This is a genomic window from Pseudomonas sp. B13(2017), from assembly GCF_002113245.1.
Classification (GTDB): Bacteria; Pseudomonadota; Gammaproteobacteria; order Pseudomonadales; family Pseudomonadaceae; genus Aquipseudomonas; species Aquipseudomonas putida_Z.
On the sequence record NZ_NEJX01000004.1, the window covers coordinates 1 to 115,343 of the forward strand.

The following is a 115,343-nucleotide window of genomic DNA, read 5'->3' on the forward strand; positions in this document are numbered from 1 at the left end:
CCCGAAAGCTGGCCAGAATTGCATTCGCCTTGATGAAGACTCAAGGCGAATACATGAGCAAAGGGGGCAAAAAGCATTGCCCACAACCATAGAATCTCCTACAGACGATCGCGTCCCCCTGTAGGAGCGGCCTTGTGTCGCGATGGGCTGCAAAGCAGCCCCAAAGGCCCCAACGCCCTACACCTTCCCCGGCCGACCCGCTACAATCGCGCCCCTCCCCCGCAGTCTCCAAGGATCGCCGATGTCCGGCCTTGAACTCATCGCCGCCGTCCTCGGCGTCACCGCTGTCTGGCTCACGGTCAAGCAGAACGCCTGGTGCTGGCCGATCGGCCTGGTCATGGTGCTGATCTATGGCTGGCTGTTCTACGAGGTGAAGCTGTACTCGGGCATGCTGCTGCAAGTGGCCTATGCCATCCTGCAGGTCTACGGCTGGTGGCAATGGAAGCGCCCGGGCCATGCTGAAGACGCCCGCCAGGTCACCCGCCTGCAGCGCCCGGCATTGCTCGCCGGCCTGGCCGGCGGGGTGCTGCTGAGCGCCGCCCTGGGCGCGGCGATGGCCACCTGGACCGACGCCGCCCTGCCCTGGCTGGACGCTACCCTGACCGGCTTCAGCCTGGTGGCACAACTGTGGATGGCGCAGAAGCGCCTGCAGTGCTGGCCCCTGTGGGTGGTGGTAGACATCATCTACGTGGGCCAGTACCTGCACCAGCAGCTGTACTTCACCGCAGGCTTCTTCGCCGTGCTCACCCTGATTGCCGTGCGTGGCTGGCTGGAATGGCGCCGTGACCCGGCGTTGGTGCAGCCATGAGCGCGGCACAATCCATGAAAGTACTGGTGCTGTGCGGCCCGGAATCCAGCGGCAAGAGCTGGCTCAGCGGGGTGATCCAGGCGCATTTCGGCGGCGTGGTGGTGGCCGAATACGTGCGCCACTTCATCGACCAGGAATGCCGCGACACCTGCTATGCCGACATCCCTGCCATCGCCCGCGGCCAGCTGGCCTGGGAAGACCACGCACGCGAGCAGGCACCGCCGCTGCTGATTCTCGACACCCATCTGCTCAGCAACATGCTCTGGAGCCGCGCCCTGTTCGGCGACTGCCCGGCCTGGCTGGAGCAGGCGCTGCTGGCACGGCATTACCACCTGCACCTGCTGCTGAGCCCGCAAGGCGTGGATTGGGTTGCCGATGGCCAGCGCAGCCAGCCCGAACTGCGCGACCGCCAGCGCTTTTTCGACGACAGCCTGCACTGGCTGCAACGGCATGACCAAGCGTACAAAATAATTGAGGGCAATTGGCCACAACGCCAGTTGCTGGCACTGCAAACAGTGGCTAAGCTCATTGGTAGCGATGCGCCATCCTGCCCCACCGAGTGTTAATCCCCCGACACACCCCTGTGGGGCGAAGCCCCTGAAAACATGGGGTTTTGCTGGGCGTCGAAGGTAGTGTCAAGGCGCTGAAACACTCCTGCAAAAACCCTTCCAATCAAGGCTAACACTGGCTTTGCCTGCACCGCCAGCGGCTGCCTGTTTCAATCCCGAGACAGAATACGCCGCAGCTTGTCATGGTACTCACCTTAAGCTTTTGATCTGAAAACGCTTCTCAAAAGCGGCACACCTTCTGCTGCCTGGTTCGCATCGCTGAACAGGGCCAGCGCTCATTGAAGGAGTTGCCGTCGTGAGGAAAACTGACAAACGCCTCTATCACCTGTTGCTTATGGGATGTGTGCTGGGCTCGTTGAGCCTGACGGCCCAGGCCGACAACGGCATCATCGTGATAACCCGTGACGTGCAGACACGCAACGCCGTTGTCCCGCCGTTACGACCCGACCCCAACCCCACCACCGTCAATGCCAACCCTTCCGCCCACATCCTCAAGCAAACCAACGAACTGAGTGATGGCGACTTCGCCAACATCAGCAGCGGTGCAGGTATCAGTACCCTGATTACCCAGCAGACCAACAACCTGGGCGGCAACCTCAACAACCAGTCCCAGCTGCCCAACCTGGCCGGTGGCCGCGGCACGGGCTCGGGCAATGGCATCTCGAACATGGTCAATTCGAGCTTGCAGCGCGGCCTGGCGCCGCTGCAGATCCTGACCGGAGGCAAGTGAGATGAAGCACACGCTGCTGATCCTGATCACGCTGTGCAGTACATCGACCTTCGCGCAATCCCCGGTTCCCGTGATCAACAACGCCGATATCGACAATTCGGGCAGCCGTTACCAGGGCAACCTGTCGGTCAATCAAGCGGCCGGTGACCAACAGCAACAGGCCAACGCGCGCGCCTTCGCCGTTGGGCCCGAGGCCAGCGCCACCACGCAGATCCGCCAGCGCCTGAACACCCCAGCAGACCCCGCAATGAACGCACGCTCGACCATACAGGGCGACGCCTTCAGCAACGGTAGCGGCGCCCTCGGGATCAACCAGAGCGCCGGCGCCAACACCCAGCAAGCGAACGCACTGAGCATCAGTATCGGTGCCCAGCCGCAAAGCATCGACGACAGCGTCCTCATGCAGCAGAACGTGGCGCTGCTCAACAACTCCGGTCCGATTGACACTTCAACTGGCCATCGCCAGGTCACCACCAGTGACCAGGCCTTCACCGGTAGCCGTGGAGTGATTCAGTTGAACCAGAGTGCCGGGGTGGGAAACCGCATGGCCAACACCCTGAGCATCCGGGTCGCGGATTGACCCTGCCAGTCAAGAACGACACTTAACCTAATCGTACGGAGAATCACCATGAAACCCTCGATGGCAATAAAGCCTCTGGTTTTCGCAATTGCTGCGGTCATGGCTGTTGCTGTACAAGCTGATCAGAACGACCGGCGTGGCGGGCACCACAATGGTCACCACAACAACGGGCAGCACACGCCTCCTCCCACCAGGATCCCTGTGTTTGCCACCGCCAACGCCATGGACAGCCAGCGCAGCACCGGCAACACCATCACCAACCAAGGCACCATCAACGAAGCCGAGATGAGCAGCTCGGCTTCTGGTGCCAGCGGCAACGTAGGTGTCAACGTGGCGGCCGGTAACGGCAACCAGCAGGACAATGCTGCGGCCATTGCCAACGCATCGTCCGAATCCAGCCTGGACAACAGCTTCGTGTTCGGCTCCGCCGAAGCCACCGCTGACGTTAGCCAGTTCAGCAACAACAACCGTGTCGACAACTGGTCCACCCAGAACTCGGCAGTCATGACCGGCTCGGCCGATGGTGCAGAGGGTAACGTCGGCGTCAACATCGCTGGCGGCGACCTGAACCAGCAGAAGAACACCATGGCCATCGCCAACACCGGAGCCCCGCTGGGCAACGCCACTGCCACCGCCTCTGCCGACCAGAACGGCCCAGGCCTGACGGTGAACAACGGCGCCGACCGCACCTACCGGGTGGATACGCTGACCATCACCACCACCAAGAGCGGTTCCAGCTCGCGTGAGGGCACGTTCAACTCGACCGACGACCGCAGCTCGTCCTCGAGCTTCAGCGTGGCCGGCTCGCAAAGTGCCAGTTCCAGTGGTTCCAATGGCTGGACCTCCAGTGGTTCGAGCAGCATGAATGCCAGTGGCTCGAAGACCTCCAGTGCCAGCGGGTCGAACAGCTCCAGTGCCAGTGGTTCCAATAGCTCCAGTGCCAGCGGCTCCAACAGCTGGAATGCCAGTGGCTCGGTTGGCGCCACTGCCAGTTCGTCCAGCAGCTCCAGCCTGAGTGCCACCCTGGCAGCCGCAGCCGATGCCAGCCGTACCGTGACCACCGATGACGGCCGTCGCGAACGCACCCGCACCGACAGCTTCGATGCATCGCTCAACGCATCGCTCAATGTCGATGTAGACCGCACACGTGACAGCTCGTACGACGCATCGTTCGAGAAAGCGTTCGACTCGTCATTCGACAAGTCGAACGAGTCTTCCTTCGACCGCAACCACGAATCGTCGTACGACAAGACTCGCGCATCGGCATACGAGAAGTCTCGCGACTCCTCGTATGAGAAGGCTCACGAGTCGACCTATGCCAACGCATCGGAATCGGCGTTTGAAAAGTCTGGCGAGAAATCGTCTCAATCGTCGAACGACGTGTCGAAGAGCTACAGCGAAAGCAGTGCCTACGACTTGAGCAATACCGTGTCCTTCCAAGTGCTGACCCCGACCGGCTGGGCCAACCCTGTTACCAACACTGCAACCCTTAGCGGTTCGGTGAACGGTGGCAGCGGCAACCTGGGCGTGAACGTGGCAGCCGGTGTGGGCAACCAGCAGAGCAACTCGCTGGCCATCTCCAACACCTCGTTCTGATCGCTGCGCTTGAGGCCCCCTTCGGGGGGCCTTTCTTCAACAGAACCGGAAGGCATCCGATCATGCGCATCATTGCCTTGGCGTTTTTGCTGTGCCTGGCCAGCGTGAGCGAAGCGGCGCAAATGCCGCTGTCCGTACTGCCGGGTGGTGCCGTGGTGTTCAAGCCCATCCAGAGCGTACGCGAGCGCAAGTTCGCCGACCTGGTGCAACAGAAGACCGACTTCAGCTGCGGCGCCGCCGCGCTGGCCACCATCCTGCGCCAGGCCTACTGGCTGGACGTGGACGAACAACAGATCATCGAAGGCATGCTGGCCCACGCCGACCAGGACCTGGTGCGCACGCAAGGCTTCTCGATGCTCGACATGAAACGCTACGTGGAAAGCCTGGGGATGCGTGCCCGCGGCTACCGGGTGGCGCCCGAGACCCTGCACAGCGTGCGCATCCCGGTCGTGGTGCTGATGGACGTGCGCGGCTACAAGCACTTCGTGGTCATGCAGAAGGTAGACAAGGGCTGGGTGTACATCGGTGACCCGGTACTGGGCCACAAGCGCTACAAGGTCGACGATTTTCTCAAGGGCTGGAACGGCATCATATTCGCCGTGATCGGCCAGGGCTACGACAAGAACAACATCCTGCTCGACCCGCCCCTGCCCCTGACCGCCAAGGGCCGGGTGAACAACTTCACCCCGGTGCAGGATGCAGAGCTGCTGGACTTCGGGTTCATCAAAAGCGACTTCTTCTAACGACTCTTGCAACGACAAGGAGCACGAGGCTCCGGGGAGCACCCCAATGAAGAATGCATTCTGGCTTGCAATCGCATGCCTGACCGTCAGCCTTCCTACCCAGGCCGAAACCTTCAAGCCCATCGAACTGAAGGACCATGAGCTGGCGACCTTGCGTGGCCGCTACGTGATGCCGGGGCGGATCGTGAGTTTCGGTATTGTCATGTCCAGCACCTGGCAGAATGCCAAAGGGGACGTGATCGGCGCGACGAGCACGATGCAGATTCAGCAGTCGACCATCAAACCGCAATTCTACGTGTCGTTGATCGACGAAAGCGGCACTGGCACAGCGTCAGCTGGAGCCACGGCACCGGGCACCGGTACCGTTACAGGCGGTGCCGGCCTCAACACCACAGAGGGTGTTACCCAGGTGGTACGCGCAGCTGGCGACAACAATACCGCCTACAACAATGTCGCCATCAATGTTTCCAAGGCCGATCAGGCGCCCACCGTGCAGCCACAGGGCCAGGCACTGGCCAACGGCCAGACACTGACAGGCGCAAACGGCGCAGGGGCGCTGAGTGTCTCCGCCAGCGGCGTAGGGGTGCAGTTCAACATCAGTGCCAGTAACAACCAGGGCAGCAGCGTGCAGCGCCTGGCGCAGGGTGGCCTGATGCAGAACTCGACGCTGCTGGGCAATGGCAACCGGGTCAATAACGTCACCACGCTCAATGTAGTGATGCGCGAAAGCGTGCCGACAGCTGCTTCGTTGAACGGCAGCCTCGACCAGCTCAAGGGCTTGCGCACATTCGGTTATTGATCTCCAAGTTCAAAGGCAGTCGAAAGGGACGGCAAATCCATGCACCGATCATTCACGCTCAGCGCCATTGTCTGTTTGACCACCCTGGCTCCGGCCACCTCCCTTTTCGCAGCTGCCGACCCGCAGGTCGAGGCACTGAAGCAGGAACTGCTCGAACTCAAGCAGCGCTACGAGGCACAGCAACAGGCGCTGATGGTACTGGAACAGCGCGTGCGCCAGGTAGAAGAAACCCCGGCAGCCCCCCCACCCAAACGCCTGGTCAGGTCCCCGGCCGAAGGGGTCAAAGGTGCACCGACTGTGGCTTCGGGTGCACCGGGCACCACCGGCAGCTCCTATGGCCAAGCGCTGACCGCCGACGCTGAACCGGCTCAGAGCGTGTCCAACCTGTACGATGAGGCCAGCGGCTTCTTCGGCGGCGGCAAGTTCAGCTTCGAGACCGGTGTCACCTATACCCACTACGATACCCGGGCGCTGGTGCTCAACGGCTTCCTGGCGCTGGACTCGATCTTCCTCGGCAGTATCAACCTTGACCGGGTGAAGGCAGATAACTGGACCCTGGACATGACTGCCCGCTACAACCTCGCCCAGCGCTGGCAGTTCGACATCAACGTCCCGGTGGTGTACCGCGAGTCCACCTACTCTTCCGGCGGTGCGGGCGGCGCCGGGGCGAGCACCTCGGACGAAACCGTAACCCGCGACCCGGAAATCGGCGACGTCAACGTCGGTGTCGCCTACAAGTTCCTCGACGAAGACGAGACCTGGCCTGACGCCGTCGCTACCTTGCGCATCAAGGCGCCGACCGGCAAAGACCCCTATGGCATAAAACTGCGCCAGGTAGAGGGCAACGACAACCTGTCAGTACCGGAAAGCCTGCCGACCGGCAACGGCGTCTGGTCGATCACGCCGGGCATCTCGCTGGTCAAGACCTTCGACCCCGCCGTGCTGTTCGGCAGCCTGTCCTACACCTACAACATGGAAGACTCGTTCAGCGACATCAGCCCACAGGTCAACAGCAAGGTGCCGGGCGATGTGAAGCTGGGCGACTCGTGGCAGATCGGCGGCGGTATCGCCTTTGCCCTGAACGAGAAGATGAGCATGTCGTTCTCGGTGTCCGACCAGTTCGCCCGCAAGAGCAAGATAAAACCGGATGGCGGCGACTGGCAGTCGATCTCCAACAGCGACTACAACGCGGCCAACTTCAACATCGGCATGACCTTCGCCGCCACCGACAACCTGACCATCGTACCCAACCTGTCCATTGGTCTGACCGATGACGCGCCGGACTTTTCCTTCAGCCTGAAATTCCCCTACTACTTCTGATACTTGCCATCGGCCGGGCTCGCGCGAACGGGCCCGGCTTTTGGTTACCAGCCTTGTCCCGGACCGCCTTCCCTGCCACGGCCTGTTATCATCAAGCACAGTTGCATGACGATTTAATGGCAAAAGGGATGTTTTTGTGAAGAACCTGTCAGACCACCCACGTACCCGGCTTGTCGCCCTGGCGACCCTGGTACTGGTGATCCCACTGGGTACGCGCGCCATGCTGGGTTGGTCCAACCCACTCGGTTACCTGTCCGACCTCGCCCTCGGCAGCCTGCTGGTCTTGCTGCTGCACCGTCGGCCGTGGTGGCTGGCGTTCCCCGTATTGCTCGCCTGGGCGGCCCTCTGGGTGGCTTCGGCCGAACTGGTGAGCGCGGTGGGCCGGTTGCCCACCAGCGCCGACCTGACGTACCTGCTCGACCCGCAGTTCATGGAAAACTCGACCGGTGGCGGCCTGGCCCATGCCTGGCTGCCCTGGGCCATGGGCGCCGGCCTGCTGGCCTGGCTGGCCAGCGCCTGGCGCAGCCGCACCCAACCCAGCCAGCCGCTGCCACGCACGGCCTGGGCCATTCCACTGCTGCTGTTCGGCGCCCATTGGGGCAGCCAGCAGCTGGTACCTTCCGACGCCGACCAATGGCGGCAATACAACCTTACCCACCAGCTGCTGTCGGCCGGGGCCGGCAACCTGCAGCGCCAGGTCGAAAGCTGGATGGGCCGTACGCAAACCTTCACCCCTCTGGCCAGCACCGGCCTGACCCAGTCCGACCTGCATGGCCAGCGCCTGCTCGCCGGGCCAGGCAACGCCCGCAACCTGCTGGTCATCACCGTGGAAGGCATCCCCGGGGCCTACCTGCGGCCCAACCGCCAGGCCCTGCACAGCCGCTTCGACGAAGAGCTGATGCCCAAACTCAGCCAGTGGGCCGAGCGCGGCATGAACACCCCGGACTACGTGCTGCATACCCATCAGACCATCCGTGGCCTGTACGCAATGCTGTGCGGTGACTACGACAAGCTGGCCAACGGCACGCCCAAGGGCGTGGAACTGCTGACCCAGAACGAACGCAACCAGGCCTGCCTGCCGGCGCAGTTGCGCCAGGCCGGCTTCACCACCCACTACCTGCAGGGCGCCGGCCTGCGCTTCATGGCCAAGGACCGCATCATGCCGCACATCGGCTTTGACGCGGTGCACGGCCAGGAGTGGTTCCGCAACAGGAACTACCTGGACTTCCCCTGGGGCAAGGATGACCGCGCCTTCTTCGAGGGTGCGCTGGATTACGTCGGCCAGCTGCAAAAGCAGGACAAGCCATGGATGCTGACCCTGCTCACCGTGGGCACCCACCAGCCCTACTCGGCACCGGCCGAGTACCTGGAGCGCTACGACACGCCGAAACAGGCGGCAGTCGCCTACCTGGACGACGCACTCGGTGCATTCCTCGACAACCTCGAACGCCAGGGCGTGCTCAAGGACACCCTGGTGGTGGTGACTTCCGACGAGTCCCACGGCATCGACGGTGTGCGCCTGGCCTCGTCCTGGGGCTTCAACCTCACCCTGGCGCCGGAGCAGGCACAGTTGCCACGGATCAAGCGCGGTACCTATGGCCATATCGACCTGACCACCTCCCTGCTCGACTACTTTGCCCTGCCCATCCCCATGGCGCTCGGCGGTCGCTCGCTGTACCGCGACTACGACAGCGGTCGCGAGATGATCTCCTACACCAACGGCATGCTGCGTTATCACGACGGCCAGGGTGTGTTCACCGAATGCGACTTCCAGCAGCGCTGCCGGCGTTACGCCAGCGAGGGCTTCATCGCCGACCAGGCACGTTACCTTGGCCCGGGCGACAGCCTGCTCGGCCAGCAGATCGGTGCCCTCGCCGGGGTGCTCGACCAGTCCCTGCTGCAAACACCGCTCAACCTGCGTTACCAGTTCGGCGGCCCATCGCCGATCCAGCTGCGCAAGCGCATCAAAGATGACTGGGCCGATAACCTGATCGGCGCCCAGTACCTGGAAATGCCTGAGGGTTCGCATACCCGCGTACGGGTCAAGGTACGTTCGCTGGACCCCAAGCGCGCAGCCTATATCCAGCTCAAGGCCAAGCAGCTGGAGCAAGACGTACCGCTGGGCTTGCCTGACGAAGTGAAAGTCACTGCCGACGAGCCGCTGGAGATGGAGTTCAGCTTCGACAACCCGATCGCGCGCAAGGCGTTTTCCTTCCATCTGCTGGGCTATGGCGGTGGCCAGGTAGAAGTCAGCGACTTCAGCGTGATCACCGCGCTGCCTGGGGAAGATGAAGCAGCGGATGAACTGACCGAAGGGCATATCGCCCATTCGGGCTGAGCAATACCACTCATCGCCCGGCCGCCGCGGCCTGTCGATTCGACCCGCCCGTGCTCGACTAGTGTGTGAATCCCCCAATGTGGAGACAGCACCATGAGCACGAGCGAAAGCAGGCACCCGGTGGTTTCCCGCAGCCAGTGGCTGGCGGCCCGCCGGCAACTGTGGCTGCACGAAAAGGCCTTCACCCACCACCGCGACGCGCTGTCCGCAGCCCGTCGCGCCCTGCCCTGGGTCAAGGTGGAGCACGACTATCGCTTCGAGGGGCCGGACGGCGAACTGAGCCTGGCCGACCTGTTCGCGGGCCGCAGCCAGTTGCTGGTTTACCACTTCATGTTCGCCGAAGGCTGGAGCGAAGGCTGCCACGGCTGCTCGTTCCTGGCCGACCACTTTGACGGCGCCAACCTGCACCTGGCGCATCACGATGTGTCGCTGGTGGCGGTGTCGCGGGCACCGTATGCCGAGTTCCAGGCCTTCCGCCGGCGCATGGGCTGGCAGTTCCCCTGGTATTCGTCACATGGCAGCGGGTTCAACGAGGACTTTGGCGTCAGCGTTGGCAGCGAGGGCCAGCGGCAGTACAACTATGAGCCATACGAGGGCGATGAAAGCGAGCTTCCCGGGCTGAGTGCGTTCTATCGCGAGCCGGATGGCAGCGTGTACCACACCTACTCGACCTATGCCCGCGGGCTGGACATCCTGGTCAACACCTACAACTTCCTCGACATTGCGCCACTGGGGCGCAACGAGGCCGGGACCATGGACTGGGTGCGGCACCATGACCGTTATGAAGGGCAGCCGGACAAGCCCAACTGCTGCCACAAATAACGTGAGGCAACACATATCCCTGTGGGAGCAACTGTCTTGCTCAAATTCCCAAAGGCGGCGCGACCTCTGTGGGAGCGGCCTTGTGTCGCGAAAGGGCTGCAAAGCAGCCCCAGCAATTTCAACTGTTGTGAATCAACCCTGGGGCCGCGTTGCGGCCCTTTCGCGACACAAGGCCGCTCCCACAGGTATAGCGACAACCTCGAGAGCAACGCTGTACCTGTGGGAGCGGCTTTAGCCGCGAAGAAGCCAACGCGGTGGGTGGCACCGGCTGCGCCGGTGTTCGCGGGTAAACCCGCTCCCACAGGAATTGCGCCATGGTCCAGACTGCGTTCAACCCGTTACATCACCCGCGCACGCCCAGCATCCCGCGCTCGACGATGAAGTCGATCACCGCCTGCAGCCCCTCGCCCTTCTTCAGGTTGCTGAAGGTCCATGGCCGCTGCGGGCGCATGCGCTGGGTATCGCGCTCCATCACTTCCAGCGAAGCCCCCACATAGGGCGCCAGGTCGGTCTTGTTGATCACCAGGAAATCCGACTTGGTAATCCCCGGCCCACCCTTGCGCGGGATCTTCTCGCCTTCGGCCACGTCGATCACGTAGATGGTCAGGTCGGCCAGCTCCGGGCTGAAAGTGGCACTCAGGTTGTCACCGCCGCTTTCGACGAAGATCACCTCTAGGTTGCCAAACTTGCGCGCCAACGCTTCGACCGCCGCCAGGTTCATCGAGGCGTCCTCACGTATCGCCGTGTGCGGGCAGCCGCCGGTTTCCACACCGACGATGCGCTCCGGCTCAAGGGCCCCGGCTTCGGTGAGGATACGCTGGTCCTCCTTGGTGTAGATGTCGTTGGTGACCACTGCGATCTGGTAGTGATCGCGCATGGCCTTGCACAAGGCTTCGAGCAGCGCCGTCTTGCCGGAGCCGACCGGGCCGCCGACACCGACGCGCAGGGGTTGTTGATAGCTTTGCATGCAGGCAGTCCTCAGGAACGGAACAATCGGGTGTATTGGGTTTCGTGTCGCGATGAGGCAATGGCCAGCAACGGCAGGCCGCCGCCAAGCTGGTCGTCGCCCAGGCCCAGTGCCTGGTCGAGGGCCGCGGGCAGCCCCGCCCCCAGGTCGCGCAGCAAGGTCTGGGCAGCCTGCTGGCCGAACGGCACCAGCTTGACCCCGGCCATTACCGCGCCCTCCAGCCAGGCGAAGCCATGGCCCAGGGCCAACTGGCGCAGTGGGATCGCCCAGTGCGCAGCCAGCCAGGCCATACCGCCCAGCTGGGTGAGTTCGAGGCTGGCCCGCCAGGCCGGTGCCTGGCCCAGTTGCCAGCCATCCAGCAGCCGTGCCAGCGCCGCGCCGCGCTGCTGTTCTTCCAGGCGCAGCTCGGCGGTTTCGCGGTTGGCCAGCAGAAAGCGGCTCCAGTGGCCGAAGGCCTCGGCGTCCTCGGCCTGGCAGGCGTGGTAAAGGCGCGCCAGCACCGGCCAGTCGAGGCAGGCCAGGGTGTCGTCGATCTGCTCGCGCTGCCAGGCAGCGAAACCATCCACGCCCCGTACCCAGCCCGCCTCGACCGCCCACTCCAGGCCTTGCGAGTAGGTGAAGCCACCCACCGGCAAGCCAGGGCTGGCCAGCTGCAGCAGGCGCAACAACGCCAGGTCACTGTCCATCAACCGGCCAGTACCAGCGCGGCGCCGGCCAGCAGGCCACCGCCAAAGGCCTTCTGCAGGCCGCTATGCCTGCGCAACAGGCAACCAACCGCAAAGCCAGCCGCCAGCAACAGGCCGCTGACCGTGACGAAGCCGGCGCTGAACTGCCAGAACGCGCTTGGCGTGGCTTCCACGCCATGGGCCCAGCCATGGAACAGGGCGAACACCGGCATGGCCATGGCCAGCAGCAGTTGGCGGCTGGGCAGTAGCACGGCACCGGCAGCCACCAGCAGCGACACGGCAATCAGGGTTTCCATGCCCAGCACATCGCCGAACAGGTGGCCGCACACCGCGCCGCCGAACATCGCCGCCAGGGTTGCCAGGGGTAGCGTCAGGCTGCGCCGGGTCAACGCGGCGAGTACACCGGTGCCCAGCAGCATCAGCAGGTGGTCAAGACCGGTCAGCGGGTGCAGCAGGCCGTCCTGCAGCGGGTTGGCGTCGTGCCCGGGGTGGGCGAAGGCAGGCAGAGCCAGCATCAGCAGAAACAGGGCGAAAGTCTTTTTCATCGGTTGCTCCAGGCAGTTCAGGAATGGGCTGGCAGGCGCACGAACGGGTGATCGTGGCCGTGGGCATGGCTGTGGCTGTGGCTGTGCGGCGCGCTCTGGTAGGCGCCCGCTTCAGGCTCGAACGGCGCCTGTTCGGCCTCTACCGTCAGGCCCAGGCCGCGCAACATGTCGTCCAGCACGTGGTCGTGCTGGAAGCGCAACAGGCCGGGTTCGATCTGCAGCGGCACATGGCGGTTGCCCAGGTGATAGGCCGCGCGGGCCAGCAGGTGCGGGTCGGCGCAGCGCACCGTGGACACCGCTTCGGGCGCCGCCAGCACGCGGATCAGCTGGGTGCCCTCGGCATCGGCCAGCAGTTCGCCCCCGCGCAGCAGGTGGCCGCGCTCGAGCATCAGCCCGGCCTCGCGACCATCATCCAGGGTCACACGCAGGCGGCTCTTGATGCGGCTGTCCACGTCCAGGGTAACGGTGCCGGTTTCGCCCAGCTGGCCGGGGTCGGTGATACGGCGGGTCAAGACAATCATCGGTGCTCCTTCAGAACAGGAAGTAACGCTGGGCCAGCGGCAGTTCGCGGGCCGGCTCGCAGACCAGCAATTCGCCGTCGGCACGCACCTGGTAGGTCTGCGCATCGACCTCGATCAGCGGCTGCAGGGTGTTATGGACCATGTCGGGCTTGCGCACCCGGCGGCAGCCGTGGGCCACGCCGATCAGGCTGCGCAGGTTCAGCTCCTCGGCCAGGCCACGGTCCATCGCCGCCTGGGGCAGGAAGGTCATGCGCGTGGCATGCCGTGCCGCGCCCAGGGCGCCGAACATCGGGCGGTAATGCACCGGTTGCGGCGTGGGGATGGAACCGTTGATATCCCCCATGGGCGCGGTGACGATCATTCCGCCCTTGATCACCAGGGCCGGCTTGACCGCAAAGAACGCCGGCGCCCACAACACCAGGTCGGCCAGCTTGCCGACTTCCACCGAGCCCACTTCGTGGCCGATGCCGTGGGTCAGTGCCGGGTTGATGGTGTACTTGGCGATGTAGCGCTTGACCCGGAAGTTGTCGCTGTAGCTGGTGTCCGGCGCCAGTGGCCCACGGCGCAGCTTCATCTGGTGGGCCACCTGCCAAGTGCGCAGCACCACCTCGCCAACCCGGCCCATGGCCTGGGAGTCGGACGAGGTCATGGCAAAGGCACCCATGTCGTGGAGTATGTCCTCGGCGGCGATGGTTTCGCGGCGGATGCGCGACTCGGCAAAGGCCACGTCTTCGGCGATGCTCGGGTCCAGGTGGTGGCAGACCATGAGCATGTCCAGGTGCTCGTCCACGGTGTTGACCGTGTACGGCAGGGTCGGGTTGGTCGAGGACGGCAACACGTTGGCCTGCCCCGCCGCGCGAATGATGTCCGGGGCGTGGCCGCCACCAGCGCCCTCGGTGTGGAAGGTGTGGATGGTACGGTCGCCGATGGCCGCCAGGGTGTCTTCGATGCAGCCGGACTCGTTGAGGGTGTCGGTGTGGATCGCCACCTGGATGTCCATTTCCTCGGCCACGCCCAGGCAGCAGTCGATGGCTGCTGGTGTCGAACCCCAGTCTTCGTGCAGCTTGAGGCCCACGGCGCCGGCCGCGATCTGCTCGCGCAGTGCTTCCGGCCGCGAGGCGTTGCCCTTGCCCAGCAAGCCGATGTTGATCGGCAGGCTGTCGGCGGCCTGGAGCATGCGCGCCAGGTACCAGGGGCCGGGCGTGCAGGTGGTGGCGTTGGTGCCGGTGGCCGGCCCGGTGCCGCCGCCGATGAAGGTGGTGACACCGCTGTTCAGCGCCTCGTCCACCTGCTGCGGGCAGATGAAGTGGATGTGCGAGTCGACGCCACCGGCGGTGACGATCTTGCCCTCGGCCGCGATCACCTCGGTGCCGGGGCCCACGGGCACGTTCACGCCCGGCTGCACATCGGGGTTGCCAGCCTTGCCGATCACCGCGATACGCCCGTGCTTGATGCCGATATCGGCCTTGACGATACCCCAGTGGTCGATGATCAGGGCATTGGTCAGTACCAGGTCCATGGCTTCGGCGGCCAGCATCTGGCCCTGCCCCATGCCATCGCGGATGACCTTGCCGCCACCGAACTTCACCTCTTCGCCATAGATGGTGAAGTCGCGCTCCACCTCGACCCACAGCGCGGTGTCGGCCAGGCGTACGCGGTCACCTACCGTGGGGCCGAACATGTCGGCATAGGCCTGGCGGGAAATGCGGCTCATGCCCTGCCCTCCAGCGCGCCCATCACCTTGCCCTGGAAGCCATGGACCTCGCGCTTGCCGGCGTAGGCCACCAGTTGCACGGTACGCGCCTGGCCGGGCTCGAAACGCACGGCGGTACCGGCGGGAATGTCCAGGCGAAAGCCCAGGGTCGGGGCGCGCTCGAACACCAGCGCCTCGTTGACTTCGTAGAAGTGGTAGTGCGAGCCGACCTGCACCGGCCGGTCGCCATGGTTGGCCACGCTGACGCTGACCGTCGCGCGGCCGCTGTTCAGCTCGATGTCGCCGGCGGCGACCTGGATTTCACCTGGGATCATGCGGGGCTCCTGGGCAGTTTCAGACGATGGGGTCATGCACGGTCACCAGCTTGGTGCCATCCGGGAAGGTCGCTTCGACCTGCACGTCGTGGAGCATTTCGGCAATGCCAGGCATCACCTGCTCGCGGCTCAATACTTCGCGCCCCAGGCTCATCAGCTCGGCGACGGTGCGGCCATCACGGGCGCCTTCAAGCACGGCGGCACTGATCAGCGCCACCGCTTCCGGGTAGTTGAGCTTCAGGCCACGGGCCAGGCGCCGCTCCGCCAGCAGCGCGGCGGTGAACAGCAGCAGTTTGTCTTTCTCTCTCGGGGTCAGCTCCATGGCGCTCTCTCAGGTGGCCCAGATACGCGGCGGGCAGGCCGGCAGGCCGAGGACGGCCGGGCGCAGCACATGCCACAGGCGTTGCAGGGTGCGTTGCAGGTGTTGGTTGTCATGGTCAAGCACGCGGATCACCAGCAACGACCCAAGCAGGGTCGCGCCGGCCGGGTTGGCCATCTCGTCGAGTAGCGGGCGCACCAGATCCAGCACGGCCTGGTCGGCGGGTGCGGCGCAAAAGGTGGCCAGCAGCGGATGCCCGCCAAGCTTGTCCAGGCGCCCGCCTTCGACGCGCAGGCGCTCGTGCAGGCCTACTTCGTCGGGCATTTCGATATGCAGGCGGCTGTCGAGGGCACCCTGCTCGAAACGCTCGTTCATCACCGGGCGCCCCAGGCACAGGGTTTCCCAGGCCAGCAGCCGCGCCCCCGGTTCGAGGGTGAAACGGCTGTCGAGGCTGGCGCGGGCGCCGGAGAAGAAGATGCTGTCCTGCGGCAGCCACTCCAGGGTGCTGCCGGCGGCCAGGTGAAAGCGCTGGGCCAGCCGCGCGGTCGGGCCGATGCTGCGGTAGAACTTGCTGGCGCCGGGCATGGTCAGCAGAGCGTGGCTGCCCGGCTCCAGCTGGATATCCAGCTCCAGGCGGTCGCCGGCGACGATCCCACCGGGTGGGTGCAGCACGTAGACATGGCACGGTGCACCTTCCGGATAGAACGGTCGCTGCACCAAAAGAGGTCCGAAATGCCGCCACGCACCAAGGCGGGTCACCTCATCACGCCTGACGAAACGCAACTGCAGGTGAGCGCTCCAGCCGGCATCGTCGTGTTGTTGTTCGATCTGCTCCGCGAGCGACATCCTGCGGCCCCTGAAATCCGTGGCCTGCTGGCCGTTTAGAGGGGCAGGCACGCACGGCTACGGCGCGCGCGGCCTGACCACTCGATCAAATTCGCAGGCTGGATATAGCAGGTTGCGGGCCAACTCCGCAGGTGAACGAAGATGAAACTTTTGCCCAAGCCGCTCTGGCATCGGGCATACAGGGGGATGGCGCACAAAGTGGGGGCGCACTCAGGCCCTGTTTAGGTGCTGGACTGAGAGAATGCTGGGGCCGCTACGCGGCCCATCGCCGGCAAGCCAGCTCCCACAGGGATCGCGCATGGCTTGAGGTCAGCGCGGTCGGCGTGGGAGCTGGCTTGCCGGCGATGGGCTGCACAGCAGCCCCAAGTGTGACGAAACTCAGTAATCGAAGCGGTCCACCGCACGCCGGCGTTCGTTGTCATCACGCCGGTCATAGATGGCGGTGGTCTGGATATTGGCGTGATGCGCCAGCTTCTGCGCAATGGACAGGTCGTGCTCTTCGATCACCCGGGTGATGAACGCCCGGCGGAAGTCGTGCGGCATGATCTTCACGCCCACCTGCGCACCACGCTGGCGGGCGATGTAGTAAATGGCATGCTTGGTGATGCGCGCCCGGGTGATATGGCTGCCACGGCGGATGCGGTTGAACAGGAACGGGTCGTCTTCGGCCCCTGCCGGCAAGTCCTGGCGGCGCAGGTCCAGCCACGCCTGCAACTTCTCGAACGCCCATGGCGGGGCGTACTTGATCAGCTGGCGGTTGCCCTTGCCCAGCACCTGCAGGCTGCGCGCCTCGAAGTCGACCTGGTCCAGGTCGATGTCCACCGATTCCGACTTGCGCATGCCGGTGCCGTACAGCAAGGCGATGATCGCCGCGTCGCGCACACCCTGCGGCCGTGGGTCGGCCGCGCACACATCCATCAGCTCGCGAATCAGGCTGCGGCGCAGGTTGCGCCCCGGCGGCAGGCGGCTGCCGGTGGCTGGTTTGACCTCGCGGATGCGCAACAACTGCTCGTGATCGATCAGGCCCTGGCGCCAGGCTTCGTTCATCACACCGCGGATGGCGTTGACGTACAGCGACGAGCTGTTGGGTGCGTAACCGTCGGCACGTAGCGCCGCCACCAGGGCGATCACATGGCCGGGCTCGAGCCGATGCCAGGGCACATCGACGATATTGCAGTCGACAAACCCCAGCCGGTCGGCAGCGTCCTGAAGGATGTAGCGCATGGTTTGCTGGCTGGATGGGGCCAGGCGGGCCATGTACTGCAGCAGTGGATTTTTCGAGAGGTCGGACAAAACGTGAATCCTGTAGCGAAGCGTTGGCCAGCGGCGAACCGGCCAGACCCTGAAGCAAGTCAATACGACATACAAGCAGGTCCAAATAACAGCAGAAAACGCATGTCATTCGGACCCGGAGAGGTGCCATCACCTTGATATACAAGGGGTTCGGAGCTGGCACGGATCGTGATCTTACCCCAATTGAGCCTACTGAACGAACGAAGGTCCGCCCATGCTTTTGCAGCCGATCGCTTCACGCCCACGCCAGGCCGTCTGGGGCCTGGGTTTCCGCCCATTCTTCCTGGGTGGCAGTTTGTTTGCGCTGCTCGCCTTGCTGTTATGGGCCGGTGTACTGGCCGGAGTGCTGGAGCCAACGCCCCCCGGCGGCATGCTTGCCTGGCACCGCCACGAGATGCTCTATGGCTTTGCTGCCGCCATCATCGCCGGTTTCCTGCTGACTGCCGTGCAGAACTGGAGCGGCACCCCAGGCTTGAGCGGGCGTGCGCTGCAGGGTTTGTTCCTGCTTTGGCTGCTGGGCCGGGCGAGCTGGTTCCTGCCATTACCGGGCAGCTTGCTGGTTGTGATCGAGGGCAGCTTTCTGCCACTGGTGGCACTGGCCCTGGCACGGCCGATCGTGCAACGGCGCTTGCGTAACAACTACCCGATCGTCGGCCTGGTGCTGTTGATCGCCGCCTGCCAGTGGCTGACCCTGGTCGGCTGGCTGCGCCAGGACGAACTGTGGCAGCGCCGCGGGGTGTTTGCTGGGTTGTGGCTGGTGGCCGCGATGATGACCGTGCTTGGCGGGCGGGTGATCCCGTTCTTCACCCGGCGCGGCCTGGGCAACATGGCCCCGGCCCCTGCCCGCCCCTGGCTGGACCGGGCCTGCCTGCTGCTGAGCGTGGCGGTACCGCTGGCCTTTGCCTCGGACTTGGCCGATACGCCACGTACCAGCCTGGCCGTGCTGTTCGGCGCCTTGTTCGCCCTGCATACGGCCCGCCTGGCCTTGTGGCATGACCGCGGCTTGTGGCGGGTGCCCCTGCTGTGGTCGCTGCACCTGGCCTATGCCTGGATTGCCATTGCCTGCCTGGGCATGGCGCTGTGGCATGCCGGGGTGGCGCTGGGCCCGAGCCTGGTGACCCACGCCCTGACCGTGGGCGCCATGAGCGGCTTGATCCTGGCGATGATGGCACGGGTCAGCCTGGGCCACACCGGCAGGCCGCTGCAGGTGCCGACCAGCATTGCCTGGGCCTTTGCCTTGATACAACTGGCGACCCTGGCGCGGGTGGTGCTGCCGCTGTTCACGCCGCTGGGGGTGAGCCTTTCGGTAGTGTGCTGGAGCCTGGCGCTGCTGCTGTTCCTGCGTCACTACCTGCCCATCCTGCTGCGGCCACGGGCTGACGGTATGCCGGGCTAGCCTTGATGCCCAGATTGGGGCCGCTTTGCGGCCCATCGCCGGCAAGCCAGCTCCCACCTCGACTGCATCGACCTCAAGCATTGTGCAGTACCTGTGGGAGCCGGCTTGCCGGCGATGGGCGCCCACACCGACCGCGCCGACCTCAAGGCCTGCGCTGTACCTGTGGGAGCTGGCTTGCCGGCGATGGGCTGCGAAGCAGCCCCAAGGTTTCAGCGCAGACGCACAAATTGCCGGGGCCGCGTTAACCTCCCGGCGCTGGCCACCACCCCGGGAACATCTGCTGCACCCGGGGTTCGGCGAAGCGCTCGTCGATCAAGACCAGAACGCCACGGTCCTGGTCGCCCCGGATGACCCGGCCTGCCGCCTGGATGACCTTGCGCACGCCCGGGTAGAGATAGGCGTAATCGAACCCCGCACCAAACTGCCGCCCCAGACGCTGCTTGAACTGCTCGTTGACCGGGTTGACCTGGGGTAGCCCGAGGGTGGCGACAAACGCGCCGATCAGCCGTGTGCCCGGCAAGTCCACCCCCTCCCCGAATGCACCCCCCAGCACCGCAAAACCCACCCCGCGGCCATCCGCCACAAAACGGTCGAGAAAACCCTGGCGGGCCGCTTCGTCCATGCCCGGCTCCTGGGCCCACATGGGTATCTGTGCATGCCGCTCGGCCAGCAGCCCGGCCACCTGTTGCAGGTACTCGAAACTGCTGAAGAACGCCAGGTAGTTGCCCGGCATGCGCTTATACTGCCGGGCAATCAGCTCGACGATTGGCGCCAGCGAAGCCTGGCGTTGCTGGTAACGAGTGGATACCTGGCTGGCGATGCGCACTTCCAGCTGTTCGGCGCGAAACGGCGCGGCCACTTCCAGCCAGGCGGTATCGGCCGGCATGCCCAGCAGGTCGCTGTAGAAGTGCCGTGGGCTCAGGGTGGCGGAAAACAGCGTCACGCTGCGCGCCGCCTGCATGCGTGGGCCCAACAGGCGCGCCGGGGTGACATTGCGCAGGCACAGGGTGGCCAGCCGCCGCTTGCGCGGGCCCTGGCGCTGGCTGATGTCGAACAGGAAGTGCTCGTCGAACAGCTCGGCAACCCGGCTGAACTGCAACGCCTGGTAGAAGAACTGCAGCACCTGCGGGTCCATTTGCGCAGGCGCCTGGTTCATTTGTTCCTGTATCAGCCCGATGCATTGCTGCAGGGCACGCAGCAAGGCCTCAGGCAGCGACTCGCTGGCCTGGTACGGCGCGCGCTGCTCCTTGTAGAGGGCGTTCCACTGCCGGTTCAGCCGGTCCAGCGCACTGACCAGCCCGGGCGGTTTGCTCTGGCGCAGGGCCTGCAACTGCCCTTGGTCGAGGCTGGCGCTGTACATGCCACGGCCGCGCTCGACCAGGTTGTGCGCCTCGTCCACCAGCACCGCGACCCGCCACTGGTTGGCCTGGGTCAGGCCGAACAACAGGGCATGGGCATCGAAGTAGTAGTTGTAATCCGCCACCAGCACGTCTACCCAGCGCGCCATCTCCTGGCCCAGGTAATACGGGCATACCTGGTGCGCCAAGGCCACTTCGCGCAGCTGGGCGCGGTCAAGCATGGGCAACGCTGCCGCCGCAGCGCGCGCGGCCGGCAGGCGGTCGTAGAAGCCTGCGGCCAAGGGGCAGGATTCGCCATGGCAGGCCTTGTCGGGGTGCTCGCAGGCTTTGTCGCGGGCGATCAGCTCCAGCGTGCGCAAGGCCGGCTGCGGCGTGGCATGGGTGATCTGGCGCATGGCATCCAGGGCCAGGGCCCGGCCCGGGGTCTTGGCCGTGAGAAAGAACAGCTTGTCCAGCTGCTGCGGCACCATGGCCTTGAGCAGAGGGAACAAGGTACCGACGGTCTTGCCAATTCCGGTGCTGGCCTGGGCCATCAGGCAACGGCCGGTACTCACCGCCTTGTACAGGGTTTCCGCCAGTTGTCGCTGGCCCTGGCGGAACGCCGGATAGGGGAAGCCCAGTGTTTGCAGGCCTTGGTTACGCTCGGCCAGGCGCTGCTCCTGCCCTTGTGCCCACGCCAGAAAGCGTTGGCACTGGGTTTCGAAGAAGGCCTGCAGTTCGGCAGCCGTGCAGTGTTCACTGATCAGCGTCTGGCCATCGCTGTCCACGTCCAGGTAAACCAGCGCCACCTCGATGGCCGGCAGTTGCCGTGCCTGGCACATCAACCAGCCGTAGACCTTGGCCTGCGCCCAGTGCAACTGGCGATGGTTGGCTGGCTGGCGCGACAGGTCGCCACGGTGGGTCTTGATCTCTTCCAGGCGGTTGCAGGCGGGGTCGTAACCGTCGGCACGGCCACGCACTCTCAGGGTATCGAACTGGCCTTCGAGGGCAATTTCCGACTCGTAGCCCGCAGCGCGTCGCGCCACCACCCGCCGATGCCCCTCGATCCCCTCCTGGGCGGTGGGTGATGGCGTGAAGCGCAGGTCCAGGTCGCCGACCTTGGCGCTGAATTCACACAAGGCGCGTACCGCCACGCTGTAGCTCACGGTGTTTCGCTCCAGCGCACATGGCACACCGCGACAGGCAGGCCGTGGGCCCGGCAGAACTCCAGCCAGCGCAGCTGGTTGTCCTGCAGGCGGTCGCCAGGGCCCTTGACCTCGACCATGCGGTAGCGACCTTGTTCGGGCCAGAACTGGATCAGGTCGGGCATGCCGGCGCGGTTGTTGCGGATGTCCTGCAGCAGGCGCAGGAAGCACTGTTTCAAATGGGCCGCCGGCAGGCAGGCCAAGGCTTGCTCAAGCAATGCTTCACTGAGCACGGACCAGAACACGAACGGCGACTGCAGCCCTTGCTTGGCGGCGTAACAGTCGAGAATCGCCCGGTGATGGCTGCCATCGTCCAGCCGCCCCAGGCAACGTTCGAACAGGGCACTGCGGCGTTGCTGGAAGTCGCCGTCGTGCAGGTCCTGCGGGGCGGCCTGGAACGGGTTGAAGAACGCGCCAGGCACTGGGGCGAAGATCGCCTCCCAGCACAGCAGGCCGAACAGGCTGTTGAACAGCGTGTTCTCCACGTAATGCACCGGCCCACCGGCTTCGGCCAGGTGCTGGCGTACCGCCTCCTCCACACCCAGCGCTGCCAGTTCCCGGGGCAGTTCCAGCTCGATCAGCTCCAGGGGCGCGACACGCTGGCGCCGCTGTGGCGGGCCACCGAGCTTGCGTGCCAGGCGTGGCAACATGCGTTCCAGCGCCTGCACTTCCAGGGCGTTGGCCGGCGCGGCCGCCAGTTGCAGCGCCAGTGCATGGGCCTGGGGCCACTGCTCGCTGCGCTCCAGCACCCGCACCTGGCGGATGCGCGCCTGGGCATGACTGCACTGCGTGTACACAGCCATGGCCTGCGCCCAGTCGCCCAGGCGCTCGCATTGCTGGCCCAGGGCGAATTGCAGGCGCGCATGGCGCCGGGCCAGCCATGGGTTGTCGCTGTGCAGGCCCTGCATGGCTGCCAGGATCGACAGCGGGTCGTCGCCCTGCTCCAGGCGCTCGGCGCACTGGTGCAAGGCCATGGCCAGGTCGACTTCGGCGCGTTGCTGCAGGGCACGCGAATCGGTGCTGAACGGCACCTGTTCGTAGCGCAACAACCCGAGGTCGGCGAGGACGAAGTCCGACCAGTCCTGGTACAGGTTGCCGAAGAACAGCAGGCGCATGCGGTCGCACAAGGGTTGCAGGCACCACTGGAGGATGCGCACGCCGCTGTCCGGGAACCACTCGGCCAATGAACGGGCTTGCAGGCCCAGGGGTTGCAGTTGTGCAAGCAGGTCATGCTTGGCGGCGCGAGGGCGGCTCAGCTGCGGGGCAAAACAACGGGCAAGTTCGTCCTTGCGCAGCAGGGCGAACAGTTGCTGCAGTTCCAGTTGCGCGGGCTCCCGTACCCAGCCGAGGGCCAGCAACGGCTGCAGGGCCTGCCAGGTATCGCCGATTTCGGCATAGTCGAGCCGATCGCTGCGAAACAGCTCGCCCTTGCGCATGACCATGCGCACCATCAGGGCCTGTGCCGGGGCGTCCAGTTGGCTGAAGGTGCGGATGAAAGCGAGTTCCTGATCGTCGAGCAGGTCTTCGTAGCGCTGTTCGACCCACAGCAGCACCTGGCGGAAGTTGTGCAGGTAGTAGAACGGGTCGTCGACGGAATGGGCGATCACGGGCTGGGGGTCAGGCGGCTGGAATGAGTACTGGTTATACATACAGACCAGTATGCCTGGCAAGTGCCGCGGGTCGCTCAACGATCGGCTATCGGCTTGGGGGCTGCTTTGCAGCCCAATCGCGACGCAAGGCCGCTCCCACAGGTGCTGCAGTGCTGCTGAAACAAGCGCGATACCTGTGGGAGCGGCCTTGCGTCGCGATTGGGGCGCAAAGCGCCCCCCCGGAATTCACACCTGTTCCGTCGCCCCGACCATCTCCGCTGCCTTGACCTTGGCACTGCCAATCGGCGCCTGCAGCAGCAGGAAGTAGGCCACCGCCGAACACAGCGCCACTACCGCACTGATCATGAACGCCGTGGTGAACGAGCCCGAGTACTGGATGCTGAAGCCAGTAACGATCGGCGCCACCGAGCCGGCAATGTAGCCGCCGAAGTTCTGGATCGAGCCAAACGAGGCCACGCGCTGGCTGTCGACGATGGTGTTGACGATCATCCAGGCAGTGGCACTGGCCATGTTGATGCTGAACAGCGCCAGGCACAGCAGGATGATGCAACCGGTCAGGCCGGTGACGAACGACAGCGGCAGGGTAAACAGCGCCGCCAGCACCAGCCCGGTGATGACGCTGAACTTGCGGCTGGCCAGCACGCTCATGCCGCGCTTCACCAGCAAGTCGCAGAAGCGCCCGGCAACGATCGTGCCCGCTGCGCCAAAGCCATAGGCCAGCGACACTACCCAGGCGGTCTTGTACAGGTCCAGGCCGTGCTCACGCTCGAAGTAGCCAGGCAGCCAGGTCAGGTGCAGCCAGAGCATGTAGATCACGCCCATGAAGCCCAGCACCGCACCCCAGGTACTGCGGTGCTTGAACAGGTCGAGCCAGCCGGCGAAGTACGAGGCCTTCGGCGCTTGTGCAGTGGCTGCCGGCGCCTGCTGCCCACTCGGCAACGGCTTGCCCTCGGCAGCAAGCTCCGCCAGGTAGCGGGCCTTGCTTTTGTAGAAGGTCAGCCAGCACAGCGCCAGCACCACGCCGATCACGCCGGTGATGATGAACATGCCGCGCCAGCCGAAGTTGACCATGAACAGCGTCAGCAAGGGTGGCGCCAGGCACGGGCCGAGGCAGGTCGAGGACCAGACCACGCCGGTCGGGGTGCCGCGTTCGTTGGCATCGAACCACTCCGACAGGGCCTTGGCCGCCGACGGGAACATCGGCGCCTCGCCAATCCCCAGCAGCACCCGCAGGCCCATGAAGCCGGCAAAGCTGTTGACCATGCCGAACGCTGCCTGGGCCACCGACCAGCCCAGCAGCGAAGCGCCGAGGGCGATCTTGCTGCCCAGGCGGTCGATGATCATGCCCATCGGCAGCTGGGCAAAGGCATAGGCAATGGAAAACGCCGACAACAGGATGCCCATCTGCGACGGGCTGATCATCATGTCTTTCTGGATCGAGGTGTTGGCGATCGACAGTGCACTACGGTCCAGGTAGTTGACGATGCCGATCAACAGCAGGAACACGACGGTGATGCGTTGGTACTTCTTCATAGGGTTCATGTGATGACCTTTATTATTATTGTTGCCGCGCTGTCAGCGCCTTGGCGGTCCTTCGTTCAAGCTGCGCCCTCCCTGACGCAGCGCGCCGCTCAAGGCTGGCGCGCGGTAGTTGCAACGTCCAGCAGCCCGCGCCGGCCGAGGCTGTCGATCAGCGCACGCAGGCCAAAGTGCCACTGCGGTGCCAGGTCGCTGGTGGTCACGCGGTTGCACAGGGTACCCAGTTGCGGGTTGCTGATGCTCACCACATCGCCCTGCTTGTGGGTGAAGCCGTTGCCCGGTTGGTCGCGGTCCTGCTTGGGGGCGAACAAGGTACCGAGGAACAGCACCAGGCCGTCGGGGTACTGATGGTTCTCGTTGAGGGTTTGCTGCACCAGGTCCTGCGGGTCGCGGCTGATCTGGCGCATGGAGCTGCGGCCGGCGAGGATGAAACCGTCTTCGCCCACCACCTGCAAGTCCACTTCGGCGGCGCGCACGTCGTCCAGGCCGAAGCTTTCGTCGAACAGGCGCAGCAGCGGGCCAAGCGCGGTGGAGGCATTGTTGTCCTTGGCTTTTGACAGCAGCAAGGCGCTACGGCCTTCGAAGTCGCGCAGGTTGACGTCGTTGCCGAGCATCGCGCCCTTGATGCGACCATCACTCGACACCGCCAGCACCACTTCCGGCTCGGGGTTGTTCCAGCTCGACTTGGGGTGGATGCCGATGTCGGCGCCGTGGCCGACCGCCGACAGCGGCTGGGCCTTGGTGAACACCTCGGCATCCGGGCCAATACCCACTTCCAGGTACTGCGACCACAGGCCCTGCTCCACCAGCACCTTGCGCAGCGCTTCGGCCTGGGCCGAGCCCGGCACGATCTGCGACAGGTCGGCGCCGATGCGGCTGGCCAGGGTGTCGCGGATGGCATCGGCCTTGGCCGGGTCGCCCTTGGCCTGCTCTTCGACCACGCGCTCCAGCAGGCTGGTGGCGAAGGTCACCCCAGCTGCCTTCACCGCCTGCAGGTCGATGGGTGCCAGCAGCCATGGTTGGTGCGGGTCGCGCCGGGCCGGGTCGCTGTTGCCCAGCAAGGCTGGCAGCCCGATCAGCGGCTCGGCCAGCGGCAGGCTGCGCAGGTAGGCCACCGGGTCGGCCACTTCCAGCAGGGCCGAGACGGTGGCTACATGGGCGCTGATATCGTGCACGACGCCGGCCTTCACCAGCACCACCGCAGGGCCCTGCTCCGGCAGCCAGACCCGCCCTACCCAACTGCCGCTGTCGAACGCGCTGGCATCGTGATTCAGAGGCAGCGGTAGCTTGCCGTTCGCTCGATCAGTCATCTGTGTACCCTTACTGTCATTCATTGGGAAAGTGCCGGCAGTTGCAGCTGCCCGGCCAGGCGGTCAAGGTCGGCCACCAGCTGTGACGAAAGGCTTGCGCCCTGCTCCAGGGCCTGGCGGCGCAAGGCAAGGCCAGCCTGCCCAGGCAGGCGCACCGGGCGCTCGGGGTCGAGTGGCCGGCTGGCCATGACCAGCTGGCCGAGGAAGCTGGTTTCGTCGGTGAACGCTTGCAGGCCGCCGAAGAAACGCGGGTCGATGACCACGGCGGTGGCCGAGGCACCCCACTGGTCTGGTGCATCCTTGCGGCCATGGCCGGCCAGCCCCGAGGTCAGGGCTTCGACCAGCAGCGCCAGGGCGAAACCTTTGTGACCAAAAGCCTGGCCACCCAAGGGCAGGATGCTGCCTTGCGGGCTGGTGAAGAAGTCGCGCGGGTCGTCGCTCAGTTGCCCGTCATTGCTCACCAGCACCGGGTGCGGCAGGCGGCTGCCGGCATCGCGGCACTGGCCGACCAGGCCGAGGGTGACGGTGGACATGCTGACGTCCAGCAGAATCGGCTCGCCCTGGGTCGGGATGCCCGCGGCAATCGGGTTGGGGGTGTACACCGGGTCGGCGCCGCCATGGGCGCAGACCAGCCCTACCGATGGGTCCGAGGAATACAGCATGGCCACCAGGCCCTGGTCGGTGTAGGGCTTGAGGTAGGCTGCCAGGCAGCCGATATGCGCGGCGCGGCGTACCACGGCGATACCGATACCCTGCGAAGTGGCGCCCTTTGCCGCGCAGTCCAGGGCACGGCTGACGCAGTACGGCCCCAGCACGTAGTGGCCATCGAACAGGCTGGAAATGCCACTGTCCGACACCTGCTCCAGTGCCTGCGCGCGGGCTTTGACCTGGCCGCCGAGCATGCCGTCGATGTAGCGGCTGACCAGGTTCAGGCCATGGGTGCGATGGCCCAGCAATTCGCCTTCGAGCAGTACCTGGGTCACTACCTGGGCGACTTCGGTATCGGCGCCGGCCTTTTCGAACAGCCGCTCGACGAAGGTGGTGAGCGCTTGCACGTTGTAATGTGTGGCTTGAGTCATTGCGGTTGCCTCGGAAATGGAACAGGGCTGGCGATCAGGTCACGGCACCGATCTGCCAGGGCACGAATTCGTTCTGCCCGTAGCCGTGCAGTTCACTCTTGCTGCGCTCACCGGAAGCGATGCGCAGCATCTGTTCGAAGATGAACGCGCCGCGCTCCTCGATACTGGTGGAGCCGTCGGCGATGCCACCGCAATTGACGTCCATGTCTTCTTCCTGGTGCTCGAACACCCGGTTGTTGGTGGCCAGCTTGATCGACGGCGCCGGGGCGCAGCCGTAGGCCGAGCCACGGCCGGTGGTGAAGGCGATCAGGTTGGCCCCGCCAGCCACCTGGCCGGTGGCCGAAACCGGGTCGTAACCGGGGGTATCCATGAACACCAGGCCCTGGGCGCGTACCGCTTCCGCGTACTGGTACACATCGACCAGGTTGCTGGAGCCGGCCTTGGCCACCGCGCCGAGGGACTTCTCGAGGATGGTGGTCAGGCCCCCGGCCTTGTTGCCGGCCGAGGGGTTGTTGTTCAGTTCGGCGTTCATGCGCTGGCAGTAGTCTTCCCACCAGTGGATGCGCGCCACCAGTTTTTCGCCGACCTCGCGGCTGACCGCACGGCGGGTCAGCAGGTGCTCGGCACCGTAGATTTCCGGGGTCTCGGAGAGAATCGCGGTGCCACCGGCGGCCACCAGGCGGTCGACGGCATTGCCCAACGCCGGGTTGGCGGTAATGCCGGAATAGCCATCGGAACCGCCACATTGCAGGCCGACCACCAGGTGCCGCGCACTGACCGGCTGGCGCTGCACCTGGTTGGCCTCGGCCAGCAGCGCCTTGACCTGGTTGATACCGGCAGCGATGGTTTTGCTGGTGCCGCCGATACCCTGGATGGTGAAGGCGCGCAGCTGGGCGCTGGCCTGCAGGCCCTGGGTTTCCAGCAGGCTTTCGATCTGGTTGGTTTCGCAGCCCAGGCCGATGATCAGCACGGCAGCGAAATTGGGGTGTACGGCGTACCCGGCCAGGGTGCGACGCAACAGGCCCAAGGCTTCACCGCTGGGGTCCACCGCACAGCCGGCGCCGTGGGTCAGCGCTACCACGCCGTCGATGTTCGGGTAATCGGCCAGCACGTCAGGGTGGATGTCGCGGCGAAAATGGTCGGCCACGGCCCGGGCCACGGTTGCCGAGCAGTTCACCGAGGTGAGGATGCCGATGTAGTTGCGGGTGGCGACCCGGCCATCGGCGCGCACGATGCCCTGAAACTGCGCCTCGCGGCCGGGCTGGCTGCGGGTGTCGACACCGAAGGCGTAGTCACGGGCGAAATCGCCCATCTGCACGTTGTGCACATGCACGTGATCGCCGGCGTCGATGGCCTGCGAGGCAAAACCGATGATCTGCCCGTAACGGCGCAGGGGCTGGCCCTGCTCCACACGCTCGGTAGCGACCTTGTGGCCCGAGGGGATCGGCTGGCGCACGGTAATCGCCTCGGCGTCCAGGCGCAGGCCTTGCGGCAGGGCCTGGCGGGCGATGAGCACGTTGTCCAGCGGGTTGAGGCGGATGACGGCAAGGTCACCGGACTTGGCAATCAGTTGCATGGGACCTCTCAGGGCGGTGCGGCTGGCTTCTTGTTATGGCTGCGACCACTGTAAGAACCCTTGTGCAACATTCCCAATGAGATGATCCGATCGTTCGATAACCCTGGGTTATCAAAAGCCGGTCTCAGCGCGTGTTTATCAATCACATTTGAGGGCCATTGGGGCCGCTGCGCAGCCCTTCGCGGGCTTGCCCGCTCCCACACCGACTGCATTGGCATCAAGCCATGCGCTGTCTTGCTCAAATTCCACAAAGTGGCGCGATCGCTGTGGGAGCGGCCTTGTGTCGCGAAAGGGCCGCAAAGCAGCCCCAGCAATTTCAACTGTTGCGCATCAATCCTGGGGCCGCGTTGCGGCCCTTTCGCGACACAAGGCCGCTCCCACAGGTACAGCGACAACCTCGAGAGCAACGCTGCACCCGTGGGAGCTGGCTTGCCTGCGATGGGCTGCGCAGCGGCCCCATGGGTTTTATCTCTGCTCCTGCTGACGGCGCCGCGCGCCCTCCAGCAAAATCTCGACAAACGCCCGGGCCGAAGCGCTCAGCGGCTCGTCCTTGCGGGTAACCACGCCGTACTCCAGCGCCGCCAGGTGCAGGGGGCTGCGCAGTTCCTTCAGTTGGCCGCTGGCCAGCTGCGCGGCAACCATCGAGCGCGGCAACATGGCGATCATCGGCGCCGCCTGCAGCAATTGCAGGAACATCGGCATGGAGATGGTTTCGACGCTGTCGGCAGGCGTGGCGATGCCGGCAACCCGGAAGGCCTGCTCCAGGCGGTTGCGGATCGGCGTGCCCACCGGGTACAGCACCCACGGCCAGTCGCCCAGCGCTGTCAGCGGCGTGCTTTCCAGCTGGTTGAGCGGGTGCTTGCTGTTGACCACCAGGCTGAACGGTTCCGGCTCCAGGGGCTGGAAGTCGAACAGCTGGCTGAAGCGTTCTTCAGTGAAACGGCCAATCATTATGTCGAGCTTGTTCTGCTCCAGCATGGTCAACAAGTGATCGCTGGAATGCTCCACCACTTCGATCGACAGCAACGGGCTGCGCGCCTTGATCGCGGCGATGGCCTGCGGCAGCACCAGCGCGGTGGCGGCAAAGATCCCGCCGACGCGGATAAAGCCGTGCCCGCCGTTGCGCAGGCGGTTTACCTGATCGACGAACTGCTGCGACTCGGCCAGCGCGCCTTGGGCATAACGCACCACATATTCGCCCAGTTCGGTGGGTGGCATGCTCCGCGGCAGGCGCTCGAACAGGGCGAAGCCGAACTGCTCCTCAAGGTCACGCAACATCTTGCTCAGTGCCGGCTGGCTCAGGTTCATGCGCGTGGCGGTGGCGTGCATGTTGCGGGTGCGCGCCAAGGTGTCGATCAGCACCAGGTGCTTGTAGCGTATCCAGTTGCAAAAGCTGGAATGGGTCATGTCCGGCGGCATTGACGCAGGGCCTCAGGCAAGTGAAAAGGCAGGGCTATTGCGCCCGCAGGTAGTGCAGCAAGGTGTCCAGGGCAACCGAGTTGGGGCGCGAGCGCAGGGTCAACACGCCCAGGTTGGCCATGGCCAGTGGCAGTTCCACCGGCAGGATGGCGACCATGCCATAGCGGGCATAATGCTTGGCCACGTCATCGGGCACCACCGCAATCATCTCGGAGGCTTCGAGCATGGCGGTGGTAGCCAGGATCGAGGCGGTTTCGACGATATCCAGCGACTGCACCATGCCGCCGGCCTGCAACGCGCTTTCGACGCGGCGACGCATCGGGCTGCCGATGGGGTGCAGGATCCAGGTCAAGGCCACCAGGTCGGCCAGTTGCAGCCCGGCGGCATTGGCCAGCGGGTGGCCTGCGCGGGCGATCACGCGCATCTGCTCACCGCCTTCGAACAGTTCGATGTTCAGGTCCTGGCTGTCGCTCTGGTCCGGCAGGCGCCCCACCACCATGTCGAAGTCGCCACGCAGCAAGGCCGGCAGCAAGGTGTCGCTGGTGCCGACCTCCAGGGAAATGCGCACTTTGGGGTAGTCGCGCTTGTAGGCCAGTACCGCCTTGGTCAGCACACCCGGCACCGGGCCCATGACGCTGCCTACCCGCACCAGGCCCTGGGCCCCGCGCGCCAGCTCGGCAATCTGCGCCTGGGCGTGCTCGAACTCATGCAGCGCGTTCTGCGCATAGCGGATCATCACTTCGCCATACAGCGTCGCTTGCATACCCCGTGGCAAACGCTCGAACAAGCGTACGCCAAGGCGCACCTCGAGCTGTTGCAGCAACAGGCTCGCTGCCGGTTGCGTGGTGTGCATCGCCGCGGCAGCACGGCGCAGGTTAGCGAACTCGCCCAAGGCGTTGAGCAGCGTGATCTGCCGGCTGGAGATCTTCAATGCGCCGAGGCTGGCAGGCGCCTGGGCGCTGTCGGGTGGCAAGCGAGACATATCGAATCCGGTATCGCTGGTTAAGATTTGGCGATTATGCCTGTATCGCTCGACAACCTACAGTCAGGCCTCCCAGTGCTTGAACAGAACAAGAGCCGACCATGAGCATACGTATTACCCACCTGAGCGTTCGCGACATTCGTTTCCCCACTTCGCTGTCGCTTGACGGCTCCGACGCCATGAACAGCGCCCCCGATTATTCGGCGGCCTATGTGGTGCTGCACACCGACGCCGAGGCCCTGGAAGGCCACGGCCTGACCTTCACCATCGGCCGTGGCAACGAGATTTGCGCGGCGGCGGTGCAGTCGCTGGCGCCGCTGATCGTCGGCCTCACCCTGGAGGAAATCACGGCCGACATGGGCGGTTTCTGGCACCGCTTCACCGTCAGCGACAGCCAGTTGCGCTGGCTGGGCCCGGAAAAGGGCGTGATCCACCTGGCCACCGCCGCCATCATCAATGCCGTGTGGGACCTGTGGGCCAAGCACGAAGGCAAGCCGGTGTGGAAGCTGCTGGCCGACATGACGCCCGAGCAGCTGGTGCGCTGCCTGGACTTCAGCTACGTCACCGATGTGCTCACCCCCGAAGAAGCCATCGCCCTGCTGCGCCGCCAGGCCCCGGGCAAGGCCCAGCGCGAAGCGCAGATGCTGCGCGAAGGCTACCCCGGCTACACCACCGCGCCGGGCTGGCTGGGCTACAGCGAAGAAAAGATGCGCAAGCTGGCCCGCGAGGCGGTGGAAGATGGCTGGACCCACATCAAGCAAAAGATCGGTGCGGACCTGGAGGAAGACATTCGCCGCGCCAGCATCCTGCGCGACGAAATTGGCTGGGAGCGCACCCTGATGATGGATGCCAACCAGGTATGGGGCGTCGAGGAATCCGTCGCCAACATGCGCCGCCTGGCCGCCTTCGAGCCACTGTGGATCGAAGAGCCGACCAGCCCGGACGACATCCTCGGGCACGCCACCATCCGCCAGCGCATTGCGCCGATTGGCGTGGCCACCGGTGAACATTGCCACAACCGGGTGATGTTCAAGCAGATGTTCCAGGCCGGGGCGCTGGACTTCTGCCAACTGGACGCGGCCCGCCTGGGTGGCCTGAACGAAGTGCTGATCGTGCTGCTGATGGCGGCGAAGTACGACGTACCGGTGTGCCCGCACGGCGGCGGTGTCGGCCTGTGCGAATATGTGCAGAACATTGCCCTGTTTGACTACATCGCGGTATCGGCCTCGCTGCACAACCGGGTGCTGGAGTACGTCGACCACCTGCACGAGCATTTCATCGACCCGGTGGTGATTCGCCGCGGGCGCTACATGCCACCGCAACGCCCGGGCTACAGCATCGAAATGCATGCCGAGACCCTGGAGCGCTACCAGTACCCCAACGGCGCGGTGTGGCTCGACATCAACCGTTCTTGACCCACCTACCTGGGTGTGCCGCCTTTGCGCGGCACGCCACCAGCACTTTCCACGGGGAAAAAACAATGACAATCCTCACCGGTACTGCAGCGGCGCCCGCCCCTGCCGCCACCACCGAACAGCGCCTGAACGGCCTGCTGCTGCGCAAATTGATGCCACTGCTCATCGTTGTCTACGTGATGAGCTTCCTTGACCGGACCAACATTGCCCTGGCCAAGGCCAGCATGGGCATCGACCTCGGCCTGTCGGCAGCGGCCTACGGCCTGGGCGCCGGCCTGTTCTTCCTCACCTATGCCCTGGCCGAAGTACCCAGCAACCTGATCATGCATCGGGTGGGCGCACGCTTCTGGATCACCCGCATCATGATCACCTGGGGCCTGCTCTCGGCGGGCATGGCCTTCGTCCAGGGCGAAACCTCGTTCTACGTCATGCGCCTGTTGCTCGGGGTCGCCGAAGCGGGCCTGTTCCCCGGCGTGATGCTGTACCTGACCTACTGGTTCGACCGAGAACAGCGTGCCCGCGCCACGGGTTACTTCCTGCTGGGTGTGTGCCTGGCCAACATCCTCAGCGGCCCGCTGGGGGGTGCCCTGCTGGAAATGGACGGTGTGCTGGGCTGGCACGGCTGGCAATGGCTGTTCGTGCTCGAGGGCCTGCCGGCAGTGGCCCTGGCCTATGCGGTATGGAAGAAACTGCCCGATGGCCCAGCCTCGGCGCCCTGGCTGTCGGCCGCCGAAGCCGAGGACATCGAGCGCCGCCTGGCTGCGGAACGGGCCGCCGCACCGCAGCAGAGCAAGTTGGGGCAGATGTTCCGCGACCGGCAGATCTGGCTGGCGATCGTGGTGTACTTCGTGCACCAGATCACCATCTACACGGTGATTTTCTTCCTGCCGGGCATCATCGGCACCTACGGCGCGCTGTCGCCCTTCCAGGTCGGCCTGCTGACCGCCGTACCGTGGATTGCTGCCGCCATCGGCGCCGCCACCTTCCCGCGCCTGGCCACCTCGCCGAGCCGTTGCCGTACCCTGCTGTTCGGCGGCCTGCTGACCATGGCGGCCGGGCTGCTGCTGGCGTCGCTGGCCAACTCGTTCATCGGCCTGGTCGGGTTTTCGCTGACTGCCCTGATGCTGTTCGTGGTGCAGTCGATCATCTTCGTCTTCCCCTCCAGCCGCCTGAGTGGCAGCGCCCTGGCGGCAGGGCTGGCCTTTGTCACCACCTGCGGCCTGTTTGGCGGTTTCGTTGGCCCATCGGTGATGGGCCTGATCGAGCAGGCCACCGGCAGTACCCGCAATGGCTTGTGGATCATCGCCGCGTTGCTGGTGGTGGCAGCGCTGGTCAGTACCCGCTTGCGGCAAGGGCAGGAGCAAGCGAATCGCTGACAGGAGGCGTTTGCCTGCCAGGGCCTAATCGCCGGCAAGCCGGCTCCCACAGGTACAGCGACAACCTTGAGTTCAACGCTGCACCCGTGGGAGCTGGCTTGCCGGCGATGGGTTGCAACGCAACCCCGGCGGCTCAAGATGTAGCGCCGGCAGGCCGGCCACAGCGCAGTTCCAGCACCTGAGCCAGGCGCTCTACCGCCTGTTGCAGCTCCCCCGGGTGATCACCCAGCCACGCCATCGCCAGATACTGCTGGTAGCGACCCTGCAGGCTGAACTGCTCGCCCGGCAGGGCATGCAGTGCTGAACCAGCAAGCGCTGCTGCAATACCCTCCCACGGCAGCGGCTGGCGAAAGCGCACCCACAGTGTCCGGCCACCCTCCGGCGTTTCCAACACCACCCGCTGGCCGAACTGCAGCTGCAACTCACGCGCCAGGCATTGCATGCGCTTTTGCAGGTCGGTGCGCAGCCGCACCAGTTGCGCCTCGATTTCGCCTTTGCCCAGCATGTGCGCCAGCGCTTGCAGGCGTAGCGGTGCAAGCCGAAATGCACGCTCAGCGAAAGCCCGGGCCAGCACGGCATCATGGCCCAGAAGGTAGGCATAGGGCGCCTCGCTCCCCACTGCGGCATCGAACGCCCCCATCACCAACAGCCAACGCGGGTCGACCCAATCGCGCAGGCGCGTATTCGGCGGCCCGCTGTAACAGTGCTCGCTGTCCAGGTCGTTCTCCAGCAACCATACAGGGTGCTGGCCAAGCAGCTGGCCAAGCTGCTGCTGATAGTGCAGTGAAACCAGCCGCCCCTGCGGCATGCCAAGGCACGACGGCATGACCAGCATGCACACCGGCTCGTTGGCCAGCAGCCGGGCCAGGGAGCGCAGGTCCGGATTGCCGCGGGTATCCAGTGGTACCTCCAGCACTCGCATGTCGGCACGGGCCAACGCACGCAGTACCTGCCAGCAACAGGGCGAGTGCACTACCACGGTCCCGCCTTGCAGGGCCAGCGCCGCCAGCAAAGTCTCCAGCAACGCCTGCACATCTGGCGCCAGCTGGACATCCTCGGCACGCCAGTACTGGTTGGAGGAACGGGTATAGCGTTCAGCGACGGCATTGCGCAGGCGGATGCTGCCGGGTGCGTCCCACGGGGCGACACTGTGCGTACGCTGACGTGCCAGGCGCCGCTCGTGGGTGAACAGGGTGCGCTCAAGCATCGGCTGTGCCGGCAGGGGTGCCTGCCGGGGCATGGCCGCAGCATCCCCCTTGGCAGCGCCCTGTACGTAATAGCCCGACCTGGGCAGGCACTGCACGCGCCCCTCTTCTTCCAGCAGGCTGTAGGCACTCTGCACGGTGGCCAATGACACCCGCAACCGCCGGGCCAACACGCGCAACGACGGCAATCGGCACGGGCCACTGCGTGGTGCCTGGTCGATCAGGGCTTCCAGGTAGCGATAGACCTTGCGATAGGCGAACTCGCCGGAGCCCGATTGCTCCATCAAGGCGGCCCCGCATGACCACGCCGCCGCCCCGCTGCCCGCCGTGGCAGCAACCTCAGCTGTACATCGCGACGGGCCAGGTGGCTCATGAGGCGCCAGGAGGCCAGCGGCAGGCCTCCGCCATAGATCAACCGGAGTTGCCCCAGCGGCAGGCCGCTGGTATTCACCAGCCAGTTTTTCACCGCTTCAGGGCAGGGTTTACCCTGCAAGGCTCGATGCAGGTACGGCAGCGCCACCAGCATGTCGGCATGCCAGCACTGCAGAAAACGCTCAAGGTTCTTCCCCTGCCGGGCAAACGGGCTGAACAGCAGGCACACCTGTTGGATCTGGTTGATGCCATATGCCTTGCCGAACTGCAGCTGATGCGTGTCGCGCCGCTTGTTGGCGCCCGGCTGGCCAGCCAGCCGCAATGCCGGGCGACTGCCCTGCGGCTCGAGACTGCGTGCATGCAGCTCCCGCAGCTGCACCGGGGCCAACGGCTCGACGAACGCGGCCAATGGCCAGGCGTCCTGGCTCCCCTCGAAGCGACAACCGAGCATGAGGTCCAGCTGCTGCTCTTCGAGCAATGGCGGCAGCAGGTCGTCAATGGCAATCAACCGCACCGACGTACTCTGCGGCACGCCCGCCGAGGTCGGCCCCGCCAAGGCACCCGATGGCAACCCGATGCTGCCGTGCAGGCGGCTCAGCCCCTGTGCCAGCGTCGCCAGGCACTGGTGCACCACATGCGGACCACGCTCCCCTGCCAGGCGCAGGCTGCGCCGTGCCCAGGCCAGGTACCGGCGGCGCTGGCGCGCAGGGATGGCGGTGATAAATACATCCGCAGGTGAATGGGCCTGCAGCGCAAAGCCCACGGCCGCTGCCAGTTCCAGGTGCAGGCGACACCCCAGCAGCGCTTCGGGCCTGGCGTCGACCAGGTGACCGAACATCAGCATGGCGTCCCTCGCCAACAGCCAGTTGTCGGGCGCGGCAGGCGCATGCCGGCTGAACGGCACCACTTCACGCCCCTTGATCATTTGCAGTTGCACCCGCGGGTCATCCTGCAAGAACAGCGCATTGAAGCTGCGCTCATGGCATTCGAGCGTGGCACTGTCAGCCACGGGCAGGCTCACCACCAGCACCCGCAGCTGGAAGGTTACCGGCGCACGCAGGGCAATACTCAGTTGTGCGGCACGCAGCATGGCCAGCAGCCGGGCGCTGCGGCGATCATTGCCTTGCAGCACCAGCAAGCGGCAGGTACCGATGTAGTCGGGCCCGCCTGCAGCAACCAGCAGCCGTTGTATCAGCAATTGCAAGGAAGCACGCTGCGCTTGTGACATATGACTGAGCAAGCGCTCGAGTACTTGCTGGTAGATATAGTGCATTGCCTGGTCGTGAATAGCAGTCACGAGATCACCTCATCAACTTCATGCAGCCAGCGCACGTTGATCAGAGGACCTGAACATCAACATGCCCTGAACTTTTTCAGAAGAAATTTCCTACAACTAATTGGAAGTAATGACGTAACCATCACTGTCGCCATGACATCGAGAAAAACGCATCGTCGCGACGCCCCGCCGCTGCCATAAACCGCCCTGGCTTGGGCATAGCCATGCTCATTCCACGCTCCTTGCGCAAACTATCATTGAGCCATTATCGAGGGATGCAAAGCGAATAGAAGATACAGATCAGGGTAAAAAAACCATTCAGCGGAAGTGAGAAAACACATTGACTGCCAGACGGGAACAGTACAAGACAAAAAACTTGGCGGGATATTTCGGCAAGCCACGGAGCAATCAGTTCAAATATAGTCCGCGTCGTATTTAATTGTAGGAAAGTTCTTTTTTTAACGTAAAACCAGTCTCTATTAGGCACAAAAAACCCGGGACTCTGCCCGGGTTTCCTGATAGATGCAGACCGCTGTCAGTGTTGCGCCATGTCCAGCACCACACGCCCGCCGCACGGGCATTGGTCCATGTAGCGATGCGCCTCGACCACCTGTTCGAACGGGTACACCTTGATGATCTGCGGTGTCAGCAACTGGTCGGCAGTGAACTGGTTGATATCACGCAGGGCGCGCTGCAGCGCCACCTGATCCTGGCTGATGCCCAGCTCAGGCTTGCCGGTGAAGTTGCCGATGCAATGCACATGGAACTGGATGTTCTTCTGGAACGCAGCGCAGGCCGGGAACGGCGTCTGGTTGCCGCCTTGCAGGCCATACAGCACCAGGCTGCCACGTGGAGCCAGGACATCGCCCAGCAGCGACATCTGCGGCCCGCCCATGCCATCGAGGACCATGTCCACGCCACGACCATCGGTGTACTTGCCAACCTGCAGCAACAGGTCCTGCTCTTCAGTGACAATCACCTTGTCGGCGCCCAGGCCCAGCAGGTACTCACGCTGTTCCGGCTCCTTGGTGGCGGCGAACACCTTCAGCCCCAGGGCCTTGCCCAGTTGCACGAAGGCAGGGCCCGCGCAGTGGCTGGCATCGGTAACCAGTGCGGTCTGCCCGGCTTTCGCCCGGGCCAGGTCGACGTAGGCGAAATAGGCGATCAGCAGCGGCGTGTAGTGCACGCTGGCCTCGATCGGGGTGAGCACATCCGGATAACGGGTAATGGCCGTACGCGGCAGCACGATGACATCGCCATACACCGGGTGGTCGTTGGCACTGGTGGCCGGGAAGCTGGCAACCCGGTCGCCCACCGCAATATCCTCGACCCCTTCGCCGACCGCGGTCACCACCCCGGCCATCTCGTGGCCGATCCCCGCCGGCAGGCGTGCCTGGGACGGTGCCAGGTTCTGGCGCCAGAGCACGTCATACCAGCTGACGCCAACCGCCTCGACGCGGATCTGTACCTCGTCGGCAGCAGGTGACGATTCGGCCTGCTCCTCGCAACGGAGCACATCGGCAGCGCCGAACTTGTGGAAACGGATCATGCGGGACATCGCATACCTCGCCTTTGTGAATCTCTAATTACCACGGACTTTATCCGGGCTTTGCCGGTTAGACCATCAGTGGTCATTAATAGTCGACATGCTTGTCATCGATTGGGCACCTGACTTTCCCTGCGATTGGTCCCCCTAAACCCGTGCAGGGTACCAGCCTTTGGCCTTAAGATTCACCTCTGCCCCACTTTAGGCGAAGCGCACCGATGAATCGAAACGACCTGCGTCGCGTAGACCTCAACCTGCTGATCGTGTTCGAAACGCTGATGCACGAGCGCAGCGTGACCCGTGCCGCGGAAAAACTGTTCCTCGGCCAGCCCGCCATCAGCGCGGCCCTGTCGCGCCTGCGCAACCTGTTCGACGACCCGCTGTTCGTACGCACCGGCCGCAGCATGGAGCCCTCGGCCCGGGCCCACGAAATCTTCGCCCTGCTGTCCCCGGCGCTGGACTCGATTTCCACCGCCGTCAGCCGCGCTGCCGAATTCGACCCGGCCACCAGCAATGCGGTGTTCCGCATCGGCCTGTCGGACGACGCCGAATTCGCCCTGCTGCCGCAGTTGCTCAAGCGTATCCGCGCCGAAGCGCCGGGTATCGTGCTGGTGGTGCGCCGGGTCAATTACCTGCTGATGCCGACGCTGCTGGCCTCGGGCGAGATCTCGGTGGGGGTCAGCTACACCAGCGAACTGCCAGCCAACGCCAAGCGCAAGGTGCTGCGCCGCAGCATGCCGAAACTGCTGCGCGCCGACAGCGTGCCCGGCGCCATCACCCTGGACGACTTCTGCGCGCGGCCGCATGCGCTGGTGTCGTTTGCCGGGGACCTGTCGGGGTTCATCGACGAGGCGCTGGACGAGATTGGCCGCAAGCGCCACGTGGTGCTGGCGGTGCCGCAGTTCAACGGGCTGGGGAGCTTGCTCGCGGGCACCGATATTGTCGCTACGGTGCCGGATTACACGGCGGATGCGTTGACCGCGGCGGGTGGGTTGCGGGCCGAGGATCTGCCGCTGGATGTGCGCAGTTTCGAGCTGCACATGGCCTGGCGCGGGGCGCAGGACAATGACCCGGCGGAGCGGTGGTTGCGGTCACGGATACAGATGTTCTTCGGGGATCCCGATAGCCTCTGATCAAGTTCCACTGAATACCACAAAACCTTTAAATACATATAGTTAGCCGTATTTTTATCCATTACCGTCCGTCCGAATCCACTCAATTCCAGCTTGACTGGGGGTATCTTTGGGGAACATCAACCCAAAATAAAAAAAGATACCCCCACACCATGTCCGCCGAAAAACCGCCAGCTTTCCGCCAAAAGCTCAGTGATGCATTCATACGTTCGCTGACCACATCGGGCAAGTACGCCGATGGCGACGTACCGGGTCTGTATCTACAGGTGCGAGCGTCACTCAAACCTGGCAAGTCAGCCTCGCGACATTGGCGACTGAAATACCGTCTTCGCGGCAAGGAAAACGTGTTCGTGATCGGCAGGTATCCGGATGTGGGCTTGAAAGAAGCCCGTGAGCTCGCCCGAGCAGCGCGCAATAGCGTGGCCAATCACATCGACCCACTCAAAGCAAAGAAGGCCAAGATCGAGGCGCAATGGCTCAACGAGGAACGCACATTCGCTTACGTGGCTGAAGAGTGGATGAATTTCAAATCTCCGGATTTAGTCAGTAAGTCCATTGCAGGGTTTCGCGGTGCTCTGCGCAATCACATCTTGCCGGCTATTGGCGAAAAACCTGTCACAGAAATCAGACTTGAACACATCACCTCGATCATCAGTACGCTGCGCCGTGCCCGCACGATGGCCATGGCCAAGCGCGTGCGCACGATCATTCGTGCCGTGCTCGGCTTCGCGGAAGGTCGAGGCTGGGTCGAACGCAACGTGGCGCTGAGCAACACCGAGGAGCTCAAAATCCGCCACGTGGTCACCAGCAATCCCGCGATCGAACGACCAGCCGACTTGGGTCAGTTTCTGTTGCGTCTGGATGAACTCGAAGCGAGCAGCGTGACCACCGCAATGCGCCTGCTGGTGATGCTGCCAGTACGCCCGGGCGAGCTGGTGAAAATGCGCTGGGAGGATGTTGATCTGATCAGTGCCGATTGGCGTTACGTGGTCAGTAAAACTCGGCACCTGGACAAGAGCAAACACATCGTACCGCTGCCAGAGCAGGCACTCGTGCTGCTACGTGAACTGTACAAACGCCGGGTGGTGGATGAGGCAGGCAACGGCTGGGTGTTCGTCTCGCCGATTTATCCTGGCCGCCCCATCGACGCTACCTCTTTGGCCAAGTCCTACCAGCGAATCTGGCCGGAATACGCTATTACTGCCCACGGCTTTCGCGCCACCTACCGCACCATCGCCCACGAGCATTTAGGTATCGATCCGATTGTATTGGAATTGTCGTTATCGCACCGCATGCCAGGCGCACTGGGCGCCGTATATGCGAGGGCTCAACTACTGCCACAGCGTCGAGAGGCAGCGCAACAATGGGCAAACTTTCTGGACCAACTTCGCAAAAACGCCAGCAACGTAAAAGCCTGCGAGATGTAATCTTAATTCCAACTAGAAGCAGCCTATGCATTCATGGTTAGCATCGGCTATTTCAGGGGGAAATCGCTCCCCAGTAGTGCTCTCATTCGCAAAGCCAGCATCACATCTAATAGCCGCCCCAATAAATAATGACTTCGAGACCTCATAACATCAACCATCAAAAACAATACAGCAAAACGCAATTGCAAAACCTGGAAGAACACCTACCGAATGAGCGACATCAAGTTACACTTAAGAATTACAACCATTGGATTCAACTCTAACGCCAACCCTCAACAACACAATCAAATTGCTTAATCGTGTCTATGGCGACGATTTAGTGACCGCTCTGGCTTTTGATGCCCCCCTGAAACGCTGTATGGATGACCGCCCCTTCAGATTCAAGAAAGCATCAGTTAAAACCTCTTAGCAAGAGGTAATCTTAACTCATTGTTTAGCTTACTCTTTCATCGAAAAAAATGTAACTTTCTACCCCTTGCACCCCATGCGCATTTCACGTGGTTTTTCATGGATGTCAATGGCCATTCATGGCAAGCCAAACCCCAGTAAACTCGGGCACTACACCCCCGATTGGCTGCCACCTCGATCCACCAGCATCCACCGACAGCCGAGTCACTCGGTGGGGTAAAAGTGGGGTAAAATTCTATCTAACCGGTTCGAGCTGGGGGCGATAAATGGCCAAGCTGACTGCCAAAAGATTGGAAGCTTTCACGGCTGACGATCACGGTACCGTTCTCCGAGAGGACGGTGGACTGGTCGCAAAAATCCGCGCTGGCGTGCGTGGCGTAACCATCCTTTTTCGCTTCGAGTTCAAGCACGAAGGCGTGAAACGCGATTTGAGCTTAGGCAGCTGGCCAAAAAAATCGCTAGCTCAGATCCGCGCCGAACGCGACGAAGTAAAGGCTATTACCACCAAAGGCATTCTTCCAGCATCTGCTCGCAAGGCTGCCAACATAGAAGCTCAGGCAGCCGTAGCCGCCACCATTGCTCAAGCGGAGCAGAGCATTGCCGAAAATAAGACTGTTTCAGAACTCTTCGAGGATTGGATACGCGACGGTGTGTCTCGCGAGGATGCGAATGCAGAGCTTCGTCGGAGCTTTACTAAAGATGTACTCCCCGTAATCGGAAAGAAGCCACTACGTACTCTTACCGAGAAAGACTTGCTCACGGTCCTGCGCTCGGTGAAAGCCCGCGGCCTGAACCGCACCGTCGTGATTCGCAACAATGATATAGGCCAGATGCTGCGCTGGGCCGAGAAACGCAAGCCATGGCGGTCTTTAATGGTCGACGGCAACCCTGCGGACCTGATAGATGTGAAACAACTACTTGATCACGACTATCAGGAGGAGCGCAACCGCTTGCTCTCTCCGGACGAAATTCGCGAGCTGCGTGATATTTTCGCCCGTTTGGAGCTCGACTACGAAGCTCTGGATGCAGGCCAGAAATACTCTGGCGTCCGCCCGGCCAACAAACGTGTGCAATGTGCCGTCTGGATATGCCTAGGCACGCTCTGCCGCATCGGTGAGCTCCTGAAATCCGAATGGAAGCACCTGGATCTCGAAAAGGGGACCTGGTTCATCCCTGCCAAGACCACCAAGGGCCATAAGGGAAAACGCCAAGATCACCACGTGTTCCTATCAGCTTTCTCGTTGCAACATTTCAGCATCTTGAAGCAAATTACGGGACATACGCCCTTCTGTTTTCCTAGCAAGGACGAAACCAGCCACGTCGATACCAAATCAATTAGCAAGCTTATTGGCGACCGACAGTGCAGCCTAAAAAAACGCAGCAAGCCCCTGTCAGGGCGCCATCACGACGACTCCCTGGTGCTCAGCCAAGGAAATAACGGTGAATGGACTCCGCATGATTTGCGTCGGACGGGAGCGACCATGATGCAGGAGCTCGGCGTTACACTGGAAATCATTGATCGCTGCCAAAATCACTTGCTAGGAGGCTCAAAGGTACGCCGGCATTATCTGCACTATGACTATGCAAAGGAAAAAATTGAGGCATGGAACATACTAGGAGAGCGTCTTGAAAATATCCTTCGAGCCTCAGGCTCTGAATTCTAATCAGAAACTAACCGAAGCAGGAAACGGAACTCGCTTCGGGCCTGCGAGCCACTTAAAGAAAAGGTTATTCACTCACTCCCAAAATGGGAATAATCTAAATTCCGGGCGCATTCGGTGAGGTAAGCAAGGTTGCTCTCAGAGCAGATTGGTACGCGGTGCTGAACCATCCAAAGTAGAGTTTCCGTCTCGCCTCAAGTTAGCACCAATCCTTTCAAGCTCGGAGATTTATGCTGATTATTCATGAAACTTTGCTCTGCCCAGCATGCCGCACCGGTGCCAGCTATCCGGTTAGATGAATTTCCCTCTCGCGCTTGTTATAACGCCCCACTTGAATAGCATTGATATAGGTACCCTTTTACACTTTTCGCAGCCGTGGCCAAGAAACCTGCGGCAGGTTAGTTTCGATTATATTAAACTTGATCTGCGGGTAGAGCTGCGCAAATCCATCTACGTCTTGGGGCAACAACTGGGACAACGCGAAAGTGATCGCTTAGCTGGGCGGCGCCTTGATATAGTCGATGAACGCCTTGAGGGGCGCGGGTACAAGGCGCCGTCCGGGATAATAGAGAAAAGGCCCGCTGAATTCTTGCGACCATGTCGACAGTACGGGTTCGAGCGAACCGTTGACAAGGTGAGGCTTGAGCCACTCCTCAAAAAGATGGACGATTCCAACTCCGGCTATTGCAGCGTCGATGCCGAGATCGACTCCGCCGCCAATGGCCACCAGCAACGGGCCGTCAGGATTGATCTTGAAATGCTTACCGTTGCGCTCGAACTCCCATGACGGAATTGCTCCGCTACGGAATCTACCACGGATGCATGCGTGGCCAAGCAAGTCCCGGGGGTGTTTCGGCCGACCATAACGATCCAGATAAGCAGGCGCCGCGGCAGTTGCCATTCGCTGAATGCGTGGGCCAATTGGCACCGCTATCATGTCCTGCTCTAGTCGTTCTTCGTAGCGTATACCGGCGTCGCAACCCGTTGCGAGTACGTCCACGAAGCTCTCTTCAGTGACCACCTCTACGCGAATATCCGGATACTTGGCGAGAAAGCCCGAAAGGATGGATGGCAATACCAGCCGTGCCGCACTGACCGGCACGTTTAGCCGCAATGTTCCCATCGGATGATCGCGAAATCCGTTGACTACATCGACTGCGGCTTCCACCTCAACTAACGCGGGAGCAAGGCGTTCGAGTAATCGCTGACCGGCTTCAGTCAGAACCACGCTGCGCGTAGTGCGATTCAAAAGCCTAACACCCAAGCGTACTTCAAGTCGACGTACCGCCTCGCTCAATCCGGAGGCGCTTCTGTCACTTATTCGTGCTGCTTCGCGAAACCCTTTTGCACGGGCTACCGCGAGGAAAGAGCTCAGCTCGCCAAGGTCAATCTGCATTGTTCGCGATTCCGTACAGCCTGTACCGAATTTGCCCGATTGTCGCACGAGAGGTCAACGCTTATTTTCCACTCACCTAATAGGAGACTGGCTATGCCCACCAAGAATGACTCTTCAACCTTCCACTTGGGCGATCGAATCGTGAAACGCGTCGGCTACGGCGCCATGCAGCTTGCCGGCCCTGGGGCATTCGGCCCGCCCACAAATCCTGTTGGAGCCGTAGAAGTGCTACGCGAGGCAATTGAGCACGGTGTCAATCACATCGATACCAGCGACTTCTACGGACCGCATGTGACCAACCAGCTAATTCGCAAGGCGTTGCACCCTTATCGCGATGACCTCTTGATTGCCACCAAGATCGGTGCGCGTCGCGGAGCAGACGGATCGTGGCTGACGGCGATGTCATCAAAAGAGTTAGTGGATGCCGTTCACGACAACCTGCGCAATCTAGGCCTTGAGGTGCTCGACGTCGTCAACCTGCGCATCATGCTCGATCCGCATGGCCCGGCTGAAGGCTCTATAGAAGAACCACTCACGGTGTTGGCCGAGCTCCAGCAGCGCGGATTGGTGCGAAACATCGGGCTTAGCAACGTCACTACGTCCCAGTTTTTAGAAGGAAAGCGCATCTGTAAAATCGTCGAAGTGCAAAATCACTACAACCTGGCACATCGGGTTGACGACGAACTGCTCGACGAACTGGCACAGCACGGCATTGCGTACGTTCCCTTCTTCCCTCTCGGCGGGTTCTCACCGCTGCAGTCCTCCACTCTAACCAATCTAGCTATGCAGCTCGGTGCGACTCCGATGCAAGTAGCTCTCGCTTGGCTGCTACACCGGTCGCCGAATATCTTGTTGATTCCTGGAACGTCATCCCTAAAGCACCTGCACGAGAACCTCGCAGCAGCGAATCTGGTTCTGCCGGATAAAGCACTGAATGCACTAAATAGCATCAATGCGTAGTAGTCTTAACCCATAGAGCTGACTCACTCAAGGGGCCTCCTACGCGGATGCCCCCTTTAATGACCCATAGCCGTGGATTCGATACTTAAAGGTTTAATTTGGCCTGAGTTCAAGAAAGTGTCAGTGCGGCAATAGATCTTCGTTGCGCGAGCTCTAGGCCCGTCTCTCTGAACACTCAATTCCGTGTCCGCTTAGTCCGTCCAGACGATTACCATCCAATTCCTGACCTTTAAACTCAGACAACTGCGCATATTCATCACGCGAGTCTGACCATAAGGTATCAATCGATGGCCTACGAAACATTGTTACTTGAGATTCACGGAAACGTCGCTCTCATTACTCTCAACCGCCCGCAAGCGTTGAACGCCTTGTCTCCGCAACTTACACAGGAGCTCAGCAGTCTGCTCGACTCGCTTGAAAAAGACGACAACGTGGCCGCGGCGGTGTTGACCGGCAATGAGCGGGCTTTTGCGGCAGGCGCCGACATCAAAGCGATGCAGCAGATGACGTACATGGAAGCCTATCGTTCGGACTTCATCACCAACAGCTGGGACCGCCTGGCAAGCTTCCGCAAACCGATCATCGCGGCAGTGTCGGGTTACGCGCTGGGCGGCGGTTGCGAGTTCGCGATGATGTGCGACTTCATCATAGCGGCCGATACCGCTAGGTTCGGCCAGCCGGAGATCACCATCGGCACGATACCGGGCAGCGGTGGTACCCAGCGTCTGGCGCGCTTTATCGGTAAGTCCAAAGCCATGGATATGGTCCTGACGGGACGCATGATGGATGCCCAAGAGGCAGAACGATGCGGACTGGTCAGTCGCCTGGTGCCAGCGGCAGACCTGTTATCTGAAGCGATCAAGATCGCTGCACAGATAAGCCAGCAATCTGCGCCCATCAACATGATGGCGAAGGAGTCGGTCAATCGCGCATTCGAGGGTTCACTCGCCGAGGGCTTGCGCTTCGAGCGGCGGCTGTTCCATTCCACCTTTGCCACCGAAGACCAGAAAGAAGGCATGCAGGCATTCGTACAGAAGCGGCCACCTGTATTCAAAGGCTGCTGAGCAAGCGCCCTTCTTGGTAGATCGATATCTGTTGCGAGGAATGTCCATTGAATAATCTTACGGTAGCGGTGATTGGTGCTGGCACCATGGGCAGCGGCATTGCCCAGGTATGTGCGCTGGCGAACATGCAGGTGATGCTGCTAGATGTGACTGAGAGCGCTCTGCAGCGTGCCCAGGACGGCATTGCTTTTAACCTGCAAAGGCAAATCAGCAAAGGCACGCTGCAGCCGGAAAGCATGCATGAGATACGCGCTCGGATAAGCGCCACTACTGATTACAAAGCATTGGTTCACGCTGATCTGGTAATTGAAGCCGCCACTGAACAATTGGCCTTGAAGCAGCAGATTCTCGCCCGAATCGACCAGCACGTGCGCCGCGAGTGCATCATCGCTAGTAATACCTCCTCGCTGTCGATCACCCAGCTGGCAGCTTCGGTTAGTTGCCCCGAGCGCTTCATCGGCATGCACTTTTTCAACCCGGTGCCGGTGATGGCGTTGGTGGAGCTCATTTGTGGACTGCAGACGCGTGCCACGACACATGCAGCTGCGCTGTCTTTTGTCGAGGCCCTGGGCAAATCCGCAATTACCGCAAAAAACAGCCCGGGCTTCGCCGTCAATCGCATCCTCGTGCCGATGATCAATGAAGCGATCTTCGTGCTCCAAGAAGGGATTGCCAGTGCCGAGGATATCGATTCTGGCATGAAGCTTGGCTGCAATCAGCCAATTGGTCCGCTGGCGCTCGCCGATCTTATAGGTCTGGACACGCTGTTGTCTGTAATCGAGTCCTTCCACACCAGCCTCGGCGACCCGAAATACCGACCAGCCCATCTGCTTAAAGAGATGGTGTCGGCAGGTCGCCTCGGCCGGAAAGTGGGTCACGGGTTCTACCTTTATGCGTGAAGGTCGCGCTAATGCCCGTGCCGCTGCCGTTCCCTGCGAAACTTCACGGGCCATGCTGGTCCGTGAGAAGGCGGTGGAGTTGTTTGCCGCCGAAGGCTTTGGCCAAGTCAGCATGCGCGATCTGGCCAGCCATGCCGGGATTCAGGCTGGGTCGATCTATCACCATTTCGAAAGCAAGGAGAGCCTCCTCTTCGAAATCGGCGAGACGGTCTACGACATGCTGTGGCTCAACGCACAGACGCTATTACGCCGCCAACGCAAGGATGATGAAATGCTGCTGGCGCTGGTGCGCGCGCATCTCAGCCTGTATCGAGAAAAATCGTCGTATTTCTGCGTCACCGAGCATGATGCTCGGCATCTTGGCGCACAGCACGGTCAAGTGCTCGACCAGCTACGGGCTCGCTACGAGCACTGCTACATCCAATTGCTGAGCCCCGGAGCACCGTGTGTTGCCGCACTTGCGGTGGCAGTGCACAGCATGGTCAGCATCCTGAACACACTCCCCGCGTTGCTGGACGGCAGCTCCCTGTCTGTTGCAACGGTGGACGATCTTATACTGACCACCGCCCAGAGCCCGGTTCGCTGGGCCCTTAAGCGGATCGTCAGCGTTCAATAGGCAATCACCACCGACTTGCTGCTGGTGTAGCTTTCGATAGCTACCCGGCCATTTTCCCTGCCGAGCCCCGATTGTTTGAAGCCGCCGAACGGTATGTTCGGGTCGGAAGGCAGGTGGGTATTGATCCACACGGTCCCCGCCTCGACCTGGTCCGCAACCCGCAGTGCCAGACTTATATCGCGAGTCCAGACGCTGGCCGCTAGCCCATAGGGGGAGTCGTTGGCCTGACGCAGGACATCATCAATCTCGCTAAATGGCTGGATCACCAAAACAGGCCCGAACACCTCCTCTTGTACCAAAGTAAGCGGCGTGCCGCGTGTATGGGCGAATACTGTCGGCTGCATGAAGTAGCCCGCACCTTGCACTGGGTAGCCACCGGCAAGCAGCTCTGCGCCCTCGCGCTCGCCAGTCTGGACCAGACCCGCGACCCGCTCCCGTTGCCTTGCGCTGATCAGCGGGCCGATCTGGCTTTGTGCATCGAACCCGCTGCCTATGCGCAGCGCTCTGGCCGCCTGAGCCACACCAGCAGCGACCTGATCGTAGATATTCTTGTGCACATACAACCGTGAGCCAGCGGTGCAGACCTGCCCTTGGTCGTAGAAAATGGCGCTTGCGGCGCCGGCGATTGCCGCCTCAGGGTCAGCATCGGCCAGCACGATCACCGGGCTCTTGCCACCTAGCTCAAGTGCCACGGGCTTGATATCAAAGCCGCATTGCTGGCCGATCTGCCGGCCAACCGCGGTGGAACCGGTAAACGTCACCTTGTTTACCCTGGGGTGGCGCACCAGCGCAGCGCCCGTGGTGCCATCCCCGGTGACGACGTTGAAAACGCCAGCTGGAAGCCCTGCTTCCAGCGCGATTTGCGCCAGCATCAGCGCCGTCAGTGGCGTTTCCTCCGAGGGTTTCAGGACCAAGGTGCAGCCTGCTGCGAGCGAGGGTGCAATCTTCCATATGGCCATCAGCAGCGGGTAATTCCACGGCACGATAGCCGCCACTACGCCCACTGGCTGACGCTTGACGATGGCCTGAAAGCGGGTGTTTGGCGCTGCGGCGGAGAGGGACAGCGACTGACCTTCTATCTTGGTGGTCCAGCCTGCCATGTAACGCACCCACTGCGCCGCAGCGGGCACGTCGAATCCACGCGAGTTGCCTAGCAACTTGCCATTGTTTAGCGTCTCCAGGCCAGCCAGCTCATCTGCATGGGTTTCGATCAGCGCCGCAAAACGCAACAGGATCAGCTCGCGCGCAGCTGGGGTCATCTCAGACCAAGCCGGGTTGCGCAGTGCCGCTTCAGCCGCGCGCACGGCAAGGTCAACATCCGTCTCGCCAGCATGCGCCACCTGAGTGATATCCAAACCGGTGGCGGGATCGCGCACGGTCATGCGGCGGCCATCGCTGGCCGACCGCCATTGGCCATTAATAAACAGCTCGCGCTGTAGCGCTGCGGCTGAATCTAGTGCATGGGTGTAGTTATCGTTGTGCATACTTGACTCCCAGGCCAAAGAAGTGCCTTCAAGAACATGAAACCTTCGTGTTAGCCGCGTTGTAGCCTTGTGTGGCCGGCGCTTTGCTGATGCGGGTGGCGGGCAAGAGCGCCAGCACCATCAAGCCGACGGCCAGCCAGAAACATTCATGAAAGGCTGCAAATGCGCCGGCAATAGGTGTATCGAGCCGCCATTGATAGAAGATCGCAAAGACGTTGATGCCAATCGCACCACCGAGCTGCAGGGCGAAATTCATGGTGGTGGAGGCGTAAGGCAACAGCTGAGGCGTGACCGACTGGATCGCCGCAACACTGGTAGACGGGATCAGCATGCCCATCGCGATCCGGCTCAAGGTGAACCATGCCGCAACTTGCCAAAAGCCAGCGCCCGGCAGTAAGAAGGTGAACCCCAGACTTGAGAGGGCGAACAGCGCGATGCCCGCCTGGGTGACCCGGCGCGCACCGACTCGATCACACAGCGCGCCTGCAACAAAGATCACCAGCACCACGACCACCCCACCAGGTACCTGGACCGCGCCCGAATCCGCGGGTGTATAGCCCGCCGCGCTCTGGAGGAAATATGGAATCAGGTAGCTGGTGCCATACAGGCAAAAGCCATACACCAAAGCTACCCCCAGAACCTGGCGGAAACGGGAGTCGCGCAACAACTCAAGTTCCAGTAAGGGCGCAGCGCAGCGCAATTGCCACACAATCAGACACAGCAGGCTCAACAGGCTCAGGCCCAGGCAGGCAAGGGTCTGCCAGTGGGTCCAGCCGCTGTTCAGCCCCAGGCCTGTAACGTTGAGCAGTGCAATGATGAAGATCGTTAACAGCAGCATGCCGAGCCAGTCAAACGGCTTTTGCACAGCAGCTTTAGGGGCATCCGGGATATATCGCACCGCCAGCAGCAATGCAGGAATGCTGAACAGCAACGGGAACAGAAATATCACCGGCCAGTCATACGGCGCCAACAGCACACCCGCTACCGCCGGTCCAATGGCGGGCGCCAAAACCGCACCAACGCCGAATACCCCCATCGCCAGGCCAACCGCGTGCGCGGGGAACACCTGCGCGATGGTGATCAGCGCGACTGCCGGCACCAGCCCCATGGCGACGCCCTGCAACACCCGCGCTGCAATGGCAACGCTGGCAAAGTCGCCGTAGGCACCGAGGAGTGAGGCGATGGTGAAGATCAGCAGTGCAGCGATGTAAACCGCACGCAAGCCAAAGCGCCCGGTCAGCCAACCGGTGGCAAGAATCGATGTAGTGGCGGTGATCTGAAAGCCGGTCGCCATCCACTGAATCATGTCCTGGTTGACGTCGAATGCCTTCATCATTGCCGGCAGCGCAACCATCACCATGGTTGCCGAAAAGCCTAACGCGATGGTGCCGAGTAACACTGTGGCACTGGCCATCCATCGGCGCGCACTCGCGCTCGCGAATTGATTACGGGTAATCATAATCCACCTCTGGGTCGAAGCCAGCGCGCCCCGTTCTAGGCGCGCCAAGTGCACTTATTCGTCGCTATAAACAGCCTTGTCGGCATGCCAGCGGGTCCAAAGGTGGCAGTTCGGCATCTGGTAGGCATTGACTTCGCGATCAATTACGATCTGTACGATCGCTGGTTTGCCGCTCGCCCAGGCGCGCTGCATGGCTGGGCCGATCTCTTCGGCACTCGCGCAGAACTCACCATGGCCGCCCATGGCGCGGGCCATGTCATCCAGACGCACAAATCCGTGATCGACCTCGAACGTGCGTTTACACACGTGCATGTAATAAGGGACTTCCAGCGACCAGCCTTGGTCATACCCGACCACGATTACCACCGGCAACTGGTAGCGCACGGCGGTTTCGAACTCCATCGGATAAAAGCCGAACGAGCCATCGCCCGTGATCAGGCACACCCGCTTGCCCGCATGGATGGGCGCCAGCGCTGCGCCCAGCGCGTATGGCAAGCCAGTGCCGAGGTTGCCCATCTTGCCGGCAAACATGAAGCCGCCGATAGGGTGCTGGAGGTAGTTGTGCATCCAGATGCTGAATGCGCCGCCGTCACGAATAAGCACGACGTCGTCAGGCAGGGTTTTCTGCACCTCCAGGACCGCACGTCCAGGGTGGATAGGTGAGGTATCGACTGCTGATGCCGGTTCAATGAACGCCGCGAACAGCGCCTTGCGAGTTGCCTGCGCCTTAGCCAGAGCTGTCGCGCGGTCACGAGTGTTGGCTCCGCGTAGGGCATTGATCAGCCGTGGCAGGATCAGCCGCATGTCGCCGGCTAGGCCCACGTCGATTGGTCGATTGCGCCCAATGTTGTGCGGGTCCAAGTCCAGTTGCATCCAGCGCTGGCTGCCGGGCTCGCCGAAGTAGTTGGGAAAGCCCTGCTGAGCTGGTGAGTAGGCATGCCCGCCGAAGCCTATTTTCTCACCAATCGGCGTGCCGATGGCGAAGATGACGTCCGCGTCACGACACAGGCTGGCACCGGGCTCGATGCCAAGATCGAACACGTTGGGATGAGTGTCGGACAGCACACCTCGGCCCGATGCGGTGAGAATCACCGGGGCTTGTAGCACCTCGGCCAACTCGCCGAACAGCGCCTGTGATTGCGAGTTGCGCACTCCCGCGCCGCCGAGCAACAAGGGTGCTCGCGCTTGCAGCAGCATCTGCGCAGCCGCCTCTATATGGGCATCGCTGACATCAGCAGTGAAGGTTGCCGAGCGATAACGCTCTGGGCTAACCAGCTCACCAAACTCACGCTCCTCAAGCAACATGTCGAAAGGCAGGCCAATGTAGACCGGGCCAGGCGTGCCGCTGCGCAGCTGGCGGAACGCCTCCTGAAACAGATCATCTGCCTCCAACGGGTCTTCCAGGATGGCCGCGAACTTGGTCATCGGACGCACTACTTCAAGGCTCGGCGGCGCCTGAAACCTGGACGTGCGTGACGAGTTGCGTGCCCGGGAAGTGCGCTCAGAGCCGAGATACAGCACCGGCAGGTGTTCTTCCCAAGAGTTGGCGATTGCTGAATATAGGTTGACCACGCCAGGCCCACAGTTGGCACCGACCACTGCTGGGTTGCCGGTGAACGCAGCATAGGCTTCTGCCATGAAGCCGCTGGCAGTTTCATGATGCGGTGCGATCAGCGGTACACCGCGATCATGCAAAGCGTGGTGCAGCTTGCCGAAGGTGACTTCGGGCAGTGAGAAAAACTTGTCGAAGCGTTCCTGCAGCAGCAGGTCAGCGATGCGTTCGCCCAGGGATTGCCTAGCCATGTAAAGTCTCCATTCTTGTTCTTGTTGGATACAAACAGGTCAGCCCTGCTGAGGGCTTGAGTTGGGTTGGAACATGACCTTGATTGCCTGCCCCGCCCCTTGCACTTCAAACGCTTCAGCGCCGTGATCGAGTGCAAAGGTATGGGAAATCAAGCGATCGCGGTCCACCTTGCCCTCAGCCATCAGCTGCAAGGCCTGCTCCAGCTCCTCGGCGGCGTAGCCGTTGGAGCCGAGCAAAGTGATCTGTTTGTTGATCATCGGCATCAGGTCGATATTGAAACCGCTTTCGTATGCGCCAAAGCAGACGATGCGCCCGTCGCCGGGCCGAACCAGGTGCAATGCCGACTGCAGCGGCGCAGGCCCTTTCATGTGTTTGAGGTAACCTGCACATTCGAACACCACGCTGATATCAGTGGGGTTTACTTCGGGGTAGGTAATCGGCAGTACACCGCAGATCAAACGGGCCTGAGCGAGCAGATCTACGTGGGCGGGGTTGATGGTATGGGTCGCGCCCATCTCCAACGCCATGGCCAGGCGTGTATCGGACACGTCCACCGCTACAATATGGCCAATGTCTGGAGCCAATGCCTTCAGCGCCTGGATCACACCCAGGCCGATGATGCCAACCCCGAACACAAGCACATTTTCACCCGGCTGGATCTGCGCCTTGCGGATCATCTGCAGTCCATCAGCCAGTGGCTCTGTGGTAGCAGCTGCGGCAAACGACACGTTGTCGGGCATATGGACTAGCTGAAACGGATTGACCGGCACCGGCACAAGTTCGGCCATGCCGCCCATTGCGACCCCAACTACGCGGTCACCGACCCGGTAGCCGTCGACACCCTCGCCAATTTTGACGACGGTGCCGCTAAACTCATGACCCGGGATCTGCAAACCATCGCCATCAACGCGCACCAGCATCTCGCGATGGGCGTTAGTCCGGAACATATGCAGATCGCTGCCGCAGATACCGCAGGCTTCGACCTTGATCAGCACTTCGCCTTTTGCCAGCGTCGGGACCTGAGCATTGCTGACTGTCGAAACATGCCCCGGATCATGAAACACCAATGCTTTCACGCACTCTCTCCTTGTCGATCTGCAGCGTCAACGCAGCGCATTACGCATGATCTTGCCGCTAGACGTTTTTGGCAGTTCATCGAGCACTTCTACCGTTCGCGGGTATTTATAGGCAGCCATGCGCGCCTTGCAGAATTCGATCAACGCCTCGTTACTAATGTCTGTGCCCGTCTTAAGGCTGACATAAGCCTTGACCGACTCACCGCGGTAGTAGTCCTTGATGCCAATCACGGCTGCTTCGCGTACACCCGGATGGCTGTACAGAACATCTTCCACTTCGCGTGGCCACACCTTGAAGCCTGACGCGATGATCACATCCTTCATCCGGTCGACCAGGAACAGCCACCCTTCGTCATCCAAATAACCAACATCGCCAGTGCGCAGAAACCCTGACAGGAACGCCGCCTGGGATTCGCGGGCGCGTCCCCAATAGCCACGCATCAACTGCGGCCCACGGATGACGATCTCGCCGACTTGGCCCGGTGGCAGCACCTGTCCGGCTTCGTCGACTATATGAACTTCAGTGTCGGCAACAGGCTTGCCCACAGACAATACGTCCTGTGCGTCACAGGCCGGGTGTAGATCACGTGGCACCGCCACTGCGACTGACGTTGACTCGGTGAGGCCATAGACGCCGCGGATGAGTTGGCCGAACCTGCCCGCGTAGGCGTCGACCACCGACCTCGGGATCGGCGCGCCACCCGAATAGACATGTTGCAGGGTCTGCAATTGTTGCGCAGTGACCGCCGGGCAGTTGAGCAGCGCAATGAAAGCCGTGATGGCGCCAATTGCGAAGGTGACGTGGTGGCGGTGTACCGCCTGCGCGAACAACTCAGGGTCAAAGCGCCCGATTAACACCAACGCCCCCGCACAGGCCAGCGCCATGCCGATGTGCAGGACCAGGCCGGTGACATGGCACAGCGGTGCCATACCTATGATCGAGGCATGTTCTTGGAGGCCAACATGTGCCCTGAAGCCAACACTGTTGAACACAAAGGCGGCATGGCTGTGCTCGACCCCTTTCGGCATTCCCGTTGTGCCAGACGTATAGACAATTGTTGCAGTATTGTCGGCGCTGAGCATTGGGCTGAGCGGCCGCTGCCCCTGCCAAGCGGTAAATATGCCCGGCATGCACACCACAACGGGCGTCTGTTGTCCCTGCGCCGGTTCAGAGCGCTCTTGACTCAATACCACCAGAACGTCTTGTAGCAGCGGCAGCTGACACACAACTTGCTGATACAGGTCGTTGCCGCAGACCAGCACCGCCGGCTTGCAGTCGTCCATTAACAGCGTCAACTCGCGCGCTTTGTTCATCGGGTTAATCGTCACCGCAATCGCTCCCAGTTTCCATGTGGCGATAAGCGCGATCATGAATTCAGGAATGTTTTGCAGGTACAAGGCGACACGATCGCCAAATTGCACCCCGTTTTGTTGCAGATAAGCAGCCAGCGCATCAGCACGCTGATCAACCTGGGCGTAACTCAGTTGCTCGTCGAAATAGTGCAGCGCAGGGCGGCCGGGAGCACGGTCTCTGGCAGCCTCAAACATCTCCAGAGCAGTGCCATAACGCCCGGTAGCTGCAGGCTCACTGCAAGTAACGAGCTGCGCGCTGGACTCCTCAATGCGCGGATCCACCATCTTTGCCGACCTCGTTTTTATCGTTGTTCGGGCCAGGCCGGTCAGCCGGTTGAGCCGGTGCAGCCTGCGTGTTCCTGAAGTTTTTGCTTGTCCAGGGCGTTCACGCATCGTCTGTTCAGACTATTCAGAAACCTCGCTACTCGTAAGTAAGATCTGCCTTATCGCCGGCCATCTGGCGCGTAACCAAACGCGCCCGGTACGACCCGCAACACTGTAAGCGCAGGAGGATCAGGCATGGACTCGTCAGGCAAGAATTCACCCTGGGCCAGTCGTCAAGACCGTCAGGCCGAACGTGAAAACAAGCGCGAGGCGGTGCTGCGCACAGCCGCAATACTGTTCAACGAAAAAGGCTTTCACGCTACATCACTAGACGACGTGGCTGAGCGGCTGAACATCACCAAGCCGACGGTCTACTACTACGTCAAAAGCAAAGACGAGATCCTTTTCGAATGCGTGCGGATCGGCTTGCAACGGCTGGAGCAAGCGTCCACTCAGGCCTTGCAGAGCGGCGGTGACACCCGCGCCAACCTGATTGCGGTGATGGGCGAATACGTGCAGATCGTCACCACCGACTTTGGGATGTGCCTGATCCGCGTGGGTGAAGACCCGTTGACACTGGAGAGCCGACGCAAGCTCCGGCTGCTCAAAAGTCGTATCGACTTGAGGTTCCGAGCCCTGATCGCCCAAGGCATCGAGGAAGGCGTGCTCAAACCTTGCGACCCGAAGTTCGCCGCTTTCACCGTAGCCGGTGCACTGAGCTGGATCGCCCGCTGGTACGACCCCAACGGCCCTCTCAAGGCCCAGCAGATCGCCGACCAGTGCGTTGATCTGCTGATGAACGGACTGAGCAAGTAGTGACTGCCTGCTGAGCCGCAAGCCACGTTTCGGAGATACATTTGATGACCAGCAACAGCCAACAGCCTTTCACCGAGTTCAGCCTCAGCCGGCTAGACGCCTTTCTGCGTGACACCCTGCCAGGCACATGCGGCGAAATGCAACTGGAGCGTATCGGCGGAGGCCAATCCAACCCCACCTTCTTTATCAATTACGCCAATCGCCAGATGGTACTGCGCAAAAAGCCTGCCGGAGAAATCCTGCCTTCAGCCCATGCCGTTGACCGCGAATATCGCGTCATCACTGCATTGGCCAACAGCGACGTACCGGTGCCCAAGGCGCTACTGTTTCACGGCGATGACGACGTGGTGGGTACCCCCTTCTATGTGATGGAGCGCTTGCACGGCCGAGTGTTCTCCGATTACCAACTGGCTCAAGCACCAGCCGGCGATCGCTGGACAATGTACCAATCTATGGCACATACGCTGGCCAGCCTGCACAAGGTTGATATCGACGCCGTCGGTCTCAGCGATTTTGGCCGCAACGGGAACTATTTTTCACGACAGTTGAACCGTTGGGGTAACCAGTGGGAGGCCGCTGAGCAGGCCCACAACCCCTATATCACACCGCTGTTGCATTGGCTGCGCGCCCACGTACCTGCCGATACAACCACCCGGCTGTGTCATGGGGACTTTCGCATGGGCAATCTGATGTTTCATCCAACCGAACCGCGGGTCATCGGCGTGCTCGACTGGGAACTGTCAACACTTGGCCATCCATTGGCAGACCTCGCCTACAACTGCATCGCTTGGGAGACCCTCCCAGAAGAGTACGGCGGCTTACGCGGGCTTGATTTGTCCGCCCTGGGTATTGCCGAGTTGCCGCAATATCTGGCGCTGTATTACCAACAAGTACCCGAACAGGGCATGGCTGAGCCGTTCCACTTTGCTTTCGCGTTGTTCCGCCTCGCCGTAATTTTTGAAGGCATTGCTGCGCGCGCTCGACTGGGGACAGCAGCGTCGGCGAACGCCTCGGATGTCAGCCACTTGGGCACAGCGTTCGCCCGTCGCGGCCTGGCACTGCTTGACCTGCTCTGACCACCCCTCGCCCAACAATGGAGCCAGCATGAATTTTCAGTACCCTGACCACGTGGTTCAGTTGCAGCAACGCCTGCAAGAATTTTTTGATCGCTACCTGTTGCCGGCCAATGGGCGCTGGCTGGAGCAATCAGAACAAGGCGTCTACCCCCTGGAACTGATCAACGACCTTAAAGCCCTGGCTCGCGATGAAGGCCTGTGGAATTTGTTTCTGCCGGCGTTGCGGGCCGGCGAGCCCGGCACCCGCCTGAGTAACCTCGAGTACGCTCCGCTGTCGGAGATCATGGGCAGACTGCCTTGGGCTGCGGAAGTGTTCAACTGCAACGCCCCCGACTCGGGAAACATGGAGCTGCTGCACCTTGCCGCCACACCGGAGCAATACCAGCGGTGGCTGAAGCCGCTGCTGGACGGAGAGATTCGCTCATGCTTTGCCATGACCGAGCCGGATGTTGCCTCCTCCGACGCCACCAACATTGCCACGCTGATCCAGCGTGAAAACGACCACTACCGCATCAACGGGCGCAAATGGTTCACCACCGGGGCCCTGCACCCCAATTGCAAGTTGATGATTGTGCTCGGCAAAAACGCCGAGGATGGGCCCAGCCATCAGAGTCACACCATGCTCCTGGTGCCGATGGACACCCCCGGGGTTGAGATCGTGCGCAATGTGCCGCTGATGCATCACTACTCGGTAGAAGGCCACTGCGAGGTGCTGTTGCGCGACGTACGGGTACCACTCGACCACCTACTGGGCGAAGAAGGCAAAGGCTTTGCCCTGGCTCAGGCGCGCCTCGGCCCAGGCCGCATCCACCACTGCATGCGTACCATCGGCCAGTGTGAGCTGGCGCTGGAACTGATGTGCGCCCGGGCGCTCGAGCGCAAGGCGTTCGGCAGGCACCTGGCGGACTATTCCAACGTGCGCGACTGGATCGCCGAGTCACGGGTCGAGATCGACCAGGCGCGGCTGCTGGTGCTGCGTGCAGCCGACACCATCGACCGTTTGGGCAATGCCAGTGCCCGGGTAGATGTTTCAGCGATCAAACTGGTCGCCGCACGCCTGCAGACCCGCGTGCTTGACCGTGCCATCCAGGTATTCGGCGCCATGGGCATGACCGCAGACACACCGTTGGCGTTTCTCTGGACGTGGGGCCGGGCTCTGCATTTCATTGACGGGCCTGATGAGGTCCACTTGCGCACTGTCGCCAAGCAGGAGCTGGCAAACGCCAAGCAACGCCTCGGTACAACCGCCCTGTATCTGACGCCGGGTCAGGGGCAGACAGCGCTGGGAGGCAAGCGCTCATGAGTGAACATGATCAATCCGTCATTCTGACCGTCGAAGCCGGCATTGCGCGGATCCAGTTCAACCGCCCCGCGTCGCTCAATGCCATCAACGTGGAAATGGCCATGGCCCTGCGTGATGCATTGCTGGCCGTACAGCGCCAGGCAGGCGTGCGCGTACTGCACCTGCATGGGGCCGGACGGGGGTTCATGGCCGGCGGCGATCTGGCAAGCCTGAAAAGCGACTCAGCCGTGCGCGCCAGAGCACTGATATCCCCCCTGCACGAAGCCATTGCATTGCTCTCGGAGCTGGAGATTCCGGTGGTCGCGCAACTACACGGAGTGGTCGCGGGCGCTGGCATCAGCATCGCCCTGGCGTGCGACTTCATTCTGACCGGGCAAACCACGCGCTTCAATTTTGCCTATTGCGGCATCGGCGCCAGCCCCGATGCCTCCGGTTCCTGGCACTTGCCCAGAGTCGTCGGCCTGCACAAAGCCCTCGAGCTACTGATGTTGAGTGAGCCGTTTGACGCCGAAGAAGCGCTGCGCCTGGGCCTGGTTGGTCAGGTCATTGCCGATGACGCTCTAGTCGTTCAGACCGAAGCCTTGATCAAGCGCCTTGCCGCCGCCCCGACCTTCGCCCTCGGTCAGACCAGGCGTCTACTGCGCCAGGCGCTGCAGAACGACCTGCGTACCCACCTCAATGCTGAGTGCGAAGCCTTTTGCGCATGCGCGGGCAGCCGTGACTTCGCCTTGGGCGTCGAGGCGTTCTTCCAGCGGCAACCGGCACGCTTTACCGGGAGCTGAGGCCTGCCAGTCTGATGTCGTTAGTCTGAACAGACGATGCTGCGCGCAACGCCATTGCTGATGATGTAACAAACGGGCGATTGCAGGCTGCGGCCTGCTCTTGCCTGAGGCCACTCTGAAAAGGCGTTGCGATGACCCCTATACCTAAAGGCCATACCTTCCGGACCGCAAGCGGGCTGGACATCAACTACTTCGATCATGGCCAGGGCGAAACCCTGGTATTTATCCACGGCAGCGGCCCGGGGGCGAGCGGGTTCAGCAACTTCCAGGACAACTTCGCCTGGTTCAACGACCACGGCTATCGCACCATTGTGCTTGATCTGCCGGGCTACGGGCTTTCGTCCAAGCCGGACGATGTCGACTACGTGCTCGACTTCTTTGTGCAGACCCTGCACGGCTTTCTACAAGGCATCGGTGTAACGCGCTGCGCGCTGGTCGGTAACTCCCTGGGCGGCGCAATTGCCATCAAGTACGCACTGGATCATCCCGCGGCCGTGTCTCGTCTGATAGTGATGGGGCCAGGTGGGTTGGAGGAGCGTGAGGTGTACTTCCAGATGGAAGGTATCCAGCGAATGATGCAGGATTTTGCAGACGGCGTGCTGGACCGCGAGGGCATGCGCAGGCTGCTGTCGATCCTGGTCTACGATCCGGCGCTGATCAGTGACAAGCTGCTGGATCAGCGCGTGCCCATCTGCGCTGCACAACCCAAGAACGTGCTGGCAACCATGCGCGTACCCAACCTCAGCGAACGCCTGGCCGAACTGCAGTGCCCGATTCTTGGATTCTGGGGCACTGATGACAAATTCTGCCCTGCCAGCGGCGCCATGAAGATGCTTCAGGCATGTGCCAATGCGCGCTTCGTGCTGGTCAATCAGTGCGGGCATTGGGTCATGGTTGAGCACCGCGACCTGTTCAACCGCACCTGCCTGGATTTTCTTCAACACGGCTGAGGCATCATCATGGATAACCACATCATCGCCGCATTGAGCGACGAGCTGTTCGGCGCACTCACTCAGAGGCACACCATCGTCCCGCTCACTCAGCGCTACCCAGGCCTGACATTGGACCACGCCTACCAGATTTCGCTGGGGATGCTCAAACGCCGCGAGGCGCTGGGGGAACGCATCGTCGGCAAGAAAATCGGCGTCACCAGTAAAGCGGTGCAGGACATGCTCGACGTGCATCAACCCGACTTCGGCTTTCTCACCGATGCCATGCACTACCCCGATGGCGCCGCTATCAGCCTGTCCCAGGCCGGTTTGATTCAGCCGCGGGCCGAAGGTGAGATCGCTTTCGTGCTCAAGCACGACCTCACCGGCCCCGTCTCCCGCGAGGATGTCCTCGACGCAACCGACTATGTGCTGCCCTGTTTCGAGATCGTGGACTCGCGGATCCACGATTGGCAAATCCGCATTCAGGACACGGTGGCAGACAACGCTTCCTGTGGCGTGTTCGTGTTGGGCAACCAGCGCACACCGCCTCGTGAACTGGCGCTTGAACAGGTGCGGCTGGACATGTTCTGCAACGGCAAGCCCGCCGGTAGCGGCCTGGGCAGTGCAGTGCAAGGCCACCCCGCCGAGGCCGTGGCCTGGCTGGCGAATACCCTGGGGCGCCACGGCATCCCGTTTCGTGCCGGCGAAATCATTCTCTCCGGCTCCTTGGCGCCGCTGGTACCGGCCCGCGCTGGCGATCGGTTCGAACTGACCATCGAAGGCCTGGGCACAGCATCGGTCAGCTTCACCGAATGATCCTACCTTCCACGTTTATTGGAGCCACAGCATGAAAAAAATAAGATGCGCCGTGATCGGCCCTGGCAACATCGGCACCGACCTGCTCTACAAACTGCAACGCAGCGACGTGCTCGAAGCGGTCTGGATGGTCGGTATCGATCCCGCCTCCGACGGCCTGGCGCGGGCGCGGGAGATGGGCCTGAAAGTCACCGACCAAGGTGTTGACGGCCTGCTGCCACATGTTCTGGCCGACGAGATTCAGATTGCCTTCGACGCCACCTCGGCTTACGTGCACGCCGAGAACTCGCGCAAGCTCAACGCCCTTGGCGTGCTCATGATCGACCTCACCCCCGCGGCTATCGGGCCCTATTGCGTGCCGTCGGTCAACCTGCATGATCAAGTCGGCCAGCGTCAAATGAACGTCAACATGGTTACGTGCGGTGGCCAGGCGACCATCCCCATGGTAGCTGCGGTATCCCGCGTACAAACCGTCACCTACGGTGAAATCGTTGCAACGGTTTCCTCGCGCTCTGTCGGGCCAGGCACACGCAAGAACATCGACGAGTTCACCCGCACCACTGCCGGCGCTATCGAACGAGTCGGCGGCGCCGCCAAGGGTAAGGCAATCATCGTCATCAACCCGGCCGAGCCGCCGATGATCATGCGCGACACCATTCATTGCCTGACTGAACAAACGCCTGACCAGGCGTCAATCACCGCGTCGGTGCACAAGATGATTGCCGAGGTACAGAAATACGTACCGGGCTACCGCCTGAAGAATGGTCCAGTGTTCGATGGCAACCGCGTGTCGATCTTCATGGAAGTCGAAGGATTGGGTGACTATCTGCCCAAGTACGCCGGCAACCTCGACATCATGACCGCCGCTGCTGCACGCACGGCCGAACTGTACGCCGAAAAAATTCTCAGCGGTGACCTGACTCTGCAAGCCCAAGCCGCCGTGGAGGCCTGATATGAACCTGCAAGGCAAGAAAATCACTCTGCATGACAATACTCTGCGCGATGGGATGCATCCCAAGCGCCATCAGATTTCCCTGGAGCAGATGCGCGCGGTAGCGCGCGGCCTCGATGATGCCGGCATGCCTCTTTTGGAGGTTACTCATGGGGACGGACTGGGCGGTGCGTCGGTCAATTATGGCTTCCCGGCACACAGCGATGAGGAGTACCTGAGCGCTGTCATCGGCGAGCTCAAGCATTCCAAGGCTTCTGCATTGCTACTGCCGGGCATTGGTACGGTCGATCACCTGCGCATGGCCAAGGATCTTGGCGTTCACACCATCCGTATTGCCACTCACTGCACCGAAGCCGATGTCTCCGAACAGCACATTGCTCTGGCACGAAAGCTGGAGATGGACACCGTTGGTTTTCTGATGATGGCGCACATGGTTACCCCTGAGCAGCTGCTCAGCCAGGCATTGCTGATGGAGTCATACGGCGCCAATTGCATCTACGTCACCGACTCTGCCGGTTTCATGCTTCCGCAAGACGTCACAGTGCGCATCGCCGCGCTGCGCAAGGCACTGCAGCCAGGCACCGAAATCGGCTTCCATGGCCATCACAATATGGCCATGGGGATCGCCAACTCACTGGCAGCAATCGAAGCCGGGGCCTCGCGCATCGATGGCTCCACCAATGGCCTGGGCGCCGGTGCCGGCAACACGCCACTGGAAGTGTTTGTTGCCGTGTGCAACCGCATGGGCATTGAAACCGGGGTGGACCTGTACAAGATCATGGATGTCGCCGAAGACATTGTATTGCCGATGATGGACCATATGGTCAGGATTGACCGCGACTCGTTGACCCTGGGCTATGCGGGTGTGTACTCATCATTCCTGCTGTTCGCCAAGCGCGCTGAAGCAAAATATGGCGTGAGTGCACGCGACATTCTTGTCGAATTGGGCGCGCGAGGCATGGTTGGGGGCCAGGAAGACATGATTGAAGACACCGCCATGGACATGGCGCGCGCGCGCAGCAAGCAGGCCGAAAGCAACGCCTGACCCACCACAGCCCCCGGCGCTCCACGCAAGCGCCGGGGGCTTTTTTATTTGCGGTGCCGCTTATAGTCAGCCGCCATACCAGTTTAGTCCGAAAGGACGATGATTGAACTTGACCTGTTTCCTACTCTGGGCGCATCAACATCTGCCCGAGGAGCACAGCGGTGGCGCATCCAACAGAGTCATTCAATGACAATCAACGTGCCTGGGAAAGCTACTGTGACGCGTTGAAGCAGGCAGGCGCTGTACTGCGTCGCCCAGAAGCCCCGCAAGACGACTTCAATCAGGCGGAGGGCGTTCGTTATCTAAGTCGCCTGGCTCGTCTCGGCCTGGAAATGCTGGTTGAAGGTGGCACCCCAGACTTTCCCGTATTTATGGTCCCTTCCCACGAAACCGCAAAAATTGGCGCTGACAACCCGGACATGGGCTACCTCGCGGCAGCCATCGACGGCCGTTATGACTATAAAGTCAGTGGCCACCGTGGTGGCGCGGCAACCATCAATTTCAGCAGCAAGCGTGGCGGCTACGAGCGCACTGCAAGCCTTGAGGCCGGCGGATTCATCGACAGCAACCAGCTCCAATTCGCCGACGATGGCAGCTTTGAACTGATCGTCAGTCAGCACCCGCACCCGGCCAACTGGCTGCAGATCGAAGCGGACAGCGTGCAACTGCTCATCCGCCAGGTGTTTCTTGACCGCTCGGCAGCGCAACCCGCGCAGGTGAAAATCCAACGGATCAATCACGATCAACAACCACCAGTGTTGCAACCCGCACAGTTGCGCGACAACCTGCTGCGCGCAGCACGTTTTGTCGAAAACACCGCCACCACCTTCGCCGATTGGGCGCAGAGCTACCAGCCACACATCAATCAGCTGCCCCCTGCTGACCAGGCACTGTGCCAGAAGCTCGGCGGCGATCCGAACATCTTCTACTACCACTCGCAGTGGGCCTTGGCCCAAGACGAGGTGTTGCTCATCGAGCTGCCGCGAGTACCTGCCTGCGAATACTGGAACCTCCAGATCAACAACTACTGGATGGAGTCTCTGGACTACCGCTACTTCCGAATCGCCTGCAACCAGCACTCTGCCGTGGTCAACCCGGATGGCAGCGTGACGATGGTGCTGGCCCACACCTCCCCCGGTGCTGCCAACTGGCTGCAAACAGCCGGCCATGTCAATGGCACGCTTTGCATGCGCTGGATCGGCGTAACCGAACCGGTCCACCCACAAACCCGGGTTGCAAAACTTTCCGACTTCTTGCAAGGACGTTCATCATGACCTCTCCCCTGCCACTGGACACTGAACAACTGCTGGCTGCGGCATTACAGCGCAACCCTGGCCTTACAGATTTTGGCGACCCCAGCTTTCGCGCCGGACTGGAAGCCCTAGTGGCCGATATCAACCGCCAAGGCAAGCTGTCCGCCACCGGTGGACCTTTGTTTGCCGAGCGTTTGATCGAAAGCCTTGGCTCACGGCTGGTACTGGAGGACTACCTGAAGCGTTACCCAGAGATTTTGCAGGAGCAGATCCAGGACCCAGTGGTCATTGTCGGCCTGCCGCGCACTGGCACCACCATGCTCCACCGTGTGCTGGCCCAAGACCCACGGTTTTACACCCCTGCTTGGTGGGAGGTTCGCTACCCTGCTCCGCTGCGTGATGCCCAGGCCGGCAAAGTTGACCCACGCATCGACATGGCCAGGCGTGAAGTGGCGATGATGATCGAGGCCATGCCTGAGTTGTTGACCATGCACCCGCTGGATGCAGAACTGTGCGACGAAGAAGTCGTGCTCATGGAACACTCCTTTCTCAGTGCCATGTACGCCTACGCCAACGTCCCTGACTATACCGACTGGCTCGGCACGCAAGACCAGGCCCCGGCTTACCTGTACCTGAAGAAGCAGCTGCAGTTCCTCCAGTGGCAGAAACGCCAACGCGGTGTGGTTGCACAGCGCTGGGTACTCAAGGCGCCGCACCACACTCATGCAATGGACACCTTGTTCAAGGTTTTCCCAAGCGCACGGATCATTCAGACCCACCGCGACCCGCTCGAAACCATCCCGTCGATGAGCAGCTTTGCCCACACCATCTGGGGCGTGTTCAGCGATGAGGCAGACCCGCGCCAGGCCGCGAAAATCTGGTCAGCAAAGTTTGCCAAGGGCCTCAAAGACGCCCTCGCAGTGCGCGACAGCTTGCCTGACGACCACTTTCTTGACGTGTGGTACCTGGATGCAGTGGCCAAGCCCCTTGAAGTCATCCAGAAGATCTACCCCTTCATCGGGATGGAGCTGACCACCGAGATCGAAGCACAGATGCGCAACTGGCTGGCCGACAGCAGCCGCGATAAACGCGCAGCTCATGAGTATTCAATGGAGAAGATGGGCCTGCGTCGAGATCAGCTTGAGCAGGACTTTGCCGCCTATCGTGCTCGCCACATTCTTCCACGCTTGGTGAAAAGCGCTTAATCAGGGAATCGTCCATCATGATTTTGCAAGGCAAAGTTGTTGTTATTTCAGGGATCGGACCGGGGCTTGGCGTCAAGCTTGCGCTCGAGGCTGTGCGCGGTGGTGCGCGGGGCGTGGTTCTAGCCGCCCGCAGTGCAGCAAAACTGCAGGACGCCCACCAACGGATAGACACCCTGGGGACTGACTGCGAGGTGCTTGAATGGCCGACCGACATCCTTGATGTCGAGCAGTGTCGCGCCCTGGTCAAGCGCACAGTAGACCAATTCGGGCGTATTGACTGCCTGGTCAATAGCGCCTACAACCCCGGCGATGTCATGGGCAACCTGCAAAGCAACGGCACCCAGGGTTGGAACGCGATCTTCCAGACCAACGTGTTCGGCACCATGAACCTGGCCCTAGAAGTGGCTGCGCAAATGAAAGCGCAAGGCGGTGGTGCCATGGTCATGATCAACTCGATGGTCACGCGCAAGCCGCTGCTGGGCCAAGGCGGCTACGCCGCATCGAAAAGCGCCCTGGCTACAGCCGTGCGCTATATGGCCCAGGAATATGCGCCCTTTGGTGTGCGTATCAACACCGCGGCGATGGGCTGGATGTGGGGCACCCCAGTGGAGCAATACATGCAACAGGTCGAGCGGCAGCAAGGGCTGAGCGTTGACGAGCAGAAAGCAGCAGTGGCAAGCAACATCCCCATGGGCAGCATTCCGACCGACGAGGATTGCGCAAAGGCAGCACTGCTGCTCGTGTCCGACTACACCAGCGCCGTCACAGGCGCCTGGCTGGACATCAATGGCGGCGAGTACATGGCCCCTTAATCAGCGGAGCGATACCCATGAGCAAAGCAAAAAACCTGATCACCTCCAAAACCGTTGAGATCGCTGCTCCCGCTGAGTTTGTGTGGGATATCCTGGTCGACCTGCCCGGTTATGGCGACTGGAATCCGTTCACCGTTGCGGTCGAATCCAGCCTGGAGGTGGGTGACCCTGTAAACCTGTACATTGCTGACCCCGCCAACCCTGGGCAGCGCTTCTGTGTTGTCGAGTACCTGGTAGCCAAGGAACCGGGTTTGCTATTGTCATGGGAGCAAAGACCCAGCGAAACCTCCAAGGATGCGGCGCGGCGGGATCAGTACATTGAGGCGGTTGGTGCCGATCGATGCCGTTATTTCACCACCGATCTGTTTCTCGGCCTTAACGCTGATCGGATCACCGAACAGTTTGGCGATTGGGTGCAGCACAGCTTCGATGCCTTAGCTGATGCCCTTAAACATCACGCCGAAGCCAAGTACGCCGCGCAGCAGGGTGGCCAGGTATGACCCGGATCTATGCATTCAACGGGGACGCCGACGGATTGTGTGCACTACAGCAGCTCAGGCTTGCGGAGCCGGGTGAGGCGCTATTGGTCACCGGCATCAAGCGCGATATCAAACTGCTGGAACGGGTTCAAGCATACCGCGGCGATGAAGTGATTGCCTTGGACATTTCCCTGGATAGCAATCGTGAGGGCTTGCTGAGCTTGCTCGAACGCGGCGTCAGCGTGCGATATTTCGATCACCATTTTGCTGGTGAGCTACCCAACCTGCCGCACTTCGCAGCCTGCATCGACATCGCCACCGATGTGTGTAGCAGCATCTTGGTGGATCGCTATCTCAAGGCAAGACATCACCCATGGGCCATTGTCGCCGCCTATGGTGACAGCCTGCGCAAGGTGGCTGAGGGGATGGCGGTGCAGGCAGGCTATGACCAGCAGCACTGCCAGCGCCTAGAAAAGCTGGGCATCTATCTCAACTACAACGCCTACGGCGAAAGGCTCGAAGATCTGCACTTCGATCCGGCAGCACTGGCGGAGGCTATGCTGCCCTATCAAGACCCACTTGCATTCATGCAGGAATCGGATGTATTCGCAGCCCTGAGTGCCGGTTACGAACAGGACATGGCGCTCGCCCGGCAACTTCAACCACTGCGTCAAGGCGCGGCGTCCATGGTGGTAATGCTGCCGGATCAAGCCTGGGCCCGTCGCGCAATCGGTGTGCTGGCCAACGAGTTGATGCTGGCGCACCCAGGTCATGCGGTTGCGATACTGTCGCCTCGCTTCAGTGGCGGATACACCGTCAGTTTGCGGGTACCAGCAGACAGCCCACTGGCCGCTGACGAGTTTTGCCGGCGCTTCCCAACCGGAGGCGGCCGCCGCGGCGCAGCAGGTATCAACCTGCTGTCCGAGAGCTCGCTTGATGGTTTTATTAGCCAATTCGAAACCGAGTTCACGGCCCCCTGAGGGGCCGTACCGCACCTGTTCATTCGTTATTCGGAGTGAAACTGCCGAGCAGCAGGCGTACCAGCGCCGTCTGCCGGGTGACCCCGGTCTTGGAGAAGATCGAACGCAGGTGAGCCCTGGCCGTATTCTTGCGGATGTTCAGTTCATCTGCGGCCTCTTCCAAAGTCATGCCATCGGCGAGCAGCAACGCCAACGAGGCCTCTGCCGGGGTCAGCTCGAACAGGGACTGAATCGCATCCGGTGATGCCTGGTATTTGTGTTCCGGGTCACGCAGAAACACCATCACTGCGGGCCGATGGCGACCCTCCGACCATTCACTCAAAGGTACTGATCTTACCGCCACACCAAACTTGGCCAATCCAGATGGGCGTGTAATGGACATTGCCTGGGGCGCCTGCGAGGGGGTTTCCAGCGCTTGGCGAATGTACTGCTGCAAAACCCGGTTTTCGTTGGAGTACTTGGCTTCCAGCGAGCCATTGGAGAGCTGGATACCATCGTGGGAGCGCAGGATATCCTCGGCTACCTTATTGGTCTTCATCACCGTGCCGGTTTCGTCGAACACCACCGTGCCCAGCATCATCCTGTCAACCGCGCTGGCATACAGGCGCCGCTCCGATTCGATGTGATCCAGCCGGCAGTGCAGTTCGATCGAGCGTTTAAGATGCGGCAACAGTGACTCGCAGATCGCCCGATCGCGGTCATTGAACGAGCTTGAGGCGTGGCTGCGGCAAACCCGGAAGCGGCACTCGGAACCATCCTGAGTAAAGATGTCCGCACCAAGTAAATATCGAATGTCGTAAGGCTCGACAAACTGCTTGTAGAAGTCGCTGGTGTGCCAGTCGCTGGCACCAATCATCTCCTCGACAGTAAGTACCTTCTCCGGCGGCAGGCCAACGAACGGGTCGAGGGTAAAGGCGGTGCGGCTGCTGAATTTGCCGGTCTCCATAAAGGCTCCGTCCGGCCCGGCATTGATGATCAAGGCTTCGTTGCGGTCCGAAGCCGGGCGCAGGATCAACGTCACCCAATTGGCGTCGAGCAGATCACGCAGAGCATTCAGCGAAGTGGACCAGGGGAGGTTCTCTAGTGGTCCCTGGTAGATGTGCGCCAGCAAGCCGTCGAATGCCTGGATAGACAGCCCGCTGCGGGAGAAGACATCTACAGGCCGACTGGTCATTTCAGGCTTATCCAGCTCAGCGGGTACGATAGGTGCAGGCAATGCAGCAGCGCAAGGAGGTTCAGGCCAAGCGAGTCTCATACTGTTTCTCCGACTTGTTCTTATTGTGGAGTCAAGCAGTTCTACTACAGGTAGCGGGTTCAAAATGTCAGCTACGGATACCACTGTAGCCCTGGGTTGTGCAACGGGGATCGTTCATTTAGACGATGTTCCGCTCTGCGTCAGCCTCGGTGCGGGCTTAGCGGTAGTCTCATCGGACGATGAAAAGGCTATCAGCGTCTACGTACGCTGTGCCTGTCCGAGTACGAGTGCATAACAATGAAACTCAAAGCCGTGTTGATCCCCGTTCCAGAGCTAGACCCCGCCATTGCCCTGTTGCAGAACGAACTGGGGCTCGCGCTGAAGTTCCGCGACGAGCAGCGTTATGCAGCATTCGAGGCGGTGCCGATGAACCTCACCCTGGCCAGTGAACAGGAGCGAATCGTGCAACGCCCAGCCCTGGTGATCGAGGTTGTGGACGACATCCACAACATTGTCGAGCGCTTGATGAATGCCGGAGCTGCCCTGCGCCACCCGCTTGAGCAAGGCCCACATGAATGGCGCGCCGTGCTGGAGCCCGCGCAGTCGTGCTTCCAACTGGTGATCTCGCAGAAGCTGCAGGGCGCCTGACCCACGGCGGCGCAACCCACGCCCTTACAACAACAAGTCAGCGAGGCTAAACATGAACGCATCCGTTCCCTTCGACCCCAAGGAATTCCGTAGTGCCTTGGGCACATTCACTACTGGCGTGACCATCATCACCACCAGCGCGCCAGACGGCACACCGGTGGGCCTGACCGCCAACAGTTTCAATTCGGTGTCACTCGATCCCCCTCTGGTGCTGTGGAGCCTGGCCAAGACGTCACGCAATCTCGAGGCATTTGAAAGCAGCGATCACTGGGCCGTGCATATCCTCTCCGCCGACCAGGAAAATCTGTCAAACCGCTTTGCCAAGAGCGCTGAAGACAAGTTCGCCGGGGTGGACTACGAAGTCGGCAACGGCAATGTGCCATTGCTCAAGGACTGTTGTACACGCATCCAGTGCCGTACCTCGTTCATGTACGAAGGCGGCGACCACATCATCTTCGTCGGTCAGGTACTGGCTTTCGATCATCAGCCGGTGCCGCCGCTGGTGTTTCAAGGAGGAAAGTACGCAGTAGCAACACGCAAGAGCGCTGCGCTGTCGATGACCAAAAGCGGCAATGACATCGACTCGAGCTTCAGCGAGGACTTTATTGGCTATCTGTTGGCACGGGCACACTTCCAGTTCTACAGCCAGATTCGCCAGCACGCTCTGAACCACGGGTTGAGTGACACCGAATACTTCTTCCTCAGCGTGCTGAGCGTCAAGGATGGCCGCGATCTCGAACATCTGAACAGCTCGTTTTCTTACACCGGTTTCGAAGCTACCGAAGCCATCATTCAGGGGCTGAGTGACAAAGGTTTTATTAGGGTCGAATCGGGCTGCTGTTTCATGACTGACGCTGGTCGGGAATCCACCCTGCGCATTATCGCGGCAGCCAAGGCGCTGGAAGCCGACGTGCTGGACCGCTTCGGTTACTGGGAGACAGTATCACTGAAGAATCTGCTCAAACAGTTGATCACCCAGACCGATCCTGGGCTGGCTCATCCATGGGATGACAGCGATGAGGTCAAACCTTAAGGGGCTGAACGTGCGCGCTCGCAAAACTAGTCTGGCACTAGCGGTGACCTGCGCCGCACTGTGCTCCACCAGTCAGTCACCGGCCCAGGACTGGCTGCACTACGGTGGCGATCAGGCGGGCACCCGCTTTGTGAATGCCTCCCAGATCACTCCAGAAAACGTGCATTTGCTCGAGCGCGCATGGGTTTATCGAACCGGTGACAATCAAGTCCAAGATCCGATGAACCTGCCTGCGTTCGAAAGCACCGCCGTCAAGCTCGACGACACCCTATACCTGTGCACTCCGCACAATGTGATCATTGCTCTGAATGCGGCATCGGGCCGGCAACGCTGGCGTTTCGATGCAAAGACCGACAGCCGCGGTCATTATCTGGTGACCTGCAGAGGTGTGGCGTTGCACGTCGGTCCCTCCACCAATGCCAATTTACGTAGGGCATGCATGCGGCGTGTGATTGCCGCGACTCTCGATGGTCGGTTACTGGCTCTGGATGCCGACAGCGGCAAACGCTGCAGCGACTTCGGTGATAACGGTGAGGTAGATCTGAAAGCGTCTTTGGGAGAGGTAAAACCTGGCTTTTACAGTGTTACTTCACCCCCAACCGTCGTCGGCGACGTCGTCGTGGTTGGCGGCCTGGTGCTGGACAACCAGTCGGTCGACGTACCCTCTGGCGTGGTGCGCGCGTTCGATGTTCGCACGGGTGCACTGCTATGGGCGTGGGACGCTGGAGCCGCAGACGGGCGCAGCAACCAAAGAGGTTCGCCCAATGCCTGGTCAGTTTTCAGCGCAGACGCCTCGCTTGGGCTGATCTACATTCCGACCGGCAACCGCTCACCTGACTATTACGGGGCTAATCGCAGCGCCAGCGAAGACCGCTACAGCAGTTCGGTAGTCGCTCTTGACGTCGCCACTGGCACTGTGCGCTGGGCGTTCCAGACGGTGCATCACGACCTCTGGGACTACGATGTAGCCTCGCAGCCGGTGCTCGCCGAGTTTGACGGCAAGCCTGCGCTGATACAGGCGACCAAGGTCGGCCAGTTGTATGTACTGGACAGACGAACCGGTAAACCGCTGAGCGAGGTTCAAGAGCGTCCAGTACCTGCAAGCTCTATCGCTGGTGAGCGCGCCTCCCCTACACAGCCGTTCTCCACGGGGATGCCAGCGCTACATCCGCAACGTTTGAGCGAAGATGATATCTGGGGGCTGACGCCGCTGGACCGATACTTATGTTTGCATGAATTTCGCCGTTACCGGCATGAGGGGCTGTTTACCCCGCCGTCGCTCGAGGGCACCATCAACTATCCCAGCAACCTAGGTGCGAGCAGTTGGGGCAGTGTCAGCATCGACTCACGTCGCCAAATTCTTGTGGCCAATACCAATCGCATCGCCTCGGTGGTCAATTTGCTGCCACGGGCACAGGCGGACGCGCTGGCCAAGGCAGGCACACCGCTCTACAACCCGTCGCATGGTACTCCGTATGCAGTGCAGAACAGCCCGTTTCTTTCTGCGCTGGGCATCCCCTGCACCGCGCCACCGTGGGGCGTATTGACAGCAATCGATCTGCGCAGTCGCAAGACCCTGTGGGAAATCCCCTTCGGCACTACCCGTGACCTGGCGCCTTTGGGGCTGGCTTTGAACCTGGGCGTACCCAACCAAGGCGGCTCGATCGTGACCGCAAGCGGCTTGATCTTCATTGGCGCGGCCGCAGACAACTACCTGCGGGCGTTTGACACGCAAAGCGGCCGCGAACTATGGAAGGCACGTCTGCCCGCCGGCGGGCAGGCTACCCCGATGAGCTATATTGCCCAGGCCGATGGCCGGCAGTACTTGGTAATCGCGGCTGGTGGGCATCGTCATCTGGGCACCAGCCAAGGCGACTACGTCATGGCTTTTGCCCTGCCTGGCCGCATTGCTCTGCGCCCCTAGTCCAAATGAACGATGCGAGCTTTTTCTCCCTTGGCTAGCCTGAAACTAACGGTACTTGTGTCTGCACCCGTGCAGGTGCCGCCATTACCTACTTCGCGACATACGTGTTAGTTGGAGGCGTCATGAAAACAATAAAAAAGGTGCACCCTTTCACTCTGGTTCTACTGGCTGTTGCCGCAGCGGCCTTGCTGGTATTCATGCTTAGGACTCCTCAAGCGGCCCCCCCAACCTATGTCGTCTGCACCTATTCATCGGCTGGCCAGCAGTGTTTCTCGCCGGGACAATTGAACATAGCCGGAATGTTCCGCTGAACAGCGTCTGTTCTCGTTCCTCCGTCTGATCCCCCGCAGCACGCGGGGGTAGCTCCTGAAAGTTCCGCTGCCCTGTCTCGAGAATGACTCGTGCAATTCTTGCAGCGCTGCTTGAATCCTGGGATCACTATACGGCCCTATCGAATCCAAGGTGATCCCGCAGATGACATGTGGTCGCCGGTTAACGTTGCTCGCTCTCATCAGTTCCGGCCAGCTTGGGATGGGAGGTACTTGTCACAACATTTTTATCGGCTGCGAGATCGAGCGCCCCGCGAGAGGCGCTCGATCTGTGCATCCACCTAGGTTCCGGCACATTCATCTGGAAGCCCTCGCCCCACCTTGACGACGGCTAAATTGAAGCCGCACTTTTCCAAAGTTTCCGTGAAGAACCCAAAAAAAGCCGTTACCCCCATGGGTAACGGCTTTGGGCCAACCGCTCAGTTAACGACCAGCGCCGCGCAGCATGTCCGGGGAGTACTGCGACTCTTTCAACGAACCATCATCGATCAACACCACCGGCTTTTGCTCGTTGGTCAACCGATCGGCAATGTAGGAGCCCGACTGCAAGTCATGATAGACCGCTAGGTGCGGCCACACTGTCTGTGCATCAAAGGCATATACGGTGTGATTCATTACCGTACGCCAGAACTGGCCGCGTGCATCAAAGTTATCACCCATCAGCGGCAGCCAGGTGTCTTCATCAATGTACATAACGCGTTTAGGATACAAATGGCGGAAGCCAGGCTTCAGATCGGCCTCAAGTACCCAAACCCGGTGCAGCTCGAAGCGTGTATAGGCTGGATTGATATGACCCTGGTCCTTGAGAATATCAGCGTATTTGACTGCAGGATCGATCAGAGCGTATGCATTGTAGGGAACGTACAGTTCCTTTTTACCCACTATCTTCCAGTTATAGCGCTCAGGGGATCCGTTGAACACCTGCCCTTCGTCCAGGGTCACGTAGCCGCCCGGGCCAGGTTGATCGAAGCCATAGTTAGGCAACTGCCTGACACGACGGGTCCCTGGACTGTACTGCCAGACATCCAGTACGTCTTTCTTGTAGTTGTACGGCACGCGCGCGTAGGTGAGCGTGCCCTTGTCCCGCTGTGGGATCAGCTTCTCTCCATAACTCCAGGAAGCGCTACCGGTGGTTTCGACGCGCTTGTTCGGGTCGGCCTTGCTCAGCACGATCTTATGGAATTCCCGGGCCCAGGACTTGCCGCCACTAGGGTTGACCACCGCAGTATCGAATGTACCGATCTCACGAGGCGATGCTGCCGGCGTGGTCATGTTCCAGACCAGTTCAAGTCCGCTCTTGGGGATGGGAAACGGCGCCGTGCCGGACGTAGCCAGTATACCCAGACCATCATCGACGAGCTCGGCACTGGTGGCGTTCTTCTTCGAGGCATCGCAGATCCACTGCGGGTATGCCCAGTCGCGGTGGCTGGGGTAAACCGGCATGTTGAAGGTCGGGTACTTGCTCAGTAGCGCCTTCTGACCCTCAGACAAATGTTCTGCGTATTGCGCCATGTTGGCCGACGTGATGACGAACAGCGGCTTTTCGTCCGCGTAGGGATTGGGGTAACGAGTGCCATTGTTTTCGTATTTGACGCCCGGTGGCGTACCAAGCCATTTGCCGCTGTAGGGCGGAATGGTGCCGGCAGCATTACCGGCTTTCTCCGCCCCCTGGCAGGTGAGTGTAGTGCCCAGCTGTGCCGCCTCTTCAGGCGATACCTTGGCAACGACGGCGCTGCTGGCCATACCCGTCAGGAGGCACAGCACGATTGAGCTGCAAGAAGGTTTGATGAACATGATCAGGCCTCTCAGAAGCTGTATTTGGCGTTTAAAGTTACGAAGTCTCGGTCTGCGAGCTGCGCTGGATCGTCGTCACGGCCTAGGAAGACGTTGTATTTCAAGCCGATCTCCAGGTTATCGAGGTAAACCAGGCTGGCGCCGGCACTGATGCGCTTATCCCCTTCGTTGAGCAGGCCGCTGCTCTGCACTACGCCAATGCCCTTGACGCCGTGGTTCCAGGACAGTGGGACACTGAGGTCCCAGCCATCGAATACGCCCAGGTAGCGGTTGATGTAGGTCAACTGGTAACCCCAAGACGTTCTGGTGGAGGACGCCAAGTCCCGGTTGTTGGCACTTGCACCGTACTCATTACTGTCTAGGTCTTGCAGGCGCTGGCCCATAACCTCGGCCAGCACGATGGTTTGGTCAGACAGGAAGTTCGGCCCGAATGAGCCGTAGATATTGGCTTGCGCCTGCAGCGCGTCGCCGCGGATCTGCTGGGGCAGTATTGCCGTGGTCACTTGCACCGGCAGGTCCTGATAGTAACCAATCTCACCGCCGACGCTATAGTCACCAAAGCGGGTCGACAGGCTCGCTGCCGTGGCTTTGATGTCCTCGAAATATTTGACGTGGTAGGTGTCCCCATCCGGGGAGAAGACAATCGAGGGAGTCTTGCTGTGGTAGTTGATATGGTAGAAGCCCAGTTCAGTGGTGGGGCTGATGCGATACCGCGTGCCAATACCCCACTGTCCCGAATTGCGAGCGTCATCTGTTGGACCTCGCGGAATTGATACGCCAGGAGCGAAGAACAGCTTTTCGGAGCCTGGGCCGATCACATCGGTCGAGAAGAGATAGTCGCCAGTGGGTTGCAACTCGGTCGGCCGAAAGCGGAACTGGTTGTAAGCCATGATCGACCAGTCCTGGTTGATGCTCCATTGCCCAGAGAGCGCCTCAGCACCAAGGAGTACGTCTTTGACTTCTACCCCGGGAATATTCCCCTTGGATGCATCCGCACCGTTCTGTGCACCGGATATCCCCGGGAAGAACGTATTCTCGCCCCAGGCGACCAAGTGTTTGCCAAGTTTGGCAGACAGCTTGCCGTTTTCTTCCAGGTCCCAGCTGCCATAGACAAAAGCATCGAGCAAGGAGGTTCGATGTCCGTTCCATTTACGCGTTTCGGAGCTGAATTCGTCGGCATCACCGTCCCGGTTCAGCGTGCCCTGGGAGCGGTTATCGGTCCTGCCGTTGTACACGGCGTCGTAGAAAGTACTTCCGCGCATGAATAACCCATAATCGTCCTTGTGCAGATCAGCCTCCAGCAGCACGCTCAAGCGGTTGGTGGTGAGGCTGCCGCGCTTGAAGTTACGGTCCGAATCGTCAGCGTTCAGCTGATTGAGGGTTGCGTGTGCGGGTTTCTCCGTACGAATACCCAAGCCGTAATTGGCCGTGACGGTGTAGTCCAGCGTGGCCCCATTTTCAAAGTTGACAGGTTCGCCCGCCAAGCATCCGGCTGCCGGCAACAGCAGCGATACCCAAGCAGCGTTGAATGATAAAAAATGCCACGTCTTTCTATTCTCCAAGGCAGTGTTCATCTTGCTGTGCGTCCTCTTATTGTTCTTGATCGCTACACGCTGGAAAGACCATGAGTCAACAACTTACTCCCGAGTAACCTATAGGCCCGCGGGTCTGTGATTCATCGTCTATTTGGACTAACAGCGGCCCAGGTTGAGTGAGCTACAACGGGTGTATCGAGAACGCGCAAGCGTTGCCCGCTTAACGCAGGCAAGCCATACACGAAGTGAGTAGTCAGTCAGAGTTGACTGATCAGGCGACCGGCCAGGTTGAAAGCGTGTTGACGCAACTCGGGAACCGCTGTTGCCTCCCAGAAATCCGCCTTGAGCATCGGGCCGACGTAACTCAACCAGTCCAGCGATTGGCCGCGCTGGTCACGCACTGACATGTGCGCATCGACATGCAGGCCGGTACCGAGCATGTCGAGATCAAGCCACCCGCTTTGGCACAGCTGCCTGATCAACGGATCGTGTACACGACGCAGGTCCGAATTGGGCCCTGTGCAATTGATGATCTGTGCAACTTTGATCATGCGTGGCTGCTGTTCGAAGCGAGGTTTGAGCTGTACCTCGATCTGATCGCCACTGACCTTCAGTTGCTGGATGCGCGCCGCCAGCGAGACGACCACGCCTTGCCCGATCAACTCTTGGAATGCTGCATAAGCGCGGGGCGCAACGCGGTGGCGATGGACATCCCAGTAGGGCTGAACATGGCGTAGAAAGCGTCGACGCTCAGTTACCGGCAGCCGCTGCCACAGCGCAGCTGTATGCGGGCGCAACGCTCCCAGCACATCACGCCAGTCATATCCCTCGCCCTGCGCAGCACGCACCTGAGCGCGAAGCTCGTGGACATACCAACCAACGCTGGGACGCCCCTGAACAAGCCGTCCGAGCAACGCCGCGCAGTCATACCCCGAGCGGGCGCCGCCCCTGTGCGACTGAGGCAGCAACCCACGCCGCGAGACCAGATACAACCTCCCTCGGTGACCTTGCTGGCGAAGACTCAAGGCCACGTCCATTGCTGTGAGGCCGCTGCCTATGAGCAGGATGGAGGCATGCGGGTCATGTACCTTCAAGCCGTTGGCTGCCCAGGGGTCGCGCTGATAAAACGGTAACTGCAGGCCTTGCACAGCCGTTGGGTCCAGCGGGGCGAAGTGGCCGAATGCCAATACCACGTGGTCAGCCACCAGTTGTCGGCCACTGCCCAAGGTGAGCGTGACTCGGCCACTATTGGGCTGGAGCGCAACGACCTCCTCCCTTATCCGCTCCAGGCACATACTCGTTCGAGCCTGCTGGGTAGTGGCCAGCAGGTCGTCAAGGTAATCGCCGTAGGTGCGCCGGCTGACGAAGTCGCCGGGCTGAGTCTGTGGCAGGCGTGTCTGGCAATAGCGCAAGAAGTCCAGCGGATCGTCAGCCAAGGCGCTCATGTTGCCTGCCGGTACATTGAGCTGATGCAGCGCGCTGTTGGTGCCATAAGCAATGCCGCGAGCCATGCCTGCACAGCGGTTGATCAATACAATGCGCAGCGGCTCATGGCTGAGCCGCATCAACTGTACCGCGGTGGCTGTACCACTGAAGCCGCCGCCAATGATCGCAATGGTTCGCATGCTGGCTCAGCGTTGCAAGTCAGCAGCATTGTGAACCCCATCCACCGGCTTGTTGAAATCGTCGAGCAGGGCCTCTTTGATGATCAATGGATTCACATATTCACGCCAGTAACAGATCTTGCCGCCAGCGAAGCGCACGATGCTCAAGTACTGGTTGGCGTAGGGTTGCTGGGTGGGGTGATAGAAGCTGTTGGAGCTGTACTCGGCAATCAGCGCGTTGGGGTCGAGCATGGGGTGGATCGTGTGGATGTCATAGGCATATGGCTCGAACGGTGCTGTACCGGCCTCGATCAGCGTACGCAGCGCAAGGCTGCCCACCAATCGCGAGGGCATGTTAGGCACCGGCAAGTACGGCCATTCCTGCACCACGTCTTCGCACAGGCACGCCTGGAAGCTGTCGAACTCCTTGCGCCCCAGGTGGCCGAGCATGCGCACGAACAATTCGCGGTGAGTGTCTCGCAGCGCTTGGTCGGAAAACGCGGTTGTGGATTCTTTAGTCATTCGCTAGCCCTCAGAGTGCACGTGCTAAAGCGTTGCCGGTGCGGATGGCGCCTTCGATATAACCCAGGTCCAGTGCGTCGCCAATACAGTGGACCTCTTTGCAACTGGCTTGCAGGCTGACAGTCAAGGCCTCGCCGGAAGGCTTGGCACCGAGCGCGATCACAACCGTGTCGGCGCGCCGGCATTGCTCCTGGCCGTAGGCGGTGCGATAGCGAACCTGACTTGGGGTAATTTCCAGCAGTTGGCTGGAGGACAACAAAGTCACGTTCAGGTGGCGAAGCGTGTCCATCAACCGCCAGCGGCGCACCATCATCAGTTCTTTGCCAAAACTGACACCGGGCTCGATAACGGTCACCTTGCGGCCGCGTTCAGCGAGAAATTCCGCAAGCTCGACGCCAACCAGCCCACCACCGTAAATCACCACATGCTTGCCCAGCGGCAACCAGACTTCGCTGAGTTTGCGAATGACGCTGGCTTTTTTCAATACGCCAAACCCCCGCCCACTGCCAATCAACGCGCGTACATACAGCGGCAGCTTGCGGGCGAGAGCCTTGCCGTACTGGCCTGTGACCATCGCGCGCATCTCATCGCCACTAAACACATGTGGCAAGTTGGAGCCAGGCAATTCGATCAGGCTGCGGGTAGCACCAGTGGCTACTACCACGACATCAGGTTGGATCTGCCGCACCAGCTGTGCATCAACAGGCCGATTGAGCTCAACCTGAACCTTCAGTTCTTGCATCTGGCGGGCTAGATATTCGATCAAGCGGCCGTTTTCCGGGTACACGATCGAAGAGAAAAATACCGTGCCGCCCAGCCGTTCGGACGCTTCACACAGCTGAACCTGATGGCCACGAAGCGTTGCCACACGCGCCACCTCCATGCCGGCCGGTCCGCCGCCAATGACCAGTACACGCTTGGGTGGCCCGTCGATAGGCAAGATCGGCGCAGACTGTTCGTAGCCGGTTTGGGCGTTGACCGCACACCGCACGCCGACGCCGAGGAAGATCTGGCTGATGCAGGTGTAGCAATAGATGCACGGTCGTATCAGATCAGGGCGGTTGCTGGCCAGCTTGTTGGGCAATTCGGGATCGGCCAGCAGCTTGCGCGCCATGGTCACGAAGTCGAGCTTGCCTTCGCCGATCAGCCGGTCGCCCACTTCCGGTTCGATACGCCCCGGGCAAATCACCGGGATCTTGATCGCGGCTTTGATCGCGGCAGCATTGCTGACGAAATAATTCGGAAAGTGCGTGGCATGACCTTCGGTGAAACTGATGCCACGGCTCTTGTCAGCATTGGCGGTGACATGTACTGCATCGGCGCCGGCGCGTTCACCAAGCTTGGCCACCTGGATGGCATCTTCAAGCGTGATGCCATCGTTCATCAGGAATTCCTGGGAATCGAGGCGGAACCACACCGGATAATCCGCGCTAGTTGCCTGCTTGATGCGTTTGATGACTTCTGTGAGCAGCCGCGCGCGGTTCTCCAGCGATCCACCCCAACGATCAGTGCGCTTGTTGCTGGACGGTGACAGAAACCCGGAAAGCAAGTAGCCGTGGCCAGCATGGATTTCCACGCCATCCATACCCGCTGCCCGCGCCCGCCGCGCTGCTTGGGCAAAGCAGTCGATGACCCATTCCAGGTCCTCCTCGGTCGCCTCCTGGTAACTGATCACCACACCCGGTTTGAAGAAGGCTTCGAACATCTCCTTGTTTTCTTCGGGGGTCAAGTCAACCGGCCAGTCAAATTCTTTTTCAGTCGGGACAGAAGGCACCAGCAACGGCAGGCCACGCAGCGGCTCGTTAACCGCAATGGCACCGGCGTGCTGCAACTGCATGGCGATCTTGCCGCCATGGGCATGCACCGCATCAGCGACTGCTTTGAGTCCGGGGATGAAGCGGTCGTCGGAAACCGCTACTTGCATCTGGTTGCCCGAGCCGCGCGGCCAGGCCACCCCGGTCGAGCCCATGATGACCATGGCTGCGCCGCCTTTGGCGCGGGCCTCGTAGTACCGCACGATGCGTTCACCACAAAAACCCTCGGCCTCGGCCAGGTTCGAACCCATCGGCGACATGATGATTCGATTACGCAACTGCAAGGTGCCGATGGCGCCAGGCGACATCAGGTTGGGAAAGCCAGTTGCCATGCTGCGGGACTCCCTTTTGTTGTTCTGTAGGGCTTGAATCACGGCAAAGCTCCCGGTTACGACATGGTCTGACCACCATCGATCGAAAAGTCGATGCCGGTGACGTAGCGCGCTTCGTCACTGGCCAGGTAGGCCACTGCGGCGGCGATCTCTTCGGGCTCGGCGATCGCCGAGAGCGGATAAAGCTTGCTCATCAGCTTTTCGTCGACATCGGCCGGGAATTGAATAGTGGCGTGGATATTGGTGTTGACTCCGCCCGGGCAGATTGCATTGGCGCGCACACCGGCCGACGCATACTCGACAGCCAGGCTTTGCGTCAACGCCACAACCGCGGCCTTGGAGGCGCAATAGGCAGCCAGGTAAGCCTGCCCTTGCTTGGCCGAAGCTGACGACATGTTGATGATATTGCCTTTGCTCGACACCAGCGCTGGCATGGCCGCCTGGGAGATGGCAAAGACGCTATCCAGGTTGATCAGCAGCATGCGCCGCCACAAGGCATCAGTCATATCCTTGAAATGCCAGCCGCCGGCGATGCCGGCGATGTTGCAAAGCACATCCAGCCGACTGTGTTGCGCCACTGCCTGTTTGACCATGGCCCGGCAGCTTTGCATATCGGTGGCATCGAAGGTGAAGCAGGCGACCTGTCGGCCATGCGCTTCACGCAGTTGGCCTGCGGCCACTTCCAGGCCGGCGGCGTTGATATCGGCCAGCAACAGGGTTGCACCCTCTTGAGCCAGACGCACCGCAGTGGCGCGGCCGATACCCGATGCCGCGCCCGTTACCAGCGCGACTTTGTCCTTGAAACGTTGCATGGCATGTTCCTCTATTTATTGTTATGGCCAACCGCTGCGTTGCTGGCTTTGCTGTAGTTCAATCAATCACCGAGTAGCCGCCGTCGACCACCAGGGTGTGCCCGGTGACATAGCTGGCAGCAGCGGAACACAGAAACAGGATCGGTTGCGCCATTTCTTCGGGCTGGGCCCAGCGGCGCAACGGAGTTTTATCACTTACCACTTTGGCCCAGTAGGGATTGTCGGCGTAAGTCGCTGTCATGGTGGTGCGCACCGAGCCTGCGGCGATGGCGTTGACCCGAATTCCGTGCTCGGCCCAACCCGCCGCAAGTGTCTTGGTCAACTGCACGATGCCGGCCTTGGCCGCACCATAGCCTGGCAAGTGCGGGCTGCCGAAGTAAGACATCATCGAGGCGATGTTGACGACGCACGCGCCGCTCTGCAGGGTACTTTGCGCCAGCCGGGGCTGGAGCGCCGTACTGAGTTGATAGACAGCATTTAGATTCACCTGCACTGCTTGGACGAAGTCTGCATCGGGCATCACGTGTCCAGCGTTGTTGATCAGGATGTCGACCGACTCGACCGTGCCGGCAAACGCCTTGATCGAAGCCGGATCATCCAGATGCAGCGTCTTGTACTCAAGGCCGCTCAGATCGCTGTCGCGATAATCTGCCGGACTTGGCCGCTGCCCGGTAATGGTCACCCTGGCACCAGCACTGGCAAAGGCTCTGGCAGTGGCCAGGCCAATGCCGCTGGTGCCGCCGGTGACGATAACGTTGACTCCACTGAACGCGAAGACGATACCGCTCATGCACAGCTCCTTATTGTCGATGCACCCCACAGCGATGTTTAGCCACCGGGGTACTGGCTAAGGCTTACTCAGGTGAGTATGCCCATATTGCGCAGGTGTTCGACAATACGCTCCGCCGCCGCCTCAGGCGAGAGGCTGGTGGTATCGATCCGCAGCTCAGGATTCTCCGGCGCTTCGTAAGGTGAATCGATGCCGGTGAAGTTCTTTAGGTCACCACGCCGTGCCTTCTTATACAGACCTTTGGGGTCACGCTCCTCGGCGACACCCAGTGGGGTATCGACGAACACTTCACAGAACTCACCCTCGCCGACCAGACTGCGGGCCATGTCGCGCTCGGTGCGAAACGGCGAGATGAACGAGACCAGGGTGATCAAACCCGCATCCAGCATAAGCTTGGACACTTCCGCGACCCGGCGAATATTTTCCACGCGGTCGGCCTCGGTGAAACCCAAATCGCGATTGAGGCCATGACGCACATTGTCGCCATCCAGCAGATAGGTGTGCTGGCCAAGAGCATGCAGGCGCTTCTCGACCAGATTGGCGATAGTCGATTTGCCTGCCCCGGACAGTCCGGTGAACCAGACCACAGCCGGGCGCTGGCCTTTGAGCTTGGCGTGAGCAGCCTTGTTGACCTCGATAGCCTGCCAGTGGATGTTCTGCGAGCGACGCAGGGCAAAATGCAGCATACCTGCGGCAACAGTGGTGTTCGTCATCCGGTCGATAATGATAAAGCTGCCCATGTCGCGGTTTTCGGCATAGGGGTCAAAGGCCACGGCCTGGTCAAGGCTCAAGTTGCAGACGCCAATTTCGTTGAGCTCGAGGGTTTTAGCCGCCAGTTGCTCCATGGTGTTGACGTTGACTTTGTATTTGGGCGCGGCGATGGTCATCGTCACCACTTTGGCGCCGATCTTCATCAGGTACTGACGCCCTGGTACCATTGGCTCATCGCTCATCCACACCAGGTTGGCTTCGAACTGGTCGGCCACCGACGCAGGCGCATCGACCGTGGTGATTGCGTCACCGCGGCTGATATCCACTTCATCGGCCAGAGTCAAAGTAATCGACTGGCCCGCCACCGCCACTGGCAGGTCACCGGAATAGGTGACGATGCGTTTGACGGTACTTTCCCTACCCGAAGGTAGCACCCGCACGCGGTCGCCAGGTTTGATCGCGCCGCCAAGGATGCGCCCGGAAAAGCCGCGGAAGTCCAGGTTGGGGCGGTTGACCCACTGCACCGGCATCCGGAATGGGCCACGGCTGAGCAGATCGTTGTCGAGCTCGACCGTTTCCAGGTAACCCATCAAGGTTGGGCCGTCGTACCAAGGCGTGTTTGCGCTCTTGTCGATGATGTTGTCGCCCTTGAGCGCCGACATCGGAATGGCCTGGAACTGCTCGATACCGATCTGCTGGGCGAACGCCCGGTATTCGCTGACGATTTCGTTGTAGCGAGCCTCGGAATAATCAACCATGTCCAGTTTGTTCACGGCCAATACTACGTGGCGAATGCCGATCAGCGAGACCAGGTAGCTGTGCCGGCGACTTTGGGTCAACACGCCGCGACGGGCATCGATCAGGATCACCGCAACGTCCGCGGTCGAAGCGCCAGTGATCATGTTGCGGGTGTACTGCTCGTGGCCAGGAGTATCGGCGACGATGAACTTGCGCCGGTCGGTAGAGAAGAACCGGTAAGCCACGTCGATGGTAATGCCCTGCTCCCGTTCAGCGCTCAGGCCGTCCACCAGCAAGGCGAAGTCAAGGTCGCCGCCTTGGGTGCCGACTTTCTTGGAGTCGGCTTCAAGGGCGCTCAGCTGGTCTTCAAAGAGCATCTTTGATTCGTACAACAGGCGTCCGATCAAGGTGCTCTTGCCGTCATCGACGCTGCCACAGGTGATGAAACGCAGGAGGCTCTTGTGCTGATGAGCAAGCAGATATTGTTCGATATCTTCGCCAATAAGGTCGGAAACGTGTGCCATCAGAAGTACCCCTCTTGTTTTTTCTTCTCCATCGAACCGCTGGAGTCGTGATCGATCATGCGGCCTTGGCGCTCTGAGGTTTTAGCCAGGAGCATTTCCTGAATGATCGCCGGCAGCGTTGCCGCTTCGCTTTCTACCGCACCGGTCAACGGGTAGCACCCCAAGGTGCGGAAGCGCACACTTTTCTGCATTGGCACTTCGCCCGGACGCAGCGGCATGCGCTCGTCATCGACCATGATCAAGGTGCCGTCACGCTCGACCACCGGACGCTCTTTGGCAAAGTACAGCGGTACCAGGTCAATGTTTTCCAAGTAGATGTACTGCCAGATGTCTAGCTCAGTCCAGTTCGAAAGCGGGAACACGCGGATACTCTCGCCTTTGCTTTTGCGCGAGTTGTAAAGCCGCCACAGCTCGGGGCGCTGCATTTTTGGATCCCATCGATGCTGTGAGGAGCGGAACGAGAAAATCCGTTCCTTGGCACGGGACTTTTCTTCGTCGCGGCGCGCACCACCGAAGGCGGTATCAAAACCGTACTTGTCCAGGGCCTGCTTCAGACCTTGGGTTTTCCAGATGTCGGTGTGTAGCGAGGAGCCGTGATCGAACGGGTTGATGTTCTGCTCAACGGCTTCGGGGTTGATGTGTACCAGCAGGTCAAGGCCAAGTTTCTCGGCAGTCTTGTCGCGAAACTCGATCATTTCGCGAAACTTCCAGGTGGTGTCCACATGGAGGAAACGGAACGGCGGTTTTGACGGATAGAAGGCTTTCATGGCGAGGTGCAACATCACCGAACTGTCCTTGCCGATCGAATACAGCATGACCGGGTTTTCACTGTCCGATACCGCTTCTCGCATGATATCGATGCTTTCAGCCTCCAGACGCTGCAAGTGCGTCAGGGTGGTGCTTGGCAGCACAATGGCCTCGTCGTGCAGCGACGCTTTGTTTTCAATCTTCATGCCCGAAATCACTCCTGGCTAATGACTACCCACGCCAGCACCTGAGCGTTCGCTTGAGCGATTCGCCGGCAACAGGCCGTTGAATAGAAATTACGGCAAGCCGCTAACCCATCCATCGTCCGTGTGGACTACCGCTGCGCGCTTTGTGAGGCCGCCTTGAGACAGTTGAATCTGACCGCGCAAGGTAGTCTGAACAGACGATTGCCGTCAGTGCAAAGCGCCCCACAGTTCTGGCCCTACCGCCAGTATCAAGAGGCAAAACCATGACGCTTGAATTTGTCGCTCGGGGCATTTGCGTAGAATCGTTGAGCAACGCCAGCGGGCTGTTCGCCACGTTGGGCTTTGCCCAGGCTGGCCCATCTCGCCCAATCACATGCAGCGCATTACCGGGCAGCTCGGAAGCCGGAGCGATGCCCGGCAGGTATCAAGTGCTGCGCGACGGCAAAGGCGTAGAGCTGATGCTGGTGGCATTTGATCACGCTGACCCGCGTAGCAATCGCCAGCGTCGCCCGAACAATCAATACGGGCTGACACACCTGGCATTCTGGGTCGAAGATCTCGAACAGGCGGCTGCTCGCTGGATCGCAGCGGGTGGCACTGCCCTCTGGCATACCCGCGCGTTGTTCCAGCAAGCCCAGGTGAGCCTGATGTACACTTGCGACACGGTGGGCACACGCATAGAACTGATGCAGCGACCTGCGGCTGGCAGCAGCTTTTCTCATTCAGGGCTGTGTACCCATGATCCTGCCCGCAGCCAGCAGTTTTATCAGGCGCTGGGTTTTACCGCAGGCGATCGGTTTGATTTGCAACACCACAGCGAATGGCTGGACATCATTAATGAGCTGGAGGACGTGCGCTTGTGCGCGCAGATGGTCGTCGATCACAAAGGCACTACGCTTGAGCTACTCGATATTCAGCACCCGGCATGCTCGGGCGAGCTGAATCGTCTTGCCTTGAACAGCTACGGCTTCAACTTCCTTGCTTTTCGTAGTACCAACCTTGAGCGTGCTGCCCGTTTGATCGAGGAACACGGCGGCGCCGTGCACTATCGGGCCGATGCCGCGGGTGCTCTGCATGGCCTGTCCTGTAGTGACCCGGATGGCGTGCGTCTGGAAATTGTTGCCGCCTAGCGGCACACTTCTACTCGGCGGATGCGCACCTTTGGGCAGTGGGGCGTACCCTGAGTACAAGAAGGATCACCCAGTAGATCAACAACGCCAGGCCAATCATGATGACAGCAGTGCCCCGCCCCAGATAGACAGCCAATGGTGCCAGTAACAGAGGGTTGAGGAAACTGCCGAGGAACATGCAACTGTACATCAGCCCCACGGCGCGGCCTCGCTGCGCTTCTTCGCACCGGTCCAGAACCAAATTGACCAGATAGGGCAGCAGCAGGCCCGAGCCGTATCCAGTGAGTGCACATCCTAATGCTGCCACCAGCGTCGGCGCCGACATGCCCACCACGACATGCCCTGCCGCCAGGCTCACCAACGCTAGCAAATACATCCTCGGGCTACCGAATCGGAGCGACAGTCGCCCGTACCCCGCCGCACCCAGGGTATTGAATAAGGCAGACATGGCGATGACTATCGCCACTACCGAGGGCTGTACGACACCCCGTTCGGCGAGCAGGAAAGACACTTGAGTGGAACTGGTGAAGACGCAGATGAACAAAGGCACAATGCCCAGCAACAGCCACACCATCGACCCCAGCGACGTCTGCCCGGCTGAACCAGCGGGCTCGCCAGCGTGTTGGTTGGTTTTGGGTATAAACACCAGCGCCATCACCAGCAGGGGCAAAGCCGCCAGATAGAATGCGAACGGTATCCGCCAGCCAAACACCTGCCCCAGATAACCGGCGGCCAGCATCGACATTAAGCCCACCAACGCGCCACAGGCTGACTGATAGCCGACCAAGCGGCTGCGCGCCTGTGGCTCGAAATACCGCGCGGTCAATGCCAAGGTCGCCGTGCCCAAGCCGGCAGCCATGATGCCGAGCAGGAAGCGGCTGCCAATCAGGCTCCACGGCTCAGCTAGGTACAACCCGCCTGAGCCGAGCAATGCATAGCCGGCGCAGGCAACCCACAGCAGCCGCGGCGCACCCCAGCGGTCGACCAGCCAACCCATCAGCGGGCCACCCAACATCAGACCGATACTAGGCACCATCATCACCAACTGCGCGACAAGGATGGCGTCGTCCGGATCACCGCCCAACTGCGCAGCCATCTGCGGCAATATAGGCGAGGCTACCGTATACAGCAGCGCCATTGCCGGAGAGCTGGCAAGCAGCACCCCGACCAATCCTCGACTGATAGCCATTATATGGGCCCCAAAGCCCGTACATTTTCAGGCCCCCAAATCGCGACCATGGAGATGATCAGCCCGTGCTCGTCGAAAGTGGCCATGTCCAGAGTGTCAACCTCGAAGGGTTCGGAGCTAGATGCGCAGATCGCGGTAAACGCGCAGGCTGCATGCCTGCCGCTGATACGCACCTGACCTTCCGCCACAAAACGAATGCTGCCGCCGACCTGGTGCAGGCTGGAGCGGAAAAACTCGGCGATCTGCTCTGGTCCGCGATAACAGACGCCAATCGGATCTTCCAGGACCCCGAGCGGGGAAAACAAGGCGACGATCCCAGGCACATCACCATCACCAAGGCACGCGGCATAGCGGGCGAATACTTCGCGGATCGATCTTGCGTCGAGCATTGTTTCTCCTGAGGGCTTAACCCTGTATTGAGTAGCCACCATCGACGACAAGGGTCTGCCCGGTGATGTACGCGGCAGCCTGGCTGGACAAGAAGAGCACCGGCCCTACCATGTCCGACGGCTGGCCTACCCTGCGCAGCGGCGTGCGTTGCAACAACGGTGCAAGCGCCTCGGCATCGCCAATATGCGCGGCAGTCATCGCTGTTTCGGTCAGGCCGGGAGCAATTGCATTGACCCGTATGCCCTGTGCGGCCCAGGCAATCGCCAAGGTTTTACACAGCTGCACCAGGCCTGCTTTGGCCGCGCCGTAACCAGGCACCTGCGCCTGCCCGAAAAACGAGGTCAGCGATGCGACCGCGATGATGCATCCTCCGCTTGCAGCACCGCTGCGACTCAATGGCGCGCGTAACGCTGCGGCCAGACGATAGAAACCTGCCAGGTTGACCCGCAGTGCGCTGTCGAACACATCGGGGTCGAACTCATCGCCCTGACTCGATGAAAGTGCAACACCCACGCAGTTGACCAGTACATCGAGGCGCTCGAACTCACGCGCAAACCGGTCAACCTGCTGGGAGCAGCTGATGTCCAGTTGTCGATAATTTGCAATTGGCTGGTGCGTAGCTGAATCGTAGCGCGGACCGGGATGTGTCCCGCTTACCCAGACATCGGCACCGGCCCGCCGATACGCTGCAGCCACTGCTGCGCCGATGCCGCCAGTACCGCCAGCCACCAGCACCCGTCGCCTGCTGAAGTCGAACTGAAAATCTGCCCCACTCTGCTCAGTCACCATCTCGGCCACCTCCCTCAGCAGGACCCCGGAGCCAGAGCCGGGGGCCTGCCATTACTGGTTTAGCGACCGGCGCGTGCAGCCGCCTCAGGGGTGAACATCGCAGGCGTCATGCCGCCAGCATTGAGCTTAGGGCCACCGCGGGTGGTGGTAATACGGTCTACCAGGTAAGCCCCCGAAGTGAGGTCTTGATGCGCGGCAATGCCGTAGTAGTAACCCTGAACCTCGTAGGCATACAGCCAGTTGGTCAGCACTGTGCGCCACAATTGGCCGCGGCTGTCGTACTCGTCAGCCATCACGCCGGCCCAGGTATCTTCGTTGACGTAGATCACCCGCTTGGCGTACTGGTGACGGTAGCCCGGTTTCAACGTGCCCTCGAGCACCCACACCCTCTGCTTTTCAAAGCGCATGCGCTCGGTGTTGATGTGGCCCTTGGTCTTGAGCAGTTCTTCGGCCGTGACTGAACTCTGGTGAATGCGGTAGCTGTTCCAGGGCGTAAAGATTTCCTTCTTGCCGGCGATTTTCCATTCGTAACGCTCAGGCGAGCCGTTGAACAAATGGTCATCATCCACGGTACGGAAGCCACCAGGGCCTTGCGGCATATCGAAGCCAAATGAAGGCAATTGGCGAACCCGACGTGTGCCTGGGTTGTATTGGTAGGCATCACGCGGCCGCTTCAGGTAGTTGAAGTAGTCACCTGCGACCAGCACTGAGCCCTTGTCGCGCTGCGGCAGTAAGGTCTTGACGAAGCACCAGGAGTTGACGCCGCCGTATGGCTTTTCATCAGAATCGGTTTTACGCCGCACATTCGGATCGTTGCGTGGCGACAGGCATCGCATATCAACCTCACCCCAGGCGATATTGCCATCTGGGTAAACCACAGCCTGTTGTTGAACAGAGGCTTCGGTCCAAGGCTGCAGCGAGGTATTGTTGAAGTTCCAGAACAGCTCAATACCTGATTTCGGCTCAGGGAATGGCACTGCGCCAGCGATCGCGACAATACCTTCGCCGCCATCAACCACCTTCGCATCCTTCGCGTTGGCCTTGGCAGACTCGCATACCCAGTCTGGGTAACGGAAGTCGCGATGGCTCGGATAAACCGGGATCTTGAAGGTATCGGGATATTTTTTCAGCAACGCCTGCTGACCGGGGGTAAGGTTGTCGGCGTACTGCGCCATGTTCTGCGCGGTAATCACTGCTAACGGCTTCTCATCGGCATAGGGATCTTGCCAATAGTTGCCGGTGCCGGCGAACTTGACTGTATCCGGAACCCCCAGCCACTTTCCTGAATACGCTGGGATCGAGCCATCGGCATTGCCCGCTTTCTGGGCACCTACACACGTCAGGCCTGCGTCATCCGCCCATGCAGCGGGTGCAAGACTAACGGCCAGGCAAGCAGCTACGGTTGCTGCACGCAAGGTAGTCATCGTCATGGTGAAACTCCTGCTGGTGAAGGGTTACAGGTCGTATTTGATGTTGAAGGCGACAAAGTCCCGGTCGGCGAGCGGACGCTCGATGGGGTCTGCCGAGCCCAGGAAGGCGTTGTAGGTGAGGCCGACTTCTAGGTTGCTCAAATACTTGAACTTGGCCCCGACGCTGGCGCGCGAATCGCCATCGCCACCGAAGCCGAAGGTGCCGACAGATGATTGATTGAACTGGCGACCGTAGCTCACCGGCACACTCAGGTCCCAGCCGCTGAAAACGTCCGGATAGGTAAAGGTCACCAGCATCTGGCCAACCTGCGCGGTGCGGTCGCCTGCCAGCCGGCCCTGGTCAATGCTGTTAACCCGTAGCGCCGCAACTTCGGCGGTCAGACTGGTCTGTGGCGCGATCCAGCTATTGCCCCACGTGCGGATGGTCGATATTTGCGCCTGGGTCGCCGAGCCACGGGCGACACCGACGGTTGTGCTGGCTAGTGGCAGGCCGTCTTTGTAGCTCAGCTCGCCGGAAACTTGCCATTCGCCCAAACGCGTGGAGATGCTGGCGCCCGTTAGGTCGATATCCTCGAAATACTTGATCGTGTAAGTGCCTGCAGCAGGGTTGAGCAGCACACTGGGCAAGCGGTCGTGGTAGCGCAAACGGTACAGGCCGAGCTGCGTGTTGGCTGTGAGCATGTAACGCACGCCCAGGCCCCACTGACCACTGTCACGCGCCTGATCATCAGCAGTGCGCTCAAGTTTGCCGACGCTGGCAAGATCACCTTGGCCAAAGCGGATGTAGCGCGCTCCAGCCCCAACCACATCGGTTGTCGAAAAATAGTCGCCCACTGGCGACAGCTCGTACGGATGATTCTTGAACTGGTAGTAGCTCAACAGCGTCCAGTCATTGAACGAGAGGCTTGCTGCAATCTGGCTCTCTGGTAGCAGCACTTCTTTGACTTCGGTACCGGGGACATTGCTCTTGGTCGCGTCAACCGGGCCTTGCACCGCTGAAATACCGGAGACGAACAGGCTCTCACCCCAGGCCACTACCTGATTACCTACCCGTACGTCATAGAAACTGCTGTCACCAAGGGCGCCACCGGTGTAGGCGTAGGCGTCAAGCAAACGGCTACGTGAGCCACTGCGATCGCGCGCCTGCGAAGAAAAGTGGTCTACCGGACCAAACTTGTTGATGGTGTCAGGGGAGTTGTTGTCATTCGAATCGTTGTAGGCGAAATCATAGAACGTCGAGCCCCGCAGCATGAAGCCGGTGCCATCGCGCGAGACGTTGACTTCGCCAATGGCGCTGATGCGGTTGTTGATGAGGCTGCCGCGATCGAAATTGTGATCACCGTCATCACCATTGATATTGTTGTTGATCAGCGCGTGGGCAGGTTTCTCCGCGCGTACGTTGAGGCCATAGTTGAAGGTCATGAGGTAATCGACATTGAAGCCGTCACCGAACTGGAAGTTGCCAGCCTGGGCGGCAGTGCTGCCCAGCACCACCAACGCGCCGGTGACTACCTGTGCCGTAAGACGAGCGCGCAGCCCGACACCTTCTGATTTGCAAGGACTAGCGTTCATTCGAGTTTTACCTCCGGGACCGTATTGAAGTTATTGTTCGCCCTGGAACGCTTGCCGGCCTATCAGCCGACAATGCCCCCTCCCGGGCACACGCCTGCAGCATTGCCGCGCAGGCGCCTGTCCAGTCAGGTGTCACTACTATTGCCTTGCCCCCTGCGCGTCACATCCCTCATTTGGACGAGGCGGTTCAGCGCCCATCAAACCTCGGCGGCCGCCTCGCTCGACTTCACGGTTGACTTGCGGAAATGCGGGATGACGTGCTCGCCAATGTTCCGAATGGTCTCGAGCTGCGCCTCTTGCGGGATCGTGCCCATCTGGCAGATGAACAGAATCTCATCGGCGCCGGCATCAATCAGGCGCTGCACGTAGCCAATGCAGTCGCTGACCGTGCCGTAGGCGTGGTTGGGGTTGAGCAGTTCAAGCGACGGATCGCTGAAGTCGACCGAGACTTTTTCCGAACCCCATGACGTGTTGAGCACAGTCTGGCCGCTGCCAGTAGTCGTAACGTCATCGTCCCAGGTGGATGGGTCAGGTTTTTCGCCGCCGGTGTACCAGTGCGCCAACGACTCGAGAAAGTAGCGCTGACCGCGAATGCCGATCTTGCGCGCTTTCTGTCCATCGGCCATCACAATGGCCGGGCACAGTGCCGCCAGGTGCTCGGTCGGCCGGAAGCCAACCTGGTCTTCGGCTTTGCGGTTGGCGAAGGCCTCGCGGTAGGTGGTGTTCTTCTTGGCTACTTCATCCGGGCCGCCGAAGCCCAATACTAACGCGCCCAGGCCGCGGCCGCCGGCAGTCGCCAGGCTGTTGGCATTGGTGCACGCCATGTACATCGGCGGATGCGGATACTGGAAAGGCTTGGGGTGAATGGGACGCCGAGGAATCTGCACAAATTCACCGTTGTGCTCGATCTCATCCTGAACAAACATCTTCGGGATCAGGTACATCATCTCGTCGATTTGCGGCTGCAGCTTGGTCAGGTCGTAGCCAAAGGTCCCGGCTTCCTGCTGGGTGCCGCCCTTGCCCATACCAAAATGCACGCGCCCCTTTGAAAGCAGGTCCAGCGTGGCAATGCGTTCCGCAACTTTGACCGGATGGTTCATCGCTGGTGGCAGGCAGACAACGCCGTGGCCGATGCCAATCCGCTCAGTCTTGCCAGCCAGGAAGGCCAGCAGGGTTTCCGGAGCACTGGAGTGCGAATAGTTGCTCAGTGCGGTGTGCTCGACCGCCCAGACCACATCAAAACCGAGCTTGTCGGCCAGCATTACCTGCTCGACGGTATCGTCGAACACCTTGCGGTCACCCTCGCGAGAGGAGTCAGTGGTCTGGGCTTCGTAGATCAAGGAAAATTTCATCGCATACTCTCCGGTTTTTCTTGGACGTAGTCCGCAAGCAGAGCCGCTGTCGGGGCACTTTTGCGAAGGCCAGGTGAGTATGGAGAGACTGAAATTGATCGCGCATCGTCCGACTGAAGTAGTCGATTTGGCTGCGGCGCAGGCGCCACAGGATGTGCCGGGGCGGACGCGGGACTGCGTCGAGCCCGGCACAACGTCTGTCAGGCGACAGCCTTGACCATATCCTCGATGACTTTCTTGGCGTCGCCGAACACCATCATGGTCTTGTCGAGGTAGAACAGTTCGTTGTCCAAACCGGCGTACCCGCTGGCCATCGAACGTTTATTGACGATGATGGTGCGGGCCTTGAATGCTTCGAGGATCGGCATGCCGGCAATCGGCGATTTAGGGTCGTTCTTGGCCGCAGGGTTGACCACGTCGTTCGCCCCCAGCACCAATACTACATCCGCCTGGCCGAACTCGGCATTGATGTCCTCCATCTCGAACACTTGGTCGTAGGGCACTTCGGCCTCAGCCAGCAGCACGTTCATATGCCCTGGCATGCGCCCTGCGACCGGATGGATGGCATAGCGAACGGTCACGCCGTTGTGAGTCAGCTTCTCAGTCAGTTCCTTCAAGGCGTGTTGGGCACGCGCAACCGCCAGGCCATAACCGGGCACGATGATTACGCTATCAGCGTTACTGAGTAGGAAGGTAGCGTCATCGGCAGAGCCTGCTTTTACCGGTCGGGCTTCTTTATCCTGGCTGCTGCCAGCACCGTCCACTGCGCCTCCGAAACCACCCAGAATCACATTGAAGAATGAACGGTTCATCGCCTTGCACATGATGTACGAAAGAATCGCACCCGAAGACCCGACCAGCGAACCGGCAATGATCAGCATCGAATTGTTCAGCGAGAAACCGATGCCTGCAGCGGCCCAGCCGGAATAGCTATTGAGCATCGACACTACTACAGGCATGTCCGCCCCGCCGATAGGGATAATGATCAGCACACCAATCACAAATGACAGCGCAAGCAATAAGATGAACGCGTGAAACTGCCCTGTCAGAGTGAAGTAGGTGCCAAGCCCGACGATGGTCAGACCGAGCCCCAGGTTGACCAGATGCTGCCCTGCAAATTGCACCGGTGCGCCCTGGAACAAGCGGAACTTGTACTTACCTGACAACTTGCCGAAGGCAATGACAGACCCGGAGAATGTGATCGCACCGATTGCCGCGCCCAGGAACAGCTCCATACGGTTGCCGACAGGGATCGGTTGGCCATATGCCGCGACGATTCCCAATGATTGCGGTTCGAGCACTGCAGTGACAGCGATCAGCACCGCCGCAAGGCCGATCATGCTGTGCATGAAGGCAACCAGTTCTGGCATCTTGGTCATTTCTACACGCTTGGCCATGAAGGTGCCGATCGTTCCACCCAACAACAGCCCCACGCCCACATAACCAATACCGGCCATTACGCTGCCATTGCTTACTGCGGAGGCGCCGAGTTTGTAGGTCAAGCCGACGGTGGTCAACACCGACAGCAGCATACCGAGCATGCCGAACAGGTTGCCGCGCCGCGAAGTAGTGGGATGGGACAGGCCCTTAAGTGCCTGGATGAAGCATACCGACGCAATCAGGTAGAGGACTGTGACAAGATTCATGCTCATGCTTGTTTTGCTCCGTCGCTGCGGTCTTTTTTCTTGAACATTTCCAGCATGCGCCGCGTCACCAGGAAGCCACCAAACACGTTGACTGCTGCCAACGTCACCGCGAGAGTACCCATGAACTTGCCGGCAGCAGTGACCGTCAGCGCAGCGGCCAGCATGGCGCCCACGATCACGATCGCGGAGATGGCGTTGGTCACAGCCATAAGCGGGGTATGCAGGGCGGGCGTTACATTCCAGACCACGTGATAGCCGACGTAGATGGCCAACACGAAAATGATCAGATTGTAAACACCATGTGAAATCAGCATATCGTCCATAGCAGTCTCCTCAGACGTTTTTGCGCACGACCACACCGTCGCGGCACATCAGGCATGCAGCGACAATATCGTCGTCCAGGTTGATGGTTAATTGACCGTTCTGATCCAACAGCAGCTTGAGGAAGTCGAACAGGTTACGGCCATAAAGCGCCGAGGCGTCCGCGCTGACCTGCGCGGAAAGATTGGTCGGCCCAACGATGGTCACGCCATGCTCGATCCTCACTTCGTCTGGCACGGTCAATGGACAATTCCCGCCTTGTGCGGCGGCCAGATCGATAACCACCGAACCGGGTTTCATCTGGGCCACGGTTTCGCAGCTCAGCAGCGTCGGCGCCTTGCGACCAGGGATCAGGGCTGTGGTGATGATGATGTCAGCCTGTTTGGCTCGTTCGTGCACGGCCTGAGCCTGGCGGGCCATCCAGCTGGCGGGCATTGGTCGGGCATAGCCACCTACGCCTTCAGCACATTCGCGCTCCTCGGCCGTTTCAAAAGGTACATCGACGAACTTGGCACCCAATGACTCGATCTGCTCCTTGACCGCCGGTCGCACATCGGATGCCTCGATCACCGCACCCAATCGCTTCGCCGTGGCGATCGCCTGTAACCCGGCGACGCCGGCGCCAAGCACCAGTACCCGTGCCGCCTTGACCGTACCGGCAGCCGTCATCAGCATCGGCATGAAGCGCGGGTAATGATGAGCGGCCAACAGCACGGCCTTGTAGCCGGCAATATTGGCCTGCGAAGACAGCACATCCAGGCTCTGAGCCCTTGAAGTACGAGGCGCGGCCTCCAGCGAGAAGGCAGTGATCCCGCGATTGGCCATACGGGCAATATTGTCGGAGTCAAACGGGTTCAACATGCCAATCAGCAGCGCACCGGGCTCGATCATGCCCAATTCATCGTTGCTCGGCGCTGCGACCTTTAGGATCACCTTGGCGCGATAGACCTCCTCCGCCTTTACAGTCTTTGCCCCAACAGCCTCAAAGGCGCTATCGGCAATGCTGGCGCCGCCCCCTGCGCCCTGCTCTACAAACACCTCATGGCCAAGGCCAATGAGCCTTTTCAAGGTTTCAGGGGTTGCCGCCACACGTGTCTCGCCGGGAGCGGTTTCTCTGGGTATTCCGATATGCATAGGGCCCTCGCCTAGTTTGTTTGCAGTGCACAGAGCCACGCCGACGCCCCAAGGCGTCAGCGAGACTGTGAAAGTGGAGAAAACGGATCAATGTGCGGTGGTAATCGCCTGGCGAATTCGAGGCTTCGCCCTACCGACATTCAACCAACTGGCAAATGCTGGCAGCAGCAAGATGGCACCCAGCATGTTCACCAGGAACATGAACGCCAGCAGGATGCCCATGTCGGCCTGGAATTTGAGGCTCGACAATGCCCAAGTGGCAACGCCGACCGACATGGTCACCGCAGTAAACACCGCAGCAGTACCGCGCTGTCGCATCGCTTCATAGAAGCTACTGCGCAAATCCCTACCTTGCTCAAGCTGGTGCTTGATGCTCTCGAACAGGTAGATCCCATAATCGACGCCCACTCCTACACCCAGTGCAATTACCGGCAAGGTGGCAACCTTCAGGCCTATTCCTAGCTGCGCCATCAATGCGTTGCACAGGATCGATACCACGGCCAGCGGCATGATGATGCATAGCACCGCTCGCCATGAACGAAACGTCAGCAGACAAAGCAAGGTGATGGCACTAAAGATCGAGGCCAGCATGACGATCTCGGCCTCCTCTACAGCCTCGTTGGTGGCCGCCATCACGCCGGCATTACCGCCCGCGAGGCGGAAGGCCTTGTCGATATGAAACTCCACCTCGCCGCCTGCGGGATCCTTTTGCGATTGTTCAGCGATGTACCGCTTGATCTCATGTGTCAGGTGATCAAGGGTCGCGCCTTGATGATCTCGGGTGTATATCAACACCTGCATGGCCGTGCAGCCATCGGTGTTCAAACCCAAGTCCGGATTATAGGCAGCAGAGCCCTGCTGCAGCGCCTGGCTGTCGCGAGGCAGCGCAGACCATCGTGGGTTGCCTTCGTTGTTCGCTGCGATACCGACCTTGGCCAGGTCTGGCACACTGACTACAGACTGCACCCCATGCACACCCCGCAGAAACAGCTCGAAGCGGTCAACATTGTTCATGACTGAATAATAAAGACAGGCATCACCGTCAAAGCCCTTGGCTTCCACTATTACACTCAGCACATCCACGCCAATGGTGTAATGGCTGACGATTGCGTCGTTGTCCTGGTTGTAGCGTGAATCACTGCGCAACTCCGGCGCGCCGCTGCCGATATCACCTACGGTCAAATGCCGGGACTCGACCGCACCAACCGCCAGCAAGCCCAGCCACACTGCGAATACAGCAAGCGCCGGGCCTGGCTTCGTCACCGCCGACAATGTCCACCAAAGGCGGTGGCGCTCACCGGACCTAGGTGCGTTGCGGTATGCCGTGGGTTCCAGATGCATTTTGGCCAACAGTAGAGGCAACATCATCTTGTTGGTAATGATCATCAGCAGCACACCTAGGCACGCTGTGATGCCCAACTCGCGCACGCTGGCGATGTCGATACGCATGATCACGGCGAACCCGAGAGCATTGGTCAGCAGCGCCAATGCACCAGGAATGAACAGCCGCCTGAACGCCAGTTGCGCAGCAGCCGGTGCTGCGACTCCCTCTAATACCAGTTGTTTCCAGGTATTGGTCATCTGCACCGCATGGGACACGCCGATGGAAAAGATAAGGAACGGCACCAGAATCGACAACGGATCAATGCCATAGCCCATCAAGGGCAGGATTCCGAGCAACCAGATCACCGGCAGCAAGGCGACCGCCAGAGTTAGCGCCGTCAGCCGCACCGAGCGGCAGTATGCGTACAGCAACAGCGCGGTAATGACGAACGCCAAGGCAAAAAACGCAACTACCCCTAGCAGGCCGTCGACGATTTCCCCGATCAGCACGGGGAAGCCAATAATGTTGATCTCTATGTGCTGGCCGCTGAACTTCTGCCGAACCTTCTCCAAAGCCACGGCGACTTGGTGATAGTCGACCTTTTCACCGGTCTGCGGGTTGATCTCCTGAAGGTCCGCTCTGATTAGCGCACCTTTGAGGTCGGTCTGCACCAGGCGCCCGATTACCCCGGCACGCGCCACGTTACGTCGTACCAGGGCAACGTCCTCCGGGCTCGCGGAAAACCGAGCTGGCACCACCACATCGCCATAAAATCCTTCTTCGGTGACTTCGATGAAACGCGTATCAGGAGTGAACAGCGAAGAGACACGAGTGCGGTCCACGCCCGGAATGAAGAACACTTCATCGGTTGCCTCACGCAATGCTTGCAGGAACTCCTTGTTGTACATGTCACCTTCACCTGTCCAGCGCAGGTTGACCAACACCCGGTTGGCACCAGGGAACACCTTGAGGTAGTCGGTGAAGGTCTGCATGTACGGATGTTGCAGCGGAATCATCTTGTAGAAGCCCGGATCGAGCTTGATCCGAGTGGCAGTAGCGGCGAACGCTAGCGTAAGCAGGATGAACAGCCACATCAGCCAGCGGCGGTTGGCCATCAGCAGGTCGGCACAGCGCTCCACGAAGCGGTTTTTATTATGATCCACGACGGACTCCTTACGGGTTGGGTTCAGGCGTGTGCGGCAGCGACGAGGTTATCGATACCCCCCCAGGCCCTACGAACAACCATTTGCCCTTACTGCTTCTGGCTACGCTGGACAGGCTTTGATCGCCGCCAGCACGACGCAACGCAAAATGCTTTCCGCGATCGATCGAAGCGGTGACCACGCCCCCCTCGCCCACCAGCACGACATTGCCTTCGCGGTCGAGCACACCGCCATACAGCGCTGCTGTAGTCCCGGAATCGACCTCTTGCCAGCTGTCACCAAAATTGTCGGTGCGGTACACCTTGCCCCGCATGCCATATACCAGCCAGCTTTGGGGCGACAAGGCGATCAAGCCGAAAAACGACCCTCGGTAGAAGTCCGGTAGCCGTACCCAGTTCGCGCCGCCGTCGGCGGAACGCGCCACCAATCCGCTCTCGCCGACCAGCATCAAGTGGCTTTGCCCGGCTCCTGCGACGCCGTAGAAATGCCGATCACCGAGGCCGATGTCACGCTGTGTCCAGCTCTCGCCTAGGTCTGCCGAAGCCCAAAACGCGCCGAAGCTGCCCACTGCATAAAACGGCCCTTGAGTACTGCCCCAAACATCGAGCAGGACGTCGGCCTGATCACCAGCAAAGTGGGTTTCCCGCCAGCTTTTGCCATGGTCGTTACTGCGCAGAATCCAGCTGTCATGGCCGATGGCCAAACCCAGGTCATCAGTGGGAAAAAACACCCGTGTCAGGGTTGAGCCGCGCTGCGGTTGAACAGTGGCCTTTGCCCACGAGCTACCTTGATCGTTGCTCACAAACAGATGACCCAGCTCTCCGGTGACCACCAGATCCTGTCCGGCTTGTGCCACGCTGTTAATCAGCATCTGCTGAGGTTGCACGGCGGTTGCCGGAAACTCAGCGCGGGGTCGTGGCAGGAAAGAAAATACAGTGCCAAAGGCGACCAGGAGGGCCATTGCCAGCCCTCCCCAAACTCTATGTCGGCCACCATCACCACCAGGTACTTTTGTGGCAGATGGTGAAGGATCAGTGCGCGTCGCAGGTTCTTTATCGATTATTGTTGACTGCTGATTCATGACTCCTCCGGATTCGGCTAGGCCAGGCTGTCACGGGGGCAGGCCAGCCGGCACTATGGAATTTGCCGCGAGCCGCGCGCTGCAACATCGTCCATCCGGATTAGTCAGGTAATGATCAACGTGTCACGGGAGAGTATTCGTATTTTCCATGCGCACTCAGATCACCAAAAAGGTCATTTCCTATTACCCGTTCGCTGAAGCGCCAAACACCATTTACCTTTTCCAAACGGTCTTGATAGTCACCACCGATGATAGGCTGCAGCGCCAGCGCACCGGCCTGCTGAAAGACCATCACGTAGGAGTGGGCAGTCGCCCGATTAGAGCCCGCCGGCCAGATTCTGAGGTTACTGATGACGTGCCGGGTTCTGGGCTTGCCCTCATAGAGCTGCAGGAAATCGCGAAACAGCCTGGTTAACAGCTGCGGATCGCGAGTCACGGGTGTGCTGCGCCCCGGTATATGAACCTCAGCATGAGCGAATAGCTGGCCTAGGCCGTCAAGGTCTCCTTGGTCAAGGCGCGCTGCATATTCGTGCAGAAGATTCTGGATCTCAAAGTAATCAGTTGCGTTCACAATTTTCCAACCCGAAAAATGAAGGCCCAAAGCGCTGCCGTGCGATTAGCCGGGCAGTACCCGGTAATGATCGGATGACCCCCAGTAAGCCTGACGTGAAACAATTAGACCGGCGTCATCCATTCGCCAGATCTCTACCTTGCTGCAGATATCCAAGCCGCCAGCCACGAATGAGCGCGCCTCCAACTCCATCATGAAGGCTGCGCCATGGAGCAAGCGAAGGGGACCTTTCAACACAATCTTTGTTTCGCTGGCCAGATTAGATCGATAAAAGGCCGCAATGTCAGTCTCCCCCTGGTGAATCGGAGCGCCGGCGGAGTCCTCTATCCACGCACTGCTGGAGAACAGCGCAACTACCGCATCGATGTCGGCACGCTCGTACGCTTCGATGTAACGCAGCACTAGGCTGTAAGCATGCTCCAGCAGCATCTGGGGCCTCATTCGAAGTAGTAACGACTGATCGTATCGACTATGCATGCAGGGCGGTCGGCGCCTTCGATTTCGACGGAGACGCGGACTGTCGCTTGAACGCCACCCGCCACGGCTTCGGCCTTGACCACCTCGCCCCGCCCACGGATCCGTGCCCCGACCGGTACTGGAGCGGGGAAGCGTACCCGGTCGGTGCCGTAGTTGATGCCCATGCGCATGCGCACTTCAATCAACTGCGAAAGGAAGAAGCTACCGGCCAGGGCCAGCGTCAAATAGCCGTGGGCGATGGTTCCACCGAAAGGACCAGATGCGGCCTTGGTGACATCTACATGAATCCACTGGTTGTCATTGGTGGCTTCTGCAAAGCCATCGACCCGCGCCTGGTCGATACTCAACCAGTCCGTAACCCCTAAAGACTGGCCGACGGCCTGCAGCACCTCATCAGCGCTGTGAAAAACAGTTGTCATTGACGTTTCCTTAGGCACGTTGGCTGCTGGCGGAGATAACCTCTCCCACCAGATAGGAGGCGTAATCACTCGCCAGAAAGACTGCGATATTGGCCATTTCCCAGACTTCGGCAGGCCGTCCAAAGGCTTCATTGGCCGCCAGTGCTGAAAGCAGCTCTTCATCAGCGGTCTTCTTCAGAAACGCGTGCATGGCGATGCTGGGCGAAATGGCATTGATGCGAATGCCAAACTCCGCAGCTTCCAACGCGCTGCAGCGGGTCAAGGCCATAACCCCGGCCTTCGCGGCGGCGTAATGAGCCTGTTCTTTCTGCGCCCGCCAGCCCAATACCGAGGCGTTATTGATGATCGCCCCGCGACCGCGGGGCTGCATCACCTTGAGCATCGCGCGGGTCATGCGAAAAGTGCCATTGAGGGACACGTCGATGACCCGCAGCCAGTCCTCATCGGTCATCTCGACCACGCGTTTCTGGCCGCCGAGGCCTGCGTTATTGAACAGGATGTCGGTGCCGTCCAGGCAACGTTCGGCTTCGCTCACCAGTGCCTGCACCTGGTCTTCCTGGGTCACATCGCACACATGCCCATAAATGGCCTGCAGCCCGGTTTCATTCTGCAGACGCGCAACGGCCTCTTCCAACCGGCGCGGATGCACATCCGAGAGCATCAGTGCGCGCACGCCTTCCTCGGCGAAACGCTTGGCCGTGGAATATCCGATACCACCACCGGCAGCAGCGGTAACCAATGCTGTACGCCCTTTGAGCAGATCGTGGCCGGTCACGTATTCAGGAATAGTAATCATGGTTTGGTTCTCACAGGGCGGGACGCGGCTGCTTGGGCATGCCCAACGCGCGCTCGGCGATGATATTCAGCTGGATTTCGTTGGTGCCAGCGACGATGGTGTCCGAGCGGCTGAACAGGAAAACCTGCTGCAAGCGGGTACGGGTGAAATCATCGATGAAGATGTCGCCTTCCATGCCAAGGGCGTCCATGGCCAACTTGCCCAGGTCACGGTGCCAGTTAGACCAGTAGTACTTGATGATGTAGCCCTCGCGCGACAGGCTGCCGTCCTCACCACCGCTCAGGGTGCGCAAGGTGTTGTAGTGCATCACCTTCAGGCCCATCCATGCCTGGCCAATGCGCCTGCGCACGGCCGGGTTGTCCTGGCTGCCGGTATCTCGCGCCGCCTTGCAGACCAGTTCCAACTGATGAGCGAAGTGCATCTGCATGCCGATCCACGACAGACCCCGTTCGAAGCCGAGCAAGGCCATGGCGATCTTCCAGCCGTCCCCAGGCTCACCTACCACGTTGTTGCCCGGGCAGCGGGCACCGTCAAAGAACACTTCGTTGAATTCACAGGTGCCAGTAATCTGCTTGATGCCGCGAACCTCTACACCCGGCTGGTCCAGCTTGACCAACAGGAAGATCAGCCCGCGATGGCCGCGCGACTCTGCCTCACAACGAGCAACCACAAACACCCACTGCGACTCATGGGCCAGCGATGTCCACACTTTCTGCCCGTGCAGCACCCACTCGCCGGTGGCTTCATCGAACCTGGCGCGGGTTTGAACATTACCCAGGTCCGAACCCGCCGCCGGTTCTGAATAACCCTGACACCAGTATTCGGTACCCGCCACGATACCGGGCAGGAAGCGTTCCTTCTGCTCTTGCGTTCCGTAGGCGATCAGGGTTGGGCCGAGCAGTGTTTCTCCAAGATGGCCGATATTGCCTGGCCCGCCGGCCTTGGCATACTCCTCGTGGAAGATGATCTGCTGGGCCACCGTCAAGCCTCTGCCGCCATACGCCTGAGGCCAGCCGACACAGGTCCAGCCGGCTTTGGCCAGTTCTTGCTCCCAGGCTTTACGTAGTTCCGGGTAGGCTTCTTCATCGCCCGCCCCGCCCCGATGCTTCAGGCAGGCGTAGCGGCCGGTCAGGTGCTGTTGCATCCACAGCGCAACTTCACGGCGAAATGCCTGGTCCTCGGTCGACTCAGCCAAGGCGTTGTCATCCTCGCTACCGCCGCCAATCAGCCAGGCCGCCACGGTTTCACGTGCTTCATCCGCCGAGCCGAACCAATGCGCACTGGCCTGGGCCCGTTTGAAGTACAACTGCGGGTCATATTCCCAGGTAAAACCTACGCCGCCATGCAGCTGAATGGCTTCCTGCGCGCAGAAGAAAAAGGTATCGCTGGCAAACGCCTTGACGCAGGCTGCTTCGCGCACCAAGGCGGCGGTCGAAGGCTGCATTGCGGCCACCCTGGCGGCACCCGCAACCGCGGAACGGGTAGCTTCGATCTGTACCATCATTTCCGCGCAACGGTGTTTCACGGCCTGGAAGCTGTTGATCGGTTGGCCAAACTGAACCCGCTCGGCAGCGTACGCCAGTGTCAAGTCCAGGCACTGCTGCGCCCCGCCCAGCTGTTCGGCAGCCAGCGCCAAGGTCGCCAATGCTTGCGTACGGGCCAGGCCATCCTCCAGCAGCGCGCCGCTCGCCATCAACTGGCTGGCGGCGACGGTGACGCCGTCCAAGCGCACTTCAGCTATCTGGCGGGTCAGATCCATGCTCTGGTGAGCTCGGGCGGTGAGGCCCGGAGTGTCATCTGTCACGGCGAACAGGGCTATCTCGCCATTCTCCAGACGGGCCGGCAGCAGCAGCAATTGAGCCGTCGCCCCATCCGCTACATGGCGGTAGACGCCGTCGAGGCGATAGCCATGCGGGCAGACCACAGCGGTGGCTTGGAGCGCTTGCGGCCGCCACTGCAGGCCACTGCTGGCGAGCGCCAGCGTTGCACGTAATTGGCCGGCAGCAATCTGTTCCAGGTAACTGTCCTTGCGGCCATCCGGTACAGCTTCAATCAGCGCAGTCGCGGCCATTGCCACGGTGGCGAAAAATGGCGACGGCAACAAGTGTCGGCCCATTTGTTCGAGGATCAACGTCAGTTCGATCCACGACAGACCAAGGCCCCCGAACGCCTCGGGCACATGAGTGGCGCACCAGCCCATTTCTTCACCGACCCTGCGCCACAAGGCGGTGTCGCCGCCCGGGGTCATACCCATCGCCTCGCGCACCACGGCCGATGGGCAGGTTTCGCTGAGGAAACTAGCGGCCGCCTCGGCAATCATCCGCTGATCCTGATTCAGGATGAAATCCATGCGCTTGCTCATGAGCCGTACACCTTCTGCGGGGCCACCCCTTCGGCGATCAGCTGGTCGACTGCCGCCCCGATCTCGTTTACCGACCACCGTGCCTGTTTGTCACGCTCAGGCCCTGTACGCCAGCCATCGGCCACCGAGAGTTTGCCGCCGGAGGCCTCGAACACGCGACCGCTGACATGCCCTGACCCTTCACTACCCAACCACACCACCAGCGGCGCCACATTGGCAGGGTCCCAGAAGTCAAAGCTCTGGTCATCGGGCTTCTTCACCACGTCAGGCATCGCCGATTCGGTCATGCTGGTGCGCGCCGCAGGGGCAAGGGCATTCACGGTGACCCCGTAGCGGCCCAGCTCGGTCGCCTGCACCAGCGTCAGCGCGCAGATGCCCGCCTTGGCGGTAGCATAATTGGACTGGCCAACCGAACCCTGCAGGCCGGCACCGGAACTGGTGTTGATAATGCGCGCAGCAACCGTTTCGCCGGCTTTGGCCTTGTCGCGCCAATGTCTGGCGAGGGTATTGGCGAGGCAGAAGTGACCTTTGAGGTGGACCCTCATCACTTCATCCCAGTCCTCTTCGGTGAGGCTGACGAACATGCGGTCGCGGAGATTACCCGCGTTATTGACCAGTACATGCACTTCGCCAAAATTCGACAACGCCTGGTCGACGATGGCCCGTGCACTTTCTACGCGGGTAATGTCGTCGGCGTTGGCCACGGCGTTGCCGCCAGCAGCCTTGATCTCCTCCACCACTGCTTGAGCCGCTTCAACTCGAATATCGTTGACCAGGACATTGGCCCCTTGCTCGGCGAAAGCCAGCGCATAAGCACGCCCCAACCCGCCACCGGCACCGGTGATGATCACTGTACGATTTGCGCAAATTGTCATGATTGTGCCCTTCAACCCAGTCGTTCGATGATGGTGACGTTGGCTTGCCCGCCGCCTTCGCACATGGTCTGCAGCCCATAGCGGCCACCGGTACGCTCCAGTTCGTGCAGCAACGTAGTCATAAGGCGTGCGCCGCTGGCTCCCAGCGGATGACCCAGGGCAATCGCACCACCGTTGACGTTGGTGCGCTCTGCCGGGTAGCCGGTTTCGATCAACCAGGCCTGCACCACCGAGGCAAACGCCTCATTGATTTCAACAAGATCGATGTCGGCCAGGCGCAGCCCGGACTTTTTCAAGGCAGCCTTGGTTGCAGCAATAGGTGCAGTCAGGTGCCAGATAGGATCGTCGGCCCGCACACTGAGGTGCTCAACGCGCGCTCTTGGGGTAAGCCCGTAACGCTTGAGCGCTGCTTCGGAAACTACCAGCAGCGCTGAAGCAGCGTCAGCCGTCTGGCTCGAGACAGCGGCGGTGATAGCCGGATAGGTGGGGTCCACCGGCTCCAGCGATGCCATTTTCTCAAGGTTGGGCGTGCGTGGTGTTTCGTCCACGCTCAAGCCATTCAACGCCACGATTTCGCGCTCGAAGCGGCCCTCGCTAATTGCCCTGAGCGCGCGCTCGTGGCTTTCCACCGAGAAGCGCTCCATGTCCTGACGCGTGAGCTTCCACTTGTCGGCAATGATTTGCGCGGCGTAGAACTGGTTGACCGGCTGGTCGCTGTACCGGGCACGCCAGCCGGCGCTACCCGAAAACGGGTCGGTAAAGCCCAACGGCTGTGCGGCCGTCATGGCGTATGCAATCGGCACTAGGCTCATGTTCTGCACGCCACCCACAGCCACGACATCCTGGGTGCCACTCATCACTGCCTGGGCGGCGAAATGCAGGGCCTGTTGCGAAGATCCGCAGGCGCGGTCAATCACGGTGCCAGGTACATGATCCGGCAAGCCAGCCGCCAGCCAAGACGTTCTGGCGATGACCCCAGCGTTAGGGCCGACAGCGTCGACGCAGCCGAAGATCACATCATCGTAGTCTTCGGCAGGGATCGCATTGCGCGAGACCAAAGCATTCAATACATGAGCACCGAGGTCCGCAGGGTGCACCGTGGAAAGCGCTCCGCGGCGTTTGCCGGTCGGCGTGCGCAAGGCATCTACGATATAGGCTTGAGCCATATTAGACCTCATTGATTGATAGTGAAGGTATTGCCCGGGCCAAGCTGGCCTGGGTTCTCAAGGACGTAACGGGCGACACGAGCCTTGTGGAAACCTCGATCACCCCAAGTGCCGACAAGGGCCCAGGCGCGCTTCATGAAGATCTGCAGGTCGACTTCCCAGGTGTACCCCATTGCCCCATGTACCTGGATGCCATGCCTGGCCGCGAGCAATGCCGCTTCACCGGCAGCCAGTTTGGCGTGAGAGACGTGTACTTGACGGTCTGGCAGATCATGGGCGACGGCATAGGCCGCCCGGTAAAACACTGGCTTGGCGAACTCGATCAGCACGGCAACGTCGGCAAGGTGATGCTTGACCGCCTGGAAACTGCCTATCGGCTTGCCGAACTGCTTGCGCTCAGCGGTGTAGTCGATCGACAGGTCAAGCATCCGCCGCGCTAGCCCAAGGAGTTGACCGCTGGTGGCCAGAGCGCCGCGCTCAAGCGTATCGGCCCAGATTTTGCCGCCCAGGCTGGCATCCGCCAGCAGGCTGTCGGGACCAGGCGTCCAGCTTACTTGCGAAAGACGCCGTGACAGATCCACGCTGTGGTTGCGCTCAAGCTGGACTTGATCCCGACTGACCGCATGCACCTCACCCTTGTGTGGCAGTAGCAACAGGTCGCTCAGGTGCGCATCGGCAACCAGCAAATCCTGGGGATGCCCCACCGCGATACGCGCGCTGCCGTCGGCGACTCTGGGCAGCCAGGTTTGCTTGCAAGTGCAGTCATCGGGTAGCGCACTGAGCATGGCCGCAGCCAGGTAGGCCGTACCGGCAAGCGAGTCAGGAATGGCAAAGTAGCCAAGTTCAGGTGTCATCAGCGCCCAGTCCAGGTCACCCAGGCCGAGGCCACCAAAAGCCTCGCCAACCGACAGCGCGGTCAAGCCCTGGTCGGCGATCTTGCGCCGCAGTTGCGGCGAGCGACCCGCCTCGGTTTCCCACAGCTCCCTGAGCATTTCGGGTGCAGCTTCCACCATGAAGAAGCGGCGCATGGTGTCGCGAAACAGTAATTGATCTTCGCTGAACTGAAAGTCCATGGCCCTCTCCTTAGCGGGGCATGCCGAGCATGCGCTCGGCAATGATGTTGCGCTGAATTTCATTGGTGCCGGCGTAGATCGGCCCCGCTTGGGCAAACAGGAAGCCATCCAGCCAATTGCCAACGCCTGCCGCTGCGGGCGAGTGCGGCAACAGTTCGGCCCGCGCGCCAAGGATCTGCATCGCCGTGGCATGCATGCGCTGATCGAGCTCCGACCAGAAGATCTTGTTGGTGCTGGATTCAGCGCCAATGTGGCCGCCGGCGATAAGGTTGCTGGCAGTACGGTAGGTAGCCAGGGTGTAGGCCTCGGCCTGCATCCATGCCGAGACCACTGCGTCACGAACCGAGGGGTCCTGGTCTGCCGATTCCTGATTGGCCAAGTACAGCTCGACCAGCGCCTTGGCAGTGGCCTGGAAGCGTGCCGGCGAGCGCAGCATCAGTCCGCGCTCGAAACCCGCCGTGGACATGGCCACCTGCCAGCCCGCACCCTCCTCACTCAAGCGGTTTTCAACTGGCACCCGTACGTCGTCGAAGAACACCTCGGCAAAGCCGGGTAGACCGTTGAGCTGGCGGATCGGGCGCACGGTGATGCCTGGAAGATCCAAAGGCACCAGCAGAAAACTCAAACCATGGTGGCGCTGCGAGGAAGGATCGGTACGGAACAGGCCAAACAGCCAGTCAGCCCAGACCGCCCTTGTCGACCAGGTTTTCTGGCCGTTGAGTACGTAGTGATCGCCATCGCGGGTAGCCTTGGCACGCACCGCAGCCATATCCGAGCCAGCATTGGGTTCTGACCAGCCCTGCGCCCAGATGCTCTCGCCACTGGCCATCATTGGCAGGAAACGCTGCTTTTGCGCCGGCGTGCCGAAGTCCATCAGGGTCGGGCCGAGCAGAAAGATGCCGTTCTGGTTGACCCGCATCGGTGCAGCAGCCCGCCAGTATTCCTCTTCAAAGATCAGCCATTCGATCAGGTCGCAGCCGCGCCCGCCCAGCTCCTTTGGCCAGGTGACCATGCTCCACTGTCCGGTGGCGAGGGTTCGCTCCCACTCGCGGTGTTGTTCGAAGCCTTCCGCGCAGTCAAAACTGTCCAGCGGTCGTTTCGGCACGTTGGCCGCCAACCAGCTGCGGATTTCCTGGCGGAACGCCTGTTGTGCAGCTGTATATTCAAGTTTCATCCTGGCTCTCCTGACTCAATCCGAACTGCCGGGGGTGAAGTCCACGTCCCGCTTTTCGACGAAGGCTTGACGCGACTCCGTCGAGTCCGCGTTCAGATATGCCTGGAGCGTGAAGCCCTGCTCCCAGCGGTATTTGTTTTCCAGGTCGCCATCCTCGACACCGTTCAGCGCTTCCTTGGCCAGACGGATCATGGCTGGGCTCTTGGTGGCGATGTGTCCGGCGATCTGCAGCGCGGCAGCACGCAGTTCAGCGCGGGGTACCACACGCTCAAGCGCGCCCAGCCGATAGGCCTCGCTGGCATCGATCTTTTCGCCGGTGAAGTACATATGGCGGACCTTCTGCACCGGGAACAGACGTTGCAGGTGAGCGCCGCCGCCCATGGCGCCGCGATCAACCTCTGGCACACCAAAGGTGGCGCAGTCCGACCCGACAACGATGTCGGCGGCGCCGGCTATACCAATGCCTCCGCCGAGCACAAAACCGTGCACTGCTGCAACCACCGGTACCGGGCAACGGTGCACTGCCTTGAAGGTGGCGTAGTTGCCCGCGTTGACAGCGACGATGCGCTCTGGATGACTGGCCAGTTCCTTGATGTCGACCCCCGCGCAGAACCCCCTGCCCTCGGCCCTGATCACCAGTACATGTACATCGTCACGGCCACCCAGCTCGTCGATGGCCCGCGCCAGAGCAAACCATCCGGTACTGTCCAGGGCGTTGACCGGGGGGTGATCGATGACCAGCTCGGCAATGCCCGCTTCTACGCTACTGTAAAAACTCTGAGTCATACCCTCACCTCAAGATTGGGCGCCATCCAGCCCTGCACCGCTGCAAGTCGCTGCGTTGCCTGAACGACAATGGAATCGATGACCTCGGCGCAGCTTTGCAGCTGCGTGATGCAGGCGGCCACTTGCCCGCTGGGCAGCAGCCCATGCTCGGGGCGACCTTCACGCAGTGATTGGCTGATCAAGTAAGCGCCACGCGCTGTGCCAAGGGTTTGCAGCACGCTGCGCCGGTCGCGGCGTAACAGACTAAGGGCGGTTTTCAGCGAGGCCAGCAGGCCGAGCCCGCTGGCTCGCTGGAACGCCCAGGCCCCGGCCAATGCTTGCCAGCTGCGGCGAGCCCGGCTGCTTTGCTCAAGGCGTTGCAGCACCGCGTTGTCGATCAACCGCTGCGGCAAACCGTCAACCGCCGATGACACACGGATCTCGCCAGCGTCCACAACGCGCAGGTAATGCGCCAGGGTCTGGAGAGGCACCGGCGACTCTTCGGTAAGCAGAAAACGAGTGCCCATCGCGATACCCTGTGCGCCTGCCGCCAACGCGGCAGCCAGCCCACGGCCTTCATGCAAACCGCCGGCAGCAATAACGGGCACCTGAACTGCATCAAGTACCTGCGGCAGCAGTAGACTGGTCGGCACCGCGCCAGTGTGCCCACCGCCCTCAGCGCCCTGCACGATTACCCCGTCGGCCCCCATCGCCACCGCCTTGAGCGCATGGCGTGTAGCTCCAACGGTGGGCAGGCAAACGACGCCGGCTTGTTTGAGCTGTTCGATACAGCGCGGATCTGCACCGCGGCCATAGCTGGCGGCCCGCACACGGTGCTTGATGATCAACGCCAACACCTGCTGGGCATTGGCCTGGAACATGTGAAAGTTGATCCCGAACGGGCGCGTGGACAGCCCATGCAGGCGCTCGATTTCGGCCTCCAGCTGGGCTGTAGATAGCGTCGCTGCTGCCAGGAAACCGAAACCGCCGGCATCGCCCACCGCAGCCACCAGGCGGGCATCGGCCACCCAGCCCATCGCCGTCTGAATGATCGGGTAATCGCAACCCAGCAGGCTGCAGACCGGCGTGTGCAGGCTTACGCTCATTATTTGGCCACTCGCGGGTCAACAACGCGTTGGGAGTCAGCCATCGCCTTGGCGTCGTAGCCACCCAGCTTGTCGCCGCTGATCAGCTCGTTGTGGGCATGGGCAAAGTGGTGCCAGGCGAACGCTGCATCCATACCGGTGCGCTTGCCTTGCAGGTCTTCGATGTGATTGATCGCCTGCTTGGTCAGGGCCAGGCCCATGCGTGGCATCTTGGCGATGCGCTGCGCCACGGAATAGGTTTTCGCCTCAAGCTCCTCCCGCGCGGCGATCTGGTTGACCATGCCCATCTGATAGGCCCGCTCGGCGCTCATCCGCTCGCCGAGGAAGAGAAACTCCTTGGCAATCCGTGGGTGCAGTTCGAAAGCATGGGCGAAATACTCGACGCCGGGTATACCCATGCGCACCACTGGGTCAGAGAAGTGCGCATCGTCACTGGCGATGATCAGGTCGCACACCCAGGCCAGCATCAACCCGCCGGCAACGCATGCGCCTTGGACCATCGCAATGGTCGGTTTGGGCAGCTCGCGCCAGCGCCGGCACATGCCCAGGTAGACTTCCTGCTCGCGCACATACAGGAATTCGCCGCCGGGCTTGTTGACATGGTCGTACCACAGCGAAGCACGATCGAAACTCTGGTTGATGTCGCGTCCCGGGGTGCCGATGTCATGGCCTGCAGAGAAGTGTTTGCCGCTGCCGCGCAGCACAATCACCTTGACCTCGTCATCGTCCACCGCGCGTCGAAACGCAGCGTCCAAGGCATAGGTCATTTGCGAATTTTGCGCGTTGTGATACTCCGGGCGGTTCATCGTGACCGTCGCGATGCCAGCTTCGACGTGGTACAGGACCACGTCGGCAGACGCTTCGGAGTGCTGGGTTGCTTGGACCATTGCTTTTCCTCCGTAAACGCAGCGATCAACCCTGGCGGTTGCCGGGTGGATTGTTTTTGATCACACCGGCACGCAGGCCATGCGGATCCATGCGAGCGATGATTGCCAGCTGTTCTGCCGTAGGCGCTGGTGTCTGCTCGACAACCTGGGCCTGCTGCAACGGGAAGCCTGTAGCCGCCTGCACCTGTTCGAAGCTCACGCCTGGGTGCAGCGAGATGACCCGAATGCTGCGATCAGGCCCGGCGAAATCCATCACGCACAGATCGGTGACGATCCGCCGCAAATCGACGAAATCGTTGTTAGCGCCTTCTGGCAGACGTTCAGGGTTGTAGCCCGCGCCGGAGACCATATCGACCTCACCACCGACGAATACCCGTGGCCCATGGTTCGGAACGAACAGCGAGTTGGCGTGGTTGATGCTGTTACCTGGAAGACCACGCACGCCAAGCACTGCCGTGCGCGGCTGCTGGTAGTCGCCGACCAGCGACAGGTTGGTCTGACCAAAACGGTCGATCTGGGTTGGGCCAATCATGGCGTGGCGACGGCCGCCCCAGACGCACTCGAAGACCCGGTCAAACGACATGTAGCCGCTGTAGCGAGGTGTGTAATCACCACGCGGGCCTAACGGGATCGGTTCTTCGACCAGAAAACACTCGCTGTCGGTCATCAGCAATTCAGGCGAGTGAGTCAGTTTGGCAAGGCTTGCACCCAACCGGGGCAGCACGCCGATGCCCGAGGCGAGGATTTCGCCGTTGCCGCGCCATGCTTCGCTGCAGGCGACGATCATCAATTCGGCCAGCGTGTACTCGCTGGCACGGGTAGCAACTTGAGTCATGAGCGTATTCCTTGGCTTTGATCGGGGACGCTAGAACACCGGCAGCGGCAGTTGCCCGATGCGCGCGGCACCGCCGACTCGCTCCAGGTACTGAGCCTCGTCGCATTGGATGAATTCAGCGGCGTACTCTTGCCAGCCATCGGCCTGGGTGGCACTGGCGCAATAGCGCTTCAAATGCTCCAGGTCCCAGCCGTAGTCGGGGCCACTGTAGGTCGGGTGCGCGCCATAAGGTGCGTGCACCACACCGGTCACCAAATAGCGTTCGAAAAAATTCAGTCGAGCCGTTTCGCCTGGCAGGCCGAAGCAGTCATGCAGCACCTCGGTGCTCACGTAACAGTGCTTGGCAGCACGGGCGAACAGATGGTCAAACAAAGGGTCGGCGCCCTTGATCAAGGTGTTGCCGAGCCGATCCGACTCGTTTACGTGGAGTAACGCTACGTCAAGGTGCAACGCCGGCATGGCGACGTATACCTCACCGTCGTCGTAAGGCGAACGGACTGTGCGCAGTTGCGGGTTGCGAGTCAGCACATCGGTGCCCAGGCCACAGCGGGTGGGTAGAAACGACATGCGCATGCCGGCAGCGCGCAAGCCCCATTCGAACATGCCTTCATCCAGCTCCATGACCTCCAGCGCGCCAGCCTCGCGGGCTTTGCGAAAATGGGGTTCGAGCGGGATTGCATCCAGTGTGACGAAGCCGAAGATCAACTTCCTGACCTTGCCCGCCGCACAGAGCATGCCGACTTCCGGGCCTCCGTAACTGACTATGGTCAAATCCTTGAGGTCTGAACGAAGCAGCTCGCGAACGATCGCCATGGGTTTGCGGCGCGGCCCCCAACCGCCAATGCCGATGGTCATGCCATCGCGCAGATTGGCAATGACATCCTTGGCGCTGAGTTGTTTGTTCATGCTCATCCTCATTTATCCAGGTGGGCGGTAGCCAGACCGAGACTCCAGTCATGACCCCAGTAGCTGATTGACGTCGCCTCGAACACCGAATGCTGGCTCCAGTCCACGACCAGGCCGCCATGGCCGTACTCCATGGCAAAGCCGCCCGGGGTCTCCATGTAGAACGACACCATCTCGTCATTGACATGCTGACCAAGGCTGGCCAACAGCTTGAAACCTTCGGCCTTGCAGCGGTCCAGGGCCCGGCCGACTTCGGTCATCGAATCGACTTCGGCCATGACATGGATGCAGCCTGACGGCGCCTGCGCTTCGAACAGTGCAAGGCTGTGCTGACGACCGTTGTTGCAGTGGGTGAAATGCAGCCGCTGGACCGGAGCGTCCGGGCCGGCCTGGTGGTTGTAGATATCCGAAAGGCCAAAGCCCATGACATCCCGGAAAAAGCCCCAGGTGGCGTCGAAGTTGGGCGCAGGCAACACCGTATGGCCCAGGCCCATCGAACCGGTGATAAACCGCGGCACGCCCACGGGGGAGTCAAATGGAGCGAAGTCCGACTTCAGGCCCCAGACAACTTCATGACGATTGCCGGACGGATCAAGGAACCAGGCCATGCCGCTGAAACGCCGCGAAACCAGCTCCGCTGGGGACGCCAACTGAGGGCTGACACCTGCCTGTTGCAGTTCACTGAAGGCCTGATCGAAAGCCTGTTGGTCAGCCACTTCCCAGCCGGACGCGAAGTAGCAGTCTTTCTCACCGGGAATAACGACATAGCGGTGCGGGCGCTCATCGAACTTGAGGTACAGACCGCCAGCCTCAGTCGGCGCGGTCATGCACCCGATTACCTTTTCTGCGTAGCGCTTCCAACGGGGGATGTCGGTTGATTCGGCAACTACGTAGGCCAGCCCTCTTATATCGATCATGAGTGCCTCTCAGTGTGTTCGATTCTCTGAGGGCCATTCTGTACAGCATGATCAGGTTGAACATCGTCCAATGAGACTATCGGTTCAAGGCTGTTTCATGGGCGCGGCGCGAGCCCTGGTAAGGGCTGCGCCCGACTCCTCGGTGTCACACTGTAGGTATTGCTACCGCTTTGAGTTCGCGCTTGAGCACTTTGCCGCCCGGGTTCACCGGCAAGCTCTGGACGAAGTCGATATAGCGAGGGACTTTGTAGTTGGCCATGGTTGCGCGACACCAACTGACCAGTTCCTCCGCTCCAAGCTGGGCCCCTGGCCGCAACACGATGAAGGCACGTCCCACCTCGCCCATGCGCTCGTCGGCAACCCCTACCACAGCGACCTGAGCCACCCCAGGATGCGCGGCTATCAGCCGTTCGATTTCCGCCGGGTAACAATTGAAGCCACCGGCGATATACATATCCTTGAGCCGGTCGGTGATACGCAGGTAACCGGCGGCATCTATAAGGCCAATGTCCCCTGTGCGTAGCCAGCCATGCTCATCGATGACCTCGGCAGTTGCCTGTGGATCGCCGAAGTACCCCTGCATGACGTTATAGCCTCGTATCAGCAACTCGCCCGCTACCCCCACAGCGGCTGGTTCGCCCGATTCATCAACGATTTTTAGCTCTACCCCTGGCATGGCCCTGCCACATGTGTTGGCCACCCGCTCAGGATCATCGTAGCGATCGGTCAGGGTGGCGAAGCCACAGGATTCGGTCAGCCCATAGCCGGTCAGCACCACCTTAAAGCCCAGTTCATCACGCATACGCTGAATCAGACTGGGCGGAATGGTGGTAGACCCTGTGATCGAGGCGCGCAGGCTGGACAGATCCGTTTTGCGCAAACCCGGGTCGGCCAACAGTCCATGGAACACGGTAGGAGGGCCCGGCAGAACGCTTATCCGCACGCGCTCAATAGTTTGCAGGATGACTGCACTGTCGAAAATTTGCAGCGGAATAATGGTCGCGCCGGACATCAGCGCAGCCAGCCAACCCGCCTTGTAGCCCATCGCATGGAAGAACGGATTGACGATTAGATAACGGTCGTCAGCACACAACTCCATTGCCTCCGCCCAGCCGCCAATCGCCCGCAGATTCTGAGCGTGCCCCGCCAGCACCCCCTTCGGGTTGCCGGTCGTACCGGAAGTAAACATCAGGTCACTGGGCATTTCGCCGTGGACCGCATCGGTACGGGCCTGCGCCTGCTCGCCTTGTGGGTCGGCTGCACGGCCTTGTGCGATGAAAGCATCCCAGCTCAGCTCATCGGCACGGGCATTCCCAATCACGACGATGTGAGCCAGGCTCTCGGGTCGGTTGCCACTGAGCAGGTCAGGATAATGAATGCCCAGAAACTGCCCCACACAGAACAGCACCCGCGCCCCACTGCTAGCCAGTACATAGCCGGCCTCGCTGCCTTTCATGCGCGTATTGACCGGCACCAACACCGCGCCCGCACAGTGAATGCCCAGCGCCGCGATGATCCACTCGCTGCCATTGGGCGCCCAGATCGCGACGCGATCCCCTGCCTGCAC

100 protein-coding genes and 1 pseudogene (1 of these 101 running past the window's edge) are annotated in these 115,343 nt (G+C 61.0%); 37 read left to right on the top strand and 64 right to left on the bottom strand.

All coding sequences use genetic code 11. The annotated features are described in order from the left end of the window. Nucleotides 1–241: 241 nt before the first annotated feature. From pnuC to CAG44_RS07195, 10 genes are all read left to right on the top strand, one after another. Nucleotides 242–808 carry a nicotinamide riboside transporter PnuC gene (gene pnuC, locus CAG44_RS07150; protein ID WP_025339412.1) on the top strand — a complete coding sequence of 189 codons (567 nt, stop codon included), beginning with the start codon at nt 242–244 and terminating at the stop codon, nt 806–808. Then, on the top strand, nt 805–1,374 hold the full coding sequence (locus CAG44_RS07155; RefSeq protein ID WP_085691852.1) for an AAA family ATPase: 570 nt from the start codon (nt 805–807) through the stop codon (nt 1,372–1,374). Before pnuC ends, CAG44_RS07155 begins: the two co-directional genes overlap by 4 nt. 298 nt (nt 1,375–1,672) lie before the next feature. Continuing rightward, nucleotides 1,673–2,107: a hypothetical protein gene (locus CAG44_RS07160; protein WP_085591256.1), complete on the top strand. Its 435-nt coding sequence runs from the start codon at nt 1,673–1,675 to the stop codon at nt 2,105–2,107. A gap of 1 nt (nt 2,108) precedes the next feature. After that, entirely contained in the window at nt 2,109–2,687 is a 579-nt protein-coding gene (locus CAG44_RS07165) for an adhesin (RefSeq protein WP_075045393.1), read from the top strand. A gap of 48 nt (nt 2,688–2,735) precedes the next feature. Next, the gene (locus CAG44_RS07170; RefSeq protein WP_085591258.1) at nt 2,736–4,283 is read left to right on the top strand and encodes a heme utilization protein; all 1,548 of its coding nucleotides are present in this window, start codon (nt 2,736–2,738) and stop codon (nt 4,281–4,283) included. A gap of 62 nt (nt 4,284–4,345) precedes the next feature. Further along, entirely contained in the window at nt 4,346–5,026 is a 681-nt protein-coding gene (locus tag CAG44_RS07175; RefSeq protein ID WP_025339417.1) for a C39 family peptidase, read from the top strand. A gap of 46 nt (nt 5,027–5,072) precedes the next feature. After that, complete coding sequence (locus CAG44_RS07180; RefSeq protein ID WP_085591262.1) at nt 5,073–5,825, top strand: hypothetical protein; 753 nt, start codon at nt 5,073–5,075, stop codon at nt 5,823–5,825. A 39-nt stretch (nt 5,826–5,864) separates the two neighbouring features. Next, the gene (locus CAG44_RS07185; protein ID WP_085691853.1) at nt 5,865–7,145 is read left to right on the top strand and encodes a transporter; all 1,281 of its coding nucleotides are present in this window, start codon (nt 5,865–5,867) and stop codon (nt 7,143–7,145) included. 136 nt (nt 7,146–7,281) lie between these two features. Continuing rightward, nucleotides 7,282–9,483 carry an LTA synthase family protein gene (locus tag CAG44_RS07190; RefSeq protein WP_085691854.1) on the top strand — a complete coding sequence of 734 codons (2,202 nt, stop codon included), beginning with the start codon at nt 7,282–7,284 and terminating at the stop codon, nt 9,481–9,483. A 93-nt stretch (nt 9,484–9,576) separates the two neighbouring features. After that, nucleotides 9,577–10,305 carry a thioredoxin family protein gene (locus CAG44_RS07195; RefSeq protein ID WP_085691855.1) on the top strand — a complete coding sequence of 243 codons (729 nt, stop codon included), beginning with the start codon at nt 9,577–9,579 and terminating at the stop codon, nt 10,303–10,305. Nucleotides 10,306–10,648: 343 nt separating this feature from the next. Here the strand turns inward: CAG44_RS07195 and ureG are convergent, their stop codons facing one another. The 9 genes from ureG to xerC form a co-directional block, all read right to left on the bottom strand. Beyond that, nucleotides 10,649–11,272: an urease accessory protein UreG gene (gene ureG / locus CAG44_RS07205; RefSeq protein WP_010953755.1), complete on the bottom strand. Its 624-nt coding sequence runs from the start codon at nt 11,270–11,272 to the stop codon at nt 10,649–10,651. A gap of 11 nt (nt 11,273–11,283) precedes the next feature. Further along, nucleotides 11,284–11,958: an urease accessory protein UreF gene (locus CAG44_RS07210; RefSeq protein WP_075045400.1), complete on the bottom strand. Its 675-nt coding sequence runs from the start codon at nt 11,956–11,958 to the stop codon at nt 11,284–11,286. Then, nucleotides 11,958–12,503 carry a HupE/UreJ family protein gene (locus CAG44_RS07215; protein WP_025339423.1) on the bottom strand — a complete coding sequence of 182 codons (546 nt, stop codon included), beginning with the start codon at nt 12,501–12,503 and terminating at the stop codon, nt 11,958–11,960. The genes CAG44_RS07210 and CAG44_RS07215 overlap by 1 nt, the downstream gene beginning before the upstream one ends. Before the next feature lie 17 nt (nt 12,504–12,520). After that, complete coding sequence (ureE, locus tag CAG44_RS07220) at nt 12,521–13,024, bottom strand: urease accessory protein UreE (RefSeq protein WP_075045402.1); 504 nt, start codon at nt 13,022–13,024, stop codon at nt 12,521–12,523. Nucleotides 13,025–13,034: 10 nt separating this feature from the next. Further along, nucleotides 13,035–14,738: an urease subunit alpha gene (ureC, locus tag CAG44_RS07225; protein WP_025339425.1), complete on the bottom strand. Its 1,704-nt coding sequence runs from the start codon at nt 14,736–14,738 to the stop codon at nt 13,035–13,037. Next, nucleotides 14,735–15,052, bottom strand: coding sequence for an urease subunit beta (locus CAG44_RS07230; RefSeq protein WP_025339426.1), 318 nt, complete (start codon nt 15,050–15,052; stop codon nt 14,735–14,737). The genes ureC and CAG44_RS07230 overlap by 4 nt, the downstream gene beginning before the upstream one ends. Nucleotides 15,053–15,071: 19 nt before the next feature. Further along, entirely contained in the window at nt 15,072–15,374 is a 303-nt protein-coding gene (locus CAG44_RS07235) for an urease subunit gamma (protein WP_003256923.1), read from the bottom strand. Nucleotides 15,375–15,383: 9 nt separating this feature from the next. Then, nucleotides 15,384–16,217 carry an urease accessory protein UreD gene (locus CAG44_RS07240; RefSeq protein ID WP_085691856.1) on the bottom strand — a complete coding sequence of 278 codons (834 nt, stop codon included), beginning with the start codon at nt 16,215–16,217 and terminating at the stop codon, nt 15,384–15,386. Nucleotides 16,218–16,595: 378 nt separating this feature from the next. Next, on the bottom strand, nt 16,596–17,510 hold the full coding sequence (gene xerC, locus CAG44_RS07245; RefSeq protein WP_015270152.1) for a tyrosine recombinase XerC: 915 nt from the start codon (nt 17,508–17,510) through the stop codon (nt 16,596–16,598). A 214-nt stretch (nt 17,511–17,724) separates the two neighbouring features. Here xerC and CAG44_RS07250 point away from each other — a divergent pair, with 214 nt between their 5' ends. Further along, nucleotides 17,725–18,906, top strand: a complete 1,182-nt coding sequence (locus CAG44_RS07250; RefSeq protein WP_085691857.1) for an NnrS family protein — start codon at nt 17,725–17,727, stop codon at nt 18,904–18,906. Nucleotides 18,907–19,147: 241 nt separating this feature from the next. Here the strand turns inward: CAG44_RS07250 and CAG44_RS07255 are convergent, their stop codons facing one another. The 8 genes from CAG44_RS07255 to CAG44_RS07290 form a co-directional block, all read right to left on the bottom strand. After that, a complete protein-coding gene (locus tag CAG44_RS07255) occupies nt 19,148–21,409 on the bottom strand; it encodes an ATP-dependent DNA helicase (RefSeq protein WP_085691858.1) in 2,262 nt (753 codons plus the stop codon). Then, nucleotides 21,406–23,055: a VRR-NUC domain-containing protein gene (locus CAG44_RS07260; protein WP_085663914.1), complete on the bottom strand. Its 1,650-nt coding sequence runs from the start codon at nt 23,053–23,055 to the stop codon at nt 21,406–21,408. Before CAG44_RS07260 ends, CAG44_RS07255 begins: the two co-directional genes overlap by 4 nt. A 228-nt stretch (nt 23,056–23,283) precedes the next feature. Next, nucleotides 23,284–24,591 carry an MFS transporter gene (locus tag CAG44_RS07265; protein ID WP_178076916.1) on the bottom strand — a complete coding sequence of 436 codons (1,308 nt, stop codon included), beginning with the start codon at nt 24,589–24,591 and terminating at the stop codon, nt 23,284–23,286. Nucleotides 24,592–24,689: 98 nt separating this feature from the next. Continuing rightward, nucleotides 24,690–25,907: a fumarylacetoacetate hydrolase family protein gene (locus CAG44_RS07270; protein ID WP_085691860.1), complete on the bottom strand. Its 1,218-nt coding sequence runs from the start codon at nt 25,905–25,907 to the stop codon at nt 24,690–24,692. Nucleotides 25,908–25,927: 20 nt separating this feature from the next. Continuing rightward, entirely contained in the window at nt 25,928–26,986 is a 1,059-nt protein-coding gene (locus tag CAG44_RS07275; protein ID WP_085691861.1) for an Ldh family oxidoreductase, read from the bottom strand. A 34-nt stretch (nt 26,987–27,020) separates the two neighbouring features. After that, nucleotides 27,021–28,562 (bottom strand): UxaA family hydrolase, encoded by a 1,542-nt coding sequence (locus CAG44_RS07280; protein ID WP_085691862.1) that lies wholly within the window; start codon nt 28,560–28,562, stop codon nt 27,021–27,023. Between the two features lie 465 nt (nt 28,563–29,027). Continuing rightward, nucleotides 29,028–29,981, bottom strand: coding sequence for a LysR family transcriptional regulator (locus tag CAG44_RS07285; RefSeq protein WP_085691863.1), 954 nt, complete (start codon nt 29,979–29,981; stop codon nt 29,028–29,030). Nucleotides 29,982–30,015: 34 nt separating this feature from the next. Further along, nucleotides 30,016–30,963: a LysR family transcriptional regulator gene (locus CAG44_RS07290; protein WP_085691864.1), complete on the bottom strand. Its 948-nt coding sequence runs from the start codon at nt 30,961–30,963 to the stop codon at nt 30,016–30,018. A gap of 101 nt (nt 30,964–31,064) precedes the next feature. Here CAG44_RS07290 and CAG44_RS07295 point away from each other — a divergent pair, with 101 nt between their 5' ends. Beyond that, a complete protein-coding gene (locus tag CAG44_RS07295) occupies nt 31,065–32,378 on the top strand; it encodes an L-fuconate dehydratase (RefSeq protein ID WP_023663021.1) in 1,314 nt (437 codons plus the stop codon). 65 nt (nt 32,379–32,443) lie between these two features. Beyond that, nucleotides 32,444–33,754 carry an MFS transporter gene (locus tag CAG44_RS07300; protein WP_085691865.1) on the top strand — a complete coding sequence of 437 codons (1,311 nt, stop codon included), beginning with the start codon at nt 32,444–32,446 and terminating at the stop codon, nt 33,752–33,754. Nucleotides 33,755–33,887: 133 nt separating this feature from the next. Here CAG44_RS07300 and CAG44_RS07305 read toward each other — a convergent pair whose 3' ends face one another. From CAG44_RS07305 to CAG44_RS07315, 3 genes are all read right to left on the bottom strand, one after another. Continuing rightward, the gene (locus CAG44_RS07305; protein WP_085691866.1) at nt 33,888–35,243 is read right to left on the bottom strand and encodes an aminotransferase class I/II-fold pyridoxal phosphate-dependent enzyme; all 1,356 of its coding nucleotides are present in this window, start codon (nt 35,241–35,243) and stop codon (nt 33,888–33,890) included. Then, nucleotides 35,243–36,628: a hypothetical protein gene (locus CAG44_RS07310; RefSeq protein WP_085691867.1), complete on the bottom strand. Its 1,386-nt coding sequence runs from the start codon at nt 36,626–36,628 to the stop codon at nt 35,243–35,245. Before CAG44_RS07310 ends, CAG44_RS07305 begins: the two co-directional genes overlap by 1 nt. 514 nt (nt 36,629–37,142) lie before the next feature. Further along, nucleotides 37,143–38,165: a zinc-dependent alcohol dehydrogenase family protein gene (locus tag CAG44_RS07315; RefSeq protein WP_025339441.1), complete on the bottom strand. Its 1,023-nt coding sequence runs from the start codon at nt 38,163–38,165 to the stop codon at nt 37,143–37,145. A 206-nt stretch (nt 38,166–38,371) separates the two neighbouring features. Between CAG44_RS07315 and CAG44_RS07320 the strand changes: the two genes are divergently transcribed. The 3 genes from CAG44_RS07320 to CAG44_RS07330 all read left to right on the top strand — a co-directional run bounded on the left by CAG44_RS07320 (nt 38,372) and on the right by CAG44_RS07330 (nt 42,785). Beyond that, nucleotides 38,372–39,286: a LysR family transcriptional regulator gene (locus CAG44_RS07320; RefSeq protein ID WP_038409468.1), complete on the top strand. Its 915-nt coding sequence runs from the start codon at nt 38,372–38,374 to the stop codon at nt 39,284–39,286. Nucleotides 39,287–39,438: 152 nt separating this feature from the next. Further along, nucleotides 39,439–40,713 carry an integrase arm-type DNA-binding domain-containing protein gene (locus CAG44_RS07325; protein ID WP_085663709.1) on the top strand — a complete coding sequence of 425 codons (1,275 nt, stop codon included), beginning with the start codon at nt 39,439–39,441 and terminating at the stop codon, nt 40,711–40,713. 674 nt (nt 40,714–41,387) lie between these two features. Further along, complete coding sequence (locus CAG44_RS07330) at nt 41,388–42,785, top strand: site-specific integrase (RefSeq protein WP_085663710.1); 1,398 nt, start codon at nt 41,388–41,390, stop codon at nt 42,783–42,785. 490 nt (nt 42,786–43,275) lie between these two features. On the opposite strand, the gene CAG44_RS07335 is transcribed toward CAG44_RS07330, so the two are convergent. Then, on the bottom strand, nt 43,276–44,178 hold the full coding sequence (locus CAG44_RS07335) for a LysR family transcriptional regulator (protein WP_085663711.1): 903 nt from the start codon (nt 44,176–44,178) through the stop codon (nt 43,276–43,278). Nucleotides 44,179–44,271: 93 nt separating this feature from the next. Here CAG44_RS07335 and CAG44_RS07340 point away from each other — a divergent pair, with 93 nt between their 5' ends. From CAG44_RS07340 to CAG44_RS07355, 4 genes are all read left to right on the top strand, one after another. Continuing rightward, entirely contained in the window at nt 44,272–45,138 is an 867-nt protein-coding gene (locus CAG44_RS07340; protein ID WP_085663712.1) for an aldo/keto reductase family oxidoreductase, read from the top strand. A 287-nt stretch (nt 45,139–45,425) separates the two neighbouring features. Continuing rightward, a complete protein-coding gene (locus CAG44_RS07345) occupies nt 45,426–46,202 on the top strand; it encodes an enoyl-CoA hydratase (protein ID WP_085663713.1) in 777 nt (258 codons plus the stop codon). 47 nt (nt 46,203–46,249) lie between these two features. Continuing rightward, nucleotides 46,250–47,101: a 3-hydroxybutyryl-CoA dehydrogenase gene (locus tag CAG44_RS07350; RefSeq protein WP_085663714.1), complete on the top strand. Its 852-nt coding sequence runs from the start codon at nt 46,250–46,252 to the stop codon at nt 47,099–47,101. After that, nucleotides 47,094–47,717, top strand: coding sequence for a TetR/AcrR family transcriptional regulator (locus CAG44_RS07355; RefSeq protein ID WP_085663715.1), 624 nt, complete (start codon nt 47,094–47,096; stop codon nt 47,715–47,717). The genes CAG44_RS07350 and CAG44_RS07355 overlap by 8 nt, the downstream gene beginning before the upstream one ends. Here CAG44_RS07355 and CAG44_RS07360 read toward each other — a convergent pair. From CAG44_RS07360 to CAG44_RS07380, 5 genes are read right to left on the bottom strand one after another with little or no spacing between them, the layout of a single operon-like run. Further along, nucleotides 47,711–49,201: an aldehyde dehydrogenase gene (locus tag CAG44_RS07360; protein ID WP_085663716.1), complete on the bottom strand. Its 1,491-nt coding sequence runs from the start codon at nt 49,199–49,201 to the stop codon at nt 47,711–47,713. The two genes, CAG44_RS07355 and CAG44_RS07360, sit on opposite strands and share 7 nt — an antisense overlap. A gap of 28 nt (nt 49,202–49,229) precedes the next feature. Beyond that, nucleotides 49,230–50,660 (bottom strand): MFS transporter, encoded by a 1,431-nt coding sequence (locus CAG44_RS07365; protein ID WP_085691868.1) that lies wholly within the window; start codon nt 50,658–50,660, stop codon nt 49,230–49,232. Between the two features lie 54 nt (nt 50,661–50,714). Next, entirely contained in the window at nt 50,715–52,463 is a 1,749-nt protein-coding gene (locus CAG44_RS07370; protein WP_085663718.1) for a thiamine pyrophosphate-binding protein, read from the bottom strand. 39 nt (nt 52,464–52,502) lie between these two features. Next, the gene (locus tag CAG44_RS07375) at nt 52,503–53,540 is read right to left on the bottom strand and encodes a zinc-binding dehydrogenase (protein WP_085663719.1); all 1,038 of its coding nucleotides are present in this window, start codon (nt 53,538–53,540) and stop codon (nt 52,503–52,505) included. A gap of 27 nt (nt 53,541–53,567) precedes the next feature. Next, nucleotides 53,568–55,286 (bottom strand): class I adenylate-forming enzyme family protein, encoded by a 1,719-nt coding sequence (locus CAG44_RS07380; protein ID WP_139832732.1) that lies wholly within the window; start codon nt 55,284–55,286, stop codon nt 53,568–53,570. A gap of 126 nt (nt 55,287–55,412) precedes the next feature. Here CAG44_RS07380 and CAG44_RS07385 point away from each other — a divergent pair, with 126 nt between their 5' ends. The 13 genes from CAG44_RS07385 (at nt 55,413) to CAG44_RS07445 (ending at nt 67,668) form a co-directional block, all read left to right on the top strand. Next, nucleotides 55,413–56,033 carry a TetR/AcrR family transcriptional regulator gene (locus CAG44_RS07385; RefSeq protein ID WP_085663721.1) on the top strand — a complete coding sequence of 207 codons (621 nt, stop codon included), beginning with the start codon at nt 55,413–55,415 and terminating at the stop codon, nt 56,031–56,033. A 44-nt stretch (nt 56,034–56,077) separates the two neighbouring features. After that, nucleotides 56,078–57,109 (top strand): phosphotransferase family protein, encoded by a 1,032-nt coding sequence (locus CAG44_RS07390; protein WP_085663722.1) that lies wholly within the window; start codon nt 56,078–56,080, stop codon nt 57,107–57,109. 28 nt (nt 57,110–57,137) lie between these two features. After that, nucleotides 57,138–58,412 (top strand): acyl-CoA dehydrogenase family protein, encoded by a 1,275-nt coding sequence (locus tag CAG44_RS07395; RefSeq protein ID WP_085663723.1) that lies wholly within the window; start codon nt 57,138–57,140, stop codon nt 58,410–58,412. Beyond that, a complete protein-coding gene (locus tag CAG44_RS07400) occupies nt 58,409–59,194 on the top strand; it encodes an enoyl-CoA hydratase/isomerase family protein (RefSeq protein WP_085663724.1) in 786 nt (261 codons plus the stop codon). The genes CAG44_RS07395 and CAG44_RS07400 overlap by 4 nt, the downstream gene beginning before the upstream one ends. A gap of 131 nt (nt 59,195–59,325) precedes the next feature. Beyond that, on the top strand, nt 59,326–60,144 hold the full coding sequence (locus CAG44_RS07405; RefSeq protein WP_085663725.1) for an alpha/beta fold hydrolase: 819 nt from the start codon (nt 59,326–59,328) through the stop codon (nt 60,142–60,144). Nucleotides 60,145–60,153: 9 nt separating this feature from the next. After that, nucleotides 60,154–60,942, top strand: coding sequence for a fumarylacetoacetate hydrolase family protein (locus CAG44_RS07410; RefSeq protein WP_085663726.1), 789 nt, complete (start codon nt 60,154–60,156; stop codon nt 60,940–60,942). 31 nt (nt 60,943–60,973) lie between these two features. After that, a complete protein-coding gene (locus tag CAG44_RS07415; protein ID WP_085663727.1) occupies nt 60,974–61,894 on the top strand; it encodes an acetaldehyde dehydrogenase (acetylating) in 921 nt (306 codons plus the stop codon). 1 nt (nt 61,895) lies between these two features. Further along, the gene (gene dmpG / locus CAG44_RS07420) at nt 61,896–62,939 is read left to right on the top strand and encodes a 4-hydroxy-2-oxovalerate aldolase (RefSeq protein WP_085663728.1); all 1,044 of its coding nucleotides are present in this window, start codon (nt 61,896–61,898) and stop codon (nt 62,937–62,939) included. A 161-nt stretch (nt 62,940–63,100) separates the two neighbouring features. After that, a complete protein-coding gene (locus CAG44_RS07425) occupies nt 63,101–64,213 on the top strand; it encodes a DUF1214 domain-containing protein (protein WP_085663729.1) in 1,113 nt (370 codons plus the stop codon). Next, a complete protein-coding gene (locus CAG44_RS07430; protein ID WP_085663730.1) occupies nt 64,210–65,397 on the top strand; it encodes a sulfotransferase in 1,188 nt (395 codons plus the stop codon). Before CAG44_RS07425 ends, CAG44_RS07430 begins: the two co-directional genes overlap by 4 nt. A gap of 17 nt (nt 65,398–65,414) precedes the next feature. After that, a complete protein-coding gene (locus tag CAG44_RS07435; RefSeq protein WP_085663731.1) occupies nt 65,415–66,209 on the top strand; it encodes an SDR family oxidoreductase in 795 nt (264 codons plus the stop codon). Nucleotides 66,210–66,226: 17 nt separating this feature from the next. Continuing rightward, on the top strand, nt 66,227–66,709 hold the full coding sequence (locus CAG44_RS07440) for an SRPBCC domain-containing protein (protein WP_085663732.1): 483 nt from the start codon (nt 66,227–66,229) through the stop codon (nt 66,707–66,709). Beyond that, nucleotides 66,706–67,668, top strand: coding sequence for an acetyltransferase (locus CAG44_RS07445; protein ID WP_085691869.1), 963 nt, complete (start codon nt 66,706–66,708; stop codon nt 67,666–67,668). Before CAG44_RS07440 ends, CAG44_RS07445 begins: the two co-directional genes overlap by 4 nt. 19 nt (nt 67,669–67,687) lie before the next feature. Here the strand turns inward: CAG44_RS07445 and CAG44_RS07450 are convergent, their stop codons facing one another. Continuing rightward, nucleotides 67,688–68,842, bottom strand: a complete 1,155-nt coding sequence (locus CAG44_RS07450) for a LuxR C-terminal-related transcriptional regulator (RefSeq protein WP_085663734.1) — start codon at nt 68,840–68,842, stop codon at nt 67,688–67,690. Between the two features lie 318 nt (nt 68,843–69,160). Here CAG44_RS07450 and CAG44_RS07455 point away from each other — a divergent pair, with 318 nt between their 5' ends. The 3 genes from CAG44_RS07455 to CAG44_RS07465 are packed head-to-tail and all read left to right on the top strand — an operon-like array spanning nt 69,161 to nt 72,468. Continuing rightward, a complete protein-coding gene (locus tag CAG44_RS07455) occupies nt 69,161–69,511 on the top strand; it encodes a VOC family protein (RefSeq protein ID WP_085663735.1) in 351 nt (116 codons plus the stop codon). Between the two features lie 52 nt (nt 69,512–69,563). Beyond that, nucleotides 69,564–70,544, top strand: a complete 981-nt coding sequence (locus CAG44_RS07460) for a flavin reductase (RefSeq protein WP_085663736.1) — start codon at nt 69,564–69,566, stop codon at nt 70,542–70,544. Nucleotides 70,545–70,554: 10 nt separating this feature from the next. Beyond that, entirely contained in the window at nt 70,555–72,468 is a 1,914-nt protein-coding gene (locus CAG44_RS07465; RefSeq protein WP_158091142.1) for a pyrroloquinoline quinone-dependent dehydrogenase, read from the top strand. A 752-nt stretch (nt 72,469–73,220) separates the two neighbouring features. Here CAG44_RS07465 and CAG44_RS07470 read toward each other — a convergent pair. From CAG44_RS07470 to cysD, 9 genes are all read right to left on the bottom strand, one after another. After that, nucleotides 73,221–74,591: a DUF1329 domain-containing protein gene (locus CAG44_RS07470; protein ID WP_085663738.1), complete on the bottom strand. Its 1,371-nt coding sequence runs from the start codon at nt 74,589–74,591 to the stop codon at nt 73,221–73,223. 11 nt (nt 74,592–74,602) lie between these two features. Continuing rightward, a complete protein-coding gene (locus tag CAG44_RS07475; RefSeq protein ID WP_085663739.1) occupies nt 74,603–76,165 on the bottom strand; it encodes a DUF1302 domain-containing protein in 1,563 nt (520 codons plus the stop codon). Between the two features lie 218 nt (nt 76,166–76,383). Further along, nucleotides 76,384–77,751, bottom strand: a complete 1,368-nt coding sequence (locus CAG44_RS07480; RefSeq protein WP_085691870.1) for an FAD/NAD(P)-binding protein — start codon at nt 77,749–77,751, stop codon at nt 76,384–76,386. A gap of 6 nt (nt 77,752–77,757) precedes the next feature. Then, a complete protein-coding gene (locus tag CAG44_RS07485) occupies nt 77,758–78,252 on the bottom strand; it encodes a nuclear transport factor 2 family protein (RefSeq protein ID WP_085663741.1) in 495 nt (164 codons plus the stop codon). A 10-nt stretch (nt 78,253–78,262) separates the two neighbouring features. Beyond that, nucleotides 78,263–80,398 (bottom strand): FAD-dependent oxidoreductase, encoded by a 2,136-nt coding sequence (locus CAG44_RS07490; RefSeq protein ID WP_085663742.1) that lies wholly within the window; start codon nt 80,396–80,398, stop codon nt 78,263–78,265. A gap of 56 nt (nt 80,399–80,454) precedes the next feature. Then, the gene (locus CAG44_RS07495) at nt 80,455–81,210 is read right to left on the bottom strand and encodes an SDR family NAD(P)-dependent oxidoreductase (protein WP_085663743.1); all 756 of its coding nucleotides are present in this window, start codon (nt 81,208–81,210) and stop codon (nt 80,455–80,457) included. A 58-nt stretch (nt 81,211–81,268) separates the two neighbouring features. Further along, nucleotides 81,269–82,000 (bottom strand): SDR family NAD(P)-dependent oxidoreductase, encoded by a 732-nt coding sequence (locus CAG44_RS07500; RefSeq protein WP_085663744.1) that lies wholly within the window; start codon nt 81,998–82,000, stop codon nt 81,269–81,271. Nucleotides 82,001–82,068: 68 nt separating this feature from the next. Next, nucleotides 82,069–83,973, bottom strand: coding sequence for a sulfate adenylyltransferase subunit CysN (cysN, locus tag CAG44_RS07505; protein ID WP_085663745.1), 1,905 nt, complete (start codon nt 83,971–83,973; stop codon nt 82,069–82,071). After that, nucleotides 83,973–84,926 (bottom strand): sulfate adenylyltransferase subunit CysD, encoded by a 954-nt coding sequence (gene cysD / locus CAG44_RS07510; protein ID WP_085663746.1) that lies wholly within the window; start codon nt 84,924–84,926, stop codon nt 83,973–83,975. The genes cysN and cysD overlap by 1 nt, the downstream gene beginning before the upstream one ends. A gap of 263 nt (nt 84,927–85,189) precedes the next feature. On the opposite strand from cysD, the gene CAG44_RS07515 reads away from it, so the two are divergent. Then, nucleotides 85,190–86,056, top strand: coding sequence for a VOC family protein (locus CAG44_RS07515; RefSeq protein ID WP_085663747.1), 867 nt, complete (start codon nt 85,190–85,192; stop codon nt 86,054–86,056). Nucleotides 86,057–86,066: 10 nt separating this feature from the next. On the opposite strand, the gene CAG44_RS07520 is transcribed toward CAG44_RS07515, so the two are convergent. The 28 genes and pseudogenes from CAG44_RS07520 to CAG44_RS07650 all read right to left on the bottom strand — a co-directional run. Then, nucleotides 86,067–87,245: an MFS transporter gene (locus CAG44_RS07520; RefSeq protein WP_085663748.1), complete on the bottom strand. Its 1,179-nt coding sequence runs from the start codon at nt 87,243–87,245 to the stop codon at nt 86,067–86,069. Then, nucleotides 87,245–87,634 carry a nuclear transport factor 2 family protein gene (locus CAG44_RS07525; protein ID WP_158091143.1) on the bottom strand — a complete coding sequence of 130 codons (390 nt, stop codon included), beginning with the start codon at nt 87,632–87,634 and terminating at the stop codon, nt 87,245–87,247. Before CAG44_RS07525 ends, CAG44_RS07520 begins: the two co-directional genes overlap by 1 nt. A 16-nt stretch (nt 87,635–87,650) precedes the next feature. After that, nucleotides 87,651–88,424, bottom strand: coding sequence for an SDR family NAD(P)-dependent oxidoreductase (locus CAG44_RS07530; protein WP_085663750.1), 774 nt, complete (start codon nt 88,422–88,424; stop codon nt 87,651–87,653). A 59-nt stretch (nt 88,425–88,483) separates the two neighbouring features. Further along, nucleotides 88,484–89,854, bottom strand: a complete 1,371-nt coding sequence (locus CAG44_RS07535) for a DUF1329 domain-containing protein (protein ID WP_085663751.1) — start codon at nt 89,852–89,854, stop codon at nt 88,484–88,486. A 24-nt stretch (nt 89,855–89,878) separates the two neighbouring features. Then, a complete protein-coding gene (locus tag CAG44_RS07540; RefSeq protein ID WP_085663752.1) occupies nt 89,879–91,426 on the bottom strand; it encodes a DUF1302 domain-containing protein in 1,548 nt (515 codons plus the stop codon). Nucleotides 91,427–91,623: 197 nt separating this feature from the next. Further along, nucleotides 91,624–92,778, bottom strand: a complete 1,155-nt coding sequence (locus CAG44_RS07545; RefSeq protein WP_085663753.1) for an LLM class flavin-dependent oxidoreductase — start codon at nt 92,776–92,778, stop codon at nt 91,624–91,626. 200 nt (nt 92,779–92,978) lie between these two features. Then, entirely contained in the window at nt 92,979–94,430 is a 1,452-nt protein-coding gene (locus CAG44_RS07550; protein ID WP_085663754.1) for an NAD(P)(+) transhydrogenase (Re/Si-specific) subunit beta, read from the bottom strand. Further along, entirely contained in the window at nt 94,427–94,747 is a 321-nt protein-coding gene (locus tag CAG44_RS07555; RefSeq protein ID WP_085663755.1) for an NAD(P) transhydrogenase subunit alpha, read from the bottom strand. Before CAG44_RS07555 ends, CAG44_RS07550 begins: the two co-directional genes overlap by 4 nt. Before the next feature lie 10 nt (nt 94,748–94,757). Then, complete coding sequence (locus CAG44_RS07560) at nt 94,758–95,879, bottom strand: Re/Si-specific NAD(P)(+) transhydrogenase subunit alpha (RefSeq protein WP_085663756.1); 1,122 nt, start codon at nt 95,877–95,879, stop codon at nt 94,758–94,760. 87 nt (nt 95,880–95,966) lie between these two features. Then, a complete protein-coding gene (locus tag CAG44_RS07565; protein ID WP_085663915.1) occupies nt 95,967–98,318 on the bottom strand; it encodes an RND family transporter in 2,352 nt (783 codons plus the stop codon). Between the two features lie 58 nt (nt 98,319–98,376). Then, nucleotides 98,377–99,327 (bottom strand): YCF48-related protein, encoded by a 951-nt coding sequence (locus tag CAG44_RS07570; protein WP_158091144.1) that lies wholly within the window; start codon nt 99,325–99,327, stop codon nt 98,377–98,379. 235 nt (nt 99,328–99,562) lie between these two features. Beyond that, nucleotides 99,563–100,018, bottom strand: coding sequence for a nuclear transport factor 2 family protein (locus tag CAG44_RS07575; protein WP_085663758.1), 456 nt, complete (start codon nt 100,016–100,018; stop codon nt 99,563–99,565). Nucleotides 100,019–100,063: 45 nt separating this feature from the next. Continuing rightward, complete coding sequence (locus CAG44_RS07580; RefSeq protein ID WP_085691871.1) at nt 100,064–100,447, bottom strand: hypothetical protein; 384 nt, start codon at nt 100,445–100,447, stop codon at nt 100,064–100,066. 8 nt (nt 100,448–100,455) lie between these two features. After that, nucleotides 100,456–100,914 carry a MaoC family dehydratase gene (locus CAG44_RS07585; RefSeq protein ID WP_085663760.1) on the bottom strand — a complete coding sequence of 153 codons (459 nt, stop codon included), beginning with the start codon at nt 100,912–100,914 and terminating at the stop codon, nt 100,456–100,458. 10 nt (nt 100,915–100,924) lie between these two features. Next, on the bottom strand, nt 100,925–101,710 hold the full coding sequence (locus CAG44_RS07590; protein ID WP_085663761.1) for an SDR family oxidoreductase: 786 nt from the start codon (nt 101,708–101,710) through the stop codon (nt 100,925–100,927). Nucleotides 101,711–101,720: 10 nt separating this feature from the next. Beyond that, entirely contained in the window at nt 101,721–102,905 is a 1,185-nt protein-coding gene (locus tag CAG44_RS29020; protein ID WP_256575243.1) for an acyl-CoA dehydrogenase family protein, read from the bottom strand. Nucleotides 102,906–102,947: 42 nt separating this feature from the next. Further along, a pseudogene (locus CAG44_RS29025) lies at nt 102,948–104,072 on the bottom strand (acyl-CoA dehydrogenase family protein); the annotation flags it as partial. Then, nucleotides 104,069–104,947, bottom strand: a complete 879-nt coding sequence (locus tag CAG44_RS07600) for an SDR family oxidoreductase (RefSeq protein WP_085663762.1) — start codon at nt 104,945–104,947, stop codon at nt 104,069–104,071. The pseudogene CAG44_RS29025 and the gene CAG44_RS07600, both read right to left, overlap by 4 nt. An 11-nt stretch (nt 104,948–104,958) precedes the next feature. Continuing rightward, the gene (locus CAG44_RS07605) at nt 104,959–106,113 is read right to left on the bottom strand and encodes an acetyl-CoA C-acetyltransferase (protein ID WP_085663763.1); all 1,155 of its coding nucleotides are present in this window, start codon (nt 106,111–106,113) and stop codon (nt 104,959–104,961) included. 8 nt (nt 106,114–106,121) lie between these two features. Next, complete coding sequence (locus tag CAG44_RS07610) at nt 106,122–107,186, bottom strand: acyl-CoA dehydrogenase family protein (RefSeq protein WP_085663764.1); 1,065 nt, start codon at nt 107,184–107,186, stop codon at nt 106,122–106,124. Between the two features lie 10 nt (nt 107,187–107,196). Further along, a complete protein-coding gene (locus CAG44_RS07615; protein WP_085663765.1) occupies nt 107,197–108,360 on the bottom strand; it encodes an acyl-CoA dehydrogenase in 1,164 nt (387 codons plus the stop codon). 15 nt (nt 108,361–108,375) lie between these two features. Continuing rightward, nucleotides 108,376–109,146: an enoyl-CoA hydratase family protein gene (locus CAG44_RS07620; RefSeq protein WP_085663766.1), complete on the bottom strand. Its 771-nt coding sequence runs from the start codon at nt 109,144–109,146 to the stop codon at nt 108,376–108,378. Then, the gene (locus CAG44_RS07625; protein WP_085663767.1) at nt 109,143–110,231 is read right to left on the bottom strand and encodes a nitronate monooxygenase family protein; all 1,089 of its coding nucleotides are present in this window, start codon (nt 110,229–110,231) and stop codon (nt 109,143–109,145) included. Before CAG44_RS07625 ends, CAG44_RS07620 begins: the two co-directional genes overlap by 4 nt. After that, entirely contained in the window at nt 110,231–111,118 is an 888-nt protein-coding gene (locus CAG44_RS07630; RefSeq protein ID WP_085663768.1) for an enoyl-CoA hydratase, read from the bottom strand. The genes CAG44_RS07625 and CAG44_RS07630 overlap by 1 nt, the downstream gene beginning before the upstream one ends. A gap of 25 nt (nt 111,119–111,143) precedes the next feature. Further along, entirely contained in the window at nt 111,144–111,953 is an 810-nt protein-coding gene (locus CAG44_RS07635; protein WP_085663769.1) for a CoA-transferase subunit beta, read from the bottom strand. A gap of 30 nt (nt 111,954–111,983) precedes the next feature. After that, nucleotides 111,984–112,859: a CoA transferase subunit A gene (locus CAG44_RS07640; protein ID WP_085663917.1), complete on the bottom strand. Its 876-nt coding sequence runs from the start codon at nt 112,857–112,859 to the stop codon at nt 111,984–111,986. 8 nt (nt 112,860–112,867) lie between these two features. Beyond that, entirely contained in the window at nt 112,868–113,776 is a 909-nt protein-coding gene (locus tag CAG44_RS07645; protein WP_085663770.1) for a VOC family protein, read from the bottom strand. 145 nt (nt 113,777–113,921) lie between these two features. Beyond that, nucleotides 113,922–115,343 carry the 3' portion of a FadD3 family acyl-CoA ligase gene (locus CAG44_RS07650; protein ID WP_256575228.1) on the bottom strand. It continues 141 nt past the right edge of the window, so only the last 1,422 of its 1,563 coding nucleotides appear in the window; the start codon falls outside the window, past its right edge; it ends in the stop codon at nt 113,922–113,924.

Excerpts from the sequence above, each read along its gene's own strand:
- pnuC (WP_025339412.1), top strand. The coding sequence starts at position 242 with ATGTCCGGCCTTGAACTCATCGCCGCCGTCCTCGGCGTCACCGCTGTC.
- CAG44_RS07155 (WP_085691852.1), top strand. The coding sequence starts at position 805 with ATGAGCGCGGCACAATCCATGAAAGTACTGGTGCTGTGCGGCCCGGAA.
- CAG44_RS07165 (WP_075045393.1), top strand. The coding sequence starts at position 2,109 with ATGAAGCACACGCTGCTGATCCTGATCACGCTGTGCAGTACATCGACC.
- CAG44_RS07170 (WP_085591258.1), top strand. The coding sequence starts at position 2,736 with ATGAAACCCTCGATGGCAATAAAGCCTCTGGTTTTCGCAATTGCTGCG.
- CAG44_RS07175 (WP_025339417.1), top strand. The coding sequence starts at position 4,346 with ATGCGCATCATTGCCTTGGCGTTTTTGCTGTGCCTGGCCAGCGTGAGC.
- CAG44_RS07180 (WP_085591262.1), top strand. The coding sequence starts at position 5,073 with ATGAAGAATGCATTCTGGCTTGCAATCGCATGCCTGACCGTCAGCCTT.
- CAG44_RS07185 (WP_085691853.1), top strand. The coding sequence starts at position 5,865 with ATGCACCGATCATTCACGCTCAGCGCCATTGTCTGTTTGACCACCCTG.
- CAG44_RS07195 (WP_085691855.1), top strand. The coding sequence starts at position 9,577 with ATGAGCACGAGCGAAAGCAGGCACCCGGTGGTTTCCCGCAGCCAGTGG.
- ureG (WP_010953755.1), bottom strand. The coding sequence starts at position 11,272 with ATGCAAAGCTATCAACAACCCCTGCGCGTCGGTGTCGGCGGCCCGGTC.
- CAG44_RS07210 (WP_075045400.1), bottom strand. The coding sequence starts at position 11,958 with ATGGACAGTGACCTGGCGTTGTTGCGCCTGCTGCAGCTGGCCAGCCCT.
- CAG44_RS07215 (WP_025339423.1), bottom strand. The coding sequence starts at position 12,503 with ATGAAAAAGACTTTCGCCCTGTTTCTGCTGATGCTGGCTCTGCCTGCC.
- ureE (WP_075045402.1), bottom strand. The coding sequence starts at position 13,024 with ATGATTGTCTTGACCCGCCGTATCACCGACCCCGGCCAGCTGGGCGAA.
- ureC (WP_025339425.1), bottom strand. The coding sequence starts at position 14,738 with ATGAGCCGCATTTCCCGCCAGGCCTATGCCGACATGTTCGGCCCCACG.
- CAG44_RS07230 (WP_025339426.1), bottom strand. The coding sequence starts at position 15,052 with ATGATCCCAGGTGAAATCCAGGTCGCCGCCGGCGACATCGAGCTGAAC.
- CAG44_RS07235 (WP_003256923.1), bottom strand. The coding sequence starts at position 15,374 with ATGGAGCTGACCCCGAGAGAGAAAGACAAACTGCTGCTGTTCACCGCC.
- CAG44_RS07240 (WP_085691856.1), bottom strand. The coding sequence starts at position 16,217 with ATGTCGCTCGCGGAGCAGATCGAACAACAACACGACGATGCCGGCTGG.
- CAG44_RS07250 (WP_085691857.1), top strand. The coding sequence starts at position 17,725 with ATGCTTTTGCAGCCGATCGCTTCACGCCCACGCCAGGCCGTCTGGGGC.
- CAG44_RS07265 (WP_178076916.1), bottom strand. The coding sequence starts at position 24,591 with ATGAAGAAGTACCAACGCATCACCGTCGTGTTCCTGCTGTTGATCGGC.
- CAG44_RS07270 (WP_085691860.1), bottom strand. The coding sequence starts at position 25,907 with ATGACTGATCGAGCGAACGGCAAGCTACCGCTGCCTCTGAATCACGAT.
- CAG44_RS07275 (WP_085691861.1), bottom strand. The coding sequence starts at position 26,986 with ATGACTCAAGCCACACATTACAACGTGCAAGCGCTCACCACCTTCGTC.
- CAG44_RS07280 (WP_085691862.1), bottom strand. The coding sequence starts at position 28,562 with ATGCAACTGATTGCCAAGTCCGGTGACCTTGCCGTCATCCGCCTCAAC.
- CAG44_RS07285 (WP_085691863.1), bottom strand. The coding sequence starts at position 29,981 with ATGCCGCCGGACATGACCCATTCCAGCTTTTGCAACTGGATACGCTAC.
- CAG44_RS07290 (WP_085691864.1), bottom strand. The coding sequence starts at position 30,963 with ATGTCTCGCTTGCCACCCGACAGCGCCCAGGCGCCTGCCAGCCTCGGC.
- CAG44_RS07295 (WP_023663021.1), top strand. The coding sequence starts at position 31,065 with ATGAGCATACGTATTACCCACCTGAGCGTTCGCGACATTCGTTTCCCC.
- CAG44_RS07300 (WP_085691865.1), top strand. The coding sequence starts at position 32,444 with ATGACAATCCTCACCGGTACTGCAGCGGCGCCCGCCCCTGCCGCCACC.
- CAG44_RS07305 (WP_085691866.1), bottom strand. The coding sequence starts at position 35,243 with ATGGAGCAATCGGGCTCCGGCGAGTTCGCCTATCGCAAGGTCTATCGC.
- CAG44_RS07315 (WP_025339441.1), bottom strand. The coding sequence starts at position 38,165 with ATGTCCCGCATGATCCGTTTCCACAAGTTCGGCGCTGCCGATGTGCTC.
- CAG44_RS07320 (WP_038409468.1), top strand. The coding sequence starts at position 38,372 with ATGAATCGAAACGACCTGCGTCGCGTAGACCTCAACCTGCTGATCGTG.
- CAG44_RS07325 (WP_085663709.1), top strand. The coding sequence starts at position 39,439 with ATGTCCGCCGAAAAACCGCCAGCTTTCCGCCAAAAGCTCAGTGATGCA.
- CAG44_RS07330 (WP_085663710.1), top strand. The coding sequence starts at position 41,388 with ATGGCCAAGCTGACTGCCAAAAGATTGGAAGCTTTCACGGCTGACGAT.
- CAG44_RS07335 (WP_085663711.1), bottom strand. The coding sequence starts at position 44,178 with ATGCAGATTGACCTTGGCGAGCTGAGCTCTTTCCTCGCGGTAGCCCGT.
- CAG44_RS07340 (WP_085663712.1), top strand. The coding sequence starts at position 44,272 with ATGCCCACCAAGAATGACTCTTCAACCTTCCACTTGGGCGATCGAATC.
- CAG44_RS07345 (WP_085663713.1), top strand. The coding sequence starts at position 45,426 with ATGGCCTACGAAACATTGTTACTTGAGATTCACGGAAACGTCGCTCTC.
- CAG44_RS07355 (WP_085663715.1), top strand. The coding sequence starts at position 47,094 with ATGCGTGAAGGTCGCGCTAATGCCCGTGCCGCTGCCGTTCCCTGCGAA.
- CAG44_RS07360 (WP_085663716.1), bottom strand. The coding sequence starts at position 49,201 with ATGCACAACGATAACTACACCCATGCACTAGATTCAGCCGCAGCGCTA.
- CAG44_RS07365 (WP_085691868.1), bottom strand. The coding sequence starts at position 50,660 with ATGATTACCCGTAATCAATTCGCGAGCGCGAGTGCGCGCCGATGGATG.
- CAG44_RS07370 (WP_085663718.1), bottom strand. The coding sequence starts at position 52,463 with ATGGCTAGGCAATCCCTGGGCGAACGCATCGCTGACCTGCTGCTGCAG.
- CAG44_RS07380 (WP_139832732.1), bottom strand. The coding sequence starts at position 55,286 with ATGCGTGAACGCCCTGGACAAGCAAAAACTTCAGGAACACGCAGGCTG.
- CAG44_RS07385 (WP_085663721.1), top strand. The coding sequence starts at position 55,413 with ATGGACTCGTCAGGCAAGAATTCACCCTGGGCCAGTCGTCAAGACCGT.
- CAG44_RS07390 (WP_085663722.1), top strand. The coding sequence starts at position 56,078 with ATGACCAGCAACAGCCAACAGCCTTTCACCGAGTTCAGCCTCAGCCGG.
- CAG44_RS07395 (WP_085663723.1), top strand. The coding sequence starts at position 57,138 with ATGAATTTTCAGTACCCTGACCACGTGGTTCAGTTGCAGCAACGCCTG.
- CAG44_RS07400 (WP_085663724.1), top strand. The coding sequence starts at position 58,409 with ATGAGTGAACATGATCAATCCGTCATTCTGACCGTCGAAGCCGGCATT.
- CAG44_RS07405 (WP_085663725.1), top strand. The coding sequence starts at position 59,326 with ATGACCCCTATACCTAAAGGCCATACCTTCCGGACCGCAAGCGGGCTG.
- CAG44_RS07410 (WP_085663726.1), top strand. The coding sequence starts at position 60,154 with ATGGATAACCACATCATCGCCGCATTGAGCGACGAGCTGTTCGGCGCA.
- CAG44_RS07415 (WP_085663727.1), top strand. The coding sequence starts at position 60,974 with ATGAAAAAAATAAGATGCGCCGTGATCGGCCCTGGCAACATCGGCACC.
- dmpG (WP_085663728.1), top strand. The coding sequence starts at position 61,896 with ATGAACCTGCAAGGCAAGAAAATCACTCTGCATGACAATACTCTGCGC.
- CAG44_RS07430 (WP_085663730.1), top strand. The coding sequence starts at position 64,210 with ATGACCTCTCCCCTGCCACTGGACACTGAACAACTGCTGGCTGCGGCA.
- CAG44_RS07435 (WP_085663731.1), top strand. The coding sequence starts at position 65,415 with ATGATTTTGCAAGGCAAAGTTGTTGTTATTTCAGGGATCGGACCGGGG.
- CAG44_RS07440 (WP_085663732.1), top strand. The coding sequence starts at position 66,227 with ATGAGCAAAGCAAAAAACCTGATCACCTCCAAAACCGTTGAGATCGCT.
- CAG44_RS07445 (WP_085691869.1), top strand. The coding sequence starts at position 66,706 with ATGACCCGGATCTATGCATTCAACGGGGACGCCGACGGATTGTGTGCA.
- CAG44_RS07450 (WP_085663734.1), bottom strand. The coding sequence starts at position 68,842 with ATGACCAGTCGGCCTGTAGATGTCTTCTCCCGCAGCGGGCTGTCTATC.
- CAG44_RS07455 (WP_085663735.1), top strand. The coding sequence starts at position 69,161 with ATGAAACTCAAAGCCGTGTTGATCCCCGTTCCAGAGCTAGACCCCGCC.
- CAG44_RS07460 (WP_085663736.1), top strand. The coding sequence starts at position 69,564 with ATGAACGCATCCGTTCCCTTCGACCCCAAGGAATTCCGTAGTGCCTTG.
- CAG44_RS07470 (WP_085663738.1), bottom strand. The coding sequence starts at position 74,591 with ATGTTCATCAAACCTTCTTGCAGCTCAATCGTGCTGTGCCTCCTGACG.
- CAG44_RS07475 (WP_085663739.1), bottom strand. The coding sequence starts at position 76,165 with ATGAACACTGCCTTGGAGAATAGAAAGACGTGGCATTTTTTATCATTC.
- CAG44_RS07480 (WP_085691870.1), bottom strand. The coding sequence starts at position 77,751 with ATGCGAACCATTGCGATCATTGGCGGCGGCTTCAGTGGTACAGCCACC.
- CAG44_RS07485 (WP_085663741.1), bottom strand. The coding sequence starts at position 78,252 with ATGACTAAAGAATCCACAACCGCGTTTTCCGACCAAGCGCTGCGAGAC.
- CAG44_RS07490 (WP_085663742.1), bottom strand. The coding sequence starts at position 80,398 with ATGGCAACTGGCTTTCCCAACCTGATGTCGCCTGGCGCCATCGGCACC.
- CAG44_RS07495 (WP_085663743.1), bottom strand. The coding sequence starts at position 81,210 with ATGCAACGTTTCAAGGACAAAGTCGCGCTGGTAACGGGCGCGGCATCG.
- CAG44_RS07500 (WP_085663744.1), bottom strand. The coding sequence starts at position 82,000 with ATGAGCGGTATCGTCTTCGCGTTCAGTGGAGTCAACGTTATCGTCACC.
- cysN (WP_085663745.1), bottom strand. The coding sequence starts at position 83,973 with ATGGCACACGTTTCCGACCTTATTGGCGAAGATATCGAACAATATCTG.
- cysD (WP_085663746.1), bottom strand. The coding sequence starts at position 84,926 with ATGAAGATTGAAAACAAAGCGTCGCTGCACGACGAGGCCATTGTGCTG.
- CAG44_RS07515 (WP_085663747.1), top strand. The coding sequence starts at position 85,190 with ATGACGCTTGAATTTGTCGCTCGGGGCATTTGCGTAGAATCGTTGAGC.
- CAG44_RS07520 (WP_085663748.1), bottom strand. The coding sequence starts at position 87,245 with ATGGCTATCAGTCGAGGATTGGTCGGGGTGCTGCTTGCCAGCTCTCCG.
- CAG44_RS07525 (WP_158091143.1), bottom strand. The coding sequence starts at position 87,634 with ATGCTCGACGCAAGATCGATCCGCGAAGTATTCGCCCGCTATGCCGCG.
- CAG44_RS07530 (WP_085663750.1), bottom strand. The coding sequence starts at position 88,424 with ATGGTGACTGAGCAGAGTGGGGCAGATTTTCAGTTCGACTTCAGCAGG.
- CAG44_RS07535 (WP_085663751.1), bottom strand. The coding sequence starts at position 89,854 with ATGACGATGACTACCTTGCGTGCAGCAACCGTAGCTGCTTGCCTGGCC.
- CAG44_RS07540 (WP_085663752.1), bottom strand. The coding sequence starts at position 91,426 with ATGAACGCTAGTCCTTGCAAATCAGAAGGTGTCGGGCTGCGCGCTCGT.
- CAG44_RS07545 (WP_085663753.1), bottom strand. The coding sequence starts at position 92,778 with ATGAAATTTTCCTTGATCTACGAAGCCCAGACCACTGACTCCTCTCGC.
- CAG44_RS07550 (WP_085663754.1), bottom strand. The coding sequence starts at position 94,430 with ATGAGCATGAATCTTGTCACAGTCCTCTACCTGATTGCGTCGGTATGC.
- CAG44_RS07555 (WP_085663755.1), bottom strand. The coding sequence starts at position 94,747 with ATGGACGATATGCTGATTTCACATGGTGTTTACAATCTGATCATTTTC.
- CAG44_RS07560 (WP_085663756.1), bottom strand. The coding sequence starts at position 95,879 with ATGCATATCGGAATACCCAGAGAAACCGCTCCCGGCGAGACACGTGTG.
- CAG44_RS07565 (WP_085663915.1), bottom strand. The coding sequence starts at position 98,318 with ATGGCCAACCGCCGCTGGCTGATGTGGCTGTTCATCCTGCTTACGCTA.
- CAG44_RS07570 (WP_158091144.1), bottom strand. The coding sequence starts at position 99,327 with ATGGCCCTCCTGGTCGCCTTTGGCACTGTATTTTCTTTCCTGCCACGA.
- CAG44_RS07580 (WP_085691871.1), bottom strand. The coding sequence starts at position 100,447 with ATGCTGCTGGAGCATGCTTACAGCCTAGTGCTGCGTTACATCGAAGCG.
- CAG44_RS07585 (WP_085663760.1), bottom strand. The coding sequence starts at position 100,914 with ATGACAACTGTTTTTCACAGCGCTGATGAGGTGCTGCAGGCCGTCGGC.
- CAG44_RS07590 (WP_085663761.1), bottom strand. The coding sequence starts at position 101,710 with ATGATTACTATTCCTGAATACGTGACCGGCCACGATCTGCTCAAAGGG.
- CAG44_RS07600 (WP_085663762.1), bottom strand. The coding sequence starts at position 104,947 with ATGACAATTTGCGCAAATCGTACAGTGATCATCACCGGTGCCGGTGGC.
- CAG44_RS07605 (WP_085663763.1), bottom strand. The coding sequence starts at position 106,113 with ATGGCTCAAGCCTATATCGTAGATGCCTTGCGCACGCCGACCGGCAAA.
- CAG44_RS07610 (WP_085663764.1), bottom strand. The coding sequence starts at position 107,186 with ATGGACTTTCAGTTCAGCGAAGATCAATTACTGTTTCGCGACACCATG.
- CAG44_RS07615 (WP_085663765.1), bottom strand. The coding sequence starts at position 108,360 with ATGAAACTTGAATATACAGCTGCACAACAGGCGTTCCGCCAGGAAATC.
- CAG44_RS07620 (WP_085663766.1), bottom strand. The coding sequence starts at position 109,146 with ATGACTCAGAGTTTTTACAGTAGCGTAGAAGCGGGCATTGCCGAGCTG.
- CAG44_RS07625 (WP_085663767.1), bottom strand. The coding sequence starts at position 110,231 with ATGAGCGTAAGCCTGCACACGCCGGTCTGCAGCCTGCTGGGTTGCGAT.
- CAG44_RS07630 (WP_085663768.1), bottom strand. The coding sequence starts at position 111,118 with ATGGTCCAAGCAACCCAGCACTCCGAAGCGTCTGCCGACGTGGTCCTG.
- CAG44_RS07635 (WP_085663769.1), bottom strand. The coding sequence starts at position 111,953 with ATGACTCAAGTTGCTACCCGTGCCAGCGAGTACACGCTGGCCGAATTG.
- CAG44_RS07640 (WP_085663917.1), bottom strand. The coding sequence starts at position 112,859 with ATGAACAAACAACTCAGCGCCAAGGATGTCATTGCCAATCTGCGCGAT.
- CAG44_RS07645 (WP_085663770.1), bottom strand. The coding sequence starts at position 113,776 with ATGATCGATATAAGAGGGCTGGCCTACGTAGTTGCCGAATCAACCGAC.